General features: G+C 68.4%; 118 protein-coding genes and 1 tRNA gene (2 of these 119 cut by a window edge). 71 read left to right on the top strand and 48 right to left on the bottom strand.

Annotated elements, in window-relative coordinates:
- Together ACP7AI_RS06545 and ACP7AI_RS06540 are read left to right on the top strand one after the other, a co-directional pair.
- Positions 1-1,158 carry the 3' portion of an NADH:flavin oxidoreductase/NADH oxidase family protein gene (locus ACP7AI_RS06545; RefSeq protein ID WP_426165349.1) on the top strand. The gene continues 126 nt to the left of window position 1, outside the view, so only the last 1,158 of its 1,284 coding nucleotides appear in the window; the start codon falls outside the window, past its left edge; it ends in the stop codon at positions 1,156-1,158.
- Positions 1,155-1,994, top strand: coding sequence for a metallophosphoesterase (locus tag ACP7AI_RS06540; protein WP_426165347.1), 840 nt, complete (start codon positions 1,155-1,157; stop codon positions 1,992-1,994). The genes ACP7AI_RS06545 and ACP7AI_RS06540 overlap by 4 nt, the downstream gene beginning before the upstream one ends.
- Here ACP7AI_RS06540 and cysK read toward each other — a convergent pair.
- Entirely contained in the window at positions 1,958-2,878 is a 921-nt protein-coding gene (gene cysK / locus ACP7AI_RS06535; protein ID WP_426165345.1) for a cysteine synthase A, read from the bottom strand. The two genes, ACP7AI_RS06540 and cysK, sit on opposite strands and share 37 nt — an antisense overlap.
- A 25-nt stretch (positions 2,879-2,903) precedes the next feature.
- Complete coding sequence (locus ACP7AI_RS06530) at positions 2,904-4,187, bottom strand: MFS transporter (protein ID WP_426165343.1); 1,284 nt, start codon at positions 4,185-4,187, stop codon at positions 2,904-2,906.
- A gap of 140 nt (positions 4,188-4,327) precedes the next feature.
- Here ACP7AI_RS06530 and ACP7AI_RS06525 point away from each other — a divergent pair, with 140 nt between their 5' ends.
- On the top strand, positions 4,328-4,645 hold the full coding sequence (locus ACP7AI_RS06525) for a hypothetical protein (RefSeq protein ID WP_426165341.1): 318 nt from the start codon (positions 4,328-4,330) through the stop codon (positions 4,643-4,645).
- 24 nt (positions 4,646-4,669) lie between these two features.
- Here the strand turns inward: ACP7AI_RS06525 and ACP7AI_RS06520 are convergent, their stop codons facing one another.
- Positions 4,670-6,970 carry an ATP-dependent helicase gene (locus tag ACP7AI_RS06520; protein ID WP_426165339.1) on the bottom strand — a complete coding sequence of 767 codons (2,301 nt, stop codon included), beginning with the start codon at positions 6,968-6,970 and terminating at the stop codon, positions 4,670-4,672.
- Between the two features lie 88 nt (positions 6,971-7,058).
- Here ACP7AI_RS06520 and ACP7AI_RS06515 point away from each other — a divergent pair, with 88 nt between their 5' ends.
- The 3 genes from ACP7AI_RS06515 to ACP7AI_RS06505 all read left to right on the top strand — a co-directional run bounded on the left by ACP7AI_RS06515 (position 7,059) and on the right by ACP7AI_RS06505 (position 10,484).
- Positions 7,059-7,586: a GNAT family N-acetyltransferase gene (locus ACP7AI_RS06515; protein WP_426165337.1), complete on the top strand. Its 528-nt coding sequence runs from the start codon at positions 7,059-7,061 to the stop codon at positions 7,584-7,586.
- 60 nt (positions 7,587-7,646) lie between these two features.
- Entirely contained in the window at positions 7,647-10,013 is a 2,367-nt protein-coding gene (locus ACP7AI_RS06510; protein WP_426165335.1) for a putative bifunctional diguanylate cyclase/phosphodiesterase, read from the top strand.
- Positions 10,014-10,217: 204 nt separating this feature from the next.
- Positions 10,218-10,484 (top strand): GlsB/YeaQ/YmgE family stress response membrane protein, encoded by a 267-nt coding sequence (locus ACP7AI_RS06505; RefSeq protein WP_426166568.1) that lies wholly within the window; start codon positions 10,218-10,220, stop codon positions 10,482-10,484.
- 31 nt (positions 10,485-10,515) lie between these two features.
- Here ACP7AI_RS06505 and nudC read toward each other — a convergent pair whose 3' ends face one another.
- Positions 10,516-11,430, bottom strand: coding sequence for an NAD(+) diphosphatase (gene nudC, locus ACP7AI_RS06500; protein ID WP_426165333.1), 915 nt, complete (start codon positions 11,428-11,430; stop codon positions 10,516-10,518).
- Positions 11,427-12,470: an A/G-specific adenine glycosylase gene (locus tag ACP7AI_RS06495; RefSeq protein ID WP_426165331.1), complete on the bottom strand. Its 1,044-nt coding sequence runs from the start codon at positions 12,468-12,470 to the stop codon at positions 11,427-11,429. The genes nudC and ACP7AI_RS06495 overlap by 4 nt, the downstream gene beginning before the upstream one ends.
- Before the next feature lie 26 nt (positions 12,471-12,496).
- Here ACP7AI_RS06495 and ACP7AI_RS06490 point away from each other — a divergent pair, with 26 nt between their 5' ends.
- The 5 genes from ACP7AI_RS06490 (at position 12,497) to ACP7AI_RS06470 (ending at position 18,380) form a co-directional block, all read left to right on the top strand.
- The gene (locus ACP7AI_RS06490) at positions 12,497-13,006 is read left to right on the top strand and encodes a DUF721 domain-containing protein (RefSeq protein ID WP_426165329.1); all 510 of its coding nucleotides are present in this window, start codon (positions 12,497-12,499) and stop codon (positions 13,004-13,006) included.
- 76 nt (positions 13,007-13,082) lie between these two features.
- A complete protein-coding gene (locus ACP7AI_RS06485; RefSeq protein WP_426165327.1) occupies positions 13,083-13,838 on the top strand; it encodes a thioredoxin domain-containing protein in 756 nt (251 codons plus the stop codon).
- A complete protein-coding gene (locus ACP7AI_RS06480; protein WP_426165325.1) occupies positions 13,835-14,548 on the top strand; it encodes a DsbA family protein in 714 nt (237 codons plus the stop codon). Before ACP7AI_RS06485 ends, ACP7AI_RS06480 begins: the two co-directional genes overlap by 4 nt.
- A 37-nt stretch (positions 14,549-14,585) precedes the next feature.
- Positions 14,586-17,996: a chromosome segregation SMC family protein gene (locus tag ACP7AI_RS06475; protein ID WP_426165323.1), complete on the top strand. Its 3,411-nt coding sequence runs from the start codon at positions 14,586-14,588 to the stop codon at positions 17,994-17,996.
- A 66-nt stretch (positions 17,997-18,062) separates the two neighbouring features.
- The gene (locus tag ACP7AI_RS06470; protein ID WP_426165321.1) at positions 18,063-18,380 is read left to right on the top strand and encodes a hypothetical protein; all 318 of its coding nucleotides are present in this window, start codon (positions 18,063-18,065) and stop codon (positions 18,378-18,380) included.
- Positions 18,381-18,386: 6 nt separating this feature from the next.
- On the opposite strand, the gene ACP7AI_RS06465 is transcribed toward ACP7AI_RS06470, so the two are convergent.
- On the bottom strand, positions 18,387-19,079 hold the full coding sequence (locus ACP7AI_RS06465; protein ID WP_426165319.1) for a peptidylprolyl isomerase: 693 nt from the start codon (positions 19,077-19,079) through the stop codon (positions 18,387-18,389).
- 191 nt (positions 19,080-19,270) lie between these two features.
- On the opposite strand from ACP7AI_RS06465, the gene ACP7AI_RS06460 reads away from it, so the two are divergent.
- The 10 genes from ACP7AI_RS06460 to ACP7AI_RS06415 all read left to right on the top strand — a co-directional run bounded on the left by ACP7AI_RS06460 (position 19,271) and on the right by ACP7AI_RS06415 (position 26,407).
- A complete protein-coding gene (locus ACP7AI_RS06460; RefSeq protein WP_426165317.1) occupies positions 19,271-19,552 on the top strand; it encodes an AtpZ/AtpI family protein in 282 nt (93 codons plus the stop codon).
- Between the two features lie 7 nt (positions 19,553-19,559).
- Complete coding sequence (locus tag ACP7AI_RS06455; RefSeq protein ID WP_426165315.1) at positions 19,560-20,309, top strand: F0F1 ATP synthase subunit A; 750 nt, start codon at positions 19,560-19,562, stop codon at positions 20,307-20,309.
- Positions 20,310-20,378: 69 nt separating this feature from the next.
- Entirely contained in the window at positions 20,379-20,603 is a 225-nt protein-coding gene (locus ACP7AI_RS06450; RefSeq protein ID WP_397425371.1) for a F0F1 ATP synthase subunit C, read from the top strand.
- 9 nt (positions 20,604-20,612) lie between these two features.
- Positions 20,613-21,092, top strand: a complete 480-nt coding sequence (locus ACP7AI_RS06445) for a hypothetical protein (protein WP_426165312.1) — start codon at positions 20,613-20,615, stop codon at positions 21,090-21,092.
- Positions 21,093-21,099: 7 nt separating this feature from the next.
- On the top strand, positions 21,100-21,702 hold the full coding sequence (locus tag ACP7AI_RS06440) for a hypothetical protein (protein WP_426165310.1): 603 nt from the start codon (positions 21,100-21,102) through the stop codon (positions 21,700-21,702).
- 141 nt (positions 21,703-21,843) lie between these two features.
- Positions 21,844-23,379: an N-acyl-D-amino-acid deacylase family protein gene (locus ACP7AI_RS06435; RefSeq protein WP_426165308.1), complete on the top strand. Its 1,536-nt coding sequence runs from the start codon at positions 21,844-21,846 to the stop codon at positions 23,377-23,379.
- 118 nt (positions 23,380-23,497) lie between these two features.
- The gene (locus tag ACP7AI_RS06430) at positions 23,498-24,010 is read left to right on the top strand and encodes a GNAT family N-acetyltransferase (protein WP_426165306.1); all 513 of its coding nucleotides are present in this window, start codon (positions 23,498-23,500) and stop codon (positions 24,008-24,010) included.
- Between the two features lie 62 nt (positions 24,011-24,072).
- Positions 24,073-24,645 (top strand): DUF1285 domain-containing protein, encoded by a 573-nt coding sequence (locus ACP7AI_RS06425; RefSeq protein ID WP_426165304.1) that lies wholly within the window; start codon positions 24,073-24,075, stop codon positions 24,643-24,645.
- Positions 24,642-25,235 (top strand): CoA pyrophosphatase, encoded by a 594-nt coding sequence (locus ACP7AI_RS06420; RefSeq protein WP_426165302.1) that lies wholly within the window; start codon positions 24,642-24,644, stop codon positions 25,233-25,235. Before ACP7AI_RS06425 ends, ACP7AI_RS06420 begins: the two co-directional genes overlap by 4 nt.
- Positions 25,232-26,407 carry a CCA tRNA nucleotidyltransferase gene (locus ACP7AI_RS06415; protein ID WP_426165300.1) on the top strand — a complete coding sequence of 392 codons (1,176 nt, stop codon included), beginning with the start codon at positions 25,232-25,234 and terminating at the stop codon, positions 26,405-26,407. The genes ACP7AI_RS06420 and ACP7AI_RS06415 overlap by 4 nt, the downstream gene beginning before the upstream one ends.
- Before the next feature lie 148 nt (positions 26,408-26,555).
- On the opposite strand, the gene ACP7AI_RS06410 is transcribed toward ACP7AI_RS06415, so the two are convergent.
- From ACP7AI_RS06410 to recO, 7 genes are all read right to left on the bottom strand, one after another.
- Positions 26,556-26,744 carry a toxin-antitoxin system HicB family antitoxin gene (locus ACP7AI_RS06410; protein WP_426165298.1) on the bottom strand — a complete coding sequence of 63 codons (189 nt, stop codon included), beginning with the start codon at positions 26,742-26,744 and terminating at the stop codon, positions 26,556-26,558.
- Between the two features lies 1 nt (position 26,745).
- Positions 26,746-27,636, bottom strand: a complete 891-nt coding sequence (locus ACP7AI_RS06405; protein ID WP_426165296.1) for an SPFH domain-containing protein — start codon at positions 27,634-27,636, stop codon at positions 26,746-26,748.
- Positions 27,637-27,696: 60 nt separating this feature from the next.
- Positions 27,697-28,008: a hypothetical protein gene (locus ACP7AI_RS06400; RefSeq protein ID WP_426165294.1), complete on the bottom strand. Its 312-nt coding sequence runs from the start codon at positions 28,006-28,008 to the stop codon at positions 27,697-27,699.
- Between the two features lie 15 nt (positions 28,009-28,023).
- A complete protein-coding gene (locus tag ACP7AI_RS06395) occupies positions 28,024-28,161 on the bottom strand; it encodes a hypothetical protein (protein ID WP_426165292.1) in 138 nt (45 codons plus the stop codon).
- A gap of 58 nt (positions 28,162-28,219) precedes the next feature.
- Positions 28,220-28,717 (bottom strand): GNAT family N-acetyltransferase, encoded by a 498-nt coding sequence (locus tag ACP7AI_RS06390; protein ID WP_426165290.1) that lies wholly within the window; start codon positions 28,715-28,717, stop codon positions 28,220-28,222.
- A gap of 1 nt (position 28,718) precedes the next feature.
- Positions 28,719-30,965 (bottom strand): DNA topoisomerase IV subunit A, encoded by a 2,247-nt coding sequence (gene parC, locus ACP7AI_RS06385; RefSeq protein ID WP_426165288.1) that lies wholly within the window; start codon positions 30,963-30,965, stop codon positions 28,719-28,721.
- Positions 30,966-31,037: 72 nt separating this feature from the next.
- Entirely contained in the window at positions 31,038-31,754 is a 717-nt protein-coding gene (recO, locus tag ACP7AI_RS06380; RefSeq protein ID WP_426165286.1) for a DNA repair protein RecO, read from the bottom strand.
- A 197-nt stretch (positions 31,755-31,951) separates the two neighbouring features.
- Here recO and ACP7AI_RS06375 point away from each other — a divergent pair, with 197 nt between their 5' ends.
- Positions 31,952-32,530: a hypothetical protein gene (locus tag ACP7AI_RS06375; RefSeq protein ID WP_426165284.1), complete on the top strand. Its 579-nt coding sequence runs from the start codon at positions 31,952-31,954 to the stop codon at positions 32,528-32,530.
- A gap of 3 nt (positions 32,531-32,533) precedes the next feature.
- On the opposite strand, the gene era is transcribed toward ACP7AI_RS06375, so the two are convergent.
- The 3 genes from era to lepB are packed head-to-tail and all read right to left on the bottom strand — an operon-like array spanning position 32,534 to position 34,931.
- Positions 32,534-33,439 (bottom strand): GTPase Era, encoded by a 906-nt coding sequence (era, locus tag ACP7AI_RS06370; protein ID WP_426165282.1) that lies wholly within the window; start codon positions 33,437-33,439, stop codon positions 32,534-32,536.
- On the bottom strand, positions 33,436-34,116 hold the full coding sequence (gene rnc, locus ACP7AI_RS06365) for a ribonuclease III (RefSeq protein ID WP_426165280.1): 681 nt from the start codon (positions 34,114-34,116) through the stop codon (positions 33,436-33,438). The genes era and rnc overlap by 4 nt, the downstream gene beginning before the upstream one ends.
- Entirely contained in the window at positions 34,113-34,931 is an 819-nt protein-coding gene (gene lepB / locus ACP7AI_RS06360; protein WP_426165278.1) for a signal peptidase I, read from the bottom strand. Before lepB ends, rnc begins: the two co-directional genes overlap by 4 nt.
- A 91-nt stretch (positions 34,932-35,022) precedes the next feature.
- Here lepB and pgi point away from each other — a divergent pair, with 91 nt between their 5' ends.
- Positions 35,023-36,537: a glucose-6-phosphate isomerase gene (pgi, locus tag ACP7AI_RS06355; protein WP_426165276.1), complete on the top strand. Its 1,515-nt coding sequence runs from the start codon at positions 35,023-35,025 to the stop codon at positions 36,535-36,537.
- Positions 36,538-36,562: 25 nt separating this feature from the next.
- On the opposite strand, the gene ACP7AI_RS06350 is transcribed toward pgi, so the two are convergent.
- A complete protein-coding gene (locus ACP7AI_RS06350; protein ID WP_426165274.1) occupies positions 36,563-37,294 on the bottom strand; it encodes an arginyltransferase in 732 nt (243 codons plus the stop codon).
- Positions 37,295-37,362: 68 nt separating this feature from the next.
- On the bottom strand, positions 37,363-38,622 hold the full coding sequence (locus ACP7AI_RS06345; protein WP_426165272.1) for a threonine ammonia-lyase: 1,260 nt from the start codon (positions 38,620-38,622) through the stop codon (positions 37,363-37,365).
- 59 nt (positions 38,623-38,681) lie between these two features.
- Here ACP7AI_RS06345 and ACP7AI_RS06340 point away from each other — a divergent pair, with 59 nt between their 5' ends.
- The 4 genes from ACP7AI_RS06340 to ACP7AI_RS06325 are packed head-to-tail and all read left to right on the top strand — an operon-like array spanning position 38,682 to position 42,653.
- Positions 38,682-39,383, top strand: a complete 702-nt coding sequence (locus tag ACP7AI_RS06340; protein WP_426165270.1) for a VIT1/CCC1 transporter family protein — start codon at positions 38,682-38,684, stop codon at positions 39,381-39,383.
- 51 nt (positions 39,384-39,434) lie between these two features.
- On the top strand, positions 39,435-40,301 hold the full coding sequence (locus tag ACP7AI_RS06335) for an NAD(P)-dependent oxidoreductase (protein WP_426165268.1): 867 nt from the start codon (positions 39,435-39,437) through the stop codon (positions 40,299-40,301).
- A 1-nt stretch (position 40,302) separates the two neighbouring features.
- Entirely contained in the window at positions 40,303-40,971 is a 669-nt protein-coding gene (locus ACP7AI_RS06330; RefSeq protein WP_426165266.1) for a fumarylacetoacetate hydrolase family protein, read from the top strand.
- 44 nt (positions 40,972-41,015) lie between these two features.
- A complete protein-coding gene (locus tag ACP7AI_RS06325) occupies positions 41,016-42,653 on the top strand; it encodes an amidohydrolase (RefSeq protein WP_426165264.1) in 1,638 nt (545 codons plus the stop codon).
- A gap of 31 nt (positions 42,654-42,684) precedes the next feature.
- Here ACP7AI_RS06325 and ACP7AI_RS06320 read toward each other — a convergent pair whose 3' ends face one another.
- From ACP7AI_RS06320 to ACP7AI_RS06280, 9 genes are all read right to left on the bottom strand, one after another.
- Positions 42,685-43,281 (bottom strand): redoxin domain-containing protein, encoded by a 597-nt coding sequence (locus ACP7AI_RS06320; protein ID WP_426165262.1) that lies wholly within the window; start codon positions 43,279-43,281, stop codon positions 42,685-42,687.
- A gap of 11 nt (positions 43,282-43,292) precedes the next feature.
- The gene (locus ACP7AI_RS06315; protein ID WP_426165260.1) at positions 43,293-45,359 is read right to left on the bottom strand and encodes a thioredoxin family protein; all 2,067 of its coding nucleotides are present in this window, start codon (positions 45,357-45,359) and stop codon (positions 43,293-43,295) included.
- A gap of 79 nt (positions 45,360-45,438) precedes the next feature.
- Entirely contained in the window at positions 45,439-45,957 is a 519-nt protein-coding gene (locus ACP7AI_RS06310) for a glycine cleavage system protein R (protein WP_426165258.1), read from the bottom strand.
- 51 nt (positions 45,958-46,008) lie between these two features.
- The gene (locus ACP7AI_RS06305) at positions 46,009-47,262 is read right to left on the bottom strand and encodes an acyl-CoA dehydrogenase family protein (protein WP_426165256.1); all 1,254 of its coding nucleotides are present in this window, start codon (positions 47,260-47,262) and stop codon (positions 46,009-46,011) included.
- A gap of 346 nt (positions 47,263-47,608) precedes the next feature.
- Positions 47,609-48,142: a 30S ribosomal protein S9 gene (gene rpsI, locus ACP7AI_RS06300; protein WP_426165254.1), complete on the bottom strand. Its 534-nt coding sequence runs from the start codon at positions 48,140-48,142 to the stop codon at positions 47,609-47,611.
- Positions 48,142-48,648 (bottom strand): 50S ribosomal protein L13, encoded by a 507-nt coding sequence (gene rplM / locus ACP7AI_RS06295; protein WP_426165252.1) that lies wholly within the window; start codon positions 48,646-48,648, stop codon positions 48,142-48,144. The genes rpsI and rplM overlap by 1 nt, the downstream gene beginning before the upstream one ends.
- A gap of 84 nt (positions 48,649-48,732) precedes the next feature.
- Complete coding sequence (locus ACP7AI_RS06290) at positions 48,733-49,203, bottom strand: NUDIX domain-containing protein (RefSeq protein WP_426165250.1); 471 nt, start codon at positions 49,201-49,203, stop codon at positions 48,733-48,735.
- The gene (locus tag ACP7AI_RS06285) at positions 49,200-49,562 is read right to left on the bottom strand and encodes a DUF2237 family protein (RefSeq protein WP_426165248.1); all 363 of its coding nucleotides are present in this window, start codon (positions 49,560-49,562) and stop codon (positions 49,200-49,202) included. Before ACP7AI_RS06285 ends, ACP7AI_RS06290 begins: the two co-directional genes overlap by 4 nt.
- Entirely contained in the window at positions 49,559-50,596 is a 1,038-nt protein-coding gene (locus ACP7AI_RS06280; RefSeq protein ID WP_426165246.1) for a COX15/CtaA family protein, read from the bottom strand. Before ACP7AI_RS06280 ends, ACP7AI_RS06285 begins: the two co-directional genes overlap by 4 nt.
- Before the next feature lie 200 nt (positions 50,597-50,796).
- Between ACP7AI_RS06280 and ACP7AI_RS06275 the strand changes: the two genes are divergently transcribed.
- The 11 genes from ACP7AI_RS06275 to ACP7AI_RS06225 all read left to right on the top strand — a co-directional run bounded on the left by ACP7AI_RS06275 (position 50,797) and on the right by ACP7AI_RS06225 (position 61,091).
- Positions 50,797-51,162, top strand: a complete 366-nt coding sequence (locus tag ACP7AI_RS06275) for a MerC domain-containing protein (protein ID WP_426165244.1) — start codon at positions 50,797-50,799, stop codon at positions 51,160-51,162.
- 69 nt (positions 51,163-51,231) lie between these two features.
- The gene (locus tag ACP7AI_RS06270; protein ID WP_426165242.1) at positions 51,232-51,699 is read left to right on the top strand and encodes a Fur family transcriptional regulator; all 468 of its coding nucleotides are present in this window, start codon (positions 51,232-51,234) and stop codon (positions 51,697-51,699) included.
- A gap of 90 nt (positions 51,700-51,789) precedes the next feature.
- Positions 51,790-53,721 carry a 1-deoxy-D-xylulose-5-phosphate synthase gene (gene dxs, locus ACP7AI_RS06265; protein ID WP_426165240.1) on the top strand — a complete coding sequence of 644 codons (1,932 nt, stop codon included), beginning with the start codon at positions 51,790-51,792 and terminating at the stop codon, positions 53,719-53,721.
- A 144-nt stretch (positions 53,722-53,865) separates the two neighbouring features.
- Positions 53,866-54,024 (top strand): hypothetical protein, encoded by a 159-nt coding sequence (locus tag ACP7AI_RS06260; RefSeq protein WP_426165238.1) that lies wholly within the window; start codon positions 53,866-53,868, stop codon positions 54,022-54,024.
- Between the two features lie 171 nt (positions 54,025-54,195).
- The gene (locus ACP7AI_RS06255) at positions 54,196-55,017 is read left to right on the top strand and encodes a 2OG-Fe(II) oxygenase (protein ID WP_426165236.1); all 822 of its coding nucleotides are present in this window, start codon (positions 54,196-54,198) and stop codon (positions 55,015-55,017) included.
- 475 nt (positions 55,018-55,492) lie between these two features.
- Positions 55,493-56,779 (top strand): MFS transporter, encoded by a 1,287-nt coding sequence (locus ACP7AI_RS06250; RefSeq protein ID WP_426165234.1) that lies wholly within the window; start codon positions 55,493-55,495, stop codon positions 56,777-56,779.
- On the top strand, positions 56,779-57,114 hold the full coding sequence (locus ACP7AI_RS06245; protein ID WP_426165232.1) for a TIGR04076 family protein: 336 nt from the start codon (positions 56,779-56,781) through the stop codon (positions 57,112-57,114). Before ACP7AI_RS06250 ends, ACP7AI_RS06245 begins: the two co-directional genes overlap by 1 nt.
- The gene (locus ACP7AI_RS06240; protein ID WP_426165231.1) at positions 57,111-58,169 is read left to right on the top strand and encodes an aldo/keto reductase; all 1,059 of its coding nucleotides are present in this window, start codon (positions 57,111-57,113) and stop codon (positions 58,167-58,169) included. The genes ACP7AI_RS06245 and ACP7AI_RS06240 overlap by 4 nt, the downstream gene beginning before the upstream one ends.
- Before the next feature lie 76 nt (positions 58,170-58,245).
- Positions 58,246-58,893 carry a hypothetical protein gene (locus tag ACP7AI_RS06235; protein WP_426165229.1) on the top strand — a complete coding sequence of 216 codons (648 nt, stop codon included), beginning with the start codon at positions 58,246-58,248 and terminating at the stop codon, positions 58,891-58,893.
- Between the two features lie 87 nt (positions 58,894-58,980).
- Entirely contained in the window at positions 58,981-60,195 is a 1,215-nt protein-coding gene (locus ACP7AI_RS06230; protein ID WP_426165227.1) for a multidrug effflux MFS transporter, read from the top strand.
- Positions 60,192-61,091 carry an EamA family transporter gene (locus tag ACP7AI_RS06225; protein WP_426165225.1) on the top strand — a complete coding sequence of 300 codons (900 nt, stop codon included), beginning with the start codon at positions 60,192-60,194 and terminating at the stop codon, positions 61,089-61,091. Before ACP7AI_RS06230 ends, ACP7AI_RS06225 begins: the two co-directional genes overlap by 4 nt.
- Here ACP7AI_RS06225 and ACP7AI_RS06220 read toward each other — a convergent pair.
- Positions 61,078-61,707: a glutathione S-transferase family protein gene (locus tag ACP7AI_RS06220; RefSeq protein ID WP_426165223.1), complete on the bottom strand. Its 630-nt coding sequence runs from the start codon at positions 61,705-61,707 to the stop codon at positions 61,078-61,080. The two genes, ACP7AI_RS06225 and ACP7AI_RS06220, sit on opposite strands and share 14 nt — an antisense overlap.
- Positions 61,708-61,779: 72 nt before the next feature.
- Between ACP7AI_RS06220 and arfB the strand changes: the two genes are divergently transcribed.
- Together arfB and ACP7AI_RS06210 are read left to right on the top strand one after the other, a co-directional pair.
- Positions 61,780-62,187 (top strand): alternative ribosome rescue aminoacyl-tRNA hydrolase ArfB, encoded by a 408-nt coding sequence (gene arfB / locus ACP7AI_RS06215; protein WP_426165221.1) that lies wholly within the window; start codon positions 61,780-61,782, stop codon positions 62,185-62,187.
- A gap of 99 nt (positions 62,188-62,286) precedes the next feature.
- On the top strand, positions 62,287-62,658 hold the full coding sequence (locus ACP7AI_RS06210) for a CsbD family protein (protein ID WP_426165219.1): 372 nt from the start codon (positions 62,287-62,289) through the stop codon (positions 62,656-62,658).
- 57 nt (positions 62,659-62,715) lie between these two features.
- On the opposite strand, the gene mce is transcribed toward ACP7AI_RS06210, so the two are convergent.
- Together mce and ACP7AI_RS06200 are read right to left on the bottom strand one after the other, a co-directional pair.
- Positions 62,716-63,156: a methylmalonyl-CoA epimerase gene (gene mce, locus ACP7AI_RS06205; protein WP_426165217.1), complete on the bottom strand. Its 441-nt coding sequence runs from the start codon at positions 63,154-63,156 to the stop codon at positions 62,716-62,718.
- A gap of 16 nt (positions 63,157-63,172) precedes the next feature.
- Positions 63,173-64,138, bottom strand: coding sequence for an NAD(P)/FAD-dependent oxidoreductase (locus ACP7AI_RS06200; RefSeq protein ID WP_426165215.1), 966 nt, complete (start codon positions 64,136-64,138; stop codon positions 63,173-63,175).
- An 80-nt stretch (positions 64,139-64,218) separates the two neighbouring features.
- Between ACP7AI_RS06200 and ACP7AI_RS06195 the strand changes: the two genes are divergently transcribed.
- Genes ACP7AI_RS06195 through ACP7AI_RS06180 form a run of 4 tightly spaced genes read left to right on the top strand, consistent with a single transcriptional unit; the run spans position 64,219 to position 67,283 of the window.
- Positions 64,219-64,593, top strand: a complete 375-nt coding sequence (locus tag ACP7AI_RS06195) for a DUF1761 domain-containing protein (RefSeq protein WP_426165213.1) — start codon at positions 64,219-64,221, stop codon at positions 64,591-64,593.
- A 37-nt stretch (positions 64,594-64,630) separates the two neighbouring features.
- A complete protein-coding gene (locus tag ACP7AI_RS06190; protein ID WP_426165211.1) occupies positions 64,631-65,191 on the top strand; it encodes a glycine-rich domain-containing protein in 561 nt (186 codons plus the stop codon).
- Positions 65,188-66,015 carry a TIGR04222 domain-containing membrane protein gene (locus ACP7AI_RS06185; protein WP_426165209.1) on the top strand — a complete coding sequence of 276 codons (828 nt, stop codon included), beginning with the start codon at positions 65,188-65,190 and terminating at the stop codon, positions 66,013-66,015. The genes ACP7AI_RS06190 and ACP7AI_RS06185 overlap by 4 nt, the downstream gene beginning before the upstream one ends.
- Before the next feature lie 38 nt (positions 66,016-66,053).
- Positions 66,054-67,283, top strand: coding sequence for an amidohydrolase family protein (locus ACP7AI_RS06180; protein ID WP_426165207.1), 1,230 nt, complete (start codon positions 66,054-66,056; stop codon positions 67,281-67,283).
- A gap of 8 nt (positions 67,284-67,291) precedes the next feature.
- Here ACP7AI_RS06180 and ACP7AI_RS06175 read toward each other — a convergent pair whose 3' ends face one another.
- Entirely contained in the window at positions 67,292-67,912 is a 621-nt protein-coding gene (locus ACP7AI_RS06175) for a DUF1353 domain-containing protein (protein WP_426165205.1), read from the bottom strand.
- Between the two features lie 32 nt (positions 67,913-67,944).
- On the bottom strand, positions 67,945-68,346 hold the full coding sequence (locus tag ACP7AI_RS06170; RefSeq protein ID WP_426165203.1) for a hypothetical protein: 402 nt from the start codon (positions 68,344-68,346) through the stop codon (positions 67,945-67,947).
- 217 nt (positions 68,347-68,563) lie between these two features.
- On the opposite strand from ACP7AI_RS06170, the gene ACP7AI_RS06165 reads away from it, so the two are divergent.
- Entirely contained in the window at positions 68,564-69,289 is a 726-nt protein-coding gene (locus ACP7AI_RS06165) for a Crp/Fnr family transcriptional regulator (protein WP_426165201.1), read from the top strand.
- Here the strand turns inward: ACP7AI_RS06165 and ACP7AI_RS06160 are convergent.
- The 4 genes from ACP7AI_RS06160 to ACP7AI_RS06145 all read right to left on the bottom strand — a co-directional run bounded on the left by ACP7AI_RS06160 (position 69,286) and on the right by ACP7AI_RS06145 (position 73,749).
- Entirely contained in the window at positions 69,286-70,815 is a 1,530-nt protein-coding gene (locus ACP7AI_RS06160; protein WP_426165199.1) for a DHA2 family efflux MFS transporter permease subunit, read from the bottom strand. The two genes, ACP7AI_RS06165 and ACP7AI_RS06160, sit on opposite strands and share 4 nt — an antisense overlap.
- A gap of 67 nt (positions 70,816-70,882) precedes the next feature.
- Positions 70,883-71,917 carry an HlyD family secretion protein gene (locus ACP7AI_RS06155; RefSeq protein ID WP_426165197.1) on the bottom strand — a complete coding sequence of 345 codons (1,035 nt, stop codon included), beginning with the start codon at positions 71,915-71,917 and terminating at the stop codon, positions 70,883-70,885.
- The gene (locus ACP7AI_RS06150) at positions 71,917-72,372 is read right to left on the bottom strand and encodes a MarR family winged helix-turn-helix transcriptional regulator (RefSeq protein WP_426165195.1); all 456 of its coding nucleotides are present in this window, start codon (positions 72,370-72,372) and stop codon (positions 71,917-71,919) included. The genes ACP7AI_RS06155 and ACP7AI_RS06150 overlap by 1 nt, the downstream gene beginning before the upstream one ends.
- A gap of 69 nt (positions 72,373-72,441) precedes the next feature.
- A complete protein-coding gene (locus tag ACP7AI_RS06145) occupies positions 72,442-73,749 on the bottom strand; it encodes a mannose-1-phosphate guanylyltransferase (protein ID WP_426165193.1) in 1,308 nt (435 codons plus the stop codon).
- A 149-nt stretch (positions 73,750-73,898) separates the two neighbouring features.
- On the opposite strand from ACP7AI_RS06145, the gene prsK reads away from it, so the two are divergent.
- The 6 genes from prsK (at position 73,899) to ACP7AI_RS06115 (ending at position 79,119) form a co-directional block, all read left to right on the top strand.
- Complete coding sequence (gene prsK / locus ACP7AI_RS06140; RefSeq protein WP_426165191.1) at positions 73,899-76,010, top strand: XrtA/PEP-CTERM system histidine kinase PrsK; 2,112 nt, start codon at positions 73,899-73,901, stop codon at positions 76,008-76,010.
- Positions 76,007-77,371, top strand: a complete 1,365-nt coding sequence (gene prsR / locus ACP7AI_RS06135; protein ID WP_426165189.1) for a PEP-CTERM-box response regulator transcription factor — start codon at positions 76,007-76,009, stop codon at positions 77,369-77,371. The genes prsK and prsR overlap by 4 nt, the downstream gene beginning before the upstream one ends.
- 45 nt (positions 77,372-77,416) lie before the next feature.
- Positions 77,417-77,493: transfer RNA gene (locus tag ACP7AI_RS06130), tRNA-Pro, on the top strand.
- 236 nt (positions 77,494-77,729) lie between these two features.
- Positions 77,730-78,272, top strand: coding sequence for a glycoside hydrolase family 108 protein (locus tag ACP7AI_RS06125; protein ID WP_426165187.1), 543 nt, complete (start codon positions 77,730-77,732; stop codon positions 78,270-78,272).
- On the top strand, positions 78,269-78,568 hold the full coding sequence (locus tag ACP7AI_RS06120) for a hypothetical protein (protein WP_426165185.1): 300 nt from the start codon (positions 78,269-78,271) through the stop codon (positions 78,566-78,568). Before ACP7AI_RS06125 ends, ACP7AI_RS06120 begins: the two co-directional genes overlap by 4 nt.
- Positions 78,565-79,119: a hypothetical protein gene (locus ACP7AI_RS06115; RefSeq protein WP_426165183.1), complete on the top strand. Its 555-nt coding sequence runs from the start codon at positions 78,565-78,567 to the stop codon at positions 79,117-79,119. The genes ACP7AI_RS06120 and ACP7AI_RS06115 overlap by 4 nt, the downstream gene beginning before the upstream one ends.
- Before the next feature lie 40 nt (positions 79,120-79,159).
- Here ACP7AI_RS06115 and ACP7AI_RS06110 read toward each other — a convergent pair whose 3' ends face one another.
- Genes ACP7AI_RS06110 through argC form a run of 3 tightly spaced genes read right to left on the bottom strand, consistent with a single transcriptional unit; the run spans position 79,160 to position 81,292 of the window.
- Positions 79,160-79,699: a gamma carbonic anhydrase family protein gene (locus ACP7AI_RS06110; protein ID WP_426165181.1), complete on the bottom strand. Its 540-nt coding sequence runs from the start codon at positions 79,697-79,699 to the stop codon at positions 79,160-79,162.
- Positions 79,696-80,229, bottom strand: a complete 534-nt coding sequence (locus tag ACP7AI_RS06105; protein WP_426165179.1) for a GNAT family N-acetyltransferase — start codon at positions 80,227-80,229, stop codon at positions 79,696-79,698. The genes ACP7AI_RS06110 and ACP7AI_RS06105 overlap by 4 nt, the downstream gene beginning before the upstream one ends.
- Before the next feature lie 19 nt (positions 80,230-80,248).
- Positions 80,249-81,292, bottom strand: coding sequence for an N-acetyl-gamma-glutamyl-phosphate reductase (gene argC / locus ACP7AI_RS06100; protein ID WP_426165177.1), 1,044 nt, complete (start codon positions 81,290-81,292; stop codon positions 80,249-80,251).
- A 62-nt stretch (positions 81,293-81,354) separates the two neighbouring features.
- On the opposite strand from argC, the gene ACP7AI_RS06095 reads away from it, so the two are divergent.
- Positions 81,355-82,974, top strand: coding sequence for an FAD-dependent oxidoreductase (locus ACP7AI_RS06095; protein ID WP_426165175.1), 1,620 nt, complete (start codon positions 81,355-81,357; stop codon positions 82,972-82,974).
- Positions 82,975-83,031: 57 nt separating this feature from the next.
- On the opposite strand, the gene hemB is transcribed toward ACP7AI_RS06095, so the two are convergent.
- Positions 83,032-84,027 (bottom strand): porphobilinogen synthase, encoded by a 996-nt coding sequence (gene hemB / locus ACP7AI_RS06090; RefSeq protein WP_426165173.1) that lies wholly within the window; start codon positions 84,025-84,027, stop codon positions 83,032-83,034.
- Positions 84,028-84,161: 134 nt separating this feature from the next.
- Here hemB and ACP7AI_RS06085 point away from each other — a divergent pair, with 134 nt between their 5' ends.
- Genes ACP7AI_RS06085 through ACP7AI_RS06075 form a run of 3 tightly spaced genes read left to right on the top strand, consistent with a single transcriptional unit; the run spans position 84,162 to position 88,290 of the window.
- Positions 84,162-86,054, top strand: coding sequence for a TonB-dependent receptor plug domain-containing protein (locus tag ACP7AI_RS06085; RefSeq protein WP_426165171.1), 1,893 nt, complete (start codon positions 84,162-84,164; stop codon positions 86,052-86,054).
- A complete protein-coding gene (locus tag ACP7AI_RS06080; RefSeq protein ID WP_426165169.1) occupies positions 86,054-86,581 on the top strand; it encodes a YfiR family protein in 528 nt (175 codons plus the stop codon). Before ACP7AI_RS06085 ends, ACP7AI_RS06080 begins: the two co-directional genes overlap by 1 nt.
- Positions 86,578-88,290, top strand: a complete 1,713-nt coding sequence (locus tag ACP7AI_RS06075; RefSeq protein WP_426165167.1) for a response regulator — start codon at positions 86,578-86,580, stop codon at positions 88,288-88,290. The genes ACP7AI_RS06080 and ACP7AI_RS06075 overlap by 4 nt, the downstream gene beginning before the upstream one ends.
- A gap of 25 nt (positions 88,291-88,315) precedes the next feature.
- Here the strand turns inward: ACP7AI_RS06075 and ACP7AI_RS06070 are convergent, their stop codons facing one another.
- Positions 88,316-89,614, bottom strand: coding sequence for a serine hydrolase domain-containing protein (locus ACP7AI_RS06070; RefSeq protein ID WP_426165165.1), 1,299 nt, complete (start codon positions 89,612-89,614; stop codon positions 88,316-88,318).
- A gap of 70 nt (positions 89,615-89,684) precedes the next feature.
- Positions 89,685-90,044: a hypothetical protein gene (locus tag ACP7AI_RS06065; RefSeq protein WP_426165163.1), complete on the bottom strand. Its 360-nt coding sequence runs from the start codon at positions 90,042-90,044 to the stop codon at positions 89,685-89,687.
- Between the two features lie 212 nt (positions 90,045-90,256).
- On the opposite strand from ACP7AI_RS06065, the gene ACP7AI_RS06060 reads away from it, so the two are divergent.
- Entirely contained in the window at positions 90,257-90,733 is a 477-nt protein-coding gene (locus ACP7AI_RS06060) for a DUF3429 domain-containing protein (RefSeq protein WP_426165161.1), read from the top strand.
- 14 nt (positions 90,734-90,747) lie between these two features.
- Here the strand turns inward: ACP7AI_RS06060 and ACP7AI_RS06055 are convergent, their stop codons facing one another.
- Together ACP7AI_RS06055 and ACP7AI_RS06050 are read right to left on the bottom strand one after the other, a co-directional pair.
- Entirely contained in the window at positions 90,748-91,302 is a 555-nt protein-coding gene (locus tag ACP7AI_RS06055; protein ID WP_426165159.1) for an OmpA family protein, read from the bottom strand.
- A gap of 11 nt (positions 91,303-91,313) precedes the next feature.
- Positions 91,314-92,000, bottom strand: a complete 687-nt coding sequence (locus tag ACP7AI_RS06050) for a hypothetical protein (protein ID WP_426165157.1) — start codon at positions 91,998-92,000, stop codon at positions 91,314-91,316.
- 106 nt (positions 92,001-92,106) lie between these two features.
- Here ACP7AI_RS06050 and murI point away from each other — a divergent pair, with 106 nt between their 5' ends.
- From murI to ACP7AI_RS06030, 4 genes are read left to right on the top strand one after another with little or no spacing between them, the layout of a single operon-like run.
- Positions 92,107-92,910, top strand: a complete 804-nt coding sequence (gene murI, locus ACP7AI_RS06045) for a glutamate racemase (protein WP_426165155.1) — start codon at positions 92,107-92,109, stop codon at positions 92,908-92,910.
- A gap of 11 nt (positions 92,911-92,921) precedes the next feature.
- Positions 92,922-93,374, top strand: coding sequence for a PaaI family thioesterase (locus ACP7AI_RS06040; RefSeq protein WP_426165153.1), 453 nt, complete (start codon positions 92,922-92,924; stop codon positions 93,372-93,374).
- Entirely contained in the window at positions 93,371-94,420 is a 1,050-nt protein-coding gene (locus ACP7AI_RS06035) for an enoyl-CoA hydratase/isomerase family protein (protein ID WP_426165151.1), read from the top strand. The genes ACP7AI_RS06040 and ACP7AI_RS06035 overlap by 4 nt, the downstream gene beginning before the upstream one ends.
- Positions 94,421-94,441: 21 nt before the next feature.
- Positions 94,442-95,710 (top strand): aminotransferase class V-fold PLP-dependent enzyme, encoded by a 1,269-nt coding sequence (locus ACP7AI_RS06030; protein ID WP_426165149.1) that lies wholly within the window; start codon positions 94,442-94,444, stop codon positions 95,708-95,710.
- A 195-nt stretch (positions 95,711-95,905) separates the two neighbouring features.
- Here the strand turns inward: ACP7AI_RS06030 and katG are convergent, their stop codons facing one another.
- Positions 95,906-98,128 (bottom strand): catalase/peroxidase HPI, encoded by a 2,223-nt coding sequence (gene katG, locus ACP7AI_RS06025; RefSeq protein ID WP_426165147.1) that lies wholly within the window; start codon positions 98,126-98,128, stop codon positions 95,906-95,908.
- 204 nt (positions 98,129-98,332) lie between these two features.
- On the opposite strand from katG, the gene rpiB reads away from it, so the two are divergent.
- The 7 genes from rpiB to ACP7AI_RS05990 are packed head-to-tail and all read left to right on the top strand — an operon-like array spanning position 98,333 to position 102,694.
- Entirely contained in the window at positions 98,333-98,791 is a 459-nt protein-coding gene (gene rpiB / locus ACP7AI_RS06020) for a ribose 5-phosphate isomerase B (protein ID WP_426165145.1), read from the top strand.
- Positions 98,788-100,101, top strand: a complete 1,314-nt coding sequence (gene glyA / locus ACP7AI_RS06015; protein ID WP_426165143.1) for a serine hydroxymethyltransferase — start codon at positions 98,788-98,790, stop codon at positions 100,099-100,101. The genes rpiB and glyA overlap by 4 nt, the downstream gene beginning before the upstream one ends.
- A 21-nt stretch (positions 100,102-100,122) precedes the next feature.
- Complete coding sequence (locus tag ACP7AI_RS06010) at positions 100,123-100,542, top strand: hypothetical protein (RefSeq protein WP_426165141.1); 420 nt, start codon at positions 100,123-100,125, stop codon at positions 100,540-100,542.
- Positions 100,542-101,024 (top strand): transcriptional regulator NrdR, encoded by a 483-nt coding sequence (nrdR, locus tag ACP7AI_RS06005; RefSeq protein WP_426165139.1) that lies wholly within the window; start codon positions 100,542-100,544, stop codon positions 101,022-101,024. Before ACP7AI_RS06010 ends, nrdR begins: the two co-directional genes overlap by 1 nt.
- On the top strand, positions 101,017-101,784 hold the full coding sequence (locus tag ACP7AI_RS06000) for an RNA methyltransferase (RefSeq protein ID WP_426165137.1): 768 nt from the start codon (positions 101,017-101,019) through the stop codon (positions 101,782-101,784). Before nrdR ends, ACP7AI_RS06000 begins: the two co-directional genes overlap by 8 nt.
- A gap of 56 nt (positions 101,785-101,840) precedes the next feature.
- Positions 101,841-102,269, top strand: a complete 429-nt coding sequence (locus ACP7AI_RS05995) for a phage tail protein (RefSeq protein WP_426165135.1) — start codon at positions 101,841-101,843, stop codon at positions 102,267-102,269.
- A complete protein-coding gene (locus tag ACP7AI_RS05990) occupies positions 102,266-102,694 on the top strand; it encodes a phage tail protein (RefSeq protein WP_426165133.1) in 429 nt (142 codons plus the stop codon). The genes ACP7AI_RS05995 and ACP7AI_RS05990 overlap by 4 nt, the downstream gene beginning before the upstream one ends.
- A gap of 9 nt (positions 102,695-102,703) precedes the next feature.
- On the opposite strand, the gene ACP7AI_RS05985 is transcribed toward ACP7AI_RS05990, so the two are convergent.
- Positions 102,704-103,381, bottom strand: coding sequence for a spermidine synthase (locus ACP7AI_RS05985; protein ID WP_426165131.1), 678 nt, complete (start codon positions 103,379-103,381; stop codon positions 102,704-102,706).
- Positions 103,382-103,471: 90 nt separating this feature from the next.
- Between ACP7AI_RS05985 and ACP7AI_RS05980 the strand changes: the two genes are divergently transcribed.
- Positions 103,472-103,762, top strand: a complete 291-nt coding sequence (locus ACP7AI_RS05980; protein WP_426165129.1) for an alkylphosphonate utilization protein — start codon at positions 103,472-103,474, stop codon at positions 103,760-103,762.
- 18 nt (positions 103,763-103,780) lie between these two features.
- Here the strand turns inward: ACP7AI_RS05980 and ACP7AI_RS05975 are convergent, their stop codons facing one another.
- Positions 103,781-104,485: a response regulator transcription factor gene (locus ACP7AI_RS05975; protein WP_426165127.1), complete on the bottom strand. Its 705-nt coding sequence runs from the start codon at positions 104,483-104,485 to the stop codon at positions 103,781-103,783.
- 161 nt (positions 104,486-104,646) lie between these two features.
- The gene (locus ACP7AI_RS05970) at positions 104,647-104,940 is read right to left on the bottom strand and encodes a DUF1153 domain-containing protein (protein ID WP_426165125.1); all 294 of its coding nucleotides are present in this window, start codon (positions 104,938-104,940) and stop codon (positions 104,647-104,649) included.
- A gap of 153 nt (positions 104,941-105,093) precedes the next feature.
- On the opposite strand from ACP7AI_RS05970, the gene mnmA reads away from it, so the two are divergent.
- The 3 genes from mnmA to fliE all read left to right on the top strand — a co-directional run.
- Positions 105,094-106,188 carry a tRNA 2-thiouridine(34) synthase MnmA gene (gene mnmA / locus ACP7AI_RS05965; RefSeq protein ID WP_426166566.1) on the top strand — a complete coding sequence of 365 codons (1,095 nt, stop codon included), beginning with the start codon at positions 105,094-105,096 and terminating at the stop codon, positions 106,186-106,188.
- A gap of 210 nt (positions 106,189-106,398) precedes the next feature.
- Positions 106,399-107,598, top strand: coding sequence for a sigma-54 interaction domain-containing protein (locus ACP7AI_RS05960; RefSeq protein ID WP_426165123.1), 1,200 nt, complete (start codon positions 106,399-106,401; stop codon positions 107,596-107,598).
- A gap of 2 nt (positions 107,599-107,600) precedes the next feature.
- Positions 107,601-107,785, top strand: partial view of a flagellar hook-basal body complex protein FliE gene (fliE, locus tag ACP7AI_RS05955; protein ID WP_426165121.1) — the 5' portion only. Its footprint extends 148 nt past the window's final position; only the first 185 of its 333 coding nucleotides appear in the window; it begins with the start codon at positions 107,601-107,603; its stop codon lies off the right edge, out of view.

Below are 107,785 nucleotides of genomic sequence, written 5' to 3'. Positions count from 1 at the left end.
CTCTACCGGCGCTGGGCGGCGGGCGGCTCCGGGCTGCTGATCACCGGTAACGTCCAGATCGATCGTCATCACCTCGAACGGCCGGGCAATGTCATCTGCGATGGCCCGCTGACGCCTGAGGCGACGGCAGCCTGGCGGCGCTGGGCGGCGGCTGCGACCGAAAACGACACCGCCGCCTGGGTGCAGATCAGCCACGCCGGGCGCCAGACGCAGGTGCCGGTCAACAAGGCGCCCAAGGCACCGTCGGCGGTGCAGCTGAAACTGCCCGGCGGCATGTTCGGCGTGCCGGTGCCGCTGACGGAAGCGGAGATTCACGACCTCATCGCGCGCTTCGCCCATGCAGCGAAGGTATCGCAGGAGGCCGGCTTTTCCGGCGTCCAGATCCACGCCGCGCATGGCTATCTCATCTCGCAATTCCTGTCGCCGCTGGCCAATCTGCGCACCGACCAATGGGGCGGCAGGCTGGAGAACCGCGCGCGCTTCCTGATCGAGACGCTCAAGGCGGTGCGAGCTGCCGTGGGCCCGGGCTTCGGCGTCGGCGTGAAGCTCAACAGCGCCGATTTCCAGAAAGGCGGCTTTGCCTTCGAGGATTGCCTCATCGTCTCCGGCTGGCTCGCCGATCTGGGCATCGACCTGCTGGAAATCTCCGGCGGCACCTATGAACAGCCGGCGATGATGGATTTCGAGGGCATGGAGGCGCGCGAGGAGCCGAAGCAGCAGCCGAGCACCGCAGCGCGCGAGGCTTATTTCGTCGATCTTGCCAGGGCGCTGATGGCCGGCAAGACCCCGCCGCTGCTGGTCACCGGCGGCTTTCGTTCGGCCGCCGCGATGGAGCAGGCGCTGGCCAGCGGCATCGCGATGATCGGCGTCGGCCGGCCGCTGTGCGCGGCGCCCGATGCCATCAACGAGCTGCTGTCCGGCCGCATCGCCGCGCTGCCGCGCTTCGAGGCCCAGCTGCGCATCGGCCCCGGCCTGCTCGGCCCGCATTCGCCATTGAAGCTCGTCCGCGCCATCAACGCCTTCGGCGCGCAGGCCTGGTATTACACGCAGCTCCGCCGTCTTGCGGCCGGCCAGCCGCTGGCGGAGGGGCTCAACCCGCTGGCGGCGTTCCTGTCCGAAAACCGCGAGAACAAGGCGCGGACGCCCGCCGCCTCGTGAAACGGCTGCCGCGGGTATTGCTGGCGTTGCCGCTCGCCCTGGGCCTGGCGCTGGCGCTGTTCGGCGTCTGGCAGGCCCAGCAGTCGCCGGTCGTCGCGCGCTATACGGTGCCGATCATCGGGCTCGGCGCGCCGCTGCGCATCGTGCAACTGTCCGACAGCCATGCCGGCTTCGACATGCCGGCGGCGCGGCTGCGGCGGGTGGTGGCGCAGATCAATGCACGCCGCCCCGATATCGTCGTGCTGACCGGCGACTATATCAGCGGCTATGGCTGGACCGATGCCGAGACACGCGGGGCGCTGGCGCCCTTTGCCGGGCTGAGGGCGCGGTTCGGGGCCTTTGCCATCCTCGGCAACCACGACGGGGTCGAACAGACGCGGCGGGGTTTTGCCGGCACCGGCATCACCTTCCTGCGCGATGCCGGGGTGGACGCCGGGCCGATCCATCTGATCGGCAGCGACGACATATCGGGGCCGCTGAACCCGGTCGAAAAGACCCGGCGGTTGATCCGCGCCGCGCCGGGGGATCGCCCGGTCGTCGTGCTGGCGCATGAATCGGATTTTTTCCAGTGGCTGGTGCCGCCGGCGCAATTGCTGATTGCCGGCCACAGCCACGGTGGCCAGATCCTGCTGCCGTTCTTGCCGCAGCCGGGCAGCGAGACCTATCAGGGGCGCCACCTGCGCGGGCTGTACCGGGAGCCCGGCCAGAGCATGATCGTGTCGTCGGGGCTGGGCACGTCGATCCTGCCGATGCGGATCGGCGTGCCCCCCGAAATCGTCGAGATCATGCTGGTGCCGGCTTACTCCGCGGGCAGGAACTCCGGCACCGACAGATAGCGCTCGCCGGTGTCGTAGTTGAAGCCGAGGATGCGCGATCCGGCCGGCAGCTCGGGGATCTTCTGGGCGATCGCCTGCAGCGTGGCGCCCGACGAGATGCCGACGAGCAGCCCCTCTTCCTTCGCCGACCGCAGCGCCATCGCCTTGGCGGCACCCGGATCGACCTGGATGACGCCGTCGAGCAATTGCGTGTGCAGGTTGGCCGGGATGAAGCCGGCGCCGATGCCCTGGATGGGGTGGGGGGCCGGCTGGCCGCCCGAGATCACCGGCGACAGCGTCGGTTCGACGGCATAGACCTTGAGGCCGGGCCAGACCTTTTTCAGCGCTTCGGCAAGGCCGGTGATATGGCCGCCCGTGCCGACGCCGGTGATGATCGCATCGATCGGGGTGTCGGCGAAATCGGCGAGGATTTCCTGCGCGGTGGTGCGGACATGGACCTCGATGTTGGCGGGATTTTCGAACTGGCCCGGCATCCAGGCGCCGGGGGTTTCGGCAACGATCTCGGTGGCGTGCTGGATGGCGCCCTTCATGCCCTTTTCGCGCGGCGTCAGCGCAAAGCTGGCGCCATAGGCCAGCATCAGGCGGCGGCGTTCCAGCGACATGGATTCGGGCATGACCAGGATGAGCTTGTAGCCCTTGACCGCGGCGACCATGGCGAGGCCGATGCCGGTGTTGCCGCTGGTCGGCTCGACGATGGTGCCGCCGGGCTGCAGCGTGCCGTCGGCCTCCGCCGCCTCGATCATCGCCAGCGCGATGCGATCCTTGATCGATCCGCCGGGGTTGGCGCGTTCGGACTTGATCCAGACCTCGGCGTCGGGGAACAGGCGCGCGACGCGGATGTGCGGCGTGTTGCCGATGGTGGCGAGGACGTTGCTGGCCTTCATGTCTGCTCTCCGAAATTTCGCGAAACTATACCGCGCGGCTTGGCTTTTCGTCACCCGCGATCGTGTTCGGGATATCGGGCGCGCTGAAGCGATCGGCAAGGCGGAGTTCCGGAAAACGCCAGGCCCAGACGAAGGTCACGATGACCGCGCCGACACCGCCGGCGACGACAGCTTCGACCGGGCCGAGCCAGGCCGCGGTGACGCCGCTTTCAAACTCGCCGAGCTCGTTGGAGGCCGAGACGAACAGCATCGACACCGACGAGACGCGGCCGCGCATGGCGTCAGGGGTGTGAAGCTGGATCAAGGACGCGCGGACGTACATCGACACCATGTCGGCGGCGCCCAGGACGACGAGCGCCGCCAGCGACAGCCGCATGTCGGTCGATGTGCCGAACACGATCGTCGCCACGCCGAACAGCGCGACACAGGCGAACATCACCGGGCCGACGTTGCGGGTAAGCGGGCGAAAGGCGAGGAACAACGCCGTCAGCGCCGCGCCGACCGCAGGCGCGGCGCGCAGCGGGCCCAGCCCCTCGACGCCGACATGGAGCACGTCGCGGGCATAGACCGGCAGCATCGCCGTTGCACCACCCAACAGCACGGCGAACAGGTCGAGGCTGATGGCGCCGAGCACGATGCGGTTGTGCCGGACATAGCCGAGCCCTTCGACCAGGCTGCGCCAGGGCGATACTTTCGATGGTACCGGCCGCGGCACCGGGCCGATGCTGAACAGCGCCAGCAACGTCGCCGCGAACAGCACGGCGGCGGTGACGTAGGGGATGGCCGGTCCGGCGGCATAGAGATAGGCGCCGAGCGGCGGGCCGGCGACGGCGCCGGCCTGCCAGCTGATGGAATTGAGGGCGATTGCCGACGGCAGGATCTCCCGCGGTACCAGATTGGGCGCCAGCGCCGACAGCGACGGTCCGGCAAAGGCGCGGGCGACGCCGAACAGAAAGGCGACGATGAACAGCGCCTCCAGCGTGGCGCGATCGTGCAGCACCAGCCAGCCGAGCGTCGCCGCGCAGACCAGCTCGAGCGCCACGGCGGCGCGGGCGATGTAGCGCCGGTCGACGCGGTCGGCGATGACGCCGACGAGCAATGTCAGGCTGAACAGCGGCACGAACTGGACGAGACCGACCATGCCGAGGAGGAAGGCGGCGTCGCGTGGTGCCATGGTTTGCCGGGCGATATCGTAGACCTGCCAGCCGATGACGATGACCAGCATCATGCTGGCGACGGTCGACATGAACCGGCTCGCCCAGAAGGCGCGGAAATTCGGGATGAGCAGGGGCGCGGGAATGGCAGGCACGGTCCGGCCGGGTTTAGGCAGCGCGGCCAGCCGTCGCAATCGAATAGTCGGAACTGGAAAAAACCGGCGGCCTCCAGGGAAACGGATTGTAATTGATGAACGATTCATCTACGAACAATTAGGCAACGTCGGAGGGATCGTTGGACACCGTTCGTGAACTTCTGGGGTACCTGCTGGGCGTCGCCTTCTGCATCGGCGGCCTGATTTTGTGCGGTATCGCCTGGATGGGTCTGCAGAACGAATTCGGCTGGCAACTGGCGCTGGCCGGTGTCGTCGTCAGCATTCTGGTGCGTGTCAATTTCCCGCTGGTGGTGGGCCTGTTCCTTTATGCCCACAACCTGTGGGGCTGGTCGCAGGCCGAATCGATCGCCTTCGCCGTCCCCGGCCTCCTGCTGCTGCTGCCCAGCATTGCCACCGAAGTGTTCAGCGTCCTCGTCGGCGCGACGCAGCGGCGCTAGGTCACGACCTAGCCTGCGGTTCGCTCAGGCGCCGGTGATCTCGACGAAACTGTCGAGCACGCGCTTGGCGCCGGCATGTTCGAAATCGATCTCCAATTTGTTCCCCTCGACGGCGGTGACCACACCGCTGCCGAACTTGCTGTGAAAAACCTTCGATCCCACCGTAACATCGGGGCGGCCCTTCAATCCGACCGAAACGGCGCTGGCACGCGCCTCGATCACCGGCGCGCGTGATGCCGCCTGGAAACCGCCGTTGCTCGCCGCCCGTGCCCAGCCGGGCCCGCGGCCGGCACCGCGGGCAACGTCGCCGAACGGGTCGCCGCCGGCACCCGAACCGCTCAGCGCCGCGCGCCACAGGCTGGGGCCGCCGCTCAGGGTGCTGGTGACGTCGACATTGGCGGGCGGCAGTTCGCTGATGAAGCGCGACGGGATCGCCGCGGTCCACTGGCCATAGATCTGGCGGTTGGCGGCATGATAGATTGTCGCCGTCTTCTTCGCCCGGGTGATGCCGACATAGGCGAGGCGGCGTTCCTCCTCCAGCGCCTTGGTGCCGCCCTCGTCCATGGCGCGCTGGCTGGGGAACACGCCTTCCTCCCAGCCGACAAGGAAGACATGGTCGAATTCCAGGCCCTTGGCGGCGTGCAGGGTCATGATCGTCAGTTTTTCGGCGGCATCGGACGCGTCATTGTCCATGACCAGGCTGACGTGTTCGAGGAACGCCGTCAGCGACGGATAATCCTCCATCGCACGGGTCAGCTCGATCAAATTCTCGACGCGGCCGTCGGCCTCGGTCGACTTGTCGGCCTGCCACATCGCGACATAACCCGACTCCTCGAGGATGATGCGTGCCAGCTCGGCATGCGGCAACTGGTCGGCCTGCTCGCGCCAGCGCGAGAGGTCGGCAAGCAGGCTTTTCAGTGATCGCCGCGCGGCCGGGGTCAGGTCGTCGGTCTCGACCAGCGCCGCGGCGGCCTGGGGCAGCGGCCGGTCCATGGCGCGGGCGAGGGCGTGCAGCCGGCCCATCGCCTTGTCGCCAAGCCCGCGCTTGGGTACGTTGACGATGCGTTCGAAGGCGAGCGCATCGCTCGGCGAGGTGACGATGCGCAAGTACGCCAGCGCGTCGCGGATCTCGAGCCGTTCGTAGAAGCGGAAACCGCCAACGATCTTGTACGGCAGCCCGATCGACACGAAGCGATCCTCGAACGCCCGCGTCTGGAACTGGGCGCGGACGAGGATCGCCATGTCGTTCAAGGACACGCCCTCGCGGCCCAGCCGTTCGGCCTCGTCGCCGACCAGTCGCGCTTCCTCGGGGCCATCCCAGACGCCGACGACCTTGACCGGTGGCCCGCTGCCGGCATCGGTGAACAGCGCCTTGCCGATGCGGCCCTTGTTGTGCGCGATCAGCCCGTTGGCGGCGGCGAGGATGTGCGGCGTGGAGCGGTAATTCTGTTCCAGCTTGATGACCGTGGCGCCGGGAAAGTCCTTCTCGAACTTCAGGATGTTGGCGACCTCCGCGCCGCGCCAGCTGTAGATCGACTGGTCGTCGTCGCCGACGCAGGCGATGTTGCGGCGCTCGGCGGCCAACAGCGTCAGCCAGCGGTACTGGGCGATATTGGTGTCCTGATACTCGTCGACCAGGATGTATTTGAAGCGCCGGCGATAGTCGGCGAGCACGTCGGGGTGCGCGTCGAAGATCGTCAGCATGTGGAGCAGCAGGTCGCCGAAATCGGCGGCGTTGAGCGTCGCCAGCCGCTGCTGGTAGCGGGCATAGAGCCGGGCGCCGGACGTTTCCGGGCTGTCGCCGAAGCTCATCGATTCGCCCGGCGGCACGTCGGCCGGCAGCTCGCCGCGGTTCTTCCAGCGATCGATCATCCCGGCCAGTTGCTTGGCGGGCCAGCGCTTTTCCTCCAGCCCCGCCTCGGCGATGACCTGTTTCATCAGGCGTTGCTGGTCGTCGGTATCGAGGATGGTGAAATTCTGCTGCAGGCCGACGAGGCCGGCGTGGCGGCGCAGCATCCGCGCCGCAATGGCGTGGAAGGTGCCGAGGAACGGCAGGCCCTCCGCCATGTCGCCGACCAGCATTTCCATGCGGTGCCGCATCTCGCGCGCCGCCTTGTTGGTGAAGGTGACCGCGAGGATCTCCGACGGCCAGGCCAGCCGGCTGAACAATATGTGCGCCAGCCGCGCCGTCAGCGCCCGGGTCTTGCCGGTACCGGCGCCGGCAAGGATCAGCACCGGGCCTTCGGTCGTCAGCACCGCCTCGCGCTGGGGCGGGTTGAGCCCGGCCAGCCACGGCGCGTGATCGGGGGCGGGGAGCGAAGCCATCGCGAACAAGTAGAGAACGCGAGGCTAAATGCCAAGTCGCAGTGTGCCGCAGTTGAAGACGGTGCAGATTTGGCTAAGCAGGCCCGCCATGACTGCCGCCCCGCTTTCCGTCCGCGCCGCCACGCCTGCCGACCTGCCGGCGCTGCATGCGCTGATCGAGCGGGCCTATCGCAGCAGCGACGGCACGCCGGGCTGGACGCACGAGGGGCATTTGTTCGATGGCCCGCGCACCAACCTGGCGGCGCTGGAGCTGATGATCGCCGAGCGCGGCCAGTATATCCTGATGCACGAGGCCGACGGCATGGCCCTGGCCTGCGTCCTGGTCGCTGCCAACGGCACCCGCATCGGCTATCTCGGCCTGCTGTGTGTCGATCCTTTCGCCCAGGCGACGGGGCTGGGGCGGCGGTTGATCGCCGCTGCCGAGCGCGAGGCAGTGGCGCGGTTCGCGGCGACGCGGATGGAAATGACCGTCATCGATGCGCGCACCGACCTCATCGCCTGGTACCAGCGCCGCGGTTACGCGCCGACCGGCGAGGTGCGGCCGCTACCCGACAGTGTCGGGAGTGCGCGCCGGTCGCTCAACCTCGTCGTGCTGGCCAAGGCGCTGCCGGCTTAATCCCGCCGCCGCCGGGCCGTTCATCCTGCATCGGGCCCGCGGGCCGGTGGGGAGACGTGCATGTCCGCAATGTTCCGGCCGCCGATCGCTGTGTCGTCGGCGATCGGCTGGCGGCAGGTCTTCGGTTTCGACCAGGGCGACGACCCCTTCTTTGCGCGCGTGCGCGCCGCGCAGCTGCAGGCGCTCAATCGCTATGTGCCGTTCAATGTCACGCTGATGACCATCAATATCGCCGCGATGATCTGGTCGATGCGCGGTGCCGCGGAGTTCGATTTCCTGCTGGGCTGGGGCGCGGTGATGGGCGGGCTGGCACTGCTGTGGACCCTGCGTTTTCGCGGTGTCGCCCGCCGCGGCGATGCGATCGAGGCCAGTCGCGAGATGTTCTGGAGCGTGTCGGCCGAGGTCGGTGCCTTCGGCGTGTGCTGGGCGGCGCTGGTGCAGCACATGCTGCCGCTCGCCGGGCTCGATGCCCAGGCGCTGCTGGTGCTGCTGTCGCTGACGGCGATGGGTGCCTGCGGCTTTGCGGCGGCGGTGATGCCGGTGTGCGGCATCGCGCTGGTCACCGTCATCGGCACGGCGACGGTGGCGGCGATCCCGGCCGGATCGATGCTGGCGTCGCCGATGGTGGCGCTGGCGTTCCTGACCTTTGCGCTGCTGATCGTGCGCGGCGTGATCGTCACCAGCTTTGCGATGATGGCGCGGATGCGCACCCAGACCGACCTGACCGAGCGGACCGAGGTGGTGCGGCTGCTGCTCAACGAATTCGAATCCAACGGCAGCGACTGGCTGATCGAGGTCGATACCGAAGGCCGGCTGACGCATGTCTCGCCGCGGCTCGCCGATGTCGCCAAGCGCCCGCGCGAAGCGTTGATCGGCCAGCCGCTGCTGGCGCTGCTCGGCGACGAACGCCACCGTGAAGGCCGCGCATCGGTAAAGGCGCTGACCAACAGCTTCCTGGCCCGGCGGGCCTTTCGCGATATCACCATCCCGGTCGCGGTCGCCGGCGAAACCCGCTGGTGGGCGCTGTCGGGGACGCCGAAGATCGACGGCGGCGGGATGTTCTCTGGCTTTCGCGGTGTCGGCCGCGACGTCACCGAAGTCCGGCGCAGCCATGAACGCATCGCCCAGCTGGCGCGATTCGATCCGCTGACCGGCCTCGCCAACCGGGCGCTGTTCCGCGAGGCGCTCGACGATGCGCTGGCGCGGGCGATGCGGACGCAGAAAAGCTGCGCGCTGCTGTTCATCGATCTCGACCGCTTCAAGGCGGTGAACGACACCATGGGTCACAGCGTCGGCGACAAGTTGCTGCGGGAGGCGGCCGGCCGGCTGCGCGACGCCGTCGGCGGCGGCGCGACGGTGGCGCGGCTGGGCGGCGACGAGTTCGCGGTGATGCTGCCCGAGGCGTTGCCGCGCCGTGCCGAGGCCGTGGCGCGCAGCATCGTCGACGCGCTGGCGCGGCCCTTCGAAATCGACGGGCAGCCGGTCGGCATCGGGGCCAGCGTCGGTTATGCGCTGGGACCCGCCGATGGCGCCAGCGTCGACCGGCTGCTGAAAAGCGCCGACCTCGCACTGTACGAGGTCAAGTCCAGCGGCCGCGGCGCCGCCTGCCGCTATGTCCCCGAAATCCGCGAGCGCGCCGAGGAACGTCGGGCGCTGGAGGCAGACCTGGCCCAGGCGCTCGATCGGGGCGAGCTGGCGCTGGCCTTCCAGCCGGTGGTGGAGGCCGCCGACGAGCATATCGTCGGTTTCGAGGCGCTGCTGCGCTGGACCCATCCTGTGATAGGCATCATTCCGCCGACGAAATTCATACCCGTTGCCGAGGATACCGGGCTGATCATCCCGATCGGCCATTGGGTGATCCGCACCGCCTGCGCCTGGGCGGCGCGCTGGCCCAGCGACATCCGCATTGCCGTCAATCTGTCGCCGGCGCAGATCGACGACCCCGCGCTGATCGCCGTCGTCGAACAGGCGCTTGCCGACAATGGCATCGACCCCGGCCGGCTGGAGCTGGAGATCACCGAAAGCCTGTTCCTCAATGAAAAGGCGGCGACGATCGAGAAGCTGGCGGCGCTGAAGGCGATCGGAGTGCGCTTTGCACTCGATGATTTCGGCACCGGCTATTCGTCGCTCGGCTATCTCCACAAGGCCGCATTCAGCCGCATCAAGATCGACCGCAGCTTTGTCTCGCGCGCCACCCAGGCCAATGGCGAGGCCAGTGCGATCATCGCGGCGATCGTCAACCTAGCGCACTCGCTCGACATGGCGACGACGGCGGAAGGCACGGAGACCAGGGCGGAGTTCGAAACCATCCGCGCGCTCGGTTGCGAACAGGTCCAGGGCTATCTGTTCGGCCGGCCGATGCCGCCGGAAGACGCAACGGCGCTGGTCGCGGGCGTTCGAGTGCGCGAGCGGCTCGCCGCCGAATAGGTCCTGTTCAAAACCACCTTGGCGTGGCAGGTTCGTCGCCTATTCAGCGTTTGCCAACACTTCGACGCAACCATGAAGGGGCGGCGGCGTTTCACGGCGGCGTTACGAATTATCAGACGGATCGACGCAATCCGGGGTGAAGCCATCAGTCAGCAGCGCTTTGCGGCGCCGGGCGGCTCGGGGGCGGTTCAGAAGGAACAGAACATGGGTTGGATTATTGCACTGATCGTCGGCGGCATCGCCGGCTGGCTGGCGAGCATCGTCATGGGCCGCAATGCCTCGATGGGCATTTTTCTCAACATCGTCGTCGGTTGCGTCGGTTCGCTGATCGGCAATGCCCTTTCGGGCCCGCTGTTCGGTATTCGCGGCAGTGTGCAGTCGTTCTCGCTGACCGGCTTGATCATCGCCTTTGTCGGCGCGGTCATCCTGCTCGCGGTCGTCAACTTCTTCCGCCGCGGTACGGCGCGTTGATTCGATAGCGGCCGGGCCGCTGGTCCGGCCGCTATTCTACCCAGGATTTAAGCAGTGTGTGCGCGATGGCCATGGGTGGCGGCGCCAGCCATTCGCCGGTGCCGGCCAGCGCTGCGCGTACTTCGTCCTTGGTGACCCAGCGGGCCTCTTCCAATTCATCGGCGTCGATGGTGATGTCCATGTTCACCGCCTCGGCAAAGGCCGCGATCATCAGCGATGACGGGAACGGCCAGGGCTGGCTGGCGAGATAGCGTACCCGGTTCACGCGGATGCCGGACTCCTCGTAAAGCTCGCGGCCCACGGCTTCCTCCAGGCTTTCGCCGGGCTCCACAAAGCCTGCCAGCGCCGAGAAAAAACGTTTCGGAAAACCCGGCTGGCGGCCGACGAGCGCATGGTCGCCCTTGACCGCCAGCATGATGACGACAGGGTCCGTGCGCGGGAAATGCTCGGCGTTGCACGCCTGGCAGGTGCGCGAATAGCCGGCCTTGTTCAACACGGTGGTGCCGCCGCATGCCGCACAAAACTTGTGACGGGCATGCCAGTCGAGCAGCGAGCGTGCCTGGGCGACGATCTCCGCCCGGCCATCGCCCAATTGCACGGCGGCGGCGCGGGCGTCGACGATATGGCCGCCGAAATCGCTGACCAGGTCGACGCCGCTGGCGGCGGCGGCAAAGCGCGGCGCGCCGCCGTCCTTTTCGCCGCTCAGCCCCAGGAATACCGACACCGCATCCTGGGGCACGTCGGATCGATAGGCCCAGAGGATGTCGGGGTGCTCGCCCCTGGTCAGCACCGGCTTCAGATCGTCCATCACCAGCCAGCGCGCGTCGGGTCGGGAGCGCAACGCCACCATGGCGCCGGCGTCTCGCCGCAGATGGTCGGCGCGATCGAGCGGCGAGCCGGTGATGCCGACGGGGGGAACGCTCCAGCCGGCGAACGGATCAGTCATGCAGCCTCCAGACGCGTGGCCAGCGCAAGCGTCGCGGCCTTTTGAAACAAAGTCGGCAACCCCGCCGCTGCCACGTCATCGACGTTCAGCCAGTCGCCTGCAAGCGCCGGCTTCGCCGACAGGTGCAGCGCCCTGACCGCCAGCACCAGCTCGAAATGGGTAAAGCCGTGGCTGACCGCGCCGCGATCCTGCCACTCGCCGGCGATCGGTGGCGTCGGATCGCCGCGCCAGTCGCACGACGGCAGCGCGCGCATGCCACCGAGCAGCCCCTTGGCCGGGCGCACCACGGTGAGCACCTGGCCCGCGACCTCGATCCACCAGGCGGTGCCGTGGCGGGTCGGGCGCGGGCGCTTGGCGGCCTTTACCGGCCATTGCGTCGGGTCACCGCTGGCGGCGGCGCGGCAGCCGGGGTGCAGCGGGCAGATCAGGCAGCGCGGCGACTTCGGCGTGCAGATGCGGCTGGCCAGGTCCATCAGGCCTTGCGCGAAATCGCCGGCGGCGTCGCCGGGCACCAGCGTTCCCAGGGCCGCGCGGATCTGCGGGCGGGCGGCGGGCAGGGGGGTGTCGATGGCGTGGAGGCGGGTGACGACGCGTTCGACATTGCCGTCGATGACGATGGCATGGGCGCCGAAGGCAAAGGCGGCGATGGCGGCGGCGGTATAGTCGCCGATGCCGGGCAGGGTGCGCAATGTGGCCTCGTCGGGCGGGAAATGCCCGCCATGGTCGCGGACGACAGCGCGGGCGCAGGCGAGCAAATTGCGGGCGCGGGCGTAGTAGCCAAGGCCGGCCCAGGCCTGCATGACGTCACCATCACCCGCCGCGGCGAGCGCCGCGACGGTCGGCCAGCGCGCGGTGAAGGCGGCGAAATAGTCACGGACCGCAACAACGGTCGTCTGCTGCAGCATCACCTCCGACAGCCACACGCGATACGGCCAGTCGGGGTCGGCGGGCAGCGACTGGCTGGGCGGGTTGCGCCACGGCAGGTCCCGGGCATTTTGCCCATACCAGTCGAGAAGATGCTTTGCCGCGCTATCGGTCACAACGCGCCTATGGCATGGAATGCGCCATGGCCAAAAAGCCCGCAATCGCCGCACCCGCGGAACGCTCTCGCCGCGCCCGCGCGGTGGCCGAACTGGTGCCTGCCATCGGTGGCCAGGCCTTTCGGCGCTTCGGTTTCACCCAGAGCATCATCGTCGAGCGCTGGCAGGAGATCGTCGGCGAACGCTATGCGCGGCACAGCCGCCCCGAATCGCTGGCGTTTCCGCGCGGCAAGAAGGACGGTGGCACGCTGAAGATCGCCGTCACCGGCGCGCTGGCGCCGATGCTGCGCCATGTCGAGCCGCAGGTCATCGAGCGGGTGAACCGGCTGCTCGGCTATGCCGCGGTCGAGCGCATCATGCTGCGCCACGCCGACATGGCACCGACCCGCGCCGCGCCGCCGCCGGCGCCGGCGGTGGAACTGACCGCCGAAACCCGGTCGACGCTGCGCGACATCGCCGATCCGGAGCTGCGCGCCAGCCTCGAATCGCTGGCCCAGGCGCTGAGCTCGAGCAAGGGGCCGCCGATCGTGCGATAGCGGGCCGTGCCGCCCCTCTTGTTCCACCCCCGCCCTTTGCCTATGCCTGTCGCATAGTCTCCGCTGTTGATTGAAGATGAGGTCGGCCTTGAAACTGTCTCCTGCTCGCCTGCTCGGCGCGACGTTCCTGCTGGCGCTTGCCGCCTGCGACAAGGCCGCGACGACGAGCACCGCCGCTACCGGCACGGCCGATACCGCCGCAGCAGCCCCAGCCGCCGGAAACTGGGTTGCGGTGACGGCGGCGACGCCGGAAGGCGGCTTTCGCATCGGCAACCCCGATGCGAAGGTCAAGCTGGTGGAATTCGCCTCGCTGACCTGCCCGCATTGCGCCGAATTCGAGGCCGAGGCGATGGGTACCATCCGCAGCAAATATGTCGCCAGCGGCAACGTCAGCTATGAATTCCGCAACTTCGTGCTCAATGGCCCGGACTTTGCCGCGTCGCTGTTGGCGCGCTGCCAGGGGCCCGACCAGTTCTTTGCGCTGCTGACGTCCTTTTTCCAGGACCAGGCCAACTGGACCAAGCCGTTCATGTCCCTCACGCCGGCCGAACAGACCCGTATCAGCGCGCTGCCGCAGGACCAGCAGATCGCCGCCATGGCCACCGCCGGCCAGCTCGATGCCTATGTCCGCGCTCGCGGTATTCCCAGGGCGAAGTTCGACCAGTGCCTGACCGACAAGGCGCAGCTGAACAGGATCGAGGCGCTGCGCAAGGAAGCCACCGACACCTACAAGCTGACCGGCACCCCGGGCTTCATCATCAACGGCCAGACTCAGGAGGGCGTGTTCACCTGGGCCGACCTGGAGCCCAAGCTGCAGGCGGCGCTGCGGTGACCGCCCATAGGCTGGCGCTCGCGCTGCTGCTGGTCGGCGGCAGCGGCATGGCCATCGCGGCACCGGCGCGCCCGTCGGCAAAGTCTGCCCGGACCGCCTGGGTCGACGTCTATGCCGCGACGCCGGAGGGCGGTTTTCGCCGCGGCAATCCGGCGGCGGCGGTCAAGCTGATCGAATATGGCTCGCTGACCTGCTCGCACTGCCGCGATTTCCACGGCCAGGCCAAGGCTGCGCTGACGAAGCAGATCGCCACCGGGCGGCTGAGTTACGAGTATCGCAGTTTCATCCTCAATGGCCCCGATTTTGCCGCTTCGCTGATCGCGCGCTGCTCGGGCAATGCGCGCACCTTCTTCTCCTCGCTGGACAGTTTCTACCCCGACCAGCCGCAGTGGCTGCAGCCGTTCTCGTCGCTGCCGGAGGCCGAAGCGACCCGCATCGCAGCGCTGCCGGAGGACAAGCAGATCGCCGCGATCGCGGTCGCCGGCAAGCTCGACGTCTATGCCGCCAAGCTGGGCATGTCGCGGGCGCGCTTCGATGCGTGCGTCACCGACAAGGCGCAGATGGACAAGCTGCTCGAGCTGCGCAAGGGCGGCGTCGATCGGTTCAAGGTCACCGGCACACCCGGCTTCGTCATCAACGGCGTCTATCAGGAAGGCACCTATAACTGGACGGCGCTGGAGCCCAAGCTGATGGCGGCGCTGAAACCCTGATGATGAGCGTCAGGGTCCGGGGGGGTCGATAGCGACGGTGGAGTTCAGGCGGCTCAGGCTGGCGGGCTTCAAATCGTTCGTCGAGGCGACCGAACTGCGCATCGAGCCCGGCCTGACCGGCGTCGTCGGGCCCAATGGCTGCGGCAAGTCCAACCTCCTCGAAGCGCTGCGCTGGGTGATGGGGGAGGGCAGCCCCAAGTCGATGCGATCGGGCGGCATGGACGACGTGATCTTTGCCGGCACCGGCAAGCGGCCGGCGCGGGCCTTTGCCCAGGTGACGCTGGCGCTGGCCGGCGCGGCCGGCGAGGAAGTCGAGGTTTCCCGCAAGATCGAGCGCGGATCGGGATCGGACTATCGCGTCAACGGCCGCGACACCCGCGCCCAGGATGTGCGCCTGCTGTTCGCCGACAGCGCCACCGGGGCGCATTCGCCGGCGATCGTCGGCCAGGGCCGGATCAGCGCGATCATCTCGGCAAAACCCGTCGAGCGCCGGCAATTGCTGGAGGAAGCCGCCGGCATCGCCGGGCTGCACGTCCGGCGCCGCGAGGCCGAAATCCGCCTGCGCGCCGCCGAGGCCAATATCGCCCGGCTCGACGATGTCGTGCGCAATGTCGAGACCCAGGCCAATGCGCTGCGACGGCAGGCGCGCATCGCCGAGCGCTATCGGGCGCTGTCGGACCGCATCAAGGTTGCCGAGGCGCAGCTGCTGTTCGCGCGCTGGCAGGCGGCGCAGGCGGCATCGGGGGCAGCACGGAGCGCGGCGGCCGATGCCGAGGCACGCGCCGGCGAACTGACTCGGGTGGCGGCGGCACTGGCGACGGCGGCAGCGACCGCCGGTGCCGACTTGCCCGACCTGCGGCTGGCCGAGGCCGAGGCGGCGGCGGCGCTGCAGGCGCTGCGGGGCACGCGGGCGCTGCTCGATGCCGAAGCGGCGGCGGCGGTGCGGCGGCGCGGCGAGATTACGGCGCTGCTGGCGGCGGTGGCGCGCGACACGGCGCGCGAGGCGGCGCTGGCCGAGGATGCGGCGGCGGCGGACGCCCGGCTGGATGGCGAGTTGCAGGCGGTGACGGCGGCACTGGCGGCGGCCGAACGCGCGTTGCCGACGGCGGAGATCGCGGTGCTGGCGGCGCTGTCGGATGCGGAAGGCAGCGAGGCGGCGCTGGGCCGGGCGCTCGATGCCCATGCGGCGGCAGCGGCCGAGGCGCGCGCGGCGGCGACGGCGGTGGAGGCAGCGGCGGCGCGGCTGGCACGGGCCGAGGCCGAGGCGCGCGATCTGCAGGCGCGGCTGGCGCGGCTGGGCCCGGCGCCCGAGACCGATGCGCTGGCGGCAGCGGTGGCGAATGCCAGCGACGCTGTGGCGGCGGCGGAGACGGCGCTGGTCGCGGCCGAGACCGACCGGCCGGGTATCGAGGCGGCGCGGGCGGAGGCGGCGTCGGCGCATGCGGCGGCACGGGCGACGCTGGCGAGCCTGGCGGCCGAGGGCGATGCCCTGGCCAAGCGGCTTGCGGCGGACGCCGGGAAGGGCCCGCGCATTGCTGACCGGGTGACCACCGAGGCGGGTTTCGAGGCGGCACTGGCGGCGGCGCTGGGCGATGATCTCGATGCCGGGCCGGCCGACAGCGGCGGCCCGCGGCGCTGGGCCGGGGCGGTGGCGACCGACGATGCGGCATTGCCGGACGGCGTGCGGGCGCTGGCGACGGTAGTGACGGCGCCGGCGGAGCTGGCGCGGCGGCTGGCGCAGGTCGGCATCGTCGATGGCCCGCCGGCGCCGGCGCTGCTGGCGGCGCTGCGGCCCGGGCAGCGGCTGGTGACGGCGGCGGGGGCCCTGTGGCGGTGGGACGGCTTTGTCGATGCGGGCGGTCGCAACGATGCGGCGGCGGCGCGGCTGCGGGCGCGGCGGCGGGCTGCGGAAGTGGAGGCCGAGCGCCAGGCCGGGCAGGGGGCGCTCGATGCGGCGACGGCGGCGCTGGCGGCGGCGGTGGCTGCGGCGGGGGCGGCGCAGGAGTCGGAACGCATCGCCCGCACTGCGCGTGACACCGCGGCGCGCGGGCTGGCCGAGGCACGGGCGCGGCTGGCGGCGGCCGAAACCGCCGGTGCGCGCCGGGCGGGGGAAGCGGCGAGCCTCGCCTCTGCCATCGAGCGCAGTCGCGCCGAAAACGAGCGGCTGGTCGCCGAGGTCGCGGCGGCGCGGGCTGCGGTGCCCGCGGCCGACGCCGTGCCGGGCCTGGCGGCAGCGCTGGCCGCGGCGCGGGGCGATGCCGAACGCGCCCGCGCCGCGGTGGCGACGGCGCTGGGTGTCGCCGATGCGGCAACGCGCGACATCGCCACTGCGCGGCGCCGGATCGAAGCCATCGCCGCCGAGCGCGCCGGCTGGCAGCGCCGCCGCGACGCCAGCGCCGGGCAGCAGGCGGAACTGACCCGCCGCGCCGGGGCGGCCGAGGCCGAGCAGGCGACGCTGGCGGCGCGCGACGACGATATCGCCCGCGATCTTGCCCGGCTCGCCACCCGCACCGCCACCGCCGAGGCCGCGCGCGCCACCGCTGCCGATACGCTGGCGCGCGCCGAAGCCGGGCTGGCGACGCTGGCTGCGCAGGCGCGTGCCGCCGACGAGGCGGTTGCCGCCGCCCGCGAGGCCCGCGCCACGGCCCGTGCGGAGGCCGAGCACCAGGACGGCGCGCGGCTCGACGTCGAGCGGCTGTCGGGCGAGCGCTTCCAGTGCCCGCCGCCGGTGCTGCCCGGCCGCTTCGGCTTTGCACCGGTGGCTGGCGATGCGGCCGCGCTTGCTGCCGCGCATGACGGCCTGCAGGCCGAACGCGAGGCGCTCGGGCCGGTCAACCTGCGCGCCGAAATGGAGCTTGCCGAACTGGAGGCGCAGGCGCGGCTGACCCAGGCCGAAAAGGCCGAGCTCGACACCGCCATCGCCCGGCTGCGCGGCTCGATCGGCAGCCTCAACCGCGAGGGCCGGGCGCGGCTGGCGGCGGCGTTCACGTCGGTCGACGCGCATTTCCGCGTGTTGTTCGGCGACCTGTTCGGCGGCGGCGAGGCCAGGCTCGAATTGATCGAATCGGATGATCCGCTCGAGGCCGGGCTGGAGATCATGGCCCAGCCACCGGGCAAGAAACTGCAGTCGCTCACGCTGTTGTCCGGTGGCGAGCAGGCGCTGACCGCGACCGCACTGATCTTTGCGCTGTTCCTCGCCAACCCGGCGCCGATCTGCGTGCTCGACGAGGTCGACGCGCCTCTCGACGATGCCAATGTCGAGCGCTTCTGCGACCTTCTCGACCGCATGGCGGCGACGACGGCGACGCGCTTCCTGATCGTCACCCATAATGCCGTGACGATGAGCCGGATGCACCGGCTCTACGGTGTCACCATGGGCGAGCCCGGGGTGTCGCAACTGGTTTCGGTCGATCTCCAGGCCGCGGAGCGCCTGCTCGCCGCCGAATGAACGGCGCGTTCATGGGTCCGAAACGCCGCTTCAACCGTTTCGCAACCATCGGGACGGAGAACCACCATGCAACGCACGCTCTTCAAGATCGCCGCCGCCGGCGCGCTGGCGCTCGGCCTGTCGGCCTGCGCCGACAACTACAACCGCGGCTATGGCCGGGTCGGTTACAACGCCGGCTATGATCGCTATTACGGCGATCCGCTCGGCTATCGCGCCGTGCCCTATGGCTATGCCGGATCGAACTTCGGCTGGTCGGGGCGCTATTACTACCCGGGCACCGGCAATTTCGTCTTCGATCGCGCCGGCCGCCAGCGCCAGTGGTCGCGCGGCCAGCAGCGCTATTGGCAGAACCGTCTGCGCCAGCAGCAGCGCCGCCGGCGCTGACCTTCGCTACTTGCCGCGCCGCGCCGTCGTCACCACGACCGGCGCGGCGATCATCTGGCCCTTCATCGCGCCTTCGCCCGCCGTCGGTGACGTCGGCGCATCGATGATCTTGCGGACGACGTCCATCCCTTCGACGACGCGCCCGAACACCGCATAACCGGCGTCCTTGTCACTGGCATCTAGGGTGTGGAGGTCACCGATGATGATGAAGAAGTCGCCCTGGGCCGAGCCGGGGGCGCCGCGCGCCATCGAGATCGCGCCGTCGGTATGGCTGAGACCGGTTTTCGCCGTCGATTCATGCGCGATCGGCGGCAACACCTTGTCCGACCGGCCGCGCACGCCGAACTGCACCAGGCCGAGCGGCGTCGGATAGGGGAACTTCAGCTCCCGGTAGAAACTGCTGCCGTCGAGACGTTTCTGGTCGACATATTTCAGGAAGTTGGCGGTGGTGACCGGCGCCTTGTCACGGTTGAGCTCGATGGTGATCGGGCCGCCGCGGGTCTGCAGGACCACGCGCGGCCCGGTGGGTTGCGGCAGCGGAGCAGGCACGGGCGCCGGCACCGGCCCCGGCGGCGGGGCGGGGAACGGCGTGGCGACGGGTGCGGGCGTTTCGGGCGGTGTCGGCGGCACCGGCGGCGGCGCCTGCGCCAGGGCAGCGGTGGCGAGGGACAGGGTCAGCAGCGCGGCGCGGATCATCATGGCCGCAGCATATCCGGATTCCGACATTTGATAAGGCTTTGCGGCTCTGGTGCAGTGCACAAGAGTTGACAGCACGGCCCCCCATGGATAGACGCCCGCCAAGCCTTGACGGCAGCGCTGTCAGGGGTCGGCGGCCGTTGCAGAGGCTTTTGCGACAGCCGCTTCATAGTTCACACAGGATTCCACCTGCCTTGGCCGACAACAGCCCCGACGATGATGCGCTGGCGCGCCGCATTGCCGCGGCGCGCGATGCCGAAGCGTCGAAGCGTGACGGTTCGAAGCGCGAGGAAAGCCAGGGCTGGTCGATCGCGCTCGAGTTCGTGGGTGCGATGCTGGTCGGTGGTCTGATCGGCTGGTTCATCGACCGGCAGGCCGGCACCGGACCCTGGGGCCTGATCATATTGTTGCTGCTGGGCTTTGCCACCGGGCTTCGGTCGGTGATGCGCCAGCAGAAAAAGTTCGACGGGGAATAGACGCGCAATGGCCAACCCGATGGAGCAGTTTTCGATCGAACGGATCGTGCCCCTCGCCGTGGCCGGGGAGGACGTGTCCTTCACCAACTCGTCGCTGTGGATGCTGATCGCGATGCTCGTCGTCGCGGCGTTCCTCTACATCGGCACGGCTAAGCCGCAGCTGGTGCCCGGCCGCGCCCAGGCCGCCGTCGAATATCTCTATGATTTCATACGCGACATGCTGCGCGAGAATGTCGGCCGCGAGGGCCTGAAATACGCGCCGCTGATCTTTGCGCTGTTCATCTTCGTGCTGGCCTGCAACCTGCTCGGCCTCATCCCCTTCATCGGCGCCTTCACGCCGACCAGCCATATCGCCGTCACCTTCGGCCTGGCGATGATCGTCTTCGTGCTGGTGCTGATCGTCGGCTTCGCCAAGCACGGCCTGCATTTCTTCTCGCTGTTCCTGCCGGAAGGCACGCCGGTCTTCGTGTTGCCGCTGGTCGCCGCGATCGAGTTCCTGTCGTTCCTGTCGCGGCCCTTCACCCTCGCCATCCGGTTGTTCGCCAATATGACGGCGGGCCATGTGCTGTTGAAGGTGTTCGGCGGTTTCGTCGTGGCACTCGGCTCGTTCGAGGCGCTGCCCATCGTCCTCGGCATCGTGCCGCTGGCGGTCAACGTCGCGCTGACGGCGCTCGAACTGCTGATCGCCGTCGTCCAGGCCTATGTCTTCGCCCTGCTGGCGTCCATCTATCTCAACGACGCAGTGAACCTCCACTAAGGTTCGCCAACACCTAATCATCTTCGCCAAGTCACTAAAAAACAAACAGAATTCACGAGAGGAAGAATAATGGATATCGCTGCTGCCAAGCTGATCGGTGCTGGTCTTGCCGCCATGGGTGCGGGCTTTGCCGCCATCGGCGTCGGTCTCATCTTCGGCATGTTCCTGTCGGGCGCGCTGCGCAATCCGGCCGCTGCCGACAAGCTCGGCGCTCGCCTGATCTTCGGCTTTGCCGTGACCGAGGCGCTCGGCCTGATCGCGGCCGTCGTCGCGCTCGCGCTCGCCTTCGGCTAAGCCAGACCCGTGCCGCAGTTCCTGCCTGCCAATTTCCTGCCACAGCTGGTGTGGCTCGCCGTGATCTTCGCGGTGCTTTACTTCGCGGTGATCCGCCCGACCTTGCCAAAGGTCGGCCGGGTCATCGACGAACGCGAGGGCCGGGTGGCAGGCGACCTGGATGCGGCCGAATCGGCCAAGACCGAGGCGGACAGCATCCGTCTGCGGTACGACGAGGGCATGGACGCGGCCCGCAAGGCCGCCCAGGCCCAGGTCGCCAGCGCGCATGAGGAGGCCGCACGGGCCACCGAGGCGCGCATGAAGGACCTGGCGGCGGTGCTCGACGGCAAGGCGGCCGAGGCTGCAACCCGGCTGGAAACGGCCCGGGACGCGGCGCGCGCTACCCTAGCCACGACGACCGCCGACCTGACCGCCGAGGCGGTGACCCGGTTGACCGGGCTCCAGCTGCCGAAGGCGGATATCGAAGCCGCGCTCGCGGCCCAGAACTGAGGCGATGATGGCCGAACCCGTTACCAACGCCGAGATCGCCGGGGCCCCGGTCGAGACCCCGGTCCAGACCCACGCCGGCACCGAAGTCGCCGGCGGCGAGCACCATGCCGAGGCGACGCTGCTCGGCCAGGGCGCCGAATTCTGGGTCTATGTCTCGATGGCGATCTTTTTCGCCGCCGCCATCATTTTCGGCAAGCTGCCGCAGCGCATCACCGGAGCGCTCGACAGCCGCATCGCCGGCGTCAAGCGCCAGCTCGATGAAGCCAAGGCGGTTCGTGCCGAGGCCGAGGCGCTGCTCGCCGATGCCAACCGCCGTCGCGACGCCGCCACCAAGGACGCCGAGGCGATCGTCGCCCGCGCCCGTGCCGAAGCCGCCGAACTGGTCGCCGAAAGCCAGAAGGCCGCCGCGCTGACCATCGAGCGCCGGACCGCCGCCGCCGAAGCCAAGATTGCCGCCGCCGAGCGTGCCGCCGAGGCCGACCTGCGCGCCGATGTCGCCCGCCGCGTCACCGCCGCCGCGACCGCGCTGATCACTGCCCGCGCCGATACGGCGCTGCAGTCGAAGCTGACCGACGACGCCATTGCCGGGCTGGAACGCCGCCTGCACTAGAGGCCTCCGGCGGCCGGAGCCCTGGCCCCGGACCCCATTCGGTATCCTCGTCCTCTGCGCGAGGTATATTGCCCTTGCCTGGTGGGGTCTGTCCTACACGCGTGTGATCCGCTAGCACCGTCGGCCACGGGGGTGCACGCCATGCGGAAATTGCTCGGGTTGCTGCTGTCGCTGCTGGCGCTCGCCCCGTGCGGCGCCGCCACCATCATCACCAACGCCAGCATCATCGATGGCACCGGCGCCCCGGCGCGGCCCGGCAACGTTCGCATCGATGGCGACCGCATCACCGCCGTCGGAACGTTCGCGCCCGCCCCCGGCGACACCATCGTCGATGCCCATGGCCTGACGCTGGCGCCCGGCTTCATCGATTCCCACAGCCACCACGACCGCGGCGATTTTGCCCAGCGCAGCATGGCGCCGCTGATCGCACAGGGCGTCACCACCATCGTGATCGGTGCCGACGGCTTCAGCGACGGCACGATCGCCGATCGCGCCAGGCGCTATGCGGCAGCGCCGGCGAGCGTCAACGTCGCCAGCCACAGCGGCCACGGGTCGTTGCGGTCCAAGGTCATGGGCAAGGATTTCAAGCGGTCGGCAACGCCGGCCGAGGTCAAGGCGATGCAGGACCTGCTCGCCGCCGACATGCGCGCCGGCTCGCTCGGCCTGTCGACCGGCCTCGAATATGATCCGGCGATCTATTCGGACAAGGCCGAGGTGCTGGCGCTGGCGCAGACCGCCGCCGGCTTTGGCGGGCGCTACATCAGCCACATGCGCAGCGAAGATGTCCGTCTCGACGATGCCATCGACGAACTGCTCGAGATCGGCCGGGTGACGCGCATGCCGGTGCAGATTTCGCACTTCAAGATCGCCATCGTCGATCGCTGGGGCCAGGCGAAGGCGCTGCTGGCCAAGCTCGACAAGGCGCGCCTCGCCGGTATCGATGTCACCGCCGATGTCTATCCTTACGAATACTGGCAATCGACGCTGTCGGTGCTGATGCCCGGCCGCGATTTCCGGGATCGCGAGGCGGCGGTGTTCGCGCTGACCAAGCTGAGCACGCCCGAGGGCATGCTGATCGGCAATTATGCGCCCGAACCGGCATTGGCAGGGCGGACGATCGCCCAGGTCGCCGCGGCGCGAAAGGCCGATCCCTATGACACCTATCTGGCGCTGATCCGCGACGCGGAAGCATTTGCGGCGGCACACCCGGACGCGACGGATGTCGAAAGCGTCATCGGCACCTCGATGGCGCCCGCCGATGTCGCCGATTTCATCGCCTGGCCGCACAGCAACATCTGTTCCGATGGCCTGATGCAGGGCCGGCACCCGCGCAACGCCGGGTCGTTCGCCAAGGTGCTGCGCCTGTACGTCCGCGAGCAGCAGCGGTTGACGCTGGTGGAGGCGGTGCACAAGATGACCGGCCTGTCGGCGGCGCACATGGGCCTTGCGGACCGCGGCGTGATCCGACCCGGCGCCATGGCCGACCTGGTGCTGTTCGACCCGGCGACGATCAGCGATCATGCCGATGTCACGCGGCCGGGTGCGTTGGCGACGGGCGTTGATCGGGTGTGGGTCAATGGTGTGGCGGTGCTGGCGGACGGCAAGCCCAGCGGCGCCTATCCGGGCCGGTTCCTGCTGCGGCCGGCGGCGTTTATTGCGCCACGGCCAGCGCCATGATACTGGCTCGGCCGTGATGACGATATTCTTTCCGATGAGCCGATGAGGCTGATACCCGCGGCACCGATCGGGTGCCCGGGCGTTTCCCCCGTTCGCTGCTCACGGAAAGTCTGCCACATTGATCGAGATCGTCACCGCCCAGGCCGCCGACCTGCCTGAAATCGAATCGCTGCTCGATGCGCGTTTCGGCCCGGCGCGCCGCAACCGCACTGCCTATCGCCTGCGTGAGGGCGTCACCGCCGACGCGGCGTTGTCCTTCGTGGCGCGCGACGGCGACCGGCTGGTCGGATCGGTGCAATGCTGGCCGCTGCAGTTGCGGAGTGTCGCCGGCGCCATCCTGCCGCTGACCCTGCTTGGCCCCGTCGCCTGTGCTGCCGACCGGCAGGGGGAGGGGATCGCCACCCGATTGATGCAGGCGGCGCTAAGGGCGGTCGATGCCGCCGCGCGGGCGCCGGTGCTGCTGATCGGCGACGCGCCGTTTTATGGTCGCTTCGGCTTTTCGGCGGCGGCCACTGCGGGCTGGATGCTGCCCGGCCCGGTCGATCGCGACCGGCTGCTGTTGCGTGGGCTCGCCGATGCGCTGCCGGCGGTGGCCTGGGTAGAGCCGGCCGGCGTTCGACGCGCCGCCTGATCCGACCCGCTGAGCCAATACGCGCGGTTCCAACCGGGCGGTCGGCGCGTTAAGACGGGATGATGACCGGACCCGAAACCAATCCCACCGATTCTGCCGGCCGCACGCCGGCGCAACTGGCGGCGCTGATCGGCAAGGACAAGCTGCCGCCGGTGCACCTGTGGCACCCGACGCATTGCGGCCCGTCGCACATGCGCATCGCCGCCGATGGCACCTGGTTCCACGAGGGCTCGCCGATCGGCCGCAAGGAACTGGTCAAGCTGTTCTCGACGATTCTGCGGCGCGAGCCCGATGGCAGCCATGTGCTGGTGACGCCGGTCGAAAAGCTCGACATCGAGATCGAGGATGCGCCGTTCGTCGCCGTCGAGGCGGTGACGGAGGGTGAAGGGCGCGAACGCCGCATCATCTTCCGCCTCAACACCGACGACCTGGTCGCGGCTGGCCCCGGGAACCTGCTGCGCGTCGACACGGCGCCCGACGGTACGCCGCGGCCCTATCTCCATGTCCGCGGCGGACTGGAGGCGCTGGTCAACCGCCCGGTGTTCTACCAGCTCGCCGACCTGGCGCTGGCGGAATCGGCCGATGCGCCCGGCCTGTGGAGCGACGGCGCGTTCTTCCCCTTCATGCCGGCATGACCATCGACCGGTTGCGGGGGGCCCTGCTGGCGGGGACCAGCAGCGGCCCGGCGTGGCATGGCGACGGCCATATGTCGGGGGACCTGCCCGATCCGGACCGGCTGCTGATGCCGGCGGCGGTGCTGATCGCGATCAGCGACGAGGCCGAGCCTCAGCTGCTGCTGACGCGGCGGCCGACGACGATGACGCGCCATCCGGGCCAGATCGCCTTTCCCGGCGGCCGCGTCGATCCTGGTGACGACGGCCCGATCAGTGCGGCGCTGCGCGAAGCGGAGGAGGAGGTGGCGCTCGACCGTCGCCTCGTCGACGTGCTGGGCACGCTCGACCCTTATGAGACCGGCACAGGCTTTTCGATCCTGCCCGTCGTCGCCGCGGTGCCGCCGGGCCTGGTGCTGACCCCGCACGAACGCGAGGTGGCGGAGGTGTTCCATGTCCCCTTCGGCCATGTCATGGACCCCGCCAACCACGAGGTGCGCAGCGGCGAATGGCAGGGGCGGGAGCGCAAATTCTATGTGATCCGCCATGGGACGCGCGAAATCTGGGGTGCCACCGCCGGCATCCTGGTCAACCTGTCGCGGCGGCTGGCATGACCGCCGGCTGGCATGAGACGCCGGGCGGCGCGGCGTTGCTGGACGCGCTGGCGGCCCGGCAGGGCGACACCCGCGCCGTCGGCGGCATGGTGCGCGACGGCCTGCTCGGCCTGCCGATCCGCGACATCGACCTGGCGACACGCTTTCCGCCGGCCGAGGTCATCCGGCGCCTGACGGCGGCCGGGCTCAAGGCCATTCCGACCGGCATCGCCCATGGCACGATCACCGCGGTCGCACCCGACCTGGTCGCCGAGGTGACGACGCTGCGCCGCGATGTCACCACCGACGGCCGCCACGCCACCGTCGCCTTTACCGACGATTGGCAACAGGATGCCAGCCGGCGCGATTTTACCATCAATGCGCTGTACGCGGCCCTCCCCGACGGGCCGATCACCGATTTCTTCGGCGGCATCGACGACCTGCGCGCCCGGCGCGTGCGCTTCATCGGCGATCCGCTGCAGCGCATTGCCGAGGACCATCTCCGCATCCTGCGCTTCTTTCGCTTTTCGGCGCGTTTCGCCGGCGTCGTCGATGCCCACGGGTTGGCGGCCTGCACGGCCCGCGCCAATGACCTGATGGCGCTGTCGCGAGAGCGCGTGGCGAACGAATTGCGCGGGCTGCTGGGGGCCGCCGACCCGTGCCCGACGGTGGCATTGATGCTCGATCACGGCATATGGGCGCCGATCGTGCCCGAGATCGCTGCGGGCCGCGTGCCGATCCTGGCGCGCACGGTGGCGGCCGAGGCGACGTCGGGTATCGGCGGCGACTGGCGGCGCCGGCTGGCCGCCCTGCTGCCGCCCGACCCGGCGATCGCCGATGCGGTGGCGGCACGGCTGCGGCTGTCGAATGCCGACAAGCAGCGGATGCGGCTGGCGGCGGTGCCGCTGGGTGAGGGCGCGCTGCTGGCGGCCGCATGGCGTGACGGCGCGCCTGCGATCATCGACCGGTTGCTGATTGCCGGCGAAGGCGGGCCGGATGTCGCCATGCTGCGTGACTGGCAGCGGCCGCGACTGCCGGTTGGCGGACGCGACCTGCTGGCGCGCGGCCTGGCACCCGGGCCGGGCGTGGCAGCGCGGCTGGCGGATTTCGAACGATCATGGGTCGCTGCGGGTTTTCCGGACGATCCGGCGACGGTCACGGCCCTGCTCGACCGTGCCGTCGCCGCCGCCTGAGGTCTTATCCACCTGACCCCCTGTCGGTTGAGGCGCGGCGGACCTGAGGCTGACCGATGCCGTTTCTTGCCGATCATTGAATACGTCAACGTCGGCGAAGTTCCATAGCGTACGGATCGCGACGAATTTGCGCCGAACCGGGCATGGATCACGCCTTGGGACGGCCTCGTTTCGGGGCCGGCGACATCGGCACCTTGACGCCGCGCCGCGCCAGCGCCTCGCGCAGCAGCACCGCGACCTCGGCATTGACGCTGCGCAGGTCGGCGGCTGCCGCGCGCTCGACGGCTTCGAGCAGCGCCGGGTCGATGCGCAGGGCAAAGGGTCGCGGGCTGGTCACGTCACTGATAGAGCGTTCCGGTGTTGAGCACGGGCTGGGTGTCGCGTTCGCCGCACAGCACCACCATCAGGTTCGATACCATCGCCGCGCGGCGCTCGTCGTCGAGCTCCACGACCTTCTTCTCGCTCAGCAGCGCCAGCGCCATCTCGACCATGCCGACGGCGCCGGCGACCAGCGTCTCGCGCGCCGCGACGACCGCCGCGGCCTGCTGCCGCCGCAGCATCGCGCCGGCGATTTCGGGCGCATAGGCGAGATGGGTGAAGCCGCATTCGTCGACGGTGATGCCGGCGACGGTCAGCCGCGCCATCAGCTCGGCGCGCAATTCGCCGCCGATGCGGTCGTGGTCGCCGCGCAGCGTCACCTCCTTGTGCTCGAAATCGTCATAGGGGTAGCGCGCGCCGATGGTGCGGACGGCGACCTCGATCTGCGCCGCGACAAAGACCAGGTAATCGTCGACATCGAACAGCGCCTGCGCCGAATCGGTGACACGCCAGACGACCTGGGCGGCAATCTCGATCGGGTTGCCGCGCTGGTCGTTGACCTTGATGGTCTGGGAGATGAGGTTGTGGGCGCGCAGCGAAATCTTGCGCTTGCCCATCCACGGCCAGGTCCAGCGCAGGCCGGGCGTGCGGTCGCTGCCGCGATAGGCGCCGAACAGGGTGATGGCGGCGGCCTCGTTGGGCTGGATCTTGTAGAAACCGAGCAGCAGGAACATCGAGACCAGGATGCCGGCGAACAGCACCGGCAGGATCGAGATATCGCCGGCGGCCAGCAGCAGCACCGCCGCGCCCTCCGCGACGACGACGAAGGCCAGCAGCGCCAGCATGACGAAGCCGTTGCTGCCGCCGCCGGGGATTTCCCGGCTGACCTGGTGAGTGGTGGTGTCGGACATGCTGTCTCCCGTAATCATGATATCATCATTATATCATGACGGAGGTGTATTCAAGGGTCGTCAGTCGCGGCTGTCGCTGGAGTCGCTGTCATTGGAACCGCTGTCGCCGGAATCGCTCCAGTCGCCGCTGGCGCCGCCACCACCGAAATCGCCGCCACCGGCCTCCAGCCGGTCATCCGGCGCCGAGCGGTCATCGGGCAGCGCGCCGCCGTGCCAGTGGCCGTCGGGCGTCTCGCCATGGATGATGCCGTCGCTGTCGTCGCGCTCGCGGCGCAGCAGGGGCGGCGCTTCGCGTCGGCGCGTTGTGCCCGGCCGTGGCACCAGCACCAGGATGAACAGCAGCAGCGAAAGCGCGATGATGCCGATGATCACCGGCGGTGAACTGGGTCAGGCGGCCGGCGGCTCGTCGTCGCCGGGCGGCCGTTTCGGCTTGAAGATGCCCGCCGGATCCCGATAGGCGACATAGGCCAGCCAGCCGAGGAAGGCGAAGACCAGCAGGACGAATCCGAAGACATAGGGGGCCATGGTGCAAGGTTAACGCGCCCCGCCGTGGTTGGCGAGACCCGGTAGCGCGCTGCACCGGTCAGCTGCGGCGAAATGGCAGGGTCATGGTGATTTCATCGACGTAGACCCCGTCGATCCGCAGCGCGCGCGCTTCATAGCCGGTGGGGATGAAGCCGGCCCGGCGATAGGTGGCGATCGCCGCGTCATTGTAGGTGCCGACGCCAAGCACGAGTTCTTCGACCCGGTCGCGTGCCGCGTCGATCACGGCTGCCACCAGCCGGCCGCCGAGCCCCTGGCCGCGCGCTTCGGCGCGGACAAAGACGCCCCACAACAGGCCCTTGTGCCGCTTGTACGCTCCCTTCGGGACCGCCAGCCCGGCAACCCCCAGCAGGCGGTCGCCATCGTCGGCAGCAAAGACCGTGGAGTCGCCCAGCCGCGCCGCGAACCAGTCGAGATCGTGCTGCGCCTCGTCGGCCAGCGCCGCCGAAAAGGCGCGCGGATCGGCGGCGAGGCCGGCCAGCCGGATGTCGCGGAACGCCGCGGCGTCGGCGGGCGTCAGCAGCCGCAGCGGCACCATGTCAGAACTTGTTGTCGCGCGGGAATCCGGTCGGCGGCAGGCGCCCGGCGCTGCCGCGAATGCCCTTCCAGAAGGTCAGGTCGCTTTCCGTGCGGGTGCGCGCGGTGGTGCCGCCCATCGCCCAGCTCAAGCCTTCGGCCATCACGAAGCTGCGGGCATCGGCGAGCCCGCCGTCCTTGTAGCGTTGCAGCGTGACGCCCTGGCCGCGCCCCATGACCGGCAGTTCGGCAAGGTCGAAGACCAGCAGCTTGCGATTGTCACCGATCACCGCGACCATGTCGTGGCCGGTCGGGATGGTACGCACGACCGACAGCTTCGCGCCAGCCTTCAGATTGACGACCTGGCGGCCCTTGCGCGTCTCGGCGAGCACATCGGCCGCCTCCACGACAAAGCCGCGGCCGTCGCTGGCGGCAAGCAGCAGCCGGGCATCGGGCCAGGCCACCGAAAGCGCGACGATCTCGGTGCCTTCGCCCAGATCGATCATCAGCCGCAGCGGTTCGCCGAAGCCGCGCCCACCGGGCAGCTTGTCGGGGCTCAAGGTGTAGAATCGCCCGTCGCTGGCGGCGACCATGATCTTGTCGGTGGTGTGGGCGTGGAAGGCGAACGCCGGGCCATCGCCTTCCTTGAACTTGATGGCGTCGCCGGCGGCGAGGTCGATATGGCCCTTCATCGCCCGCACCCAGCCCTTTTGCGACGCGATGATGGTCAGCGGCTCCTTGTCGATCATCTCCTCGAGGGTGATCAGCTTGACGTTCGGCGCCGCCTCGATGGTGGTGCGGCGCATGCCGAGCTCGGTCGCCGGGTCGTAGAGCGCCCGGATCTCGCCAAGTTCCTTTTGCAATCGCGCCGTCTGTTCGGCGGGGCTGGTGATAAGGCCGCGCAGGCCCTTGGCCTCCAGCGTCAGCGAGCCATTCTCCTTGGTAATCTCGAACTCCTCGAGCTTGCGCAAGGATCGCAGCCGCATGTTGAGGATTGCCTCGGCCTGCGTCTCGCTGAGGTCGAAGGCGGCGATCAGGCCTTTCTTGGCGTCGTCCTCCTCGCGGATGATGCGGATGACCTCGTCGAGGTTGAGATAGGCCTTGAGCAGCCCGCCGAGGATTTCCAACCGCGCATCGATCTTGCCGAGCCGATATTGCGAGCGCGCCACCAGCACGACGCGCTGGTGGACAAGCCATTTGGCGATGACCGATTTCAGCGACAGCACGCCCGGCCGGCCATGGTCGAGGACGTTCATGTTGAGTGGGATGCGGACCTCGAGATCGGTCAGCTTGAACAGGCTTTCCATCAGCACGGCGGGGTCGACGTTGCGCGACCGCGGCTCGATGACGATGCGGACCTTTTCATCCGATTCATCGTCGATATCGCCCAGGATCGGCAGCTTCTTTTCGTTGACCAGTTCGGCCAGCGCCTCGATCAGCTTGCCCTTGACGACCTGATAGGGGATTTCCTCGACGACGATGCGCCACATGCCCTGGCCCAGGTCCTCGCGGCGCCAGCGCGCGCGCAGCCGGAAGCTGCCGCGGCCGGTGGCATAGCTTTCGGCGATGCTGGCGGCGGGTTCGACGCAGATGCCGCCGGTGGGGAAATCCGGACCCTTCACCCATACCATCAGGTCGGCATCGGTCAGGTCGCCGTTTTCCAGCAGCGCCATCGCGGCATCGAGCACCTCGGCGGCGTTGTGCGGCGGGATGCTGGTCGCCATGCCGACGGCGATGCCCGACGACCCGTTGGCGAGCAGATTGGGGAACATGCCCGGGAAAACCTCGGGCTCTTCCTCCTCGCCATTGTAGGTCGGGCGGAAATCGACGCTGGCTTCGTCGAGACCGTCCATCAGCAGCGTCGCTGCCCTCGTCAGCCGCGCCTCGGTATAGCGCATGGCGGCGGCGTTATCGCCGTCGATGTTGCCGAAATTGCCCTGGCCGTCGATCAGCGGGTAGCGCAGCGAGAATTCCTGGCTCAGCCGGACCAGCGCGTCGTAGATCGACTGGTCGCCGTGCGGGTGATATTTGCCCATCACGTCGCCGACGACGCGCGCCGACTTCTTGTAACCGGAACCCGGATCGAGCCGCAGCAGCCGCATGCCCCACAGGATGCGGCGGTGCACCGGCTTCAGCCCGTCGCGCAGGTCGGGCAGCGACCGGGCGGTGATCGTCGACAGCGCATAGACGAGATAACGATCGCCCAGCGCGGTATCGAACGGGGTGTCGAGGATGCGGTCTTCTGGGGGTTCAGCGGTGGTTGTGGGCATGCAACGGGGATAGCGCGGCGGCGGAGGAAGGTCCACCGGCTCCCCCTGACTTTCAGGGCGGGGAGACGGGGGTCAGCCGACCCTGGCGGCCAGCCGCTGTCGGGTCTCCAGCATGTCGCGGCCGCGGCCGGTGATGACGTCGCGCTCGAGGAAATGGCCGGTGAGCGTGAAGCCGGCGCGGACGCCATCGGCATCGACGGCGCCGCCGATCAGGAAGGCCGGCAGCGGCAGCAGCTTGCCGGCATAGGGTCGCCCGGCGCCGCGCGACACGGCCTGGCTCGATCGCGGCGAAACATAGGCGAGGTCGGTGGTGGCGCCGGTTGCGGCGCAGGCTGTCAGGTCGAGACCGAAGCCGAGTTCGGCGAGCAGCAGCAATTCGTAGCGCACGACATTCTCGCCCAGTGCCAGCGCCCCGGCGCCGGCGGCGATCGCCTCCACCACGGCATCGAGCGCCTGGAACAGCGCCGGATGCGGGTCGTCCTCGGCGAGTGCGGTCGCGGTCAATGCGGTCAGCCATTCGAGCGCCAGCAGCGCAGGCCCGGTGGTGGCGAGCGCGGCACGGGCGCGGGTCAATTCGACAGTGGCGGCGGCCAGCTGGGTGTCGACACGGGCACGCAGCGACAGGGCGACGACATTGCCGGGCTGCAGGACGGGCCGAAACCGGCTCGAACGGCCACCGCGGACGTAGCCGGCGACGAGGCCGTTGGCGGGGGTGAGGAAGCGCACGACGGCACCATGCTCGCCATGAGGCAGCAGGCTGAGAACGATGGCGGAGGTGTCGAGATGCACCGTGCCGATATAGAGGGATAGAGGCGGGGGACAAATGACCGTCCGATGCGGGTCACCGAGATATCGTTTCCGGTCAGCAGCACGCGCTTTGCGGTGGCGGCGATCCACTCTTCGTCACGCCAGCATAAATCTAACGTTAACCCATTGACGTTACCGGAAGTATTAGTTTGTAGCGGGGCGTGACAATGAACAGCAGCATGGCCAGGTCACTGGCGTTTCTTGCGTTGGTCTGGGCATCGAGCGCCGCTGCCGTCGTCGATAATCCCGGCATCGGCAGACTTGGCAACATCGACCTGTCCGACCCGGTCGGAGACCAGGAGCCGACGCCGGGACACTGGGACGGAACATCGAACAACGCCGTGGCGAGCGGGCCAACGTCCTTTCGCGGCAGCGACCATTCCGCTGTCGTCGCAAAGTTCCGGTTCGCGTCCGCGAGCAAGGCCGCTGCGGTCAGTCACGACGCCAGCCGATTGGTGCGGGACCCTCATCTCGCGAAGGCCGAGCGGCCGGGTGTCCGGCTCGCCGTATTTGGCACCGCGGGAGCCGTCCTGCTCGCAATCGTCGTCTTTCTGATGTCGAGGCCGCAGCTGGTCGCCAAGCCGGCGCGCGCGCGCGAAGACCAGGCAATACGGTCCGAAATGATGCGCACCGGTACCGCAACTTTCGTGCCGTCATCGACGGAGATCAGCCCGCGCTATCGGGTCCACCCGACGTTCGGCCTTGGCGAATACGCCGATCCGGACCTGTCCGACAGCGCCCCGATCGCCGCGGCATAAGGTTCAATCCACCCAGTCGAGCCCCGAATCGCGGTACACGGCGCGGTCTTCGCTCCAGTCTTCCTTGACCTTGACGTGCAGGAACAGGTGGACCTTCTTGCCGGTCAGCTCGCCGATGCCGGCGCGGGCCAGCGTGCCGATCTCCTTCAGCCGCGAACCGCCCTTGCCGAGCACGATGGCGCGCTGGGTGTCGCGCTCGACGAGGATCTGCTGGTGGATGGCGATGCTGCCGTCGCGGCGCTCCTCCCATTTCTCGGTCTCGACGGCGCTGGCATAGGGCAGTTCGGCATGGAGCTGGTTGTAGATCTGCTCGCGGGTGATCTCCGCCGCCATCAGCCGGGTGGTGGCATCGGTCAACTGGTCTTCCGGGAAATGCCACGGCCCTTCCGGCATCGCCGCGGCGAAGGCGGTCTTCAGCTCGGCAACACCATCCCCGGTGCCGGCCGAGACGAAATAGGTATCGGCGAACTGCGCAAAGGCATTGGCATGGGCGGCGAGTTCGAGCAGGCGCGTCTTGGCCGTGATGTCGACCTTGTTGAGCACCAGCAGCTTGGGCTCGGGCCGATTGGCCAGGCTTTCGAGGATCGCCGTCGCATCGTCGCGAAAGCCGGTCTTGGCATCGACGACAAAGGCGATCAGGTCGGCCCCCTCCGCGCCTTCCCAGGCAGCGCGGACCATGGCGCGATCGAGGCGGCGGCGCGGCGCGAAGATGCCCGGCGTGTCGATCAGCAGCAGCTGCGTCGCGCCGTCGGTGGCGATGCCGATCAGCCGGGTGCGCGTCGTCTGCACCTTGGCCGACACGATGGCGACCTTCTGCCCGACGAGCGCATTGACGAGCGTCGACTTGCCGGCGTTCGGCGCGCCGACGATGGCGACGGAACCGCAGCGGGTTTGGGGGGCATCACTCATTTCGGTACTTTCAACAGCAAGGCTTCGGCGGCGGCCTTTTCGGCCTCCTGTTTGTTGGCGCCGGCGCCGCGCGCCGGCAGTTCGCCGCGCACCTGCACCTCGATGGTGAAGCGCGGCGCATGGTCGGGGCCGGTGCGATCGACAACGGCATAGATCGGCATGCCGCGGCGGCGCTTCAACGCCCATTCCTGCAGCCGCGACTTCGGGTCGGCGAGCAACCGCGGCCCGGCTTCGAGCAGCCGCGCCCATTCGCGGCGCACAAAGGCATCGGCGATGGCCCAGCCGCCATCGATGAACAGCGCCGCGACCAGCGCCTCGGCCACGTCGCCGAGGACATTGTCGCCCTGGTGCAGCCCCTTGGCCCGCGCGCTCGGCTCCATGATCAGCATGTCGGGAACGCCCAGCGCGCGCGCCACCTCGGCATTGGCGGGGCCCTCGACAAGGGCGTGCAGCCGCGCCGTCAGCTTGCCTTCCGCCTCGTCATGGGCGCCGTAAAGCCAGGCGGCGATCGCGCAGCCGAGCACACGATCGCCGAGGAATTCCAGCCGCTGATAGCTGTTGGCGCCCTGGCCCATGCTGTTGTGGGTCAGCGCGCGGCGGACGAGGCCGATATCGGCGAAGTCATGGCCCAGCCGGGCCAGGGCCCAGGCGCGCAGTTCGGGCTCGCTGTGGCTCAAAGAGCTTGCCCGATGCGATCGCCGCGCAGTTGCAACCCGGCGCCCGGTTCCACCGAAAAGAAGATGCGGTCGGCGCGGCCGATGATGTTGCCGGTGGGCACCAGGCCGACCCCGCCCTCCGCGACGCTGAAGCGGCTGTCGGCCGAATCGTCGCGATTGTCGCCGAGCACGAAGACATGGCCCGCCGGCACCACGATCGGTGCCGTGGTGTCGCGGACATCATTGGCGATCTGGTCGAGGACGGCAAAGCGCCGGCCACCGGGCAGCGTCTCCGCAAACGCCGGATAACGGCAGATCGCGCGGCCGGCGGCATCGCGGGTGCGGAAATCGGGCCGGCCGGGACCGGAATCGCAGCCTTCGCCGGCAGGCAGGGTGAAATCCGCCATGCGCCGGCGCGGTACCGGCCGGCCGTTCAGCACGACCTGGCCATCGGCCATCGCCACCCGGTCGCCCGGGAGCCCGATCACCCGCTTGATATAGTCGGTGCGGTTGTCGCGGGGTGTCTTGAACACGATGATGTCGCCGCGCGCCGGCAGGGTGTCGCCGATGCGGCCTTCGAAAAGCGGCAGGCCGAGCGGGAAAGAATAGCGGCCATAGCCATAGGGCCATTTGGCGACGAACAGATAATCACCGATCATCAGCCGCGGCAGCATCGATTCCGACGGGATGTTGAACGGTTCATAGGCAAAGATGCGCAGGCCCAGCGCGATCAGCGCGGCGGTTGCCAACAGACGCACGAAACTGCCCACCGCCGCCTTCTGGCGGTCGTTGCGCGCGACATGGCGGGCACGGATTTCGGACAGCTGCGGCGACATGGCTGTGGCCTGACGCCGGCGGCGCGCCCGGTCAAGTGTTTCTCGGGCGAAGCGGGTTGGCGGCGGCGCCGTCCTGCGGCATGTTCGCCGCATGACCACCGCCGATGCCCGCCTGCGCAGCCTGTCCCCGGCCCCGATCGCCAGCCTGTTCGATGCCGAGCCCGACCGGCTGGCGACGATGAGCATCGACGTCGCCGGGCTGCATCTCGATTTTTCCAAGCTGTCGCCCGATGCCGAGACTGTGGCTGCGCTGCTGGTATTGGCGCAGGAAACCGACGTTGCCGGCTGGCGGGCGAAACTGTTTGCCGGCGAGGTCGTCAACCCGAGCGAGAATCGTGCCGCGACCCATGTCGCCGAACGCGGAACCGGCGCGCTGGCCGACGTCCGCGCGGCGCAGGATGGGCAGGGCGCCATTGGTAGCCTGGCGGCGCAATGGCGGTCGGAAGGCGTCGCCGATGTGCTGCACATCGGCATCGGCGGATCGGCGCTGGGCCCGGCGCTGCTCGTCGACGCGCTCGGCCGTGACGGCGACGGCCCGCGCATCCACATCGTGTCGAACATCGATGGCGAGGCGCTGGCCCGGGCGACGGCGCAATGCGACCCCTGGCGCACCCGCATCATCATCGTGTCGAAGACCTTCACCACCGTCGAGACGATGACCAATGCGGCATCGGCGCTCGACTGGCTGCGCCTGGCCGGCATTCCGGACCCTGAAGCCCGCACTGCCGCCGTCACCGCGGCGCCCGACAAGGCGCAGGCCTGGGGTGCCGGGGCAGTGCTGCCGTTCGCCGAAACCGTCGGCGGCCGCTATTCGCTGTGGTCCGCCGTCGGCCTGCCGCTGGCGCTGCGCTGCGGCTGGAGCGAATGGGAGCAGTTGCTCGCCGGCGCCGGCGCGATGGACGTGCATTTCCGCGACACCCGCGCCGCGCGCAATGCGCCGCTGCTCGCCGGGCTGATGGATGTCTGGGCGGCGCGCTACCAGCGCCAGGCGACGCGCGCGGTGTTCGCCTATGACGAGCGGCTGCGGCTGCTGCCCAGCTTTTTGCAGCAGCTCGAGATGGAATCGAACGGCAAGAGCATCACCCGCGACGGCGCGCCGGTTGCCGGCCCGACCGCGGCGGTGACCTGGGGCGGCACCGGTACCGATGCCCAGCATGCGGTGTTCCAGCTGCTTCACCAGGGCACGGTCGTCGGCCCGGTGGAGTTCGTCGCGGTGCGCGAGCCGGGGCACACCCTGCCGCCGACGCACCACCGCCAGCTGCTCGCCAATTGCTTTGCGCAAGGCGCGGCGCTGATGCGCGGACGGACCCGCGACGAGGCGCTGGCGCTGTCGGGCGGCGACCCGGCGCTGGCGGCCGCCAAGACCTTCCCCGGCAACCGCCCGTCGGCGACGATCCTGCTCGATCGGCTCGACCCGATGACGCTGGGCGCGCTGCTGGCATTTTACGAGCACCGGACCTTCGTTGCCGCGGCGGTGATGGGGATCAACCCGTTCGACCAATGGGGGGTGGAACTGGGCAAGGAAATGGCGACCGCGGCGATGGCGGGGGGTGATGGTGGCTTCGATGCGTCGACGGCCGACCTTATGACCAGGGCCGGGCTGTAAATTTCATCCCGCGGTGGGATGGTGGCTACATCGCTTTCCACACACCTGCGATCAACGCTTCCGCCGGCTGGAAATGCCGCTTGTAGGCCATGCGGTCGCAGCCCTCGATCCAATAGCCGAGATACACATAGGGCAGCCCGGCGCGCGCCGCCCGGGTGATATGGTCGAGGATGATGAAGCTGCCCAGCCCGCGCCGCGTCGCGCTTTCGGGCTCGTAGAAACTATAGATCATCGACAGGCCGTCGGACTGCTTGTCGGTCAGGCAGCAGCCGACCAGCCGGCCGGGGCGGCCATCGACCGACGGCTCGCGATATTCGACGACGACGGTGTCGACCGGGGATTGTTCGACCATGTCGGCATAATCATGCCCGTCCATCGCCGCCATGCCGCCGACCGGGTGGCGGGCGGCAAGATAGCGGCGCAGCAGCGCCCATTGTTCCTCGGTCGACCAGGGTTCGCAGGCATGGACTTCCAGGTCGGCGTGGCGCTTCAGCAATTTGCGCTGCGTCGTCGACGGCTTGAAGCGCGGCGCCACCACCCGCACCGAAATGCACGCCTGGCAGAAATCGCAGCTCGGGCGATAGACGACATTCTGGCTGCGGCGGAAACCGATGCGGCCCAGCGCCTCGTTGAGGTCGCCGGCGTCGGTGCCCTTCAGCTCGGCAAAGACCTTGCGCTCGGTACGACCGGGCACATAGGGGCAGGGGGCCGGGGCAGTGACGAAGAAACGCGGAAAACGAAAGCTCTGGTCGGTCACAAAGCTCCCTTCCTGCGGCGCGACTCCCGGCCTCAGTCTAGGTCGGGAACGGCGTAAAAGGCCATAGCTTAATCCGCCTCGACCAGCCGGACCTCATAGGCCGCCGCCCGCAACGTCTCCAGCAGCCGCTGGAGGTGATCGGCATCGCGGGTTTCGCACTCGATCTCGGCGATCAGGCCCTTGGCCGGCAGGCTGGTGAACACCCGCTGGTGATAGACCTCGAGGATGTTGACCTGCTGCTGGTCGAAAATGCGTGCCACCTCGAACAACTGGCCCGGACGGTCCTTCAGGCGGATACGCAGCCGTGCCAGCCGGCCCGATCGTGCCAGCTCGCGCAGCAGCACATTGGCGAGCAGTCGCGTGTCGATGTTGCCGCCGCACAGCACCAGCCCGACCTTCGTGCCGCGGAACCGCCGCGGATGCGCCAGCAGCGCGGCGAGGCCGGCGGCACCGGCGCCCTCCACCACGGTCTTTTCGATGTTGAGCAGCATCGCGACGCCGCGTTCGAGGTCGCGTTCGCCGACGAGCAGGATGTCGTCGACCAGCGCGCGCACGACCTGGGACGTCAGCTTGCCCGGCGTCTTGACCGCGATGCCTTCGGCCAGCGTATCGCCGTCGCAGACGCTGGTTTCACCCTTCAGCCAGGCGTGCATCGACGGGTAGAGTTCCGCCTGGACGCCGATGACATCGATGTTCGGATTGCGCGCCTTGGCGATCGTGGCGATGCCGGAGATCAGCCCGCCGCCGCCGATCGGCACGACCAAGGTGTCGAGATCGGGCACCGCGTCGAGCATTTCGAGGCCGACGGTACCCTGGCCGGCCATGACCAGCGGATCGTCGAACGGCGGCACATAGACATAGCCGCGCTTGGCGGCGAGTTCATAGCTGTGGGCGCTGGCCTGGTCGAAGGTTTCGCCGAACAGCACGACATTGGCGCCATGCCCCTCGGTCTGCTGCACCTTCATGATCGGCGCAAAGCGCGGCATGACGATCGTCGCCGGGATGCCGAGGCGGCGGGCGTGATAGGCCAGGCCCTGCGCATGGTTGCCGGCCGATGCCGCGATGACGCCGCGCTGGCGTTCCTCCGGGGTCAGGCTGAGCAGCTTGTTGAGCGCGCCGCGTTCCTTGTAGGCGGCGGTGAACTGCAGGTTTTCGAACTTCAGCCAGACATCGGCGCCGGTCAGGTCCGACAGCGTCTGGCTGCGCAGGCAAGGGGTGTGGACGACGGCGCCCTTGATCGCGCGTGCCGCGGCTTCGACATCGGCGACCGAAATCGGCAGCATCGTCGCGGCAGCGTCGGACGCGGGATGGGTGGTGGCGGTCGTCATCCCGGTCTGTTAGCCGTCCGCGCCATGCGGTGCAAATGTCGCAGGCAAGGGAGCAGGCCATGGCACGAACGCCCCGGCATCGCGAAGACCATCGTCTCGGCCGCAGCGGTTGGTTGCGCGCCGCGGTGCTGGGCGCCAATGACGGGATATTGTCGACCGCCAGCCTGATCGTCGGGGTGGCCGCGGCGGCCACGCCGGCTGCCCAGGTGGCGCTGACGGGGGTGGCCGGGCTGGTCGCCGGCGCATTGTCGATGGCGGCGGGCGAATATGTCTCGGTGTCGTCGCAGGCCGATGCCGAACGCCAGGACCTCGCTCGGGAAGCCGCCGAGCAGGTCGACGATCCCGAAGGCGAACGCCGCGAGCTCGAAGGCATCTATCGGACGCGCGGCCTGCCGGCCGAGCTGGCGCAGCAGGTCGCCGGCGCGCTGATGGCGCATGACGCGCTGGGCGCACATGCCCGCGACGAACTGGGGTTGAGCGAGGCGCTGGCGGCGCGGCCGGTGCAGGCAGCGCTGACCTCGGCCGCGTCCTTTGCCGCCGGGGCAGCGTTGCCGCTGGCGGCGGCGGTGCTGGCGCCGCGGGCCGGGCTGTCCTGGGCAGTCACCGGCGTGTCCATCGCCGCGCTGGCGGTTCTCGGCCTTGCCGGGGCACGGCTGGGCGGCGTACCGGTGCGCCGCCCGACGTTGCGGGTGATGTTCTGGGGCATCCTCGCCATGGCCGGCACCGCGCTGATCGGTCGCCTGTTCGGGGCGGTGGTCTAGAGTCCAGGGCACCGCTAAGACCCCACGCAACTACGACTGGAGTTTCCCGACATGGCGCGCGTCACCTTCCTCGGCCTCGGCATCATGGGCGGCCCGATGGCGCGCCACCTCGCCGCCGCCGGCAATGACGTGACCGTGTACAATCGCACCCCCGCCAAGGCCGACGCCTGGGTAGCCGCGCACGGTGGCCGCGCCGCCGCTACCCCGTCGCAAGCTGCAGACGGCGCGGCGGTCGTGCTCGCCTGCGTCGGTGCCGATGCCGACCTGCGCGCCGTGACGCTGGGCCCCGATGGCGCCTTTGCCGCGATGGCGCCGGGCACGCTGTTTATCGACCATACCACCGTATCGGCCGCCATTGCCCGCGAACTCGCCGAAGCCGGCGCGGCGCGCGGGCTGCACGTCCTCGATGCCCCGGTCTCCGGCGGCCAGGCCGGTGCCGAGAACGGCCAGCTGACGATCATGTGCGGCGGTACTCCCGAAGCCTTTGCCGCCGCCGAACCGGTCATGCAGGCCTATGCCAAACGCATCGGCCATATGGGCCCCGCCGGCAGCGGCCAGCTGACCAAGATGGTCAACCAGCTCTGCATCGCCGGCGTGCTGCAGGGGCTGGCGGAGGGGCTGGCGTTCGGGGCCAGGGCAGGCCTCGACCTGGCGCAGGTCGTCGACGTCATTTCCAAGGGCGCCGCGCAAAGCTGGCAGATGGAGAACCGCGCCGCGACCATGGCGCAGGGCAAGTTCGATTTCGGCTTTGCCGTCGACTGGATGCGCAAGGACCTGGGGCTGGCGCTCGACGAGGCGCGGCGGCTCGGCGTCACCCTGCCGGTCGGCGCGCTGGTCGATCAATTCTATGGCGATGTGCAGGCGATGGGCGGTGGTCGGCAGGACACGTCCTCGCTCATCCGGCGACTGGCGCGCTAGCATGTTCACGGTTCCGACCCCGACCGTCGCCATCGCCGGCAGCGCCGATCGTTTCCCGGTGCGGCGCATCTTCTGCGTCGGCCAGAACTACGCCGATCACACCCGCGAGATGGGCGGCGATCCCGATCGGCAGCCGCCGTTCTTTTTCTCCAAGCCCGCCGATGCCGTCGTCGACACGGACGCCGAGCTGCCTCACCCGCCGCAGACGCACGACCTGCACCACGAGGTGGAGCTCGTCATCGCGCTGCATAGCGGCGGCAGCGACATCGCGGTGGCCGACGCGTTGCGCCATGTCTTCGGCCATGGCGTCGGCATCGACCTGACCCGGCGCGACCTGCAGGCCGCCGCGAAAGCCGCCGGCCGGCCGTGGGACATGGCCAAGGGCTTCGATGCCTCCGCGCCGGTCGGGCCGCTGACGCGCGGCGGGCCGCCGGCCGCCGCGGGGATCGCGCTCACCATCGATGGCGAACCGCGGCAGTCGGGCAACATCGACCAGATGATCTGGAGCGTCGCCGAGGTCATCGCCACGCTGTCGGGGCTGGTGACGCTGGCGCCCGGCGACCTGGTCTTCACCGGCACGCCCGCCGGTGTCGGCCCGATCCGGCCGGGGCAGGAGGTACGCGGAACCCTCGATGGCGCAGCGCCGATCACGGTTCGCTTTCGGCCCTGATGTCACCGCTATACGTCGTTTCGGTGGCCTGATAGTCTGGCGAAATGAACACGAAAATAATGCTGCTCGCGCTTGGCATCTCGATGCCGCTGCCGGCGATGGCCGACACCGCCTATACCAACGCCAACGGCTATACCTTGGCGCCCGACGGCACGCTGGCGCGCTTTGCGACGCTGGTCGTCGATAATCGCGGCCGGGTGAAGGCGACGCTGGCCGCCGGGGACGCGGTGCCGCGCGGGCGCAAGGTCGATCTCGGTGGTCGCACGTTGCTGCCCGGGCTGATCGATGCCCATGGCCATGTCATGGGGCTGGGGGAGGGCGCGCTGGCGGTCGATCTCAACGGCACGACCTCGCTCGACGCGGCGCTGGCAGCCATCCGCGCCAATCCTGGCAAGGGGGCTTGGATCAAGGGCAGCGGCTGGAACCAGGAACGCTGGAACCTTGGACGTTTCCCGACCGCCAAGGAGCTCGACACCGCCACCGGCAACCGACCGGCGTTCCTGGAGCGCGTCGACGGCCATGCCGGCTGGGCCAACACCGCGGCGCTGGCGCTCGCCGGCGTCACCGCCGCCACCCCCGATCCCGCCGGCGGCCGGATCGAGCGGGATGCCAGCGGTGCGCCGACCGGCGTGCTGGTCGATGCCGCGATGAAGCTGGTGGCGAGCAAGATCCCGGCGCCGACGGCGCGCGAGGGCGACCTGGCGTTGAACAAGGCGCTGTCGATCATGGCATCCGTCGGCCTGACCGGCGCGCATGATGCCGGCGCCGATCGCCTCACCTGGGATCGCTATCGCCGCTTTGCCCGTACCGGCAAGCTGACCGCGCGCCTGTATGTCATGGCCTATGGGCCGCAGAATCTCGCCGAGATCGCGCCCTCCGGCCCGATCGGCTGGGAATATGGCGACCGGCTGGCGATGATGGCGATGAAGCTGCAGGCCGATGGCGCGCTCGGGTCGCGCGGCGCGTGGATGAAGGCCGACTACAGCGATGCAGCGGGCCAGAAGGGCCTGCCCTTTTACGAAGAGGGCCTGTTGCGCCGGATGATCCTCGAGGCGTCGGGCAAGGGGTTCCAGGTCAACGTCCACGCCATCGGCGACGCCGCCAATGGCGCCGCGCTCAGCGCCTTTGCCGCTGTCCCCGAAAGCCAGCGCACCGCGCTGCGCCACCGCGACGAGCACGCCCAGATCGTGTCGGCGGAGGACCTGCCGCGCTTTGCCCGGTTGGGCATCATCGCCTCCGTCCAGCCCACCCATGCCACCAGCGACAAGGGCATGGCCGAGGCGCGGGTCGGCGAAAAGCGACTGGCCGGCGGCTATGCCTGGAAAACGCTGGCCGACAGCGGCGCGCGCATCGCCGGCGGCTCCGATTTTCCGGTCGAACCGCCCAATCCCTTTTACGGCCTGCACGCCGCCGTGACGCGCCAGTCCCGCGACGGCCAGCCCCCCGGCGGCTGGCGCGCGGCGGAGGCGATGACGCCGATCCAGGCCTTTGCCGCCTTCACCACCGGCGCCGCCTGGGCCGGCCATGCCGAGGACAAGGTCGGCACGCTGGCGCCCGGCAAATGGGCGGATTTCATCGTCGTCGACCGCGACCCGTTCGCGACGCCGGCGGCGACCCTTTGGCAGACAAAGGTCGACGAGACCTGGGTGGCGGGCAAGCGGGTGTTCAAGCGGAAGTCGTGACGGCTGTGACCATCTGGAAACCTGACGGTGACTATCGGTACTTCACCGAGCAGCCATAGGGCTTCGTCGTCGCCGGATCGGGTGCCTTGCCCGCTGCAACGGCCTTCACCGCGGCCAGCGCATAGTTGGTCCCGGTGCGCGCATCGCCCTGGTCCGCCGTCGGCCGGTCGTTGATCGCGCCGGCATAGGCCAGCGTGCCGGCCGGGCTGATCACATAGATATGCGGCGTCGTCCTGGCGCCATAGGCGGCGCCGATCGTGCCGGCGGCATCGAGCAGATAGGCTGTCGGCGCCGCCTGGTCCGCCGCCAGCTGCGCGCGCGCACCGGCGCCGTCGACATGGCCCTGCTTGCCCGGCGCGCCGCTGTTGATCGTCAGCCAGACCGCGCCGGCCTTTCGCGCCGCGGCCTGGGTCGCCTGCATGTTGCCGCTGTCGTAATGGGCACGGACGAACGGGCAGCCGGCGTTGGTCCATTCCAGAACGACCGTCTTGCCCTTCAGGTCGGCGAGCCGCACCGTCTTGCCGTCGGCGGCGGTGGCGGTGAAGGCCGGGGCCAGGGCGCCGACCCGGATGTCGGCAAGCGCCGGCGTCGTGCTGACCAGTGCCGCGGCGAGCATCACGATCTTCATGGCGATCTCCCTCAGCCCAATGCCACCAGCTTCTCGACTGTCAGGATCTGCGGCAGCTCGGTCTGGCCGCCCTTGCCGTCGTAGAAGACATAGACCGGCACGCCGGCGCGGTTTTGTCCGGCGAGCCATTTCGAGATGTCGGCATCGCCGCGGGTCCAGTCGCCTTCCAGCACGGCGATGCCCTTTTCGGCAAAGGCCGCGGCGACCGCGGGGCTTGCCATCGCGCCCTTTTCATTGACCTTGCAGGTCAGGCACCAATCCGCCGTCATGTAGAGGAACACCGGCTTGCCGCCGGCCTGCAACTCGGCAAGCTTTTCTGGGCTGTAGCGCGTCGCGCGCAAGCCGGCGGGCGCCGAGGTGCCAACCGCCTGCGCCGGTGTGGAGATCGGCAGCAACGCGATCGCCGCCACCGCCACCGCGACGGCCACCCCGGCCGGCACCCAGGCGCCGCCCTGGCCACCGTGCTGGCGGCTGCCTAGCCACCACAGCAGCAGGCCCAGGCCCAGCGCACCGGCGAGCCCCGCAGTCATGCCCTCCACGCCGGCCTGGCGACCGAGCACCCAGGCCAGCGCCAGCGCGGTCAGGAACATCGGCACCGACAATATGGCGCGCAGCCGCGTCATCCAGGCGCCGGGCCGTGGCAGCCGTCGGCGCAGGGCCGGCACGAAGCCGACAAGCAGGAACGGAATCGAGATGCCCAGCCCCAGCCCGGCGAACACAGCGATGGCGGCGAGCGGCGGCAGCACCAGTGCGGCGCCCAGCGCGCCGGCCATGAACGGCCCGGTGCACGGCGTCGCGACGAACGCCGCCAGCGCGCCGGTGGCGAAACTGCCCATCACGCCGCCCTTGCGGATGGTGTCGTCGCCGAGCGAGCCGGTCGACGCCCTGACTTCAAACACGCCGGCCAGATTGAGCGCGATGGCGGTGACCAGCAGCAGCAGCCCGGCAATGACGCGCGGGTCCTGCAACTGGAACGCCCAGCCGACCTGCGACCCGGCGGCGCGCAGCAGCAGCACCAGGCCACCCAGTGCCGCGCAGACGATGATGACGCCGGCGGCATAGGCCAGCGCGTCGCGCTGCGCCTCCCGCGCCGGCACGTTGCCGCTGGCGAGGCTGAGCGCCTTCAGGCTGAGGATCGGGAAGACGCAGGGCATGATGTTGAGGATGATGCCGCCCAGGATGGCGCCGATGATGATGAAGCCCAGCGTCGGGGTCTGCGCCACCGGCCGCTTGCCGGCCAGCGGCAAGCCGGCGGCGGGCACCTCGCCGGGCCGCGCGGTGATCACGAAGCCGAGCTCGTGCTCGTCACCCTCGCGTTCGACGCGCAGCACGCCCTTGATCGGCCCCTTCACCTCGGGCTGGGCCGCGGTTTCGATCCGGATGCGATCGCCGGCGATCGTCACTGTCTGCGGCGCCGCATAATCGATGGCACCGTCTTCCTCGGCAAAGAAATAGGCCGATCGCACCGTGTCCGGCGTCGCAAAGGGGACCGCCAGCACGAACCGGCCCTTGTCGGCCTTCCAGGTCGCCGCCCATTCCACCGGCTTGGGCAGGGCCGCCCGGGCGGCGGCGATCATATAGCCCATTTCGGGGTCGGTGGCGCCGTCACCGATCGCCAGCGGCAGGCTGACGGTCGCGCTTTCGGGCACGCATTGTTCGAGGCTGCAGACCAGCCAGTCGACCTTGGCCGTCACCACAAGGGCGGCGCGCTTGGCAAGGCCAGCGGGTGGCACCACCGTCGTCATCAGCGTGCTGGGCCGCGCATAGACATAGTTCATCAGCCCGGACACGACCAATGTCTCGGGCACCGGATAGGCCAGCGGCGGTGGCGGCGGCGTGCCATCGGGCAGCGTCCAGGCGACCCGGGTCGGCGCGCCGGCGTCGCCGGGGTTCTGCCAATAGGTATGCCAGCCGTCCTTGGGCGTGAGGCGCAGGCCGATCGCAAGCGGCTGGCCGGGCAGCGGCGTGCGGCTTTCGGCGATGATCTCCAGCCGGGTGTGCGGCTGTTCCGAAACGCTCTGCGCCGTCGCCGGGGCGGACAGCAACGCGACGAGCAGCAGGATCAGGGACCGAATCATGGCATCGTTATGCCCGCGTTCAGGGATGCGGGGAAGCGGCGCCACCGCTGCCCAGATGCCGCGCTGTTGCCGCGCCCGTCTAGCCGGGGACGGCGAGCTTGAAATCAACCATGATCTCGCTCGAAATCGCCTCCAGCGCGTCCTGCACGGTGCCCGCCTCGACACCCGGCGGCAGCAGCAGGCGCGCTTCCGCGCGGAACAGCCGGTTGCCCGACCAGGCCTCGTCCTCGGTGCCGGTTTCCAGATCCTCGATGTTCACCGCCAGCCGCGCCAGCACGGCGCTGACCTCGCGGACGATGCCGGGCCGATCCTGGCCGACGAGCGAGAACGCCATCGCCGTGCCCAGCGGCGCGACCCCGTCGGCGGCGACGATCTCGACCTTCAGCCCGACGGCGTCGATGCGCCCGGCAGCGGCGCGCAGCGCCGACAGTCCGTCGGCCGGCAACTCCACCAGCACCGACCCGACATATTTGCCGCCCAGCCGCGACAGCCGGCTTTCGAGCCAGTTGCCGCCGGCGTCGAGGACGGCGGCAGCGAGCGCCTCGGTCAGGCCGGGACGATCGCTGCCGATGACGGTGAGGATGACCTTGGTGAGCATGAGCGGCTTGTGACGCGGGGCAGGGGGATTGGCAACTCTCCCCCGGCGCCCTCACGCATTCCCGTGCAGCGACATCTCGTGGCGCCCGACGACCATGTGGTGCACCTCGTCCGGGCCATCGGCAAAGCGCAGGTGGCGGACATCGGCGTAGAGTTCGGCCAGCGGCGTCCATTGCGAAATACCGGCGGCGCCATGGATCTGGATGGCCTGGTCGATGATCTGGCAGGTCTTTTCGGGCACCATCGCCTTGACCATGCTGACCCAGACGCGGGCCTCCTTGTTGCCGAGCACGTCCATCGCCTTGGCTGCCTTCAGCACCATCAGCCGCATCGCCTCGATCTCGATCCGCGCGCGGGCGACGAGCTCCAGGTTCTTGCCCAGCATGATCAGCGAGCGGCCGAACGCCTCCCGCGACTTGCCGCGCCGGACCATATAGTCGAGCGCCATCTCGGCCTTGCCGATCGTCCGCATGCAGTGGTGGATGCGGCCCGGCCCCAGCCGCACTTGCGAGATCTCGAAGCCGCGGCCTTCGCCGAGCAGGATGTTCGCCTCCGGCACGCGGACATTGTCGAAGCGGATGTGCATGTGGCCGCGCGGCGCATGATCCTCGCCGAACACGTGCATCGGCCCCAGGATCTTCACCCCCGGCGTGTCCATCGGCACCAGGATCTGCGATTGCTGCTGGCTGGCGGGGCCGTCGTCGCTGGTGCGGACCATGACAATCATGATCTTGCAGCGCGGGTCGCCGGCGCCGGATATGTAGAATTTCTCGCCGTTGATGACCCAGTCGCCACCGTCGCGCACCGCGCGTGTTCGGATGTTCTTGGCATCCGACGAGGCGACATCGGGCTCGGTCATCGCATAGGCCGACCGGATTTCGCCGGCGAGCAGCGGCTCCAGCCAGCGCTCCTTCTGTTCATGGGTGCCGACGCGCTCCAGCACTTCCATGTTGCCGGTATCGGGCGCCGAACAATTCAGCGATTCCGACGCCAGCGGATATTTGCCGAGCTCGGCGGCGATATAGGCATAGTCGAGATTGCTCAGCCCCTCGCCCGTCGCGGCATTGGGCAGGAAGAAATTCCACAGCCCCGACGCCTTGGCCTTGTCCTTCGCCGTCTGCAGCAGTTCGAGCTGCCCCGGGGCCCAGCTCCAGCGATCGGCACGGCCTTCGCCCAGCCGCTCGAACTCCTCGCTGATCGGGGCGACATTGTCGGCGATATGCTTGACGACGGCATCGAACAGCGGCCGCGCCTTTTCCGACATGCGCAGGTCGTTCATCGCGTTCTGCTGTTCTTGCTCGGTCATGGGGCGTGTCCTTTTGGGGGCGTGTGGGTGCGTTGTTACGCCGGATTTGGACTGCCGTCGCGGGGGGTGTGACCGGTCAAATGGGATAGGGGGAAGCGCTTTCTTTCTGCTCCCTCCCCCCACCGCCGCAGGCGGTAGGGTGGGGAGGGTCGGGGTGGGGGCGCGCCGAAGGGGTCGGGCTGATTGCAAGCAAAGAAAAAGCCCGGGCAAAGCCCGGGCTGGCGTCGGACGGGTTCGGCGGGGTGTCCCCGCCGCCCCGCCGGCCGGCTCGCCGCGAGTCCGCGTCGAAGCGGCAAAACCGTGAAGAACGATTTTGCCGCTTCGTCTTGGCCGCGGCAGCGCGCGCTTAGCGCTTGCTGAACTGGAAGCTCTTGCGCGCCTTTGCCTTGCCGTACTTCTTGCGCTCGACGACGCGCGGATCGCGGGTCAGGAAGCCGGCCTGCTTGACCGTGGTGCGCAGCGTCGGTTCATAGCGGGTCAGCGCCACGGAGATGCCGTGCTTGACGGCGCCGGCCTGGCCCGACAGGCCGCCACCGACGACGGTGCACATGACATCGAACTGGTCGCGGCGGTCGGTCACGTCGAACGGCTGGTTGATCACCAGACGCAGGGTCGGACGCGCGAAATACACCGTCTGGTCGCGGCCGTTGACGACGATCTTGCCGGTGCCGGGCTTCAGCCAGACGCGGGCGATGGCGTTCTTGCGCTTGCCGGTCGCATAGGCGCGGCCATAGGCGTCGATTTCCTGGTCGCGCAGCGGGGCGGGCGGGCCGCCACCACCGGTGTGGGCCGGGTTGACGTTGCTCGGGGTGTCGGACGGCGCATAGCTGCCATCCTGCATGCTGCCGAGATCGGACAGGGACTGGCGGGAATCGGACATTATGCAGCAGCCTTCTTGGCGCCAGCTTCCTGGGCGGTGAGGGTCGAGTTCTTGCGGTTCATCGCGGCGACATCGACAACGGTGGGGTTCTGGGCAGTGTGCGGGTGATCGGTGCCCTTGAAGACGCGCAGGTTGCGCATCTGCTGGCGGCCGAGCGGACCACGGGGCACCATGCGCTCCACGGCCTTGATCAGGACGCGTTCCGGGAAACGGCCTTCCAGGATCTTGGCGGGGCTGGTTTCCTTGATGCCGCCCGGGTGGCCGGTGTGGCGATAGTAAACCTTGTCGGTCGCCTTCTTGCCGGTGAAGCGCACCTTTTCAGCGTTGATGACGATGATGTTGTCACCGCAATCGACGTGCGGCGTGAAGCTCGGCTTGTGCTTGCCGCGCAGGCGGTTGGCGATCAGGCTGGCGAGACGGCCGACGACAAGCCCTTCGGCATCGATAATCAGCCATTGCTTCTCGACCTCGGCGGGCTTGATCGAGGCTGTGGAACGGGTGAGCATGGTTTTTTCGTCCGGATAAAAGCAAAACGGCCGGGGCGGAACCCCAGCCGGATGGCGGCGATATCGCGCAAAGCCGCGTTTGCGTCAAGCTTTTCCGGGGTTTTCCGATACGGTATCAAGATACCTTATGGTGGCGTCCGCCGCGAGATAATGCCCGAGCCAGTCGCGCAGTCGCGGCACCGCATCCTCGTCGGCGATGAAGTCCGCCGCCGGCAGCAGCGCCCAGTCCTGGCCTTCGTCGCCGAAGCGCACGGCGGCGACCTCGGCCTCGGTCAGGTGGACGGCGAGGAAATGCGAGACGGTAACGCCGTCGCCGAGCAGATAGGCGCGGGCATAATGGACGCGGTCGACGGGCAGGGTGAGCCCGAATTCTTCCGCCAGTTCGCGCAATGCGCATTCGGCCGGGCCTTCGCCGCCCTCGCGGCCGCCGCCGGGCAGGTCGAGCAGGCCGGGGAAGGGGATCTCGGGATTGTCGTCGCGGCGATAGACGAGCAGCGCGTCGCCGAGCATCGCGGCGAGCTTGGCACCGCCGAACGGTGCGCCGTCCCAGGTCATTCGACTGCGTGCGCCTGCAGATGGCCGAGCGCGGTTGTCTCCAGCGTCTTGGCATGCGTCGCCTGGAGCACCACCTCCGGAGCGAAGCCGGCCACCCGCGCCTCCTCCCAGCGCGCCGCGCACAGACACCAGCGGTCGCCGGGCTTCAGGCCGACGAAGCCATATTCGGGCCGAGGCGTCGACAGGTCGTTGCCCACGGCGCGCGAGAATTCGAGGAACTCCGCCGTCACCACGGCGCAGACAGTGTGGCGACCCTGGTCGTTGACGTCGGTGTTGCAGCAGCCGTCACGTTGCCAGCCGGTCAGCGGGTCGGCCGAGCACAGTACCAGTTCACCGCCGAGGACATTCCTTGCATTCATGTCTTTGTCGCTCGCCCCTGTACCGCCCAATGCGCCGCCCAGGCGGTCGCTGCCACCAGCAATGCGCCGACGGCCTGATGCGCCACGCCGAGCGGAATGGCGACGCCGCTGAGCACCGTCGCGACCCCCAGGCCGAACTGCGCGACCACCGCGCCGCCCAGCGCCAGCGCGCGCGGGCCCGCGCCGGCGCGCCACAGCCTAGCCGCGACATGCAGCGCCGTCAGCGCGACGACGATGGCCAGCGTGCGGTGGAGGAAATGCACCGTCAGCGGGCTGTCGACCAGATCGGACGCGCGCGTCACCAGGTCGGGGGGCACCAGGCGCCCGAACATCAGCGGCCAAGTGTCCGAGACATGGCCGGCGCGCATCCCGGCGACAAAGGCGCCCCAGATGATCTGCACGGCGAGCAGCGCCGCGAACGGCACCACCCAGCGATGCGGCCGGGCCCCGGCCGGGCGACCATCGCGCTGCAGATCGAGCGCGGTCCAGATGCACCCCGCCATGATCGTCAGCGCCGTGACCAGATGCACCGCCAGCCGCTCGTGCGCCACGGCGGCGCGGTCGACGAGGCCCGACGACACCATCCACCAGCCGATCGTGCCCTGCAGCCCGCCGAGCATCAGCAGCGCGAACAGCCGCGGCTTGTAGCCCGCCGGGATCGCCCGGCGCAGCCAGAACCAGGCCAGCGGCAGCGCGTACGCCAGGCCGATCAGCCGGCCGAGCAGGCGGTGGACATATTCCCAGAAAAAGATGTGCTTGAACGCGGCCAGGTCCATGCCCTGGTTCAGCAACCGATATTGCGAAGTCTGGCGATAGGCCTCGAACTCCGCCGCCCAGGCCGCGTCGTTCAACGGTGGCAACGTGCCCGCAACGACCGCCCAGCGCGTGATCGACAGCCCCGATTCGGTGAGCCGCGTGATGCCGCCGACGACGACCATGGCAAAGACCATGGCGGCGACGAACAACAGCCAGGCGGCGATCGCCCGCGGCCGGGCAGCGTCACGGGGCAGGGCATGAGCGGCGAGACTGGCCATGGCGGCCCTCTGCCGCAAAGCCGGCGCCGCGCCAAGCGCCGCAACGTCGCGGACCGTGACGAAAGCCCTTTGCGCGTCTTCGAAGGCTCGGCGGCGCGGCATCGTTACGGCGTGTAAAGGAACCCGACAGTCCAGGGCGTATATCAGCAGCAACGAAGGCCCGACTTGCGCCGCGCGATGAGATAATATATCCACCTTTCATGGCCCGCCGATTCTCCGCCCTGCTCGACAAATCGGCGATGACCCTGTCGGCGCTATGCATCGTCCATTGCCTTGCCGGCTCGCTGCTGCTGACGCTATTCGCCGCGTCCAGCGGTTTCCTTGGCCATGATGTCCATCTCGTCGGCCTGTTGCTCGCCCTGCCGCTGGCCGGCATCGCGCTGTGGCGCGGTGTCATGATCCATCACCGGCTGGCCATCGCACTGCTCGGCGCCACCGGCATCGCGATGATGGCGGCCTCGCTCGTCGTCGGGCATGGCGGTATCGGCGAGATCATGCTGTCGATCCTCGGCGTCGGGCTGCTCGGCGGCGCGCATCTGTGGAACCTGCGCGCCAGCCGCGGCTGATCACAACCTTGCAGGCCAATCTTGCAGGCCAATCTTGCAGGGGTGTCATGAAAGGCCGATATTGCCGCCATGGCCACCCTCCACGATCATGATCATCGCGTCCGCTCCGGGCCGGCGCTGGCGGCCGCCGCCGAACGCGCGCTGGTCGGCGCCGGTGAACAATGGACGGCGATGCGCGCCGCGGTGTTCGGCGCCCTGGCGGGCTTCGATCGCCCGGCCAGCGCCTATGATGTCACCGATGCCGTCAGCGCCGCACAGGGCCGGCGCATTGCCGCCAACAGCGTCTATCGCATCCTCGACCTGTTCGTTGCCAGCAACGTCGCGATGCGCATCGAAAGCGCCAATGCCTATCTCGCCAACGCCCATCCGGGCTGCCAGCACGACTGCATCTTCCTTGTCTGCGACGGCTGCGGCCGCGCGACGCATGTCGATGACGACCAGTTGTCGGCGCGCATTCGCGATACCGCCCGCGCCACCGGCTTTCGCCCCGAAAAGCCGGTGATCGAGGTCCGCGGCAAATGCACGGACTGTGCCTGAGCGCGGCCATACCGGGATAACGCCGCATCGACAGTGGCCGCCCGAGGCGCTAGCAGTGTCATCAAGAATCAACAAAACCGGCAGGCCTTGGTGACCCAACGACCTTCAACCCCGCTGCTCGATACGGTCAATGTGCCGGCCGACATGAAGCGGTTGCGCCACGAGGATTTGCGGCAGCTTGCCGATGAATTGCGCACCGAGATGATCGATGTCGTGTCGACGACCGGCGGCCATCTCGGCGCCGGCCTCGGCGTCATCGAGCTGACGGTGGCGCTGCATTATGTCTTCGACACCCCCGGCGATCGCCTGATCTGGGATGTCGGCCACCAGGCCTATCCGCACAAGATCCTGACCGGCCGCCGCGACCGCATCCGGTCCTTGCGCCAGGGTGGCGGCCTCAGCGGCTTCACCAAGCGCACCGAGAGTGAATACGACCCGTTCGGCGCCGCGCACAGCAGCACCTCGATCTCGGCCGCCATTGGTTTCGCCGTTGCCAACAAGCTGAAGGGCCAGCCCGGCAAGGCCATCGCCGTCATCGGCGACGGATCGATGTCGGCGGGCATGGCCTATGAGGCGATGAACAACGCCGCCCAGGCCGGCAACCGGCTCGTCGTCATCCTCAACGACAACGACATGAGCATCGCGCCCCCGGTCGGTGCACTATCGGCATATCTGTCGCGCCTGTTCTCCAGCCGGCAGTTCCTCGAACTGCGCGAAGCCATCAAGCAGGTCAGCCGCAAGGTTCTGCCGCCGCCGCTGAAGAAGGCCGCTGCGCAAGCCGATGAATATGCTCGCGGCCTGATGCAGGGCGGCGGGACGCTGTTCGAAGAACTGGGCTTCTACTATGTCGGCCCGATCGATGGCCATAATCTCGAACATCTGCTGCCGGTGCTCGAAAATGTCCGTGACGCCGCCGAAGGCCCGATCCTCATCCATGTCGTGACGCAAAAGGGCAAGGGTTATGCCCCGGCCGAGGCGGCGGCCGACAAATATCACGGCGTGCAGAAATTCGATGTCGTGTCGGGCACCCAGCACAAGGCGACGCCGGGCGCGCCGCAGTACCAGAACGTTTTCGGCGACGCGCTGATCGCCGAAGGCAAGCGCGACCCCAGTATCGTCGCCATCACCGCCGCCATGCCGACGGGCACTGGCGTCGATCGCTTCAACAAGGTGTTTCCGGACCGCACCTTCGACGTCGGCATCGCCGAACAGCACGCCGTCACCTTTGCCGCCGGCCTCGCCGCGCAGGGCATGCGGCCGTTCTGCGCCATTTATTCGACCTTTCTGCAGCGTGCCTATGACCAGGTCGTCCATGACGTCGCCATCCAGAACCTGCCGGTGCGCTTCGGCATCGATCGCGCCGGGCTCGTCGGCGCCGATGGCTGCACCCATGCCGGCGCCTTCGACGTCGCCTATCTGGCAACGCTGCCCAATTTCGTCGTGATGGCGGCATCGGACGAGAACGAACTGGCCAACATGGTCCACACCATGGCGCTGTACGACGATGGCCCGATCGCGGTGCGCTATCCGCGCGGCGAAGGGACGGGGGTGGCGATCCAGGCCGAACCGACCCGGCTGGAAATCGGCAAGGGCCGCATCGTCCGCGAGGGCAAGACCGTCGCGATCCTGTCGCTCGGCACACGGCTGCAGGAGGCCGAAAAGGCCGCCGAGGAACTGGAATCAAAGGGCCTGTCGACGACCATCGCCGACATGCGCTTTGCCAAGCCGCTCGACCACGACCTGATCCGCAAGCTCGCCGCCACCCACGAGGTCGTACTGACCATCGAGGAAGGCGCCGCCGGTGGCTTCGGCGCCCATGTCCTGACCTGGCTCAGCGACGAGGGCCTGACCGACGCCGGGCTGAAGGTCCGCACGTTGCGGTTGCCGGACTTTTTCCAGGACCATGACAACCCGGTGAAGCAGTACGCCGAAGCCGGGCTGGATGCTCCCGCGATCGTGGCGACGGTGCTGGAGGCGCTGCGGCACAATTCGGTGGGCGTGGTGACGGGGGCGCGGGCGTAGCGCAAGGGGCGCAACGCGGCAGAATTCGACACGACAATGCGCCCTGGGCGCTTCCGCTCAAGTGATGGCGCTCTGAACAACCCGCTCAGGCTGAGCTTGTCGAAGCCAGGTCCCGGTACGTTGCCTGGAGGGGCATCGACAGGCTTGCGTCTTGTTGCCGCCGGCAGCGCAGACGCGCTGCCGATCGAGCGCACGCCGGGACAAGACGTCCCTCGCAAGGCCGTATTCGAACGGCTCGATCGCTTCGTCGGCCGATTGCCCGCCGACTGGAAGTCCAATCGCGAGGAGGCGACTGCCCGCTGATTTCTGCGAGAGCAACCCGATCGGGGTCGTGATGGGCGCGCGGGCATAGCCACAGGTTCACGGCACGTTTACCGGGTCCGACTGAAATAAAGAGTTCCATGGTCGTTCGGTAAGGCCTTGTGCTTTCCGACAACCCGGATATTCATTGCCTTGGGTGGGGGCAATACTTCTATGGATCGAATTGCATTGGCGGACGCAATTGTCGCTCGCTTGAATACAACCTTCTCAGAAGCGCGAGAGCAATGGAATTGTCTTGGCCGCATTCCTTCGGCCATAGTTGACGATCTGCTCCCAGTCGAAGTTACGACCAGCGTCCATGGCGCTTTTCCGAAGAGTGATCGGATGATGTTCAAGTCTTCCATGAAGGAGCGCAAGCATGTCGGTGCGCAAATGGACAGATATGATCCGCTTTTGGAGGAGATTGTCTACGCTTTCCAGGATGAACGCGTCGTCACGTTGATCGGTAACATCACGGGAATGGCGGACCTGGAGCCGGACTCGCAGTTGTACGCGGGTGGTATCAGTGCCATGTCGAAAGGCGCGTATCTCAGGCCTCATCTCGATAATTCTCATGATAACAAGAGGCAGCGGTATCGCGTCCTCAATTTGCTGTTTTATGTGACGCCCGAATGGCGCGAGCATGATGGCGGTGCGCTCCAGCTCTGGGATGACGGGCCAAAGGGCGCGCCCCGAACTATTGCAAGCAAATTCAACAGGCTTGTTCTTATGGCTACAAATCGGCAATCTTGGCATTCCGTTAATGAAGTTAAGTGCGACACCGCGCGCCGTTGTGTCTCGAATTATTACTTTTCAAGATCGCCGCCCTCTGGCGCAGATTATTTTCATGCGACCTCTTTTCGCGCCGAACACGGAAGAGGACCTTCCGACGTCATGATGCGGGCTGATAATGCGTTGAGAACGACTATATTGAAATTGACGGGCGATAAGATATTCAAGAACCCGCATCTCTATAAGACGTCCAAACCAGACTAAAGTGGATCGGCGAATTTTCCTCGCGCTGTTGTAGGCAGGCCGTCTGCATCGATCGACATTCGTTGTAACCGCGCCCGCTGGCACCGGCATTGAAGTCGCTATTTTGTCGGCGCATACGACCCGGCTGCTTGGAGAAAGTCACTTCTGCCGAATGGCGGAAAAGATGCACTTTCTGACTGCTTCGCAGATTGAGCCTATAATTTGTCATTTTCCTACAGCAAGACAATATGTTATTAAAATCGGACGCTCGCTCTTTGACATTGCCATGACGTTTATCTGGCACCGGCCTGGCCGTAAGTCCGGTATTCGTGAAGTGAGTGACTTTCGAGACTTTTGAAGGATTCCACCGGCGCTGCGGAATAGGTCGGATCGCTCCGATTGCGCAGCCGCCGATTGACAAGGCTAGCAACCTTGGCGACGTGCTGGCCCACGGGTGCGGCCGTCGCCGCTCCCGTTCCAGAAGACAGGGGGCGGCATGACAGCGACGAACACCGACGCCGCCTATCCCCGCCCGGCGCGGGCCTGGAGCGTCGTCCTCATCCTGTTCGCCACCGCGGTGCTGGCCTATACCGACCGCCAGGTGCTCAGCCTGCTGGTCGATCCGGTCCGCGCCGACCTGCGCATTTCCGACACGCAGATGAGCCTGTTGCTCGGCACCGCCTTTGCGGTGATCTACGGCATCGCCGGCATCCCGCTCGGGCTGCTCGCCGACCGGCGCTCGCGCCGGAACCTGATCGCCGCCGGGGTGGCGATCTGGAGCGTGGGCACGCTGATGTGCGCCGTGGCGCCGTCGTTCGGCTGGCTGTTCGCCGCCCGCATCGTCGTCGGCCTGGGGGAGGCAGTGCTGTCGCCGGCCGCCATTTCGATGATCAGCGACTATTTCGAACCCAGGCGCCGCGGGCTTGCGGTCGGCGTCTATTTCACCGGCATCGCGATAGGCATCGGCGGCGCCATCCTGATCGGCGGCGGCGTGCTCGACCTCGTTCGCGGCGGATTGTTCGTCGGCACGCCGTTGGCCGGCTGGGCGCCGTGGCGGCTGGTGTTCGTCGCCATCGGTATTCCCAGCGTGCTCTGGACGCTGGTGCTGCTGACGGTGCGGGAGCCCGAGCGCCGCAATGACTCGATTGTCGCGGAGACCGGTCCGACAGAGCGTTCGCTGCGCAGCCTGATGACCGGCATCGCCCCGGTCTATCTCGTCGTCGCCGTCGCCTCGATGGTCGACAATGCCGTCGGCGCCTGGGCGCCGTCGCTGCTGATCCGCCAGTTCGGCCAGGATCCGGCGGCGGTCGGGGTGCAACTGGGGGTGCTGCTGATGATCGGCTATGGCGGCGGCATGCTGGCGGGCGGGGCGCTGGCCGATCGCTTCGCCGCCTGGCGCGGCCCGCGCGGCAAGATCGAGCTTTGCGGCCTCGCCGTGCTGGCGACGTTGCCGGCAGCCATGCTGATCAACAGCGGCAGCGCCCAGGGCGTGCTGGTCGCGGTGCCGATCTATTTCGCGCTGTCGGCGGTGGTCACGGCATCGGGCCTGTCGGCGATCCTAGACGCAACGCCGAACCGCCGCCGCGGCCAGGCGATGGCGGTCAGCTTTTTCCTCAACGTCGCCATCGGCGCCGGACTGGGGCCGACGCTGGTGGCGCTGGCCGGCACCCATGTCTTTGGCGAAGCCGCTGGCCTTGGCCCCGCGATCAGCCTTACGGTGGTCGCTTCCTATGTGCTGGCGGCGCTGGCGCTGCTGCCGGCGATCCGCGCGCGGAGGGCCTGATGCCGGACAGTTTCGAACTCTACGACCTGCGCGTCGAGGTTGTCGCGCCGCCGGGCGCGGAGCTCTGGTGCTCGGCCACTGTCGGCGACTGGTTCGAACTGCGCGGCGAGAACCTGTACCTGCCGCCGGGGCAGGGCTTCTCCATCTACTCGCTCGCCGCCGTGCTGCCGCTGTTGGCGGCCAAGCAGCGGGTGACCGACGCCAACGACTGGATGTCGACCGATGCGGAGGTCGCCTGTCCGGACCCGAACTGCCCGTCGCGGCTGCGCATCACCCGCCTGGGGCGTCGCAGCTTCCGCCACGCCGACACCACCGCCACGCGAAAGACGCCATGACCTTCACCGAACGTTTCGAGCTCGCCCCCGGCTACACCATCTCGCGGGTCATCCGCGGCGGCTGGCAGCTCGCCGGCGACCATGGCGCCGTCGATCCGGCGGCGGTCACCGACGACCTGGCGGCCTTCTACGATGCCGGGGTGACGACGTTCGACTGTGCCGACATCTATACCGGCGTGGAGGCGATGATCGGGGACTTCCGCGCGGCGATGCTGCAGGCGCGCGGTGCCAACGCGCTGGCCCGGCTGCGCGTCCACACCAAGTTCGTTCCCGACCTCGACATCCTGCCGCGCCTGACCGGCGCCGACGTCCGCCGCATCATCGACCGCTCGCTGCAGCGGTTGCGGCTGGAACAGCTCGATCTCGTCCAGTTCCATTGGTGGGATTATGAGCAGCCCCGCTATGTCGAGGCGGCACGCCACCTCGCCGACCTGCAGGCGGAGGGCAAGATCGCCCTGGTCAGCGGCACCAATTTCGACGCGGCGCGTGTCGAGGAGATCGCCGCGGCCGGGGTGACCTTTGCGACGCTGCAGGTGCAGTATTCGCTGCTCGATGCGCGGCCGGCGGGGGCGCTCGCCGCAAGTTGCGCGCGGCTGGGCACCCGGCTGCTCTGCTATGGCTCGCTCGCGGGAGGCTTCCTTGGCGACCGGTGGCTGGGGCAACCGGAACCCACCGGCGGCTTCGCCAACCGATCGCTGGTCAAGTACAAGCTGATCATCGACGAGTTCGGCGGCTGGGATCTGTTTCAGGAACTGCTCGCCGCGCTGCGCCGCATCGCCGACCGCCACGGTGCCAGCATTGCCAACATCGCCTCGCGCCATGTGCTCGACCAGCCGCATGTCGCCGGCGTCATCGTCGGCGCCAGCCATGCCGGCCATCTGCCCGACACGCTGCGCATCGGCGATATCCGGTTGACCGCGGACGACCGCGCCGAGATCGACGCCGTGCTGGGGCGACGCCGCGGCCCCGACGGCGAGGTCTATGCGCTGGAGCGCGATCGCAGCGGACGGCATGGCGCCATCATGAAATACAATCTCGGCGACGTGATGCGCTGACCCTCGACAGCCGTTCCCAAAACTTTAACCTTCCGGAGCCATAATCATCGCATCCTGCAGCTGACGGAGGCGGGCAATGCCCAGCAAGAAAATGGCCGTGCAGACGGGGAATTCCTGCGCAGCCCATTGCCATGTCATCGCCGTCGCCGAAATGTTCGACACGACAAGCAAGATGACGCCCTGGTATGCCGAAAAGGTCGTCTGGCCCGCCATCCGGTTCGAGGTCGGCGAGAATCAGGGCCATACCGACGGGCTTGCCGCGCTCGAAAATACCGACCCGCGCAAGCTCGAGCGCTTTGCCAACACCGTCGGCGGCGGCGAGGCGATCACGGCAACGCTGAAGTGCGACGATACGGCCAAGGCCGCTGCGCTCAAGCATCATGTCACCGGCGTAGCGGTGCAGAAACTCGACCTGCTATTCAACCTGATCAAGGGACAGAATGCGACCGTCACTACGGCGATCGACGAGGGCAGCTACTACAATTGCACCTTCCTGATGTTCAACGGCCCGGCCCCGACCCCGGCGGTGTTCGGGGGTGGCATGCACAATATCCTGGTCACGCGCAGCGGCGGCAACATCTGGCACTACAACTCGAACGAGGCGCATCCAGCCTGGGTCCGCACCGCCGGGAACGATGCCTGGAAGGTGCTGCCGAACCAGAACGGCGGCATTCATAGTTATGTCTTTACCGGCGTCATGGTGGCCATGCAGTCGAAGGTCTGATTTGCGCCAGACGCTGCCCGGCGCATGGCTCCCATGCGCGTTGGCTACTCGACCGCGCGCCGCCGGTCCCCTATGCGGCATTGCACAATGAATGCACCGACAGCCATCGCCCCCCGCGTGCCGACCCGCGGCGAAATCCTGCTGCTGGGATCATTGACGGCGTTTGGCGCGGTCACCATCGATCTTTATCTGCCGACGCTGCCGATCATTGCCCGCGATTTCGCAGTGACGCCGGCCAAGGTGCAGCTGACGTTCTCGGCCTTCTTCATCGGCATGTCGCTCGGTCAGCTGGCCTATGGGCCGGCGAGTGACCGGCTGGGGCGGCGACCGGCGATCCTGTTCGGCTGCCTCGTCTATGTCATCGCCAGCCTCGCATGTGCCTTTGCGCCGACGGTCGACTGGCTGATCGCGGGCCGCTTTGCCCAGGCGCTAGGCTGCTGCGCCGGCATGGTGGTGGCGCGCGCCGTCGTCCGCGATCGCTACGACCATCGCGATTCGGCGCGGATCTTCTCGCTGCTCGTCCTCGTCCTTGCCGTCGCGCCGCTGGTGGCGCCATCGGTCGGCGGGTGGCTCGCGATGGCATTCAGCTGGCGCGCGGTCTTCGTCGCGCTTGCTGCCATCGGCGCCGCGATCGGTGCCGCGGTCTTCCTCCGCCTCGATGAAAGCCGCTCGCCCGAAACCGAGGCAAAGGCCCGCGGCGAATCGGTGATCGGTGCCTATGTCGATCTGCTCGGCCAGCGCCGCCTGCTCGGCTACACGCTGGTCAGCGCCTGCAACGGTGCGACCCTGTTCAGCTATATCGCGACCGCGCCCGACCTGATCATCGACATCTGGGGCTTCACCCCGGTGCAGTTCAGCCTGATCTTCGCCGGCATCGCCGTCGGCGTCATCGGGTCGAGCCAGGTCAATCGCCGGCTGCTGCTCAAGCATTCGCCCGATCGCATCCTGGGTGTCGCTTGCCTGTTCGCCGTCGCGTTCGGCCTCGCCCTGCTCGTGGTCGCGACGCTCGGCCTGTCGAAATGGCTGGTCATGGCCGGCATGTTCGCGGTGCTGACGTCCAATGGCTTCATTGCCGCCAATGCGCTGGCCGGCGCACTCAATGTCGATCCGCTGCGGGCCGGTACGACGTCAGGGCTGTTCGGCGCGGCGAACTTCGCGCTCGGCGCGGCGGCCTCGGCGACGGCGGCGGCGCTGCACGACAACACGGCGATGCCGGTCGCGGCGGTGATGTTCACGGCGCTCGTTGTCGCGGCGATCGCCTATTTTGCGCTGGCCCGGCCGCGTCCACCCCGGCATCCGTGACCATCGGCGGCTTTTCCCCCCGCGCTTTCTTGCTGGCGCTGGCGGTGGTCGCGGTCTGGGGCACCAATTTCGTCGTCATCCGCCTCGGCCTCGACGCGTTGCCGCCGCTGCTGTTCGCTGCGCTGCGCTTTGCCCTTGCCGTGGTGCCGCTGGTGTTCTTCCTGAAGCGCCCGCCAGTGCCGCTGCGCGAGCTCGCGCTATACGGCCTGTACATCGGCGTCGGCCAGTTCGGCCTGTTGTTCATCGCCATGGACGGCCTGATCGCGCCGGGCCTTGCCTCGCTGGTGGTGCAGGCCCAGGTCGTGTTCACCATCGGCCTCGCCATGCGCGGCACCGGGGAGCGGCTGGTGCCGGTGCAATATGCGGCGCTGGCGCTGGCCGGCGGCGGTCTCGCCATCATCATGGGCCATACCGGTGGCGCAACGACGCCGCTGGGCGTTGTGCTTGTGCTCGGCGCCGCCTTGTCCTGGTCGCTCGGCAACAGGATATCGCGGCGCATCGGCCGGGTCGACATGCTGGCCTTTGTGGTCTGGTCTTCACTGTTCGCCGTGCCGCCGCTGTTCGCGCTGGCCTTCGCCTTCGAGGGCGCGCCGCGGATCACATCGGCGCTGGCCGCGGCCGGCCCCGGCGTCTGGGCCGCGGTGGTCTGGCAGGCGGTCGGCAACACGATGTTCGGCTATGGCGCCTGGGGCTGGCTGCTGGCGCGCTATCCGGCGTCGAGCGTCGCGCCGATGGCGCTGCTGGTGCCGGTGTTCGGCATGGGCGCCGCCGCCTGGTGGCTGCACGAGCCGCTGCCGGGCTGGAAGCTGGCAGCGGCCGCGCTGATCATCGGCGGGCTGGCGGTGAACCTGTTCGGCCCCCGCCTGTTCGCCCGCCGCGCCCCTATTTCTGGGTGAAGTTATAGGGCTCGGTCTTGGCCGCCGCCGCTTGCCAGGCCGGCCGCGCCTGCAGCCGCCGGACATAGGCGGCGACGTTCGGGAAATGCGTGCCCAGCCCCTGTGCGGTGGCGATCTCGGCGATGAAGCTCATCATGATATCGGCGCCCGACAGGGTGTTTTCGACCAGCCAGTCGTTGCTGCCGAGCTGGCTCGAGAAATAGGCGACATGGGCACCGATCTGTTCCTGGATGCGCGGCTGCAGCGGCGCCGCGGCCTCGCCCAGCCGGCCGGTATACAGCGCCAGCAGGAACGGCGTCATCGCCGAGCCTTCGGCGAAGTGCAGCCATTCGAGATAGGTCTCGTGCGCGTCGCTGCCGGGGGCCGGGGCCAGCCGGCCGCCACCGTGACGGCGAATGATGTAATCGGTGATGGCGCCGGATTCGATGACGATCTTGCCGTCGTCTTCCAGTACCGGCGACTTGCCGAGCGGGTGGACGGTCTTCAGCTCCGGCGGCGCCAGGTTGGTGACGGCGTCGCGGCTGTACGCCTTGATCTCATAGGGCAGGCCAAGCTCTTCGAGCAGCCACAGGATGCGTTGCGAGCGGCTGTTGTTGAGGTGGTGGACGATCAGCATGGCGTTCTCCCTTTGCCTCGCCAGCCTAGCGGCATTCCGCCGACGGGGGAAATCGCCTAAGCCGGCGCCGCCATGCCGATCATCATTCCCGAAACCGAGCTCGACGAAAGCTTCATCCGTGCGTCCGGCCCGGGTGGCCAGAACGTCAACAAGGTGTCGTCGGCGGTGCAATTGCGCTTCGACGTGCGGGCGTCGCCGAGCCTGCCCGACGATGTCGCGGTGCGGCTGATGCGGCTGGCGGGGAGCCGGCTGACCCGTGACGGTGTCATCGTCATCACCGCCGATCGCTTTCGCACGCAGGAGCGCAATCGCGCCGATGCGCGCGAACGCCTGCAGGCACTGGTGGCGGCCGCCGAGGTGCGCCCGGTCAAGCGCAAACCGACGCGGCCCAGCAAGGGCGCCAAGGAACGACGGCTGGCGGGCAAGGCGGTGCGGTCCGGGGTCAAGCAAGGGCGTAACAAAGTTCGCGGCGACGATTGAACCTCTGCACGCCGAAAGCGTTTCAAGGGCTCCTCTTCCAAAACACCGGCGGCACCCCTATCTCTGCCGGGTCATTCTTCCACCGAAAGGATTATTCGCATGACGATCAACAAGGAAACCATCGAAGGCGGCTTCAACGAAGTCGGCGGCAAGGTCGAAGGCGCGATCGGCGAAGCGTTCGGTGACAGCAAGACCCAGGCCGAAGGCACGATCCATGAGCTGAAGGGCAAGGCCGAGCAGGCCTATGGCAAAGCCAAGGATGTCTATGGCAAGGCCACCGAGCGCGCCAAGGAATGGGCCGATCACGCGCCGGAAACGGTTCGCGAAGCCCGCGAGCGCGCCCAGCGCCTGGCCGATGAATCGTCGGCCAAGGTCCGCCAGACGGTCCAGGAACAGCCGGTTGCCGTTCTCGCCGGTGGCATCGCGCTCGGCTTCGTCGTCGGCTGGCTGCTGAGCGGCCGTCGCGACTAGACTCGGCTGACGTCGAGAAAAGGGGCGTGGGAGCATGGCTCCCGCGCCCTTTTTTCGTCAGTGCGCCGGTGTCGCCATCAGCTCGATGAGCACGCCGCCGGTGTCGCGGGGGTGGACAAAGATCACCGGCACGCCATGGGCACCGAGGCGCGGTTCCCCGGTGCCGAGCACGGTTGCACCGCGGGCGCGCATCGCATCGCGCGCGGCGATGATGTCGGCAACCTCGAAACAGACATGATGCTGGCCGCCCGACGGGTTTTTCTTGAGGAAACCGTGGATGGGCGAGTCCGCGCCCAGCGGCTCGATCAGTTCGAGCTGGCTGTTGGCGACGTCGATGAAGGCGACGCGGACGCCCTGGGCCGGCAGGTCGAAGGCCGGTGTGGACACCGTCGCGCCGAACAGCTGCGCATACATGGCTACGGTGGCGTCGATCGATACACAGGCGATGCCGACATGGTTCAGCCGGCCCAGCAGCAATTCGGGCAGTTCATCGGCCATCGCGCGCTCCAATCGTTCAGTGCGCGGCAGCCTTAACGGCTTCGGGGGCAGCGCGAAACAGGCTTTGCCGCTTGGCAAGGTCGTTGCGCATAGTCGTGGCCGCGACTCCGCCTTCACCCATCGCGTGGCTGATCTGGTCGAGTCCGAGTACGACATCGCCGGCGGCATAGAGACCGGCCACGCTGGTTCGCTGGTGGCTGTCGACCACCATGCAGCCGTCGCCCGCCATCTCCGCGCCGACAGGCCCGGCGAGTTCGGACCGGATCTTCGAACCGAGTGCCGGGTACAGGCTGTCATACACTTGCCCCGCGACAGTGATGCCGCCGCCGGCAATGGCATAGGCCGGCGCAGCGCCTTCAACCGTGACGATGCCGGCCTCTTCGAGCTGGCCACGCTGCGCCGCGTCGAGTTCGTGCGCGCCGTCGGGCGCGATCAACGCCAGGTCCGCGGTATAGCTGCGCAGGAACAGCGCCTCGCGCAACCCGCGCTCCCCGGTTCCGATGACGCCGACCCGCTTGTCGGTGACCTCATAGCCATCGCAGATCGGGCAATAGCGGATGAGGCCGCGGGCGAGGGCGTCGTCGTGCAGCGTTTTCGGCATTGCCGGTCGATTGTTGATGACGCCGGTGGCAAGCAGCACCGACCGGGCGCGCCAGCGCTGGGCGCCGGCAACCGCGACGAAGCCGTCATCCTCGCGCATCAGGGCATCGACCCGCGCCGGCAGGATCTGGGCGCCATAGAGCATCGCCTGCTGGCCCATACGCGCCAGCAGGTCGGTGCCGGTGATACCTTCGGGATAGCCGGCATGGTTGTGCGACAGCGGGATCAGCGCGGCCCGGCTGTCCCCGGCGTCGAGGACCAGCACGGCAAGATGATAGCGGGCGAGGTACAGCGCGGCGGTAAGCCCGGCCGGCCCACCGCCGATGACCAGGCAATCGACGATGCCGCCGTCCTCCATCGCTTCGGCCAAGGTTTCAGACATGGCGGCGAAACGGCGCAACCCCGTGATTGTTCCACGGGCAGAGCCTTGCGGCCGGCGCCAAACCCGGCAAGAAAGCCGCGGTGATCTATATCGCCCTCAATGCCCTGCCGATCCTGCTGGCGACGATTGCCGGCCTGCTCGCCGGCTGGCTGCTGCACCGCAACCGTCATGGCGCCGAATTCTGGATCAGCGCCTTTGTCGCCCAGGCCTGGTTTGCGGCGATCCTGGCCGGCGCGCTGATCCTTGCGCCGCCCAAGGCCGCGGCCTGGGTGATGGCGATCGGCAGCGCCGTCGTCATCTGGATCGGCTTCGTCGTACCCGCCACCATCGTGACCCTGCGCTATCGCCATGTCCGCTGGGGCGAGGTGCTGCGGGACTGCGGCTATTGGTTGGTTGTGATGATCGTGCAGGCGCTGGTGCTGAAATCCTGGGGGCTGGTTCCACCACCGGTCTGATTGACTCGGAAAACCTACCCATGTAGTAGGGTTTCAGATGCGCAAGGCGGATTTACCTGCTCCTGCTGCTCCGGACCATCCGGCCTGGCTGGCGCTGCGGCGCTACACCATCGGTCCCGACGACGCCGCGCTCGATTTTACCGGGCGGTTGGCGCGCGATAACGGCTGGTCGCGTGACCTCGCGGACCGGGTGCTCGACGAATATCGCCGCTTTGCCTTCATTGCCGCGACCGCCGGGCACCCCGTCACGCCGTCGGACGCCGTCGACCAGGCCTGGCACCTGCACCTGACCTATAGCCGCGATTACTGGGATCGCTTCTGCCCGCTGCTCGGACGGCCCTTGCACCATGGCCCGACGGCCGGGGGCAGCGCCGAGGAACATCGCTTCTTTGCCCAATATGCCGACACGCTGCGCAGCTATGAGGCAGCGTTCGGTCCACCGCCGGCCGACCTGTGGCCACCGGCCGCACGGCGCCTGCGCGATGATCCACGGGCCCGCCGTGTCCACCCGCGCGATGGCCTGGTGGTGCCCTGGCCTGTTGTCGGGTTGCTGTTGCTTGCCGCGTGTCTGGTCCCTTGCTGGAGATTGCTCGCATGATCCTCGATCCGCTCGCCTTGCCGGCGCCGGACTTTCTTTGGCTTTACGCCCTGCTGCTCGCCACCGGCCTGCTGCTCAGCCTCTATGCCGGTCGCCGGCTGCGTCCCGACGGGACGATGCGCACCGTCAGCGATCCCGACAGCCTGGCATTGCTGGTCGGCGGCCCGGCCCGGCTCGCCGACACCGCCGTCGCCCGGCTGATGACCGCGGGCGTGCTGGTCGCCGACAAGAGCGGCCGTTTCGGGCGGACCGGACGCGAGGCGGCGCTGCTCGCCAGCCCGGTCGATCGCGCCATGGTCGCGCTGCCGGCCACCGCCCAATGGCCCGAACTGTGCAAGGCGGCCCGGGCCGGCACCGCCAGCGTGCACCGGCAGCTGCAGCGCGACGGGCTGATGATCGACGACGACATGGTGCGACAGTTGCGCCTTGTCCAGGTGCTGCCGTTCATCGCGCTGCTGATGCTCGGCACCGCGCGGCTGGTGCGTGGCAACATGCTCGATCGCCCGGTCGGCTATCTGATGGTGCTGCTCGTCATCACGATCGTCATCGCGCTGGCGCGCCTGTCGGTCGATCGCCGCACCCATGCGGGCGCCGCCGTTGTCCGCGAGGCGCGTGACGCGTGTCACCGGCTGCGGCTGGCGCCCACCCACCAGGAAATGCCGCTGGCAGTGGCGCTGTTCGGGACCGGGGTCCTCGCCGGATCGGCCTATGAACCGCTGCACCGGTTGCGCAGTACCAGCAGTACCAGCAGCAGCAACAGCGGCGACAGCGGCGGTGGCGACAGCGGCGGCGGCAGCGGCGGCTGCGGGGGTTGCGGCGACTAGCCGGATACCGCCATGGTGGCGCATCACGGGGAGATTTGATGCGCATCTTGATGATCCTGCTGCTGGCGACAGCCGCGCCGGCGCTTGCCGAGCCGACATTGCTGAAACCCGCGCGCGTTTTTGACGGCGAGACGATGCATGCCGTCTGGCAGGTGCTGGTCGATGGCGACAGGATCGTGGCCGCGGGGTCCGATGTGACAGCGCCGGCCGGTGCGAAGGTGGTGGATCTGCCCGGCGCTACGCTGCTGCCGGGCCTGATCGAGGGACACACGCATCTGTTCCTCCACCCGTATAACGAGACGAAATGGGACGATCAGGTGCTGCACGAGCCCTTGGCGCTGCGCACCGCGCGGGCGACGGTGGCGGCGCGCAAGACGCTGATGGCGGGCTTTACCACAGCCCGCGACCTCGGCACCGAAGGCGCCGGCTATGCCGATGTCGGGCTGAAGGCGGCGATCGACCAGGGCATCGTGCCGGGACCGCGGCTGATCGTCGTGACCCGTGCCATCGTCGCGACCGGCGCCTATGGACCCAAGGGATTCGAGCCCGGTGTCGCCGTGCCCCAAGGCGCCGAGGAAGCCGGTGGGGAGGGGGTGGCCGCGGCCGCCCGCCGCCAGATTGCCGCCGGTGCCGACGAGATCAAGCTCTATGCCGATTATCATTGGGGACCGGGCGAACCGAGCCGGCCGACGTTCTCGCAAGCCGAGCTGACCGGCGCCATCGGTGCCGCGCATGATGCCGGCCGGCGGGTTGCGGTCCATGCCTCTACCCCCGAAGGCATGCGCCGCGCCGTCATCGCCGGGGCGGACACCATCGAGCATGGCAGCGAGGGTGATGCCGCCGTGTTCAAGCTGATGCGCGAGCGGGGCACGGTGCTGTGTCCGACGCTCGCCGCCGGCGATGCCATTGCCCGCTATCGCGGCTGGAACGGTGCCGAGCCGGCGCCGCCGGGGGTCAAGGGCGATCGTGACGCGTTCCGGCTGGCACGCGCCGCCGGCGTGGCCATCTGCATGGGCGGCGATGTCGGGGTCTTCAGCCATGGCGACAATGCCCGGGAGATGGCGTTGCTGGTTGCCAACGGCATGACGCCGATCGAGGTGCTGCGCGCGGCGACCACGGTCAACGCGCGGGCATTCGGCCTTTCGGACCGCGGCCGGATCGCGCCCGGCTTGCTCGCCGACCTGGTGGTGGTGACCGGTGACCCGGGAAAGGATATCGCGGCGGTGCGCCAGGTGACGATGGTGATGAAGGGCGGGGTCGTGCAATAGCCCGCGGGCTATTCGCGGCGTGCCACGATCGCGCCCGGCTGGGCATCGGCGAGGGCATCGATTTGGGCAAGCGACAGGTCCTCTGTCAATTGCGCGGCCAGCGCGGCAAAGGTCAACGCATCGCTGACCGCACGGCGCCAGACGATCTGCACTGGCGGCCCGGCGATGGTCTCGCTGGCATCGGCCGGGCCGCGCCGCAGTGTGTCCGGGGTTGCGGGAATCGGCGCTGACCAGCCGCCGTGGAGGATGTTGTTGGCAACGGTCAGCGCGTCCCAGCGCGGGCCGCCATAGCGCACCGCGAGGTACAGCGCCCTGGCCTGAAGCGCGCCGACGCCGGAGACCAGCATCGCCTCCCAGAACATCGCATGGACCGCCTGCCACGGCCGGGTCCGCACCGAACAGTACCAGTCGTGGACGACGGAGGCATTGCGATACTTGCCCTCGAACGGTCCACCAACGATCGACCAAAGGCTGCGCGGGATCGACGCACCATCGACCCTTGCACCTTTCGGCACCGGCCAGGCGAGGCCCGCGGCATCGCTGAAGCCGAAGTCGGAGAGCAACTCCATCAGCCGGCCGTCGTCGAGCCAGGTCGCCGAAAGCGTACCGTTGAACCCTGCCTGCACCATCCGCGACCTCCCTGCCGCGGCCGAGCGTAGCATCAGCCGGGCTGGTTGGTCATCAGCGCCCGGATCCTCGCTGTCGTTTTGCCGGCGCTGTCGGCACCGGCGATCATTATCGCAGCGCCGGGCGGCACGACGGCCATCCATTGTGCAAGGGTGTGCACGGCAAGGCTCGGCATCGGGCCCTGCACCACGATGGCGTCAAGCCGGGGTTCGACGATCAGCACGGCGAGCGCATCGTCCATGTCGACGGCATGCATGACCCGGATACCGTCCTGTTGCAGACCGGCCCAATCGTGATCCGTCCGGCAATCGTGCGCACAAACGACCAGGACGAGGCGCACGGCGCCAAGCCTTCTGCCGGGTCCGGAAGGGCCCATCGTATCGCTACTGGTCGTCATGCTTTCCCCGAGATGCGCGCGCCACGATGCTGCGATCAAACGCCCGCAATTCTTTAACACGCCCTAGCACGGCGAGCCTGTTCGAAATAGTACTGAGGCCGACTTTGACATTCACCGTGCCGCGAGTACGCAAACGTACTGAAACCCGCGAGCATGTAATCTAACATATGCTTAACATGAGTTGCGCCACGCTGCCTGCTGGAACGAGTGAGGCCGCGGACGCGCCGGTCTTGCAATGGGTTCCTGGGCGGGGTGGATGACGGACGTTCTATCCACGCAAAACCAGTTGCTGAATTCCTGTTCGCCGGCTGATATTGCATTTCTGGTGCCGCATTTGCGGCCTGTTGCTTTGACTTCTGGTCAGCTTCTGATCAGGCGAAACGACGCAATGGCTTGGGTCTATTTTCCAGAAACCTGTGTCATCTCAATGATAGCCAGCACGGCCGGTGGTCGTCAGGCAGAGGTCGGGCTGATCGGTTGCGAAGGTACCAACGGGATCGGCGAGATCCTCGGTGGCCCGGCAACCCAGCTCGAAAGCCTGGTGCAGGCGACAGGCAATGCGTTGCAACTGCCAGCGCGAATCCTGGAATCGGCGCTGGTGAGCAACCCGGATTTCAAGGCGGTGCTGCTGCGGTTCGTGCACAGCTTCGTCATCCAGGTGTCGTCGTCGGCGCTGGCCTTCGCGACCTTTCCGGTCGCCGCGCGCCTGGCGCGCTGGCTGCTGATGATGCAGGACCGGGTTCGCGGCGACGAGTTGATGATCACCCATGAAACGCTGGCGACCATGCTCGGCGTGCGTCGTGCCGGGGTGACGCTGGCACTGCAGGACGTCGAGCGGCGCGGGCTGATCGCCAAGCGCCGCGGCACCATCATCGTCATCGACCGCGGCGGCCTCGAGGCCTTGGCCGCCGACAGTTATGGCGTGCCGGAGGAAGAGCTGTTGCGGACCCTCGACATCGACCTGCGCTGGCGCAGCGCCTAATCGGCGAGATGCACCGTCGGGCCTGGGTTGCGCGGCCGGCGCAGCAGCAGCAGCAGCGGCATCATCGCCACCGTCACCCAGAACATCAGTCGGAACACGTCGATATAGGCGATCATGATCGCCTGGCGATTGACGGCGCCGTCGAGCATGGCGATCACCGCATCGGCACCAAGGCTGCGGGCGACGCCGGCATCGGCCCAGGGCAGCGTGAAGGGCGTCAGCGCCGCACCGATGTCGGCATGGCTGACCTGCGCCTGGCGGGCGAGCACACCGACGCCGAGGCTGATCCCGACCGATCCGCCGAGGTTTCGCAGCAGCATGTAGAAGCCCGCGGCGTCGGTGCGCAGGTCGGCCGGCAGCGTCGCAAAGGCCAATGTGTTGAGCGGCACGAAGATCAGCCCCAGCCCGGCGCCCTGGATGAAGCCCGAGACGATGAACGGCGTCGCGTCCATGATCGGTGAAAACAGGCTCATCATGTAGAGGCTGCTTGCCGACAGCACGAGACCGAAGCCGATGATGTAGCGTGCGTCGACCTTGCCGATCAACTGCCCGGCCGCCATCATCGCCAGCATCATGCCGACGCCGCGCGGCATCTGCAGCATTCCGGTCTCGATGACCGGATAGCCATAGAGGCTCTGCAGCATCGTCGGCACCAGCGCCGTCGTTCCGGTCAGCAGCAGGCCGATGAGGGTGATGAACAGGAACCCGGTCATCACGTTGCGATCGACGATCATGCGCCGGTCGAGCAGCGCGCCGCGGCTGGTCAGCACATGGACGCCGAAGGCCCAGAGCGCGGCGATGCCGACCCCGGCCTCGATCCGCACTTCCCAGCTCTGGAACCAGTCGAGCTGCTGGCCACGATCGAGGAACAGCTGCAGCGACGCGACGCCGATCGACAGCAGGGCAAAGCCCATGAGGTCGAAGCGGCGCGGACTGGCTTCGACCCGGGGCAGCACGGCGGCGGCCCCGAACAGCGCCAGCAGGCCGAACGGCAGGTTGATGAAGAACACCCAGCGCCAGTCGAAGCTTTCGGTCAGCCAGCCGCCGATCACCGGCCCCAGGATCGGCCCGACCATGATGCCGACCCCCCACCAGGCCATGGCCTTGCCGTGCTTTTCCTGCGGCCAGACGTCGAGCACATAGGCCTGGCCGAGCGGCGCCAGGAACGCCCCGGCCGCGCCCTGCAGCATGCGGAACACCACCATCTGTTCGAGCGATTGGGCGAGGCCGCAGGCCATCGAGGCGGCGACGAAGCCCGCCACCGAATAGAGGAACAGTTGCCGCCGGCCGACCTTTTCGGCCAGCCAGCCGGTCAGCGGCGTGGCGATCGCGGTGGCGACGATATAACTAGTCAGCACCCATGAAATGGTGTCCGAGGCGGCGCCGAGCGAGGGCTGCATGTGCGGCAGCGCGACGTTGGCGATCGTCGAATCGAGAATCGTCATGAAGGTGCCGAGCATGACGACGAGGCTGATGAGGACGGGGCCGGCAGGGGCGCGGGCGGCGGGCAGGGCAGCGGTGGCCATCAGGCGCGCGTGTCACCCCGGCCTTCGCCGGGGCGACGGTTGGCGAGGGCCCGTCGCCCGGCAACGATCACCGCGGCGTCTCCACCTTCACCGTCGCCGACAGGCCGGCGATCAGCGGCACGCGGCTGGCAGGGTCGAGGGCAATGCGGACCGGCACGCGCTGGACGACCTTGACCCAGTTGCCGGTGGCGTTCTGCGCCGGCAGGACCGAAAATTCACTGCCGGTTCCGGCACCGATGCTTTCGACCCGGCCGGTGATCGGCGTGCCCGGATAGGCGTCGAGCGTCACCGTGGCGCGCTGGCCGGGTCGCATGTGCTCGAGGTCGGTTTCCTTGAAATTGGCTTCGACCCAGCGCCGGTTGTCGATGACCAGCGACATGGTCGGCACGCCGCCGACCAGCACCTGGCCCGGCAGCACCTTGGCGGTCTGGCTGGCGATGCCGTCGGCCGGCGCCCTGATGATGGTTCGCGACAGCTCGAACGCCGCCTTGTCGCGGGCCGCCATCGCCGCCAGGACGAGCGGGTGGGTGCCCGATCCGGCGCCGTTGGCGGCGGCGCTGGCGCTGGCGGCGTCGGCGAGCGCCGACGAGAGCTCGCTGGTTGCCCTGGCAAGGGCGAATTCGGCGGCCTCGATGCGCGCGCGGGTGGTGAAGCCATCGGCGAGCAGCTTGCGCTGGCGCTCGAGATCGATCCTGGCAAAGGTGACGGCCTCGCGCTTGCCGGCGACATCGGCGTTCTTGGCCGTCGTGCCCGAGCGCAGCTCCGTGACCTGCAGCCGCGCCGACGCCAGATTGGCCTCGGCCTCGGCCAGGGCGATCTGGAACGGCCGCGGCGCGATCTCGATCAGCACGTCGCCGCGGCGAACCTTCTGGCTTTCGCCGGCATGGACGGCGAGCACCCGGCCGGTGACATCGCTGCTGATCGACACCTTGTCCTGTTGCACATAGGCATTTTCGGTCGACACCGAGGTGCCGCCGGTCAGCCAGACATAGAGGCCGGCGATGATCAGCAGCAGCGGCAGCGCCGCCATCAGCGCATAGCGCCGCCAGCGCCGCGCCGGGCTGGTGTCGGCCAGCGCTTCCCGATCGACGACGGCATGCATCAGCGGGCGACCGCGGCGAGCGGTAGGGCGACCGGCGCCGGCTGCTGCAGGTTGCCGCGCACCCGCGTCAGCAGCGTGGTCAGCGTCGCCTGGTCCGCGGCGTCGAGCCCGGCCAGCGTCTCGGCCATGACCTGGTCGCCGACTTCGCGCAGCGCGGCGAGGATCGGGTGCGCCGGTGGTGTGAGGTGCAGGCGCCAGGCCCGGCGGTCGGCGGGATCGGCGCGGCGCTCGACGAGGCCGGCATCGGCGAGCCGATCGACCATGCGGCCGACGGTGATCGTCTCGACATCGAGCGCCTCGGCCAGGCCGGCCTGATTGATGCCTTCATTGCGCGACAGGGCGAACAGCACCTGCCATTGCGCCCGGCTGACCCCCAGCCGCCGCGCCCGGGCGTCGAACCGGCGGCGTAGCAGGCGCGACGTGTCGCCGATGAGGATGGCAAGGCTGTCGGACATGATCCAATATAGCAAGCACGCTTATTATCGGCAAGGTGATCAGTGCGCGCGCAGGTAATCCGCACGGGTTCAGCCGATCATGAGAAGTACGGCGCCCGGCTCGCCCGCAACTGTGGCAATCCCGGCCCGCGCCTTACCGCGGACCATTGCACGACCGTCGGCATCGGCGCTGCCGTCGAGCAAAATAGTGGTGGCACCCTTCGGAACGTCGATGGTGGCGGCACCGACGAACACCAGCTTGCTCACCGGCACGGCGCCGTCCGATCCGTCATGGACGATGGTTTCAATCCCCCAAGGGCGGTGGCGCAGCGCCGGGCGAGTCAGTACGGCATCACCGGCCAGCCGCACGGTGATGTCGCGCACCGCCTGGCTGCGGCCCCGCGCCGTCACCAGCACGGCATCCGGCGTGGCGACGATGTTGAGGTTGGCAACGCCGATCGCTGCCAGCACGACGCCGTCGGCACGCAGCAGGCAGCCGTTGGTGTCGATGCTTTCGACCCGCCCTGAAACGACATTGCCGGTGGCGTCGGCGGCGCCGAGCCCATGGAGGGCATCCCAGCTGCCGATGTCGGACCAGCCGGGATCGATCGGGGACACCGCGACCCGCGAGGCATGTTCAAACACGGCGTGGTCGATGGAGATCGACGGCGCCGCGGCAAAGGCACTCGCACAGGGGTCGATGCGGCTCGCATCATCGCCTGCCGCCGCCATCGCCGCCTCTGCTGCCGCCAGCACGGCGGGGGCATGGGCCGCCAGCGCCGCGCGCATCGCCGGTGCCGAAAACAGGAAGATGCCGGCGTTCCAGCTGTAGCCGCCATCGGCCACCAGCGTCCGGGCCCGTGCCAGGTCGGGCTTTTCGATGAACGCCAGCGCCTCGCGGACGCCGTTGCCGATCGCGTCGCCGGCGCGGATATAGCCATATCCCGTCTCGGGCGTCGCCGCGCGGATGCCGAATGTGACCAGCCAGCCCTCCTGCGCCGACGGCACCGCCGCCGCCACCGCCGCCAGCAGCACGCCGGGCGCCGCGATGCTGTGGTCGGACGGCATGACCAGCAGGATGCCGTCGGGGTCGTGGCGCTCGACGGCCAGCAGCGCCAGCGCGATGGCCGGCGCGGTGTTCAGCGCCGCGGGCTCCACGATGATCGTTGCCGCCGGCCCGAGCTGCTCGCGGATGATGGCGGCATGGGCATCCCCGGCGACGACGATCGGCGGGTGGAAGCTGGCTGGGTCTGCCGTCCGCGCCGCCGTCGTCGCGATCATCGTGTCGGGCCCGGCCAGCGTCAGCAGCTGCTTCGGCATGGCGCTGCGCGACAGCGGCCACAACCGCGTGCCGGATCCGCCCGACAGGATGACGGGCCACAGGCGAGTGGGTGGCACGTTTGCAGGGGGTAGGGCGTTCGATGGCATCGGGGTCTCCACCGGCTGGGGGCTGCCGGTCGCGCTGCCCTAGCGAACTCCGGCCGGTGCCGCTACCATGGCCGCCGCGCTGGCGTGGCGGGGGCACAGCAGGGAGGCGGGACGACGACATGCTGTTGACGGATGTCGGCCTGTTCAGCCACCTGATCGCGGCCGTCGGCTTTTCGGCGCTGGCCGTCGCGGCGCTGTGGCGCCGGGACCGCAGCCCGTTCGCCGGCTGGCTGGCCGTTGCCGCCATCACCACGGCGCTGTGGGGCGTCGCGTTCGTCGCCGCCGCTACCAATCCCTATGCCTATGGCTTCTGGCTGACGCCGGCGGGGACATTGCGGTCGGCCGCCTGGATCGCCTTCCTGATTGCCGTGCTGCGCCCGACCTGGCGGCTCGATGACCGGTCACGATCGTCGTTCGTCATCGCCGGCGCCGTCGGTTTCGTCGTCGCGTTGCAGCTGGTGCTGGACCTGCGCGGCGCCACCGAGGCAGCGCTCAGCGGCGATCGATCGATCCTCAGCCAGCTGTTCCTGATCCTGCGGCTGACCGTGGCGGTAACCGGGCTGGTGTTGGTCCACAACCTCTACGTCAACACCGATCCGACCGGGCGCGGCGGCGTGCGGCTGCTCGCCATCGGGCTGGCCGGGTTCTTCATCTACGACCTCAATTTCTACACCCTTGCCTTCCTGCTGCCGCCGCCGTCGTCGGATCTGTTCAACATCCGCGGCGCCGTCGACACCATCACCGTGCCGCTGCTGCTGCTGTCGACGCGCGAGGCCTGGGTGGCGCGGGTCCAGGTGTCGCGGCAGGTGGTGTTCCACACCCTGTCGTTCTCGATGATCGGTTTCTACCTGATCGCCATGGCGCTGCTGGCCTATGGCCTGAGGCTGGTCGGCGGCAACTGGGGCCTGCTGCTGCAGATCAGCTTCCTGTTCGCGACCGTCATCCTCGGCCTCGTGGTGCTGTTCTCGCCGCGGTTCCGGGCGGCGCTCAGGGTCCAGATCGCCAAGAACTTCTTTGCCTATCGCTATGATTACCGGGTCGAATGGCTGCGTTTCATCGCCACCGTGTCGCGGACCCAGGGCGGCCGCAACAACGGCGCCGGCGGCCTCCACGAGCGTGTCATCCAGGCGGTGTGCGCCGTGCTCGATTCGCCGGGCGGGCTGTTGTTCGTCCCCGATGGCGAGGTGCTGCAACCCATCGCCGAATGGAACAATCGCACCATGGCGGCGGAGCCGATCCCGCGCGGCAGCGGCTTTGCCGCCGACCTCGAAGGCGGTCAGCGGATCATCGCCTTCGACGAGCTGCGCGCCGGCATCGGCGACGATGTCGCGCTGCCGGCCTGGGTGATCGCCAACCCGCGGGTCTGGCTGGGTGTGCCGCTGGTCCATCTCGACAGCTTCACTGGCTTCCTGGTGCTCGAACGAACGGTCGCGCCGCGGACGCTCAACTGGGAGGACTATGACCTGCTGCGCACGCTGGGCCGGCAGGCGGCGAGCTATATCGCCGAATCATCGACCCAGATGGCCCTGGACGACGCCGCCAAGTTCGACGAGTTCAACCGGCGCTTTGCCTTCATCATGCACGATATCAAGAATCTGGTGAGTCAATTGTCGCTGGTGGCGCGCAATGCCGAGCGCCATGCCGACAACCCGGCGTTCCGTGCCGACATGGTCGCGACGCTGCAAAGCTCGGTCGGCAAGATGAACGATATGCTGGCGCGCCTGTCGCAGCGGCCGAGCGGGCGCAGCGAGCCGCATCGCGACCCCGTCGACATCCTGGCCGTGCTCGACCAGGCAATTACCGTCAAGCGCCACGCACACGCGCCGTTGACACTGGCAGTCACCCCGGACGATAGCGGCACGGTGCCGGTCATTGCCGGCGATACGGGGCAGATTGAGCAATTGTTTCTTCACCTTGTCCAAAATGCCATCGATGCCTCCACGCCCGATGCGCCGATCGCCGTCACCGCTGGCAGCGATGCCGGAGAGGTGGTGATCCGCATCGCCGATCGTGGTCGCGGCATGTCGTCCCGTTTCATCCGCGAGGAACTGTTCCAGCCGTTCCGGTCGACGAAAAGCGGCGGTTTCGGCATCGGCGCCTATGAGGCGCGCGAGATCGTGCGCGTCCATGGCGGCCGGCTCGATGTCGTCAGCCGCGAGGACGAGGGGACGACCTTCACCATCGTGCTGCCCCGGCTGGCGACGGCCGCCCACCAGGTTGCCGCGCAATGACGACAGCCTTGCGCAAACTGCTCGTCGTCGAGGACGACGAGGGCCTGCAGCGCCAGCTGCGCTGGTCCTATGAGGATTACGAGGTCATCATCGCCGGCAGCCGCGAGGCGGCGATGGACGCGCTGCGGATTCATCAGCCCGCGGTGGTGACGCTCGACCTGGGCCTGCCGCCCGACCCCGACGGTGTGTCCGAAGGCTTTGCGACGCTCGACGAGATCCTGCGGGCGCGGCCGGCGACCAAGGTCATCGTCGCCTCGGGGCACGGTGCGCGCGAGAGCGCGCGGCGCGCGATCGCATCGGGAGCCTTTGATTTCTATCAGAAACCCGTCGATATCGACGAGCTCGGCATGATCGTCCGCCGCGCCTTCCATGTCGCCGACCTTGAGGCCGAGAACCGCCGGCTTGCCGATTCGGTACAGGCGGCGACCGGCGATGTGCTCGGCGGCATCATCACCGGCGCGCCCGAGATGCTGAAGGTGGCGCGGATGATCGAGCGGGTCGCCAGCGCCCAAGTGTCGGTGATGCTGCTCGGCGCCAGCGGCACCGGCAAGGAGTTGCTGGCCCGCGGTCTGCACAATGCCTCGATGCGGGCGGGCAAGCCGTTCGTCGCCATCAACTGCGCCGCCATCCCCGAGAACCTGCTGGAATCGGAGCTGTTCGGCTATGAGCGCGGCGCCTTCACCGGCGCGGTGAAGACCCAGGAGGGCAAGATCGAGCTGGCCGAGGGCGGCACGCTGTTCCTCGACGAGGTCGGCGATATCCCGCTGCCGTTGCAGGTCAAGCTGCTGCGATTCCTGCAGGAACGCGTCATCGAGCGGATCGGCGGGCGCAAGTCGATCCCGGTCGATGTGCGGATCGTCTGCGCCACCCACCAGGACCTCGACAACATGATCGCTGCCGGGCGGTTTCGCGAGGACCTGTTCTACCGGCTGGCGGAAATCGTCGTCCGCATCCCGTCGCTGGCCGAACGGCATGGCGATGCGGTGCTGCTGGCGCATCATTTCCTCGCCAAGTTTTCGCGCGAGAACGGCCGCAACTTCAAGGGCCTGATGCCCGATGCCATCGCTGCGATCAGTGACTGGCATTGGCCGGGCAACGTCCGCGAGCTCGAAAACCGCATGAAGCGGGCGGTCATCATGGCCGAATCGCCCCGGTTGACGGCGGCCGACCTCGATTTGGGCGACCCGTCCAACGAGGCGGCGCTGGCGCTGAAGTCGGTGCGCGAGGCGGCGGATCGCGTCGCCATCCGGCGCGCACTGGCGCGGACCGACAACAACATGTCGCACGCCGCCAAGATCCTGGGGGTCAGCCGGCCGACGCTGTATGACCTCATCAAGCAATATGGGCTGGAATCGGCCTGAGCTGCTTGCATCGCCTGCCGGAACCGCCTAAGCGCGCCCTTCGGTCGGAGCGTGGCGCAGCCTGGTAGCGCACTTGACTGGGGGTCAAGGGGTCGCAGGTTCGAATCCTGTCGCTCCGACCAGCCTTCCCCCAGAGCGGACATCGTGGTTTGCAAGCGTTTCTCGCGCCTCGAGAAGCTGCGCGATTTCAACGTTGTAATTTTAAGGCTACACTAAAGCTACACCATTGACGGCTATGTCCCAGCTGCCATGTTGTAGGAATTCGCCAACTCCTACAACGACTTGCATCACTTCGCGCTTGACAAAAATGAACCAGACAGGTAATAAACCGCCAGCAATTAGATGTCAAGGCGGTGATATGGCGACCATCGATGACCTGCTCGACGACCTGCTCGCCAAGGAGGGCGGCTATGTCGACCATCGCGACGATCGTGGCGGCGTCACCAATTTCGGCATAACCGAAACGGTTGCCCGCGCCGCCGGCTGGACGGGTTCGATGCGCGACCTGCCGCGGGAACTGGCGCTGACCATCTACCGCCGCCGCTACTGGACCGGCCCGCGCTTCGACGTGGTCGGCGCGATCAGTGCCGGGGTCGCGGCGGAACTGTTCGATACCGGCGTCAATATGGGGCCGGCGGTCGCCAGCGGCTTTCTGCAGCGCAGCCTTAACGTCCTCAACCGCCAGGGCCGTGACTGGGCCGATATCGCCGTCGATCGCGCCATCGGCCCGGCGACGCTCGATGCGCTGCGCCGGCTGCTGGCGCTTCGCGGTATTCGCGGCGAGACGGCGTTGCTGAAGGCGCTCAACGCCCTGCAGGGTGCCCGCTATATCGAACTCGCCGAAGGCCGTGCCGCCAATGAAAGCTTCGTCTTCGGCTGGCTGGCGAACCGCGTCGCATGACACTGAACCTCGATCCCAACTGGCGGCGCACGGTACTGGCGCTGGTCTTTGCCGGCGCCGGGCTGGCGCTGACCGCGGTGTCGGTGTGGCTGGTGTGGAACGTGCTGCACGCGCCCTGGCCGACGGCGCTGGCGGCGGCGCGACTGCGCATCGTCGGCGGCGCGCTTTATGCGGTGCTCGGCCTGCTCGGGCTGGTGCTCACCGGGCTCAGCATGACGGTCGCCCTGCGCCAGGTTTCGGCGCGCTTCATGGGCGCCGATTTTTCGGCGTCCTCCGGCGAGGGGCATGGCCAGTGACGGCGATCACGACGCTGTTCGGCGCGCTGCCGGGCCTGCTCGGCCGCGTGCCGCACTGGCTGCGGCTGGCGCTGGCCGGCGCCGCGGTGCTGCTGCTGGCGCTGGCCTGGCACAATCACCGGCTGGCCGGCGCCTATCGGCAGGGCGCCGCCGAACAGGCGCTGGCCGATCGCCGCCGGGTGGCCGAGGCCGCGAGCGCCGCCGCTGCCGCCCAGGACCGCCTCGCCGCCGCGCTCGCCGGCCGCCAGTCCCGCATTTCGAAAGGCACCACCGATGCGCTTGTCGCCCAGAACGATGACTTGGCTCGCCGCTATGCTGATCTCCGGCTGCGCTGGGCCGCGGCCCGCGCCGATCGCGGTGGCCCCGGCGGTGATGCGACAGCTGCCGTTTCCGGCGCCGCCGCCGGCGTTGACGACGCCGCTTGCGCGGCCGGCGGGTGGGTATCTTTCGACACTGCCGCAGCCGCCGCGCAGGCCGCCGACGCGGCGATAGCCAAGGACGACGCGTGGATTGCGTGGGCAACGGCCCAGGCTGCGACGTGGCCGGAGTGAGGGGGGCCGCTGCCGCACACACCCACCCCCAGCCCCTCCCTTAGAGGGGAGGGGAGCCTTCGCCCTTGTGCATCTTTGCCAGCCGCACATAGCCGCTGGCGCCGTAGCGGTTGCGGGCGACCTCCGCCTCGGTCAGCATCCTGAGGAATTTCGCCGGACGCCCGGCCCAGAGCTCGCCGCGGCCGATGGTCTTCCCGGGCGTCAGCATTGCGCCGGCGGCGAGCATGCCGCCTTCCTGCACCACGCAGGCGTCCATGACGATCGCCCCCATGCCGATGAAGCCGTGGTTTTCGATCGTGCAGGCATGGAGCATGACGAGGTGGCCGACCAGCACGTCATCGCCGATGATGGTGGGGCCGCTGCTGCCGTCATAGGCGCCGCTGACATGGATGACGCTGCCGTCCTGGATGTTGCTGCGGGCGCCGATGATGATGGCCTCCACATCGCCGCGGAGGACGCAGTTGTACCAGATCGAAGAGTCCTCCCCGATGGTGACATTGCCGATGATGCGGGCGCCGGGGGCGACGAATGCTGTGTCCGCGATGCTGGGGCGGGTGTCCCCGAACGGGTAGGACGTCATGGCCTGGCCCTTTCATAGGTGACGTGCGCCGACAGCGGGTCGTCGGCGGCGAGCGCGGGATGGGCGAAATCGAGGTCGTGACGGCGGACCATGCCGAGGCGCAGCATCAGCCCCCAGCTGCGCGTGTTGGCGGGCGTCGTGATCGCGATGATGCGGTCGTCGAACAGGTTGGCGAATCCCCAGTCGAGGCAGGCGGCGGCGGCCTCGCGGGCATAGCCGGCGCCCCAGGCGTCGCGGGCCAGGCGCCAGCCGATCTCGATGGCACCTTCGATGCCGGGGATGTTCTCCGGCGCGATCTTGAGGCCGCAGAAGCCCAGGAAGCGGGCGTCGTCGCGGCGTTCGAGCGCCCAGAAGGTGTGGCCGTGGTCGGCGGCAACGGCGACCAGCCGGTCGATGACGGCATCGGTTTCGGCGCGGGTCTGGGTTGGCCCCAGATGCTCGCGCACCGCCGGGTCGGCGTTCATCGCGGCAAAGGGCTCGCGGTCGCTGTCGCGCCAGTCGCGGATGAACAGGCGCGGCGTCTCGATCATCCCTCGGGGTTCGCTGCGCTCACGGAAAAAGCGGCGCCGCTTCGAGCCCCAGCGTTTCGGGCAGGCCGAACATGGCGTTCATGTTCTGGATGGCCTGGCCGGACGATCCCTTCACCAGATTGTCGATGGCGGCGATGACGATGGCGCGGCCGGGGACGCGATCGGCGAAGACGTTGACGACGGCGTGGTTGGAGCCGCGGACCATGCGGGTGGCGGGCGCGACGCCTTCGGGCAGCAGGTGGACGAAGGGCTCGATGGCATAGGCCTCGGCGAGCACGTGGCGCAGGTCGGCGATCGCCTTGCCGGCGGCGAGCTCGACGATGCAGGTGACGAGTTCACCGCGGTTCATCGGGACAAGGTGCGGGGTGAAGCTGATGGTGACCGGCATGCCGGCAACGCCCGCCAGCTGCTGTTCGATTTCCGGCATGTGGCGGTGGCGGCCGATGCCATAGGGATGGACGGCTTCGGCGACTTCGGGAAACAGATTGACTTCCTTGACGCCGCGGCCGGCGCCGGAGACGCCCGACAGCGCGTTGATGGTGATGCGTTCGGCGCCGATGACGGCTTCGGCCAGCAGCGGCTGCAGCGCCAGCAGCACCGCGGTCGGGTAGCAGCCGGGGCAGGCGACGAGGCGCGCGGTGGGCAGATCGGCGCGGGCGAATTCGGTCAGGCCATAGACGGCTTGCGGCAGCAGGTCCGGAGCCGGGTGGGCGTTGCCGTACCAGTCGGCATAGGTTGCGGCGTCCTTCAGCCGGAAATCCGCCGACAGGTCGATGATGCGGGGGCCGGACAGGGTGCCCAGCAGCTGGGCCGAGGCGGCGTGCGGCAGGCAGCCGAAAACGGCATCGATACCGGTGAAGTCGATGCTCTCGCTGGTCACCAGCCGCGGCAGGGCCGGATACATGGCCAGATGCGGCCAGACCTCGGCCATTGTCTGCCCGGCCTTGGAATTGGCCGACAGCGCCACGATCTCCGCCCGCGGATGGGTCAGCGCCAGTCGCACCAGGTCGGCGCCGGTATAGCCGGAGGCGCCGAGCACGGCGATGCGGATGGTGTTGCCCATGCCGTCCGCGTTAAGGGATGCGGGCAGTCGGTTCAACTGGCGAACGAACGAAGGGATGGACCTTGGAAACGATTGGTGCGGACCTGGCGCAGATGCAGCGCACGCCGCTGGCGGATTCGCATGTCGCGGCGTTGCGCGCGGCGGGCCGTGTCATCGACTATCCGGCCGGCACGATGCTGTCGAAGCCGGGCGATCCGTTCGACCACTTCGTCTATGTCGAGGCCGGCGAGGTCGAGGTCGTCAATCCATTCACCAATGAGCGCCTGGTGCCATCGACGATCGGGCCGACGCAGTTCCTCGGCGAAATCGCGTTTCTGGACGGCGGCAGCTGGTCGCTGTCGATGCGCACCGCGGCGCCGACGCGGGTGATCGCGGTGCCCCGCGCGGCGATGCTGACTTTGATGTCGCAGATCCCCGAAATGTCGGACATCGTGATCACCGTGTTCGCGGCGCGGCGGCGGCGACAGCTCGATGCCGGCGACGGCAGCCTGGTGCTGATCGGCGAGGCGGAGGATCGCAATGTCCGGCAGGTCGCCGTCTTCGCCAGCCGCAACAAGATCCCCTATCGGTCGCTCGCCCTGGGCAGCCCGGAGGCGCAGGAGACGGCGACCAGCTGCCAGGTGTCGGCGGATGTGCCGGCGGTGATATTCGGCCGCGATACCGTGGTGACCGAGCCGACGCCGGCCAAGGTGGCGCGGCTGCTGGGGTTGAACCGCGACCTGCACGATGACGAGGCGTTCGACGTGCTGATCGTCGGCGGCGGGCCGGCAGGGGTGGCGGCGGGGGTCTATGCCGGCGCCGAGGGCCTGCGCGCGCTGGTCATCGAGGATGCGGCGGTCGGCGGCCAGGCCGGCACGTCGAGCCGGATCGAGAATTACATGGGCTTTCCGACCGGCATCTCGGGCGCCGACCTGGTGTGGCGGGGGGAAGTCCAGGCGTTGAAGTTCGGCACGCGCTTTGCCCTGCCGCGGCGGGTGGACCGGCTCGACCGGCTCGACGACGGCGATTTCTGCGCGACGTTCGAATGCGGCCAGCGGGTGCGCGGCCGGGCGGTGGTGGCGGCGACCGGCGTGCAGTACCGGCGGCTGCCGATCGAGCGGCTGGAAGCATTCGAAGGCGCCGGGGTCTATTATGCCGCGACCGAGATCGAGGCGCGGTACTGCAAGGGCACCGAGGTGATCATCATCGGCGGCGGCAATTCGGCGGGTCAGGCGGCGATGTACCTCAGCCGGTCGGCGCGATGCGTGCGGTTGCTGGTGCGCGGGACTTCGCTGGCGGCATCGATGTCGAGTTATCTGTCGAGCCGGCTGGAGGCCGACCCGGGCATCACCATCGAATATGGTGCCGAGGTGACGGCGCTGCACGGCGACGACCATCTGGAGGGGGTGACGATCCGCAACGCGGCGACGGGGGAGAGCCGCGAAGTGGCGTCGCGGGCGCTGTTCATCATGGTGGGTGCCGCGCCGAACACCGGCTGGATGTCGGGGCTGGCAGCGCTCGACAAGGGCGGCTTCGTGCTGACCGGGGCGGGCGCCGGGGTGGATTCGCCCTATGCGACGTCGCAACCGGGGATCTTTGCGGTCGGGGACGTGCGGGCGGGTTCGGTCAAGCGGGTGGCGTCGTCGGTGGGGGAGGGCTCGGTGGTGATTTCGAAGGTGTGGGAGTTCGTGAACGGGGAGTGAGGGTCGAGTGGAAAATGTCACCCCGGTCTTCGCCGGGGTGACATTGAAGTATCGGTTCTATCGGTTCAGCAGCCGCGCCGCCAAGGGGGCATAGTAGGTCAGCACCCCAGAGCAGCCAGCGCGCTTGAAGCCCAGAAGTGTCTCCAGCACCGCCCGGTCGCGTTCCAGCACGCCGGCCGCGACCGCCGCCTCGATCAGCGCATATTCGCCGCTGACCTGATAGGCGAACACCGGCACGTCGAAGCGGTCGCGGACCATGCGGATGATGTCGAGGTACGGCATGCCGGGCTTGACCATGACGCTGTCGGCACCCTCGGCGATGTCGAGCGCGACTTCGCGGATGGCCTCGCGGCTGTTGGCGCTGTCCATCTGGTAGGTCTTCTTGTCGCCTTTCAGATAGCCGCCGGAGCCGACCGCATCGCGGAACGGGCCGTAGAAGGCCGAAGCATATTTCGCCGAATAGGCCATGATCTGGACGAGGTCGAAGCCTTCGCCTTCAAGGCCGGCGCGGATCGCGGCGATGCGGCCGTCCATCATGTCGGATGGCGCGATGACGTCGCAGCCGGCCCGCGCCTGGTTGAGCGCCTGCCCGACAAGCACCTCCACCGTCGCATCGTTGAGGATGCGGCCATCGTCGTGCATCAGGCCGTCGTGCCCGTGGCTGGTATAGGGGTCGAGCGCCACGTCGGTCAGCACGCCGAGGCCGGGCGCCGCGTCCTTCAGCGCCTTGATCGCCTGGCAGACGAGATTGTCGGGGTTGAGCGCTTCCTTGCCGTCTTCCGTGCGCAGATGCCCCTGCGTGTTTGGGAACAGCGCGACGCAGGGGATACCGAGCGCCACCGCCTCGCGCGCCGCCGCAGCGAGGTTGTCGACCGACAGCCGGCTGACCCCCGGCAGCGCCTTGACCGGATCGGTGACGCCGCGGCCTTCGGTCACGAAGATCGGCCAGATCAGGTCCGCCGGCGACAGCGTGTTTTCGGCATGGAGCATCCGGCTCCAGGGTGCGGAGCGGGTGCGGCGGAGGCGGGTGGCGGGAAAGGCGGGCTGGCTCATGCCCCGGGCGTTAGCGCGCGGCGGCAGGCTTGTCGATTGCACGCCGCGCCAGCCTGCGGGAACCGTACCGAAAACGCGACGTTTCTCAGGGAATCAGCGTCGCAAAACAACAAGAACAACGGGGCAAGCGTTCAATGACCAAGGCATGGTGGCGGCCGGCGGGGGTGACCGTGGCCACTGCGCTGATCGCCGCCTGCCCGGCGCTTGCGCGCGTGCGACCGGCGAGTGACCTGCCGCAATTGTCGATCGAGGAACTGCTGCAGGTCGACGTGTCCTCGGTCAGCAAGACCGACCAGCCGCTGAACGCTGCACCGGCGGCGATCTATGTCATAACCCGCGCCGACATCGAGCGGTCGGGTGCGCTGACCGTTCCGGAGATGCTGCGCCTGGCCCCCAACCTCCACGTCGCCCAGACCAGCGCCAGCCGTTATGTGATCACCGCCCGCGGCTTCAACGGCAACAACGAAGCGCAAAGCTATTCCAACAAGCTGCTGGTGCTGATCGACGGCCGCAGCGTCTACACGCCGCTGTTCTCGGGCGTGTACTGGGAGATGCAGGCGGTCATGCCGCAGGACATCGACCGGATCGAGGTTATCAGCGGACCCGGCGCGGCCTTGTGGGGTGCCAACGCCGTCAACGGCGTCATCAACATCATCACGCGCGGCGCGGCACAGACCCAGGGCGGCGTCATCACCGCCAGCGCGGGCAATTTCGATCGCAATATCGCCGCGCGCTTCGGCGGTCGCCTGGGCGATGCGCTGACGTATCGCGTCTATGCCACCGCGCTGGACAATGAATCGACGCGGACGCTTGCCGGTGCCGATGCCCGCGACGAATGGGACCGTGTCCAGGGCGGCTTTCGCCTCGACTGGACGCCGTCGGCCGCCGAAACGCTGACGCTGCAGGGCGACATCTACAGCGGCAGCCAGGGCCGTGCGCCGGCCAACGAGGAGTTTTCGGGACGCAATCTGCTGGCGCGCTGGACCCATACGGCGCCATCGGGATCGGTCCGCCAGGTGCAGGCCTATTACGACCGGGCGCAAGGGCCGTTCGTTCTCGATACCTATGACCTGAACGTCCAGCAAAGCTTCGACGCGGGGGCATCCCACGCGATTGTCGTCGGCGGCGGCATCCGGGTCAGCGACTATGCCATCAGCGGCACACCGACGTTCTTCTTCGAGCCGTCGGAACGGACGCTGACTCTCGCCAACGCCTTCGTGCAGGACAGTATCCGCCTCGACGAGCGCTGGAAGCTGGTTGTCGGCCTCAAGCTCGAGGACAATCCGTTTTCCGGCACCGTGCTGCTGCCGAGCGCCCGGCTCGCCTGGACGCCAGACGCCCGGACCCTCGTCTGGGCGGCGGTATCGCGCGCCATCCGGTCCCCGACGCCCTTCGATACCGATGTCGTCGAAAAGCTGGGAACGACGACCTTTCTCATCGGCAACCCGGATTTCCAGGCTGAACGGCTGACCGCCTATGAAGCCGGGACGCGGTTGCAGATCGGGTCGGCGGCGTCGCTGTCGGTATCGCTGTTCTACAACGATTATGACCGGCTGCGGAACATCGAGTTTGCCCCGGGCGGCTTCCTGCCGCTGCGCTGGGGCAACGGCCTGACGGCCAAAAGCTATGGCGTCGAGGCCTGGGGCGACTACGCCGCGGCGTCGTGGTGGCGCTTGTCGGCGTCGTTCAGCTATTTCCACAAGGATGTCGCATTCGCGCCCGGCGCGACGACGATCCTCGGCCCGGCGCAGCTCGGCAATGATCCCGAATGGCGGGCGTCGCTGCGATCGTCGATGACCCTTGGCATGGCGACCCTCGACGGCAACCTGCGCTATGTCGGTGTCCTGCCCGATCCGCGCGTGCCGTCCTATGTCGAATTCGATGCGCGGATCGGCGTGCCGTTGGGCGACCGGCTGCGGCTGTCGCTGGTCGGCGCCAACCTGTTGCATCGTTATCACCAGGAGTATCCGGCACCCGCCAATCTGGTGCCGCGGCGTGTATTTGCCGAAGTCCAGTGGCAATTCTGATGCCATTGTCGGTGCAGCGGCTTGCCGCAACGCTGCTGCTTGCCGCGTGCGCGGCCGCGGCCCGTGCCGAGGCGTCACCCGCCGGCGCCTCTCTGGAATATGCGGTCAAGGCGAACTTCCTCGTCCGCTTCGTGCCGTTCGTCACCTGGCCTCCAACGGCATTCGTTGCTGCCAACGCGCCCTTCGTGATCTGCATCGTCGGGGAGGACCCGTTCGGCAGCGCCATCGACGATGCGGCGCGCGGCCGGGCGATCGGACCGCGTCCGATCGTGGTGCGGCGGACTGCATCCGTCGATGCCGGCTGCCACCTGCTGTACGCCCGCAAGTCTGCCGGACCGGTCCCCGCGTCGGCGGCGGCGCTGACGGTTTGCGATAACCCCTGCGAAGGCGCCCGCGCCATGATCCGCTTTGCCGTTCGCGACGGCCGGGTGCGCTTTGTCATCGATCCCGTCGCGGTGCAGGCCAGCGGGCTGACGATCAGCTCGAAACTGCTCGGGCTGGCGCTGCCGCCGGAGCCCGGCCGATGACGGTGACACCGCGCATCCAGCCCTTGCTGGAAGGCTGGGGGCGGCGCCTGCCGATCACGGCCCGCTCGGCAGTGCTGGTCGCGGCATTGGTGCTGCTGGCCAGCCTGGGCCTGGCACTGCGCAACGAGCAACTGGCGGAGCAGGCCAAGCTGGAACAGGCGCACGTCCAGGTCCGGATCCTGGCCGGCAGCGTCGCCGCACCGCTGGCGTTCGAAGACACAAGGGCTGCACAGGATTATGTCGATGCCTTGCGCGCCGATCCCATGATCGCCGCCGCGGGCGCCTATCGGCTCGACGGCACGCTGGCGGCGGGGTTCACGCGCGCCGGCGCCGTGCTGCCGCGTCCCAATCGGCTGGCGCCGACGGTCATCCTCGACAACAGCGTCGTCATCACCGCGCCGGTCGTCGAGGCGGGGACGCGGCTCGGCTCGGTCTATCTGCGGATGACCGTGGAGAGCTGGGACCGACGCGCCCTGCGCTATCTCGGCATCGGGCTGGTGGTGCTGATGGTCTCGCTGCTGACGGTGGTGCTCGGCACCGCCTATGCCTCGATCGCCGAGGCCAATGCGCGCCTGGAGCAAGAGATCGAGACCCGGCAAAAGGCCGAGGAAGCGCTCGTCCAGTCGCAGAAGATGGAGGCGATGGGGCAGCTGACGGGCGGTGTCGCCCATGATTTCAACAATCTGCTGACGCCGATCATGGCCAGCCTCGACATGCTGCAGCGGCGCGGCATCGGCACCGAGCGCGAACAGCGCATGATCGGCGCCGCGGCCCAATCGGCCGAGCGGGCGCGGGTGCTCGTGCAACGGCTGCTGGCCTTTGCCAGGCGCCAACCGCTGCAGGCGCGGGCCATCGAGCTGAGCGACCTGGTGGCCGGCCTTGGCGACCTGCTGGCCAGCACCTGCGGGCCGCAGATCAGGGTCGTCGTCGATATGCCGGCGATACTGCCGCCGGTCGTCGCCGACCCGCATCAGCTCGAAATGGCCATCCTCAACCTGGGGGTCAACGCCCGCGATGCGATGGAGACGGGCGGCAGCCTGCGGGTCACGGCGGCGGTCACCGGGCCCGCCGGCGACGACATGGCGCCGGGCCGCTATGTCCGCCTGGATGTCGCCGATACCGGCAGCGGCATGGACGCGGCCACCCTGGCCCGCGCCATCGAGCCGTTCTTTTCGACAAAGGGCATCGGCAAGGGCACCGGCCTCGGCCTGTCGATGGTCCATGGGCTGATGCTGCAATCGGGCGGCGCGATGCGGATCGACAGCGCCCCCGGCCGCGGCACGGTGATTTCGCTGTACATGCCCGTCAGCGACGAAACCCCGGCGGTAGTCGCCAAGCCCGGCGAGATCGCCCCCCCGGCGGCCAATGCCGGCACGGCGCTGGTCGTCGACGACGAGGACCTCGTCCGGGCCAGCATCGCCGACATGCTGCAGGAACTCGGCTATCGGACCGTCGAGGCGACATCGGCGGCGGCAGCGCTGGAGATCATCGCGACGCAGCCAGCGTTCGACGTCGTCGTCACCGATCACCTGATGCCGGGCATCAGCGGCGCCGAGCTCGCGCTGCGCCTGCGCGACAGCCACCCACAGCTGCCGGTGGTGATCGTGTCGGGCTATGCCGAGACCGAAGGCCTGCCGACATCGGTGCCGCGGCTGACCAAGCCGTTTCGCCGCGACGATATGGCGGCGCTGCTCGCGGACCTCGCCTAGCAGCGCTGCCCGACGTTGAACGCGATCAGCGCATCAGCAGTTCGGCCACCGCCGTCCAGGCCGGCAGTGAGGTCGCATCGAAATTGCCGTTGCCGGCGAGCGGGTGCGAGCCGAGGCGGGCGATGGTCATTTCGGCGACGGGATCGACCCAGATCATCTGGCCGCGCACGCCGCGCGCCGTGAAGCAGCAATGGGCATCATGGCTGACCCACCATTGGTTGCGATAGCTCCAGCCCGGCAGTGTCGCATAGCCGGCGGGGGCGAAGCGCTCCGGGTCGCCGCCGCGGCGGATGTCGTCGATGATATCGGGCGCGACCAGCCGCTTGCCGTCGAGGCTGCCGCCGCGCCGCATCAGCTCGCCGAAACGGGCGATGTCGCGCAGCGTGGCGTTGAGCCCGCCGCCGGCGAATTCGGTACCGCGGCTGTCGACGGTATACAGCGCGTCGCGATCCATGCCGAGCGGCTGCCAGAACAGTTCGCTGACCAGGGCGGCGAGCGGCTTGCCGGTGGTGCGGCGCAGGATCCAGGCGAGGACATCGGTGTTGCAGGTGCGGTAGGTGAAGGCGGCGCCGTGTTCGCCCGCCTTGGCGATGGTCGGCAGATAGGCACAGACGCCGCCTTCATCGCCGGCGACGCCACCCGCGCCCAGGCCGCTGGCGCTGGCCAGGCGGGCGATGTCGGCGGTCGGGCTGGTGTAATCCTCCGAATAGGCCAGTGCCGTCGTCATATCGAGGACCTGGCGGAGCGTCGCATCGCCGAATCCGCTGGCGGCGAGTTCGGGGACCAGGGTGCCGACGGTCGCTGCTTCATCGAGGCTGCCATCGGCGATCAGCATGGCGGCGATGGTGCCGACAAAGCTCTTCGAAACGGACGCGAGCAGGTGGCGCGTCGTCGGGCCGGTCACGCCCCAATAGCGTTCATAGACGACGGTGTCGCGGTGGACGACCATGATTGCATCGGTGAAGTTGGCGAGCATCGCATCCGCCCAGCTGACCGGGCCGTCGAAGCCGCTGCCGGCAAGCGGCGTGAACTGCAGCGTGTCGATGTCGCCGCGCAGCGCGATCGGGAACGGCAGGCCCCGGCCATCGCCGCGCGCCACGGCCAGCGTCGGCACCAGCTGCTGGAAATTGGAAAAGCTCCAGCGCAGTTGCGGGAAACGCCAGGCGCTGCCGTCGGACAGGCGGACAAGCTTGTCGTCGGGCGGCAGCGTGCCCTGCATCCAGCCGAGGGTGACCGGGTCGGTGGCAACGGCCGCGGCGATCGCCGCCGGGCCGTGCGTGTCGGCGACGGGATGCTGGGCGAAGACGGCGCTGGTGGCGGTCATGGGGGTTCCTTGGGCAGCTGTGCCGCCAGCCTAGGGTCGCGCCGGCTGTGTGGCCAGTGGCCGCGCCGGTTCAGCGTGGCGGCGGGTTCGGCTCGTTCAGCTGATTGCCGGTGCCGCTCGGCAGGGTGCCGGCCGAGCCGTCGTTGCCGGGGCCGAGATTGGCGTTGCCGGCGCCGGCATTGTAGGCTGCCGGGTCATCGGACGGCGTGACGGTCCCCGCCGACGGGTCGCCCGGGCCAGCCGCCGCCTCGGGGTTGCCCGGCACGGCGGGCGCGGTTGGCAGATCGGTGGATGGCGGTGCGGTGGTGACCGGCATGCCTGCCGTGGTTTCGTCCATCGCCGCATTGTCGCGGGCCGATTTGCTGGCGGATTCGCCGCACGCCGACAGGGCAGCGGCGGCCAGCAGGGCAATGATGGTATTGCGGTTCATGGCACTGGATCTCCGTGGGGCAGGGGTGCTTGGGCCGACATCGATGTTTCGTAACGCATGGCGCTGCGGCCCGCTCCCGCGCGCAAGCGCCTCATCGACCCCGCGCGCAAGCGTCTCATCGACCCCGCGCGCAAGCGTCTCATCGACAAGCTGCGACGGCGGCGACAGACAGGCGCAAACGCGAACGACGGGTGGCAACAGGGTGACAAACGATGGCAGGCGGTGACACGGTGGCGATCCCGCGGGTGGTGCTCGGCTATGGATCGCTGGGGCTGATGCCGTTCCTGGCACCGCCGCTGCTGAGCCTGGCGACCCCGGCGCATGTCGAGCCGCTGGCCCTGCTGGCGCTGGGCTATGCCGCGCTGATCCTGTCGTTCCTCGGCGGCGCGCGCTGGGGCATGGCGGTGCAGCGCCCGGCGCCGCAGTTCCTGACCATCTCGCTGGCGATGCTGCCGACCATCGCCGGGCTGGTGCTGCTGTTGCTGCCGGGCCTGCCGCGCGCCGTGCAATTGTCGGCAATGGCGGCGCTGCTGGTGCTGCATTTCATCTGGGATGCGCGGGCGGCCGACGCGCCGCGCTGGTATCCGCGGCTGCGCGGCTGGCTGACCTTTGGCGCCGTGCTCGGCCTGATGGCGATGGCGTCGATCATGGCCAAGGCGGCGCGGGCGACGGACGCCATGATGATCTAGCGTGAACTGCCGACTCAGCTGCCGGGTTTGCCGAAGACGATTTCCACGCGGCGGTTTTGCGGCTCCGGCACACCGTCGGAAGTAACGACCATCAGCCGGCTTTCGCCATAGCTTTCGGTCACGATGGCGTTGGCAGGTAGCCCAAGCGCCGCCAGCCGATCCTTTACGGCATCGGCCCGCCTTTGCGAAAGTCCGATGTTGTACGCAGCGGCGCCGGATGCGTCGGCGTGCCCGGCGATCACGATGCTTGCGCCTCCGGTGGAGGCGTATTGCCTGGCCGCGTTGTCGAGGAGCAGGGCTGCTTCGGCGGTGATGGCCGAACTGTCCCAATCGAAATAGACCAGGAATGGCCCCGGCTGCGCGGCCATGGGCGGCGGGGGCGGCAAATACGGTGGCGGTGGCGGCGGCGGGCCGGGATTGGGCGACGGCGGCGTGCAAATGCCGTCACGCAGGGTGATCGCGTACCAGATTCGCTCGATCGGGGAACAGTCCCGCGCTCCGGCAACGGGCTGGGCCAGCGCCGGGGTCGCCACGGTCATCAGGGCGGCAAGCGACAGGCCGGCGAACATCTGAATTCGCGTCACCGTGCCGGCCCCGGTGCAAGATCGGCCTTGCCGGCGATGGTTTCGTGGGATTGCCGCGCGGCGAGCGGATCGAGGAAATTGGCGAAGACCACAAGGCTTACGGCCAGCAGGAACAGCGCCGTGACCATCCATCGCGTCGCGCGACCGGCGGTACCGGCAATCGCGGCGATCTCCCGGGGCATATAGAGGAAGATCAGTGTGGTCTGCAGCAGATAGGCTGCGATGGCGGCATTGCGCGATCCGGACTGCAGATATTCGCTGCTGTGCAGGAACATCCAGAGCGTGTTCTTGACGAGATACGATCCGAAGATCGCGATGACATGCGCGACCGAAAACACCTTAAAGACGGCGAGCATGGGCAAAAGAATGTGTGGCCGAATCCGAAATGCCCGAAGTAGCGCGAAAAGCAGCAGACCGTATGAAAACCAGCGTAACAGGGTGTCGGTCAGCAATGCCGCCAAGTCGTGGACAGTCCCGCTGTTGCCGTAGATGTAGCGGTTCCAGAGATAAGCCCCGACAGTCGCGCTGATGATTGCGAACACGAACGTCTTGTTGATGCTGTCGAGCAGGGGATCGTTCTCGCTGTCGTACCGTCCGCCCCAGAAAAACGACAGCAGGTAGAGCACGAATTCACGGACGTATTTTTCGACCGAGTTGATGAACTTGTCCGCTTCCACCGCCATGCCCCCAAGCCTATGCCGGCTTATTGTTGCGGTATCGCAATGAAAGGGCAATCCCTGCCGGCCGTGGCGGCTAGGCGTCGCGCCGCAGTTTGGCTAGGGGGCTGCCATGACAGCGCCCATCCTCGTCTTCGATTCCGGTGTCGGCGGGCTGTCGGTGCTCGGCCCGATCCGGTCGCTGCTGCCGGGGCTGGGCATCGTCTATGCCGCGGATAACGCCGGCTTCCCCTATGGCACCAGGTCCGAAGCCGAGATCGCGGCGCGGGTGCCGGCGCTGCTCGGGCGGCTGGTCGAGCGGTTCCGGCCGCAACTGGTGGTGATCGCCTGCAACACCGCCTCGACGATCGCGCTGTCGCACGTGCGGGCGGCGCTCGACGTGGCCGTCGTCGGCACGGTACCGGCCGTGAAGCCGGCGGCGGAGCGGTCGCTTAGCCGCGTGATCGGCGTGCTGGGCACGGCGGCGACGGTGCGCCAGGCGTATGTGGACCGGCTGTCGGCGGAGTTCGCCGGCGATTGCCTGGTGCTGCGCCACGGCTCGGCACGGCTGGTGACGCTGGCGGAGGCCAAGCTGGCCGGCGAGACGGTGACGGCGGAGGACGTTGCGCCGGAACTGCGCGGCCTGACCGACCAGCCGGGCGGCGACCGGATGGACATGGTGGCGCTGGCCTGCACGCATTTCCCGCTGCTGCAGGACGAGCTTGCGGCCGCCGCGACGCAGCCGCTGGCCTTTGTCGATGGCGGCGCCGGGATCGCGCGGCGGGTGGCGCATCTGCTGGGGCCGGATGCGGGGCAGCGCGCGGGTCAGGGCGTGCCGCTGCCGGGCCGCGCCGTCTTCACGCGGGCCGACGCCCATGTTGACGCGCTGGCGCGGGCGCTTCAAGGCTTCGGGCTCGACAGCACCGAGATCCTTTAGGGGCGCCGCGCATGGCCATGACCGACGACCAGTTGCTCGAACGGATGCGCAAGTTCGTGCCGCCGACGGCGATCCTGCTGGGCCAGGAACTGCTGGAGGTCGACAGCGAGGCCGGCCGGGTGCGGATGCGCTTCAAGGTCGGCCTCAATTTCTGCAATCCGATGGGCAATGTCCAGGGCGGCATCGTCGTCGCCATGCTCGATGATGCGGCGGCGGTGGCGGCTATCGTCAAGTCGGGCACGCGCATCGTGGTGCCGACGATCGAATTGAAGACCAGTTTCTTTGCGCCGGCCAAGGCCAATAGCTGGCTGTATGCGGAAGGCCGCTGCATCAAGCTGGGCCGCAGCGTCGCCTTCATGGAGGCGGAACTGACCGACGAAAGCGGCAAGCTGCTGGCCAAACTGTCGACCAGCGCGTTGCCCCAGCCGATGCCCGAGAAACACAATATGGTGGAACGCACATGAGCGACATGACTGTCGAACCGGAAGTCCTGGTCGAACGCCGCGGCCGCGCACTGTGGCTGACGTTGAACCGGCCGGCGGCGCTCAACGCGCTCAACCTGGCGATGGCGCGGACGATCCATCGTGCGCTGTTCGAAGGCGCCGCCGATCCGCAGGTCGAACGCATCGTCATCGAAGGCGCCGGCGATCGTGCCTTTTGCGCCGGCGGCGACGTTGCGCTGCTGGCGCGGGAGGGCCGGCAGGACAAGGCGCTGTTCGAAGGCTTTTTCCACGACGAGTATCGCATGAACCAGGCCATCGCGCGGCTGGTAACGCCCTATGTCGCCATCCTCGACGGCGTCACCATGGGCGGCGGCGTCGGCCTGTCGATCCACGGGCCCTATCGCGTCGCCACCGAGCGCACGCTGTTTGCGATGCCCGAAACCGGCATCGGCCTGATCCCCGATGTCGGCGGCACCCATGCGCTGCCGCGGCTGCCGGGCGAGATCGGCACCTGGGCGGCGCTGACCGGCGCGCGGTTGAAGGCGGCGGACTGTGTCTATGCCGGCATCGCGACGCATTTCGTGCCGGTGGAGCGGCTCGACGTGCTGCGCGACCTGCTGGCGACGAGCGACGAGACCATCGGCGAGCTGCTGGCGACGCTGCACGGCGATCCCGGCGGCTCTGCGCTGGAGGCGCTGCGCGACGGCATCGATTTCCATTTCGGCCATGACCGGGTGGAGGACATTCTCGCCAGCCTGGATGAAGGCGACGACTGGGCGCGCGAGCAGGCGGCGATCATCCGGCGCATGTCGCCGACATCGTGCAAGCTGACGCTGGCAGGGTTGCGACTGGGCGCCAGCGCCGACATCGAGGACGCGCTAGTGACCGAATACCGTATGGTCTGCGAGATCCGTAACGGCCACGACTTTTTCGAAGGCGTGCGGGCGCAGTTGCTCGACAAGGATCGCAATCCCTTGTGGTCGCCGGCGACGTTCGAAGCGGTCACCGATGCGGATGTCGAGCGGCATTTGCAGGAACCGGTGAGCGGCGACCTGACGTTCGAATAGGCGGAGACGCAGGGGGGCTGGATGAGCATCACGCGGCGGGTGGCGCTGGCCGGCATGGCGGGAGCGGCGTTGCCGGGCCAGGCAGTCTCGGGCGCCGCCCTGCCGCTGGCCGCGACCGACGAGGCCGGCTGGGCGGCGCTGGCGGCGCAATATCCGGTCACGCGGCGGGTCATCCAGCTCGAAAACGGCTATTGGGGCAGCATGGCGACGCCGGTGCTCGAGGCGCATCGCGAGATCGTCGCCCGGCTGAACCGCGACAACAGCTGGTATGCGCGCCGCGCGATGGTGAGGGACCAGGCGGTGGTGCGGGAGCGTGCCGCAGCCGCGATGGGCGTGCTGCCCGAAGAGATCGGCCTGTGCCGCAATGCCGCCGAGGGGCTGACGGCGCTGATCAGCCAGTTCCGCGATGTCGGCCCGGGGGATCGCATCCTTTATTCCGACACCGATTATGAATCGACCCAAGGGTCTATGATCTCGCTGGCGCGCGCCCGCGGGGCGGAGGCGGTGAAGATCAGCCTGCCCGAGCCGCCGACCGCCGACAGCGCCGTCGCCGCCTATGCCGAGGCGATCGCGCGGACGCCACGGCTGAAACTCGTCCTGCTGACGCACATGAGCCACCGCCACGGCCTGGTGCTGCCGGTGGCGCGCATCGTGCCGCTGGTGAAGGCGGCGGGGGCGGAGGCGATCGTCGACTGCGCGCAGAGTTTCTACCAGATGCGCTTCAGTATCCCCGATTTCGGTGCCGATTTCGTCGGCATGAATTTCCACAAATGGGTGGGGGCGCCGCTGGGCGCGGCGGCGATCTGGATCAGAAAGGGCCGCACCGATGCGATCGCACCGTCGCCGGCGGCGCCCGAGGCTCGGCCGGATTCGGCCGATGACCGCGCCTACCAGGGTACGGTCGATTATTCGGCGCAGCTGACCATTCCGGCGGCGCTGGATTTCCAGGCCGGCATCGATCCCGTGGCGAAGCTGGCGCGGCTGCAATGGCTGCGGGATCGTTGGGTCGGGCCGCTGCGGGGGCTCGACGGCCTGCAGATCCTGTTGCCCGACGATCCGGCGCTGCATGGCGCGTCGACGTCGTTTCGGATTCGTGGGCGGACGAGTGTCGCCGACAACATCGCCATCACCGATGCCTTGCTGGAACGGTTCAACATCATGACGGTGCATCGCGCCGGGCTGGCGGGCGGTGCCTGCATCCGGGTGACGCCATCGCTGTTCACGACGCCGGCGGAGGTCGATGCCCTGGTGCCGGCGTTGCGGGCGCTGGTGGGGGAGATGGCACGGTGATTGGGGAGCACGAGGTCCCGCTTCTTACCTGTCACCTCGGCGAAGGCCGGAGCCCATGAACCACGCTTTTGGCGACCGGCGGGTCGAGCGTGCTGGCGTGACCAGGATTATGGTTCATGGGCCCCGGCCTACGCCGGGGTGACATATGCGAAGCAACCGGCGGCACCCGCGTGGCACCGCCGGTCCCGCCGCGCTTCAGCTCTTGAAGCGGTCGAGCGTCATCACCTTGTTCCAGGCGCCGACAAAGTCGCGGACGAAGGCTTCGCGGCCGTCCTCGGCGGCATAGACTTCGGCGACGGCGCGCAGCTCGGACTGGGAGCCGAACATCAGGTCGACCGGGGTCGCCGTCCACTTCAGCTTGTCGGACGTGCGGTCGCGGCCTTCGTAGATGCCCTCTGCGGCGGGCGCCTTGACCCATTTCGTCGACATGTCGAGCAGGTTGACGAAATAGTCGTTGCTCAGCGTGCCGGGCCGGGCGGTGAAGACGCCGTGCGCGGCCTGGCCGGCATTGGCGTCGAGCACCCTGAGGCCGCCGACCAGCACCGTCATCTCGGGGATGGTCAGGTTGAGCAGCGCCGCCTTGTCGACCATCGCCTCCGCCGGGGTCAGCCGGTTGCCCGCCTTGTAGTAGTTGCGGAAGCCATCGGCTTGCGGTTCCAGCGCGGCGAACGAGACGACATCGGTCTGCGCCTGGGTCGCATCGCTGCGGCCGGGCTCGAACGGCACCGTCACCGCCTGGCCGGCCGCCTTGGCCGCCTGTTCGACGGCGGCGCCGCCGGCCAGCACGATCAAGTCGGCGAGCGAGATGGTGCGGCCGCCCGGCGCGCTGCGGTTCCAGTCGCCCTGGATGGTTTCCAGCTTCGCCAGCACCCGCGCCAGCTCGGCGGGGTCGTTGGCGGCCCAATCCTTTTCCGGGGCGAGGCGAATGCGGGCGCCGTTGATACCGCCGCGCATGTCGGTGCCGCGGAAGGTGGCGGCGGCCGCCCAGGCGGTGCGCACCAGCTCCGGCCCGGTGAGGCCCGAGGCGAGGACGCGCGACTTCAGCGTGGCGACATCGGCCGCGGTGACCAGCGGGTGATCGACCGCCGGCACCGGATCCTGCCAGATCAGCGTTTCCTTCGGCACTTCGGCGCCGAGATAACGGCCGCGCGGCCCGAGATCGCGATGGGTCAGCTTGAACCAGGCCTTGGCAAAGGCCAGCTCGAACTCGGCCGGCTTTTTCAGGAAGCGCTGGGTGATCTTGCGGTACGACGGGTCGAACTTCAGCGCCAGATCGGTGGTGAACATGATCGGCTGGTGGGTCCTGGTCGGATCATGGGCGTCCGGCACGGTGCCGGCGCCGCCGTTCTTCGCCGGAACCCATTGCGTCGCGCCGGCCGGACTCTTCGTCTGCACCCAGTCGAAGGCATAGAGATTCTCCAGATACTGGATGGAGAAGAAGGTCGGGGTCGACGTCCAGGCGCCTTCGAGGCCGCTGGTGATGGCATCGACGCCGACGCCGGTGCCGCACTTGCTGGTCCATCCCATGCCCTGCGCCTCGACGGCGCCGGCAGCGGGTTCGACGCCCACGCAATCGGCCGGCGGCTTCGCGCCATGCGCCTTGCCGAAGCTGTGCCCGCCGGCGATCAGCGCGACGGTTTCCTCGTCGTTCATCGCCATGCGACCGAAGGTTTCACGGATGTCGCGGGCCGAGGCGAGCGGATCGGGCTTGCCGTCGGGGCCTTCGGGGTTGACATAGATCAGGCCCATCTGGACCGCGGCGAGCGGATTCTTCAGCTGGCGATCGCCGCTGTAGCGCTCATCGGCGAGGAACTTCTTTTCCGGGCCCCAATAGACGAGGTCGGCCTGCCAGTCGTCGGTGCGGCCGCCGCCATAGCCGAAGGTCTTGAAGCCCATCGATTCGAGGCTGACATTGCCGGCGAGGACCATCAGGTCGGCCCAGCTGATCTTGCGGCCGTACTTCTGCTTGACCGGCCAAAGGAGCCGGCGCGCCTTGTCGAGATTGGCGTTGTCGGGCCAGCTGTTCAGCGGCTCGAAACGCTGCTGGCCGCCGCCGGCGCCGCCGCGGCCATCGGCGATGCGATAGGTGCCGGCACTGTGCCAGGCCATGCGGATGAAGAACGGTGCGTAGCTGCCGTAGTCGGCCGGCCACCAGGCCTGCGACGTCGTCAGCACCGCAGCGATGTCCTTCTTGACGGCGGCGAGATCGAGCGTGCGGAATTCCGACGCATAGTCAAAGCCCGGGCCGAACGGATTGTTTTCGGGGCTGTTCTGCCGCAGCGGCGACAGGTCGATGGCGCTGGGCCACCAGAACTGGTTGCTGACGGTCTTCTCAGTGTCGGCGGCCTGCGCGGCGACCGGCAGCGGCGTCAGGCCGAACATGCAGGTGGCGACAAGCAACAGGGTTTTCGTGGTCATTGATGGTTCCCCAGGAGCGGGAGCGATATCCCGTGCCGGTCTGATGGCGTAACGACCCATGCGGGCCAAACCTATTTTTCCGTTCGTGCTGACCGGATTTTTGCATCAGTCGTTTCGGAATGGCAGCGACGCCGGCGCAATCACCAATTGCCCGAATCCGGCTTAGCCTCTAGATATGGGGTTCCCAACCGCCGCAGCATCAAGATGACCGTGACCGCCGCAATCGCACTCGCTTCCGACCATGCCGGCTTTGCGCTGAAAGAGGCGCTGGTCGCGGACCTGCGCGCCGCCGGCCGGGACGTGATCGACCTGGGGCCCGACAGCGAGGCGTCGGTCGATTACCCGGAGTATGGCGCGAGACTGGGCGATGCGATCGCCGCCGGGCGGGCGGGCTTTGGCATCGCCATCTGCGGATCGGGCATCGGCATTTCGATCGCCGCCAACCGCAACCCGGCAGTGCGCTGCGCGCTGGTTACGTCCGGCCTGATGGCGCGGCTGGCGCGGCAGCACAACGACGCCAATTGCATCGCGCTCGGCAGTCGGATCATCGGCATCGAGGTAGCGCGCGACTGCGTGCACGAATTTCTGAACACCGAATTCGCCGGCGGGCGGCACGCGGGTCGTGTCGCCAAGCTGGGGCAGTTGAAGGATATCGCCGCATGAGCACCGATCCCGCGCACGTTACCGAAACCCTGCCGAACGGGTTTTTCGAAACGCATCTGGCGACCGCCGATGCTGCCGTTGCCGCCGCGGTGGCTTCGGAGCTCGACCGCCAGCAGAACCAGATCGAGCTGATCGCGTCCGAGAACATCGTGTCGCGCGCGGTGCTGGAGGCGCAGGGCTCGGTGTTCACCAACAAATATGCCGAGGGTTATCCGGGCAAGCGCTATTACCAGGGTTGTGCGCCATCGGACGCTGTCGAGACGCTGGCCATCGAGCGGGCCAAGCAGCTGTTCGGCTGCGCCTGGGCCAATGTGCAGCCGCATTCGGGCGCGCAGGCCAATGGCGCGGTGATGCTGGCGCTGGTCAAGCCGGGCGAGACGATCCTGGGCATGAGCCTCGATGCCGGCGGCCACCTGACCCATGGCGCCGCGCCGTCGATGAGCGGCAAGTGGTTCAATGCGGTGCAATACGGCGTGCGCCGCGAGGATCATCTGATCGATTATGACGAGGTCGAGCGGCTGGCGCAGGAGCACAAGCCGCGGCTGATCATCGCCGGGGGCTCGGCCTATCCGCGGATCATCGATTTCGCGCGGTTCCGGGCGATCGCCGACAGCGTCGGGGCGCTGCTGCACGTCGACATGGCGCATTTCGCCGGGCTGGTCGCCGCCGGCATCCACCCGTCGCCGCTGCCGCATGCCCATGTCGTGACGACGACGACCCACAAGACCCTGCGCGGCCCGCGCGGCGGCATGATCCTGTCGAACGACGAGGCGCTGGGCAAGAAGTTCAACAGTGCGGTGTTCCCGGGCATGCAGGGCGGCCCGCTGATGCATGTCATCGCCGCCAAGGCCGTTGCCTTCGGGGAGGCGTTGCAGCCCGATTTCAAGGACTATGCCGTTCGCATCGTCGCCAATGCCCAGACGCTGGCGGCCCGGCTGAAGGATCGCGGCTGCGCGGTCGTCGCCGGCGGCACCGATACCCATGTCGCGCTGATCGACCTGACGCCCAAGGGGCTGACCGGCAAGGACGCCGACGAGGCGCTGGAGCGCGCCGGCATCACCTGCAACAAGAACGGCGTGCCGTTCGATCCGCTGCCGCCGACGAAGACCAGCGGCATCCGGGTCGGTTCGCCGGCCGGCACGACGCGCGGTTTCGGCCAGAGCGAATTTGCCGCCATCGGCGACATGATCGCCGACGTGCTCGATGGCCTGGCCGCGAACGGCGAGCACGGCAACGCCGAGGTCGAAAAGGCGGTCAATGTGCGGGTGCGGGCGCTGTGCGCGCGCTTCCCCATCTATCCGAACGGCTGAGCTGCAACAGGGAGGGATGCGATGAGCGACACCAACGGGACGGGCGGCAAGCCCGACGACCTCGCCGCCAAGGCGGAAAAGCTGGCGGCCGAGGCGCTCGATGCCGGCAAGAAGTTCATCGAGACCGACACCGGCAAGCGCGTCGCCGAGGCCACCGACACGGCGTTCGAAAAGGCCGAGGAGCTGGGCCGCAAGGCCATGGACAGCGAGCTTGGCAAGAAGGCGCTGGGCAGCGACATCGGCCGGCAGGCGGTCGAATTCGTCAAGGATGCCGAAGTGCGTACCAAGGAAGCCATTCCCAACCAGATGGGCCGCAACATGGCGGTCGGCGCCGCCGCGGGGGCGGTGATCGCGCTGCCGCTGCCGATCGTCGGGCCGATCTTTGGCGCCATCGTCGGCGCCGGCCTCGGTTATTTGCGCACGATCACCAAGAAGTCCTGATGCGCTGCCCGTTCTGCGGCAACGACGACAGCCAGGTCAAAGACAGCCGCCCTACCGAGGATGCCTCGGCGATCCGCCGCCGCCGGCAGTGCCCGGCGTGCGGCGGCCGCTTCACGACGTTCGAGCGCATCCAGCTGCGCGAGCTGACCATCGTCAAGAAATCGGGCAAGCGCGAGGTCTTCGATCGCGACAAGCTGGCGCGGTCGATCGAGATCGCCTGCCGCAAGCGCCCGATCGCGCCCGAACGCATCGAGCGCATGGTCAATGGCGTGGTGCGGCGGCTCGAATCGACCGGAGATGGCGAGATCGAGGTCGGCAAGGTCGGCGAGATGGTGATGGAGGGCCTGCAGGCGCTCGATCCGGTGGCGTATATCCGCTTTGCCAGCGTGTACCGCGATTTCCGCGAGGCGCGCGATTTCGAGACGTTTGTCGGAGGCCTGTCGGATCAGGTCGCGGCGACGCGAATGGCGACTGATGACTGACCTGAATTCCTCCCCCTCAGAGGGGAGGAGGGCGACCGCTCCCGCCGTCATTCTAGTCCGCCCGCAGCTGGGCGTGAACATCGGCGCCTGTGCGCGCGCCATGCTCAATTTCGGACTGACCGATCTGCGGCTGGTGGCGCCGCGCGACGGTTGGCCCAATGCCGATGCCGGGCCGGCGGCGAGCGGCGCCGATGTCGTGCTCGATGGTGCGCGGGTGTTCGACAGCGTTGCCGATGCCTGTGCCGGGCTGTCGCTGGTATTCGCGACGACGATTCGCAATCGCGAGTTGGTCCGCCGCGTCGTCACCCCCGCCCAAGCCGCCGCCGACTGCCACGCGCTGGCGGCGCCGGCGGGCATCATGTTCGGCCCCGAGCGCACCGGGCTGGAGACCGAGGACCTCGCCGTGGCCCATGCGATCCTGACCATCCCGGTCAATCCCGATTTCGGCTCGCTCAACCTCGCCCAGGCGGTGCTGGTCATCGCTTATGAATGGTTCCGCCAGGGCTCCGGTGCCGCCGCGACGACGCTGGTCAACCATGACGGGCCGGCGCCGCACGAGGAGCTGGAAGGGCTGATCGCGGCGATCGATGCCCAGCTCGGTGCCAACGGCTATTACAACCCGGTGCCCGGCCGCGCCGCGGCGGCGCGCCTGCTGATGCGCAACCTGTTCACCCGGCCCGAATATTCGGCCGGCGAGGTCCGCACCCTGCGCGGCATCGTCCGCGGCCTGTCGTTCAAGCGGCATCCTGGCGGCGACTGATTGCGCAGCCGGGCCGCCGGGATTATCATCGGCGCCGCAACGATGGGGCAGAGCCGATGCCGATCAATGGACCCTGGGGCGCCTTCAACTTCGTCGTCGAGATCGACGGCATCGACGAGGCCGGCTTTGCCGAAGTCTCCGGGCTGAGCTTCGAGACCGAGCTGATCCGCTATCGCAACGGCAACGACAAGGCGAACAGCGTCCGCAGCCTGCCGGGGCTGCACAAGGTCGGCGACGTGACGCTGAAGCGGGGCCTGGTCGCCTCCACCAGCTTTTACCAATGGCTGCGCGGTATCGCCGACGGCCAGGACGATGTCCGCAACGTCGTCATCGTGCTGCACGACGAGACGCACCAGCCGGTGAAGCGCTTCAAGCTGACGCGGGCGCGCATCATCAAGCATGTGTCGGGGCCGTTGAACGCGGCTGCCAATCAGGTCGCAATGGAGGAAATCGTCCTGGCGCACGAGCGGCTCGAGATCGAATGACCAGCGAGGGGCCGTTCGGCACCGGCAACTTCAGCGTCGAGATCGCAGCCGGCGAGGCGGGTGACCCGGCAATCGGCGGCGGCTTTGCCAGTGTCGGCTTTCCCGACTTCGGTGTCGAAGGCATCGCCCAGCCGCTGGTGCTGCGCCGCGCGGTGACGGGCCGGCGCGACCTTTATGCCTGGTGGGACAAGGCGCGCGCCGGCGGCAAGGCGGCGCGCGACGTGAAGGTGCTGCTGCTCGGCGCCACGCGGGAGCCGGTGATGGTGTGGACCTTCAAGGCAGCGCGGCCGGTGATGCTGTCGCACACGCCGCTCGATGCCAATGCGCCAGCGCTGATGCTGGAGACGCTGGCACTGGCCTATGAGCGGATGGACCTGGACTATCCGGCGGACCCGCAGCCAAAGCCGGGGCGGGTCATTCGCTGACAGTGGCCGCTATTTCCACTCCGGCACCGCCAGCCAGATGACTTGGCGCGCGCCACCGCGATCGCCGTTGGCCCGCACGACCTTTTCCTCGACGGCGAAGTTCGACCGTTTGAGCCGATTGGTGAATGGCCCATCGGGCGCCGACGACCAGACCGCCAGCACGCCGCCGGCGCGCAGGGCCTGGCGGATGGCGATCAGGCCCGGGCGGCGATACAGCCAGTCGTTGCCCGCGCGGCTGAGCCCTTCGGGGCCATTGTCGACATCGAGCAGGATGCCGTCCCAGCGCTTCTGCTGGGCCTCGATCAGCTCGCCGACGTCCGCAACGATGACGGTGACGCGCGGATCGTCGAGGCTGCCGGCGAACAGCTCCGCCATCGGCCCGCGCGCCCATTCGACGACTTCGGGCACCAGCTCGGCGACGACGATCTCCGCATCGGCCGGCATCACCGCCAGCGCGGCGCGCAGAGTGAAGCCCATGCCGAGCCCGCCGATCAGCAGCTTGGGCCAGGCGCCCTTGGGCATCTTGTCCCAGGCCAGCGTGGCCAGCGCCTGTTCGGAACCGCTCAGCCGGCTGTTCATCAGCTCGCTGGCGCCGAGCATGATCGAGAAAGCACCGTCCCGTTCGTAGAGTTTGAGGTGGCCACCGCCGGGTACATCGGCCTCGCCAAGCAGTATCCGGGGTTTCATCGGCTATCCTTTGGCGCTTCCTTAGCGGCAAGGGGCGACAGCGTCACCTGCCGCGCCTATGGGCGCGCGAGATGCTGGCGGGGGCGGACGATGAGCGACAATGATTATGTCTATAACGAAGCCACTGGCGAATGGCTGCCGGCGTCCGACGTGCCGGTGGCGACGGCCGTCGAAGTGCGCGATTCGGTTGGCAACATCCTAGTCGACGGCGACAGCGTCACGCTGATCAAGGATCTGAAGGTCAAGGGCGCCGGCCAGATACTGCGGCGCGGCACGGTCATCAAGTCGATCCGGCTGACCGGCGACGACCAGGAAATCGACTGCCGGTTCGACGGCATCAAGGGCCTTGTGCTGCGCGCCGAATTCGTCCGCAAGCGGTAACGGCGCGCAGCGAAAGGTCTAGGCGACGGCGGCGGCCCGTTCGACCTGGGGATCGCGCAGCGAATAGCCGCGGCCCCACACCGTTTCGATGCAGCCCGACGGCGGGGCGCCGGCCTGGTGCAGCTTCTTGCGCAGCTTGCAGATGAAGACGTCGATGATCTTCAGCTCGGGCTCGTCGCGACCGCCGTAGAGGTGGGTCAGGAACATTTCCTTGGTCAGCGTCATGCCCTTCCTGAGCGAGAGCATCTCGAGGATCGCATATTCCTTGCCGGTGAGCCCGACGCGGCGGCCGCCGACTTCGACAGTACGGGCGGCGAGATCGATCGCGACCGGGCCGGTGACGATCAGCGACTGGGCGTGGCCCTGGCTGCGCCGGACGAGGGCGTGGAGCCGGGCCATCAGCTCGGCGCGATCGAACGGCTTGGTGACGTAATCATCGGCGCCGGCGCCAAAGCCGGTCACCTTGCTGCCGGTTTCACTGTCGCCCGACAGGATCAGCACCGGGGTCGCGATGCGCAGCATGCGGAGTCGCTTCAGCACCTCGTGACCGTGCAGGTCGGGCAGCGTCAGATCCAGCATGATCACGTCGAATTCATAGGTTCGCGCATATTCCAGCGCCACTTCGCCGGTGCCGGCAGTCTCGTGTTCGAACCCGGCCTCGTCGAGCATCAGCTCGACCGACCGCGCCATCGCCCTGTCATCCTCGATCAACAAAACACGCATGATACTCGCCTCCGGGGAGGGAAGTCGGGTAACGGCGCCACACCGTTCCTCGCTGTCCTCCTGGCCATAGAGACTTCTTTCATGCCCATGTTCAAGACCGATGCGACGTATACCATCCGTTGATAGGCGAATGGAGACGCCAGTCGCGGTGATTATGGTACTCATCGGCCGTCGCGCGCGGCAAACACCGGCCGATATATCTGTACGCGGGTCACCCTGAGACCGGGAACGCCGGCGCAGGCGACAGCGCGTTCCCAGAGGCGCAGCTCGGCTTCCGAGATGCGATAGCGTGCGCAGGCATCGGCCCTGCTGAGCACGCCCGAGGCGATGGCATCGAGAACCGCCGCCTTGCGCCGCGCCACCCAGCGCTTGGTATCGACCGGCGGCAGGCTATCAATCGCAGGTGCCGCCATTGGCGCCATGCCGCCGCCGCTATCAGTGTCCTGTACGTCCATTGCATGCCCCTTGCCGCCTGCCTGTCCCACCAGCGTTCACGGCGGCGGGCGCGCGTCGATAAGCGGTAACGATGGTTAACAGCACCGCCGTGCGACGACGGGAGGGGGTTGACGCCGCCAACGAACAGGGGAAAGCGCGGGCCGGTGACGACGATGCTCGCCCCCGATGACGTGACCGGCCTGCTGGCGCCACTGGCCGGCCGCCGCGTGGCCGTGGCCATGTCGGGCGGTGTCGATTCCTCGGTGGTCGCGGCGCTGGCGGCGGAGGCCGGCTGCGATGTCGTCGGGGTCACGCTGCAGCTGTACGATGCCGGCGCTGCCGCGGCGCGGCCGGGGGCGTGCTGTGCCGGTGCCGACATCCGCGATGCCCGTGCGGTCGCGGAACGCATCGGCATCCCGCATTATGTCGTCGACATGGAGGAACGGTTTCGCGCCGCCGTCATCGATGCCTTTGCCGACAGCTATGCCCGTGGCCAGACGCCGGTGCCGTGCGTCGAATGCAACAAGACGGTGAAGTTCACCGACCTGCTCGAACTGGCGCAGGGGCTGGGGGCAGAGGCGCTGCTGACCGGTCATTATGTGCGGCGGATCGTCGGCAACGATGGGCCGGAGCTGCATCGCGGCCTCGATCCGGCCAAGGACCAGAGCTATTTCCTGTGGACGACGACCAGGGCGCAGCTCGATTACCTGCGCTTTCCGCTGGGCGGGCTGTCGAAGGCAGTGGTGCGGCAGGAGGCCGAGCGCTTTGGCCTGAGCGTTGCCGCCAAGCCCGACAGCCAGGATATCTGCTTCGTCGGCGGCAAGGACTATGCCGGCATCGTCGAGAAACTGCGGCCCGAGCTGGCGACGCCGGGCGATATCGTCGACAGCGCCGGCCAGGTGCTCGGCCGGCATGGCGGCATCCACCGTTTCACCGTCGGCCAGCGCCGCGGGCTGGATCTCGGAGGCCGTGCCGAGCCGCTGTATGTCACCGGCATCGATGCAGCGTCGAACCGGGTCTTTGCCGGGCCGCGCGCCGCGCTGGCGGTCAGCGCCGCGCGGCTGGAGGAGGTGAACCTGCTCGGCGACCTCGATGGACCGGTCGACGTCAAGGTGCGATCGCTGGCGGCGCTGGCGCCGGCGGTGTGGGACGGCGAGTGGCTGCGCTTCGACGAACCGCTGCTGGGCGTGGCGCCCGGGCAGGCGGCGGTGGCGTATCGCGGCAGCCGCGTGCTGGGCGGGGCGACGATCGCGGCGACGCTGCGGTAGGCCCACACGGGGAAAACCGGTAAACCCGGCAACGCCTTGCCGGCATAAGGCAGGCTATTGCCGCTACTTGCGTCAATTCCCTGACACCGCGCGTCAGGAAATTGACGGTTTGGCGTGTCGGAAAACTGACACGCCTTGGCAGCAGCCCGCTTCTCCCCCTGCGCGCCACCCGTAACGGCCAATTGGCACGGCCCTTGCTAGGCAGGGGTAATGGAAAGCCTGCCCACCACCCCTGCTCCTGCCCGCGGCCTCGACTGGCTGCCGAGCCTCGACGCCATCGAGATCGGCAGTTGCCGCATCGTCCTCGACGGCAGCCGGCCGGCCGGGCGCCATATCGCCCTCCAGCCCGCCACCCGTTCGCGCGCCGTCGTCCATGCCGATCGGCTCGAACTCCGCATTGCCCCTGCCGACCATGATTTCGCCCTGGCGCTTGTCGCTGCCTTTGCCGCGCCCGCCGATGCCCCGGCCGCCGCGGCGCCGCAGTCCCGCCAACTGCTGGCGCTCGCCGGCCGCGTTGCCGCCCATGACGTCTCCGTCCTCATCGAAGGTGCCACCGGCACCGGCAAGGAAGGGCTCGCCCGTCTTGTCCACACCCTGTCCCCCCGCCGCGACTGTCCCCTGGTCGCGGTCAACTGCGCCGCGCTCCCCGAAACCATGTTGGAAGCAACATTGTTCGGTCACGAGCGCGGCGCCTTTACCGGTGCCACCGGGCAGGGCCGCGGGCTGTTCCGCGCCGCCCAGGGCGGATCGCTGCTGCTCGACGAAGTTTCGGAACTGCCGCTGCCGCTGCAATCGAAGCTGCTGCGCGCCATCCAGGAGCGTGAGGTGCTGCCGATCGGCGCCACGAAACCCGAGGCGATCGACGTGCGCATCATCGCCGCCGCCAATCGCGATCTTGCCGCCGAAGTCGCCGCCGGGCGGTTCCGTGCCGACCTCTACTATCGCCTCGCTGTGTTCCCGCTGCGCACCGTGCCGCTATGCGAGCGTCCCGCCGATATCACCGCCATCGCGGCGCGCTGGCTGTTGAAGGCCGGCGAAGGCGCCGTCTGCTGGCCGACGCCGGCGGCGCTGGCCCGGCTTGCCGCGCACGACTGGCCCGGCAATGTCCGGGAACTCGGCAACGTCCTCGATCGCGCCCTGGTGCTGACCGAAGGCGCCACCATCGACGTTTCGCATCTGGTTTTCGACCGGCTGGCCCCCCCTGCCAGCGTCGAAATGGACGAGTCCGCCGCCCCCCTCGGCGGACTCGTCCGAACGCATGAAGACCGCGTCATCCGCGGCGTGCTGGCCGAAACCGCCAGCCGGCGCGCTGCTGCCGAACGGCTCGGCATCAGCGAGCGTACCTTGCGCTACAAGCTTGCGGCGATGTCGGCGCGGCGTCCGTCCGGTGCCGCCGCCACGGTGCAATAACGATGCTGCCGCCGGTCAACACGGGCTCGGTGCTTGCGCTGCGCGCGCAGATCCTGGCGCAGAGCAACGCCATCTCGCAGGTCGCGGCGACCGCCGCGCCTGCCGTCGCTGCGCCGCCGCAGTTCGCTACCGCCATGCAGGACGCGCTGAAATCGGTCAGCGCCATCCAGGGCAAGGCGAGTGCCGC

This window comes from Sandarakinorhabdus sp. DWP1-3-1, assembly GCF_049896705.1.
Classification (GTDB): domain Bacteria; phylum Pseudomonadota; class Alphaproteobacteria; order Sphingomonadales; family Sphingomonadaceae; genus Sandarakinorhabdus.
This window is presented reverse-complemented; position numbering and strand designations above follow the sequence as displayed.

What these genes read in the sequence shown, in the direction of transcription:
- ACP7AI_RS06270 (WP_426165242.1), top strand. Translation starts at nt 51,232, where the DNA reads ATGGCCACCCTCCACGATCATGATCATCGCGTCCGCTCCGGGCCGGCG.
- argC (WP_426165177.1), bottom strand. Translation starts at nt 81,292, where the DNA reads ATGGGCAACACCATCCGCATCGCCGTGCTCGGCGCCTCCGGCTATACC.
- ACP7AI_RS06055 (WP_426165159.1), bottom strand. Translation starts at nt 91,302, where the DNA reads ATGTTCGCCGGCCTGTCGCTTGCCGCCCTGATGACCGTGGCGACCCCG.
- ACP7AI_RS06515 (WP_426165337.1), top strand. Translation starts at nt 7,059, where the DNA reads ATGACTGCCGCCCCGCTTTCCGTCCGCGCCGCCACGCCTGCCGACCTG.
- ACP7AI_RS06340 (WP_426165270.1), top strand. Translation starts at nt 38,682, where the DNA reads ATGGCACGAACGCCCCGGCATCGCGAAGACCATCGTCTCGGCCGCAGC.
- pgi (WP_426165276.1), top strand. Translation starts at nt 35,023, where the DNA reads ATGACCACCGCCGATGCCCGCCTGCGCAGCCTGTCCCCGGCCCCGATC.
- ACP7AI_RS06000 (WP_426165137.1), top strand. Translation starts at nt 101,017, where the DNA reads ATGACTGACCTGAATTCCTCCCCCTCAGAGGGGAGGAGGGCGACCGCT.
- katG (WP_426165147.1), bottom strand. Translation starts at nt 98,128, where the DNA reads ATGACCACGAAAACCCTGTTGCTTGTCGCCACCTGCATGTTCGGCCTG.
- ACP7AI_RS06125 (WP_426165187.1), top strand. Translation starts at nt 77,730, where the DNA reads ATGGCGACCATCGATGACCTGCTCGACGACCTGCTCGCCAAGGAGGGC.
- ACP7AI_RS06325 (WP_426165264.1), top strand. Translation starts at nt 41,016, where the DNA reads ATGAACACGAAAATAATGCTGCTCGCGCTTGGCATCTCGATGCCGCTG.
- ACP7AI_RS06110 (WP_426165181.1), bottom strand. Translation starts at nt 79,699, where the DNA reads ATGACGTCCTACCCGTTCGGGGACACCCGCCCCAGCATCGCGGACACA.
- ACP7AI_RS06285 (WP_426165248.1), bottom strand. Translation starts at nt 49,562, where the DNA reads ATGAATGCAAGGAATGTCCTCGGCGGTGAACTGGTACTGTGCTCGGCC.
- nudC (WP_426165333.1), bottom strand. Translation starts at nt 11,430, where the DNA reads ATGACTGATCCGTTCGCCGGCTGGAGCGTTCCCCCCGTCGGCATCACC.
- ACP7AI_RS05985 (WP_426165131.1), bottom strand. Translation starts at nt 103,381, where the DNA reads ATGAAACCCCGGATACTGCTTGGCGAGGCCGATGTACCCGGCGGTGGC.
- ACP7AI_RS05980 (WP_426165129.1), top strand. Translation starts at nt 103,472, where the DNA reads ATGAGCGACAATGATTATGTCTATAACGAAGCCACTGGCGAATGGCTG.
- ACP7AI_RS06210 (WP_426165219.1), top strand. Translation starts at nt 62,287, where the DNA reads ATGACGATCAACAAGGAAACCATCGAAGGCGGCTTCAACGAAGTCGGC.
- ACP7AI_RS06280 (WP_426165246.1), bottom strand. Translation starts at nt 50,596, where the DNA reads ATGGCCAGTCTCGCCGCTCATGCCCTGCCCCGTGACGCTGCCCGGCCG.
- ACP7AI_RS06075 (WP_426165167.1), top strand. Translation starts at nt 86,578, where the DNA reads ATGACGGTGACACCGCGCATCCAGCCCTTGCTGGAAGGCTGGGGGCGG.
- ACP7AI_RS06390 (WP_426165290.1), bottom strand. Translation starts at nt 28,717, where the DNA reads ATGGTGCCGCTGCGGCTGCTGACGCCCGCCGACGCCGCGGCGTTCCGC.
- ACP7AI_RS06330 (WP_426165266.1), top strand. Translation starts at nt 40,303, where the DNA reads ATGTTCACGGTTCCGACCCCGACCGTCGCCATCGCCGGCAGCGCCGAT.
- ACP7AI_RS06290 (WP_426165250.1), bottom strand. Translation starts at nt 49,203, where the DNA reads ATGACCTGGGACGGCGCACCGTTCGGCGGTGCCAAGCTCGCCGCGATG.
- ACP7AI_RS06160 (WP_426165199.1), bottom strand. Translation starts at nt 70,815, where the DNA reads ATGGCCACCGCTGCCCTGCCCGCCGCCCGCGCCCCTGCCGGCCCCGTC.
- prsR (WP_426165189.1), top strand. Translation starts at nt 76,007, where the DNA reads ATGACGACAGCCTTGCGCAAACTGCTCGTCGTCGAGGACGACGAGGGC.
- ACP7AI_RS06060 (WP_426165161.1), top strand. Translation starts at nt 90,257, where the DNA reads ATGGCAGGCGGTGACACGGTGGCGATCCCGCGGGTGGTGCTCGGCTAT.
- ACP7AI_RS06155 (WP_426165197.1), bottom strand. Translation starts at nt 71,917, where the DNA reads ATGCATGCCGTCGTCGATCGGGAAGCGCTGGCCGACACCAGCCCGGCG.
- ACP7AI_RS06050 (WP_426165157.1), bottom strand. Translation starts at nt 92,000, where the DNA reads ATGGCGGTGGAAGCGGACAAGTTCATCAACTCGGTCGAAAAATACGTC.
- ACP7AI_RS06235 (WP_426165229.1), top strand. Translation starts at nt 58,246, where the DNA reads ATGCCCAGCAAGAAAATGGCCGTGCAGACGGGGAATTCCTGCGCAGCC.
- ACP7AI_RS06420 (WP_426165302.1), top strand. Translation starts at nt 24,642, where the DNA reads ATGACCATCGACCGGTTGCGGGGGGCCCTGCTGGCGGGGACCAGCAGC.
- ACP7AI_RS06245 (WP_426165232.1), top strand. Translation starts at nt 56,779, where the DNA reads ATGCCGGACAGTTTCGAACTCTACGACCTGCGCGTCGAGGTTGTCGCG.
- ACP7AI_RS06345 (WP_426165272.1), bottom strand. Translation starts at nt 38,622, where the DNA reads ATGACGACCGCCACCACCCATCCCGCGTCCGACGCTGCCGCGACGATG.
- ACP7AI_RS06320 (WP_426165262.1), bottom strand. Translation starts at nt 43,281, where the DNA reads ATGAAGATCGTGATGCTCGCCGCGGCACTGGTCAGCACGACGCCGGCG.
- ACP7AI_RS06305 (WP_426165256.1), bottom strand. Translation starts at nt 47,262, where the DNA reads ATGACCGAGCAAGAACAGCAGAACGCGATGAACGACCTGCGCATGTCG.
- prsK (WP_426165191.1), top strand. Translation starts at nt 73,899, where the DNA reads ATGCTGTTGACGGATGTCGGCCTGTTCAGCCACCTGATCGCGGCCGTC.
- rpsI (WP_426165254.1), bottom strand. Translation starts at nt 48,142, where the DNA reads ATGTCCGATTCCCGCCAGTCCCTGTCCGATCTCGGCAGCATGCAGGAT.
- ACP7AI_RS06510 (WP_426165335.1), top strand. Translation starts at nt 7,647, where the DNA reads ATGTCCGCAATGTTCCGGCCGCCGATCGCTGTGTCGTCGGCGATCGGC.
- ACP7AI_RS06505 (WP_426166568.1), top strand. Translation starts at nt 10,218, where the DNA reads ATGGGTTGGATTATTGCACTGATCGTCGGCGGCATCGCCGGCTGGCTG.
- ACP7AI_RS06030 (WP_426165149.1), top strand. Translation starts at nt 94,442, where the DNA reads ATGAGCATCACGCGGCGGGTGGCGCTGGCCGGCATGGCGGGAGCGGCG.
- ACP7AI_RS06435 (WP_426165308.1), top strand. Translation starts at nt 21,844, where the DNA reads ATGCGGAAATTGCTCGGGTTGCTGCTGTCGCTGCTGGCGCTCGCCCCG.
- ACP7AI_RS06065 (WP_426165163.1), bottom strand. Translation starts at nt 90,044, where the DNA reads ATGAACCGCAATACCATCATTGCCCTGCTGGCCGCCGCTGCCCTGTCG.
- ACP7AI_RS06165 (WP_426165201.1), top strand. Translation starts at nt 68,564, where the DNA reads ATGACGGACGTTCTATCCACGCAAAACCAGTTGCTGAATTCCTGTTCG.
- ACP7AI_RS06255 (WP_426165236.1), top strand. Translation starts at nt 54,196, where the DNA reads ATGGATCGAATTGCATTGGCGGACGCAATTGTCGCTCGCTTGAATACA.
- ACP7AI_RS06070 (WP_426165165.1), bottom strand. Translation starts at nt 89,614, where the DNA reads ATGACCGCCACCAGCGCCGTCTTCGCCCAGCATCCCGTCGCCGACACG.
- ACP7AI_RS06010 (WP_426165141.1), top strand. Translation starts at nt 100,123, where the DNA reads ATGAGCGACACCAACGGGACGGGCGGCAAGCCCGACGACCTCGCCGCC.
- ACP7AI_RS06315 (WP_426165260.1), bottom strand. Translation starts at nt 45,359, where the DNA reads ATGATTCGGTCCCTGATCCTGCTGCTCGTCGCGTTGCTGTCCGCCCCG.
- ACP7AI_RS06180 (WP_426165207.1), top strand. Translation starts at nt 66,054, where the DNA reads ATGCGCATCTTGATGATCCTGCTGCTGGCGACAGCCGCGCCGGCGCTT.
- ACP7AI_RS06035 (WP_426165151.1), top strand. Translation starts at nt 93,371, where the DNA reads ATGAGCGACATGACTGTCGAACCGGAAGTCCTGGTCGAACGCCGCGGC.
- parC (WP_426165288.1), bottom strand. Translation starts at nt 30,965, where the DNA reads ATGCCCACAACCACCGCTGAACCCCCAGAAGACCGCATCCTCGACACC.
- lepB (WP_426165278.1), bottom strand. Translation starts at nt 34,931, where the DNA reads ATGTCGCCGCAGCTGTCCGAAATCCGTGCCCGCCATGTCGCGCGCAAC.
- murI (WP_426165155.1), top strand. Translation starts at nt 92,107, where the DNA reads ATGACAGCGCCCATCCTCGTCTTCGATTCCGGTGTCGGCGGGCTGTCG.
- ACP7AI_RS06085 (WP_426165171.1), top strand. Translation starts at nt 84,162, where the DNA reads ATGACCAAGGCATGGTGGCGGCCGGCGGGGGTGACCGTGGCCACTGCG.
- ACP7AI_RS06455 (WP_426165315.1), top strand. Translation starts at nt 19,560, where the DNA reads ATGGCCAACCCGATGGAGCAGTTTTCGATCGAACGGATCGTGCCCCTC.
- nrdR (WP_426165139.1), top strand. Translation starts at nt 100,542, where the DNA reads ATGCGCTGCCCGTTCTGCGGCAACGACGACAGCCAGGTCAAAGACAGC.
- ACP7AI_RS05975 (WP_426165127.1), bottom strand. Translation starts at nt 104,485, where the DNA reads ATGCGTGTTTTGTTGATCGAGGATGACAGGGCGATGGCGCGGTCGGTC.
- ACP7AI_RS06485 (WP_426165327.1), top strand. Translation starts at nt 13,083, where the DNA reads ATGAGGTCGGCCTTGAAACTGTCTCCTGCTCGCCTGCTCGGCGCGACG.
- ACP7AI_RS06520 (WP_426165339.1), bottom strand. Translation starts at nt 6,970, where the DNA reads ATGGCTTCGCTCCCCGCCCCCGATCACGCGCCGTGGCTGGCCGGGCTC.
- arfB (WP_426165221.1), top strand. Translation starts at nt 61,780, where the DNA reads ATGCCGATCATCATTCCCGAAACCGAGCTCGACGAAAGCTTCATCCGT.
- ACP7AI_RS06190 (WP_426165211.1), top strand. Translation starts at nt 64,631, where the DNA reads ATGCGCAAGGCGGATTTACCTGCTCCTGCTGCTCCGGACCATCCGGCC.
- ACP7AI_RS06105 (WP_426165179.1), bottom strand. Translation starts at nt 80,229, where the DNA reads ATGATCGAGACGCCGCGCCTGTTCATCCGCGACTGGCGCGACAGCGAC.
- ACP7AI_RS06440 (WP_426165310.1), top strand. Translation starts at nt 21,100, where the DNA reads ATGGCCGAACCCGTTACCAACGCCGAGATCGCCGGGGCCCCGGTCGAG.
- cysK (WP_426165345.1), bottom strand. Translation starts at nt 2,878, where the DNA reads ATGAAGGCCAGCAACGTCCTCGCCACCATCGGCAACACGCCGCACATC.
- ACP7AI_RS06200 (WP_426165215.1), bottom strand. Translation starts at nt 64,138, where the DNA reads ATGTCTGAAACCTTGGCCGAAGCGATGGAGGACGGCGGCATCGTCGAT.
- ACP7AI_RS06185 (WP_426165209.1), top strand. Translation starts at nt 65,188, where the DNA reads ATGATCCTCGATCCGCTCGCCTTGCCGGCGCCGGACTTTCTTTGGCTT.
- ACP7AI_RS05960 (WP_426165123.1), top strand. Translation starts at nt 106,399, where the DNA reads ATGGAAAGCCTGCCCACCACCCCTGCTCCTGCCCGCGGCCTCGACTGG.
- glyA (WP_426165143.1), top strand. Translation starts at nt 98,788, where the DNA reads ATGAGCACCGATCCCGCGCACGTTACCGAAACCCTGCCGAACGGGTTT.
- ACP7AI_RS06120 (WP_426165185.1), top strand. Translation starts at nt 78,269, where the DNA reads ATGACACTGAACCTCGATCCCAACTGGCGGCGCACGGTACTGGCGCTG.
- hemB (WP_426165173.1), bottom strand. Translation starts at nt 84,027, where the DNA reads ATGAGCCAGCCCGCCTTTCCCGCCACCCGCCTCCGCCGCACCCGCTCC.
- ACP7AI_RS06080 (WP_426165169.1), top strand. Translation starts at nt 86,054, where the DNA reads ATGCCATTGTCGGTGCAGCGGCTTGCCGCAACGCTGCTGCTTGCCGCG.
- ACP7AI_RS05990 (WP_426165133.1), top strand. Translation starts at nt 102,266, where the DNA reads ATGACCAGCGAGGGGCCGTTCGGCACCGGCAACTTCAGCGTCGAGATC.
- ACP7AI_RS06310 (WP_426165258.1), bottom strand. Translation starts at nt 45,957, where the DNA reads ATGCTCACCAAGGTCATCCTCACCGTCATCGGCAGCGATCGTCCCGGC.
- ACP7AI_RS06040 (WP_426165153.1), top strand. Translation starts at nt 92,922, where the DNA reads ATGGCCATGACCGACGACCAGTTGCTCGAACGGATGCGCAAGTTCGTG.
- ACP7AI_RS06465 (WP_426165319.1), bottom strand. Translation starts at nt 19,079, where the DNA reads ATGATGATCCGCGCCGCGCTGCTGACCCTGTCCCTCGCCACCGCTGCC.
- ACP7AI_RS06150 (WP_426165195.1), bottom strand. Translation starts at nt 72,372, where the DNA reads ATGTCCGACAGCCTTGCCATCCTCATCGGCGACACGTCGCGCCTGCTA.
- ACP7AI_RS06470 (WP_426165321.1), top strand. Translation starts at nt 18,063, where the DNA reads ATGCAACGCACGCTCTTCAAGATCGCCGCCGCCGGCGCGCTGGCGCTC.
- era (WP_426165282.1), bottom strand. Translation starts at nt 33,439, where the DNA reads ATGAGTGATGCCCCCCAAACCCGCTGCGGTTCCGTCGCCATCGTCGGC.
- ACP7AI_RS06425 (WP_426165304.1), top strand. Translation starts at nt 24,073, where the DNA reads ATGACCGGACCCGAAACCAATCCCACCGATTCTGCCGGCCGCACGCCG.
- rplM (WP_426165252.1), bottom strand. Translation starts at nt 48,648, where the DNA reads ATGCTCACCCGTTCCACAGCCTCGATCAAGCCCGCCGAGGTCGAGAAG.
- ACP7AI_RS05970 (WP_426165125.1), bottom strand. Translation starts at nt 104,940, where the DNA reads ATGGACGTACAGGACACTGATAGCGGCGGCGGCATGGCGCCAATGGCG.
- ACP7AI_RS06395 (WP_426165292.1), bottom strand. Translation starts at nt 28,161, where the DNA reads ATGGCCCCCTATGTCTTCGGATTCGTCCTGCTGGTCTTCGCCTTCCTC.
- ACP7AI_RS06375 (WP_426165284.1), top strand. Translation starts at nt 31,952, where the DNA reads ATGGCCAGGTCACTGGCGTTTCTTGCGTTGGTCTGGGCATCGAGCGCC.
- ACP7AI_RS06275 (WP_426165244.1), top strand. Translation starts at nt 50,797, where the DNA reads ATGGCCCGCCGATTCTCCGCCCTGCTCGACAAATCGGCGATGACCCTG.
- mce (WP_426165217.1), bottom strand. Translation starts at nt 63,156, where the DNA reads ATGGCCGATGAACTGCCCGAATTGCTGCTGGGCCGGCTGAACCATGTC.
- ACP7AI_RS06230 (WP_426165227.1), top strand. Translation starts at nt 58,981, where the DNA reads ATGAATGCACCGACAGCCATCGCCCCCCGCGTGCCGACCCGCGGCGAA.
- ACP7AI_RS06175 (WP_426165205.1), bottom strand. Translation starts at nt 67,912, where the DNA reads ATGGTGCAGGCAGGGTTCAACGGTACGCTTTCGGCGACCTGGCTCGAC.
- rpiB (WP_426165145.1), top strand. Translation starts at nt 98,333, where the DNA reads ATGACCGTGACCGCCGCAATCGCACTCGCTTCCGACCATGCCGGCTTT.
- ACP7AI_RS06240 (WP_426165231.1), top strand. Translation starts at nt 57,111, where the DNA reads ATGACCTTCACCGAACGTTTCGAGCTCGCCCCCGGCTACACCATCTCG.
- ACP7AI_RS06250 (WP_426165234.1), top strand. Translation starts at nt 55,493, where the DNA reads ATGACAGCGACGAACACCGACGCCGCCTATCCCCGCCCGGCGCGGGCC.
- ACP7AI_RS06450 (WP_397425371.1), top strand. Translation starts at nt 20,379, where the DNA reads ATGGATATCGCTGCTGCCAAGCTGATCGGTGCTGGTCTTGCCGCCATG.
- ACP7AI_RS06335 (WP_426165268.1), top strand. Translation starts at nt 39,435, where the DNA reads ATGGCGCGCGTCACCTTCCTCGGCCTCGGCATCATGGGCGGCCCGATG.
- ACP7AI_RS06220 (WP_426165223.1), bottom strand. Translation starts at nt 61,707, where the DNA reads ATGCTGATCGTCCACCACCTCAACAACAGCCGCTCGCAACGCATCCTG.
- ACP7AI_RS06490 (WP_426165329.1), top strand. Translation starts at nt 12,497, where the DNA reads ATGGCCAAAAAGCCCGCAATCGCCGCACCCGCGGAACGCTCTCGCCGC.
- ACP7AI_RS06405 (WP_426165296.1), bottom strand. Translation starts at nt 27,636, where the DNA reads ATGTCCGACACCACCACTCACCAGGTCAGCCGGGAAATCCCCGGCGGC.
- ACP7AI_RS06415 (WP_426165300.1), top strand. Translation starts at nt 25,232, where the DNA reads ATGACCGCCGGCTGGCATGAGACGCCGGGCGGCGCGGCGTTGCTGGAC.
- ACP7AI_RS05995 (WP_426165135.1), top strand. Translation starts at nt 101,841, where the DNA reads ATGCCGATCAATGGACCCTGGGGCGCCTTCAACTTCGTCGTCGAGATC.
- mnmA (WP_426166566.1), top strand. Translation starts at nt 105,094, where the DNA reads ATGCTCGCCCCCGATGACGTGACCGGCCTGCTGGCGCCACTGGCCGGC.